At 41.5% G+C, this 115,343-nt stretch carries 89 protein-coding genes, 3 pseudogenes and 1 riboswitch (1 of these 93 only partly in view); of the genes and pseudogenes, 55 read left to right on the forward strand and 37 right to left on the reverse strand.

The window, feature by feature from the left end:
* The 3 genes from N6H18_RS08560 to N6H18_RS08570 form a co-directional block, all read left to right on the forward strand.
* Positions 1 to 7,728: the 3' portion of a choice-of-anchor L domain-containing protein gene (locus N6H18_RS08560; RefSeq protein ID WP_262311422.1), read on the forward strand. The gene continues 195 nt to the left of window position 1, outside the view; 7,728 of the gene's 7,923 nt are visible here — the last part of the coding sequence; its start codon lies off the left edge, out of view; its stop codon occupies positions 7,726 to 7,728.
* 220 nt (positions 7,729 to 7,948) lie between these two features.
* A complete protein-coding gene (locus tag N6H18_RS08565) occupies positions 7,949 to 8,875 on the forward strand; it encodes a PorP/SprF family type IX secretion system membrane protein (protein WP_262311423.1) in 927 nt (308 codons plus the stop codon).
* Between the two features lie 10 nt (positions 8,876 to 8,885).
* A complete protein-coding gene (locus N6H18_RS08570) occupies positions 8,886 to 11,279 on the forward strand; it encodes an OmpA family protein (protein ID WP_262311424.1) in 2,394 nt (797 codons plus the stop codon).
* A 145-nt stretch (positions 11,280 to 11,424) separates the two neighbouring features.
* Here N6H18_RS08570 and N6H18_RS08575 read toward each other — a convergent pair whose 3' ends face one another.
* Complete coding sequence (locus tag N6H18_RS08575) at positions 11,425 to 16,539, reverse strand: T9SS type A sorting domain-containing protein (RefSeq protein ID WP_262311425.1); 5,115 nt, start codon at positions 16,537 to 16,539, stop codon at positions 11,425 to 11,427.
* Positions 16,540 to 16,835: 296 nt separating this feature from the next.
* On the opposite strand from N6H18_RS08575, the gene N6H18_RS08580 reads away from it, so the two are divergent.
* Positions 16,836 to 17,717, forward strand: coding sequence for a DUF808 domain-containing protein (locus N6H18_RS08580; RefSeq protein ID WP_262311426.1), 882 nt, complete (start codon positions 16,836 to 16,838; stop codon positions 17,715 to 17,717).
* Between the two features lie 39 nt (positions 17,718 to 17,756).
* Here the strand turns inward: N6H18_RS08580 and xerD are convergent.
* Positions 17,757 to 18,657, reverse strand: a pseudogene (gene xerD / locus N6H18_RS08585) (site-specific tyrosine recombinase XerD).
* Between the two features lie 171 nt (positions 18,658 to 18,828).
* Between xerD and aroQ the strand changes: the two are divergent.
* The 4 genes from aroQ to N6H18_RS08605 all read left to right on the forward strand — a co-directional run bounded on the left by aroQ (position 18,829) and on the right by N6H18_RS08605 (position 21,133).
* Positions 18,829 to 19,248, forward strand: coding sequence for a type II 3-dehydroquinate dehydratase (aroQ, locus tag N6H18_RS08590; protein ID WP_262311427.1), 420 nt, complete (start codon positions 18,829 to 18,831; stop codon positions 19,246 to 19,248).
* Between the two features lie 29 nt (positions 19,249 to 19,277).
* Positions 19,278 to 19,850: a MarC family protein gene (locus tag N6H18_RS08595; RefSeq protein WP_262311428.1), complete on the forward strand. Its 573-nt coding sequence runs from the start codon at positions 19,278 to 19,280 to the stop codon at positions 19,848 to 19,850.
* 97 nt (positions 19,851 to 19,947) lie between these two features.
* On the forward strand, positions 19,948 to 20,409 hold the full coding sequence (gene rnhA / locus N6H18_RS08600; protein ID WP_262311429.1) for a ribonuclease HI: 462 nt from the start codon (positions 19,948 to 19,950) through the stop codon (positions 20,407 to 20,409).
* 16 nt (positions 20,410 to 20,425) lie between these two features.
* Entirely contained in the window at positions 20,426 to 21,133 is a 708-nt protein-coding gene (locus N6H18_RS08605; protein WP_262311430.1) for a tRNA1(Val) (adenine(37)-N6)-methyltransferase, read from the forward strand.
* An 82-nt stretch (positions 21,134 to 21,215) separates the two neighbouring features.
* Here the strand turns inward: N6H18_RS08605 and N6H18_RS08610 are convergent, their stop codons facing one another.
* On the reverse strand, positions 21,216 to 23,690 hold the full coding sequence (locus N6H18_RS08610) for a sodium-translocating pyrophosphatase (protein WP_262311431.1): 2,475 nt from the start codon (positions 23,688 to 23,690) through the stop codon (positions 21,216 to 21,218).
* Between the two features lie 272 nt (positions 23,691 to 23,962).
* Here N6H18_RS08610 and N6H18_RS08615 point away from each other — a divergent pair, with 272 nt between their 5' ends.
* The 3 genes from N6H18_RS08615 (at position 23,963) to N6H18_RS08625 (ending at position 26,759) form a co-directional block, all read left to right on the forward strand.
* Entirely contained in the window at positions 23,963 to 24,583 is a 621-nt protein-coding gene (locus tag N6H18_RS08615) for a hypothetical protein (RefSeq protein ID WP_262311432.1), read from the forward strand.
* A 52-nt stretch (positions 24,584 to 24,635) separates the two neighbouring features.
* Positions 24,636 to 25,403 (forward strand): class I SAM-dependent methyltransferase, encoded by a 768-nt coding sequence (locus N6H18_RS08620; RefSeq protein WP_262311433.1) that lies wholly within the window; start codon positions 24,636 to 24,638, stop codon positions 25,401 to 25,403.
* Positions 25,404 to 25,673: 270 nt separating this feature from the next.
* Positions 25,674 to 26,759, forward strand: coding sequence for a glycosyl hydrolase 53 family protein (locus tag N6H18_RS08625; RefSeq protein WP_262311434.1), 1,086 nt, complete (start codon positions 25,674 to 25,676; stop codon positions 26,757 to 26,759).
* A gap of 390 nt (positions 26,760 to 27,149) precedes the next feature.
* Here N6H18_RS08625 and N6H18_RS08630 read toward each other — a convergent pair whose 3' ends face one another.
* Genes N6H18_RS08630 through N6H18_RS08650 form a run of 5 tightly spaced genes read right to left on the reverse strand, consistent with a single transcriptional unit; the run spans position 27,150 to position 32,461 of the window.
* Positions 27,150 to 28,118: a glycosyltransferase family 2 protein gene (locus tag N6H18_RS08630; protein ID WP_262311435.1), complete on the reverse strand. Its 969-nt coding sequence runs from the start codon at positions 28,116 to 28,118 to the stop codon at positions 27,150 to 27,152.
* A complete protein-coding gene (locus tag N6H18_RS08635; protein WP_262311436.1) occupies positions 28,118 to 28,660 on the reverse strand; it encodes a DUF4199 domain-containing protein in 543 nt (180 codons plus the stop codon). Before N6H18_RS08635 ends, N6H18_RS08630 begins: the two co-directional genes overlap by 1 nt.
* Before the next feature lie 19 nt (positions 28,661 to 28,679).
* Complete coding sequence (locus tag N6H18_RS08640) at positions 28,680 to 29,201, reverse strand: DUF4199 domain-containing protein (protein WP_262311437.1); 522 nt, start codon at positions 29,199 to 29,201, stop codon at positions 28,680 to 28,682.
* Positions 29,198 to 30,457: a dihydroorotase gene (locus N6H18_RS08645; protein WP_262311438.1), complete on the reverse strand. Its 1,260-nt coding sequence runs from the start codon at positions 30,455 to 30,457 to the stop codon at positions 29,198 to 29,200. Before N6H18_RS08645 ends, N6H18_RS08640 begins: the two co-directional genes overlap by 4 nt.
* Positions 30,458 to 32,461, reverse strand: a complete 2,004-nt coding sequence (locus N6H18_RS08650; protein WP_262311439.1) for a BatA domain-containing protein — start codon at positions 32,459 to 32,461, stop codon at positions 30,458 to 30,460. It lies immediately after the preceding gene.
* A gap of 424 nt (positions 32,462 to 32,885) precedes the next feature.
* Here N6H18_RS08650 and N6H18_RS08655 point away from each other — a divergent pair, with 424 nt between their 5' ends.
* From N6H18_RS08655 to N6H18_RS08665, 3 genes are all read left to right on the forward strand, one after another.
* Positions 32,886 to 34,136, forward strand: coding sequence for an efflux RND transporter periplasmic adaptor subunit (locus N6H18_RS08655; protein ID WP_262311440.1), 1,251 nt, complete (start codon positions 32,886 to 32,888; stop codon positions 34,134 to 34,136).
* A 27-nt stretch (positions 34,137 to 34,163) separates the two neighbouring features.
* Complete coding sequence (locus N6H18_RS08660; RefSeq protein ID WP_262311441.1) at positions 34,164 to 34,877, forward strand: ABC transporter ATP-binding protein; 714 nt, start codon at positions 34,164 to 34,166, stop codon at positions 34,875 to 34,877.
* A 106-nt stretch (positions 34,878 to 34,983) separates the two neighbouring features.
* Positions 34,984 to 36,342: a TolC family protein gene (locus N6H18_RS08665; RefSeq protein ID WP_262311442.1), complete on the forward strand. Its 1,359-nt coding sequence runs from the start codon at positions 34,984 to 34,986 to the stop codon at positions 36,340 to 36,342.
* A gap of 52 nt (positions 36,343 to 36,394) precedes the next feature.
* Here the strand turns inward: N6H18_RS08665 and N6H18_RS08670 are convergent.
* Positions 36,395 to 37,561 (reverse strand): annotated as a pseudogene (locus N6H18_RS08670) (homoserine dehydrogenase).
* Positions 37,562 to 37,711: 150 nt separating this feature from the next.
* Positions 37,712 to 37,816: riboswitch (SAM riboswitch) on the reverse strand.
* Between the two features lie 137 nt (positions 37,817 to 37,953).
* On the reverse strand, positions 37,954 to 38,769 hold the full coding sequence (locus N6H18_RS08675) for a VOC family protein (protein ID WP_262311443.1): 816 nt from the start codon (positions 38,767 to 38,769) through the stop codon (positions 37,954 to 37,956).
* Between the two features lie 159 nt (positions 38,770 to 38,928).
* Between N6H18_RS08675 and sufB the strand changes: the two genes are divergently transcribed.
* The 10 genes and pseudogenes from sufB to panB all read left to right on the forward strand — a co-directional run bounded on the left by sufB (position 38,929) and on the right by panB (position 46,949).
* The gene (gene sufB, locus N6H18_RS08680) at positions 38,929 to 40,374 is read left to right on the forward strand and encodes a Fe-S cluster assembly protein SufB (protein WP_262311444.1); all 1,446 of its coding nucleotides are present in this window, start codon (positions 38,929 to 38,931) and stop codon (positions 40,372 to 40,374) included.
* Between the two features lie 54 nt (positions 40,375 to 40,428).
* Positions 40,429 to 40,793 (forward strand): annotated as a pseudogene (locus tag N6H18_RS18750) (four helix bundle protein).
* A gap of 33 nt (positions 40,794 to 40,826) precedes the next feature.
* Positions 40,827 to 41,588, forward strand: coding sequence for a Fe-S cluster assembly ATPase SufC (gene sufC / locus N6H18_RS08690; protein WP_262311445.1), 762 nt, complete (start codon positions 40,827 to 40,829; stop codon positions 41,586 to 41,588).
* A 6-nt stretch (positions 41,589 to 41,594) separates the two neighbouring features.
* Positions 41,595 to 42,890 (forward strand): Fe-S cluster assembly protein SufD, encoded by a 1,296-nt coding sequence (gene sufD, locus N6H18_RS08695; RefSeq protein ID WP_262311446.1) that lies wholly within the window; start codon positions 41,595 to 41,597, stop codon positions 42,888 to 42,890.
* Positions 42,891 to 42,898: 8 nt separating this feature from the next.
* Positions 42,899 to 44,128 carry a cysteine desulfurase gene (locus N6H18_RS08700; RefSeq protein WP_316044843.1) on the forward strand — a complete coding sequence of 410 codons (1,230 nt, stop codon included), beginning with the start codon at positions 42,899 to 42,901 and terminating at the stop codon, positions 44,126 to 44,128.
* A gap of 1 nt (position 44,129) precedes the next feature.
* Complete coding sequence (locus N6H18_RS08705; protein WP_262311447.1) at positions 44,130 to 44,561, forward strand: SufE family protein; 432 nt, start codon at positions 44,130 to 44,132, stop codon at positions 44,559 to 44,561.
* Position 44,562: 1 nt separating this feature from the next.
* Positions 44,563 to 44,874, forward strand: a complete 312-nt coding sequence (locus N6H18_RS08710; protein WP_262311448.1) for an iron-sulfur cluster assembly protein — start codon at positions 44,563 to 44,565, stop codon at positions 44,872 to 44,874.
* 110 nt (positions 44,875 to 44,984) lie between these two features.
* The gene (locus N6H18_RS08715) at positions 44,985 to 45,401 is read left to right on the forward strand and encodes a BrxA/BrxB family bacilliredoxin (protein ID WP_262311449.1); all 417 of its coding nucleotides are present in this window, start codon (positions 44,985 to 44,987) and stop codon (positions 45,399 to 45,401) included.
* A gap of 77 nt (positions 45,402 to 45,478) precedes the next feature.
* Positions 45,479 to 46,033, forward strand: a complete 555-nt coding sequence (locus tag N6H18_RS08720) for a thioredoxin family protein (protein ID WP_262311450.1) — start codon at positions 45,479 to 45,481, stop codon at positions 46,031 to 46,033.
* 97 nt (positions 46,034 to 46,130) lie between these two features.
* Positions 46,131 to 46,949 carry a 3-methyl-2-oxobutanoate hydroxymethyltransferase gene (panB, locus tag N6H18_RS08725; RefSeq protein ID WP_262311451.1) on the forward strand — a complete coding sequence of 273 codons (819 nt, stop codon included), beginning with the start codon at positions 46,131 to 46,133 and terminating at the stop codon, positions 46,947 to 46,949.
* A 404-nt stretch (positions 46,950 to 47,353) separates the two neighbouring features.
* On the opposite strand, the gene N6H18_RS08730 is transcribed toward panB, so the two are convergent.
* Positions 47,354 to 48,547, reverse strand: coding sequence for a DUF4105 domain-containing protein (locus N6H18_RS08730; protein WP_262311452.1), 1,194 nt, complete (start codon positions 48,545 to 48,547; stop codon positions 47,354 to 47,356).
* 70 nt (positions 48,548 to 48,617) lie between these two features.
* Between N6H18_RS08730 and N6H18_RS08735 the strand changes: the two genes are divergently transcribed.
* Together N6H18_RS08735 and N6H18_RS08740 are read left to right on the forward strand one after the other, a co-directional pair.
* Positions 48,618 to 49,667 carry a radical SAM/SPASM domain-containing protein gene (locus N6H18_RS08735; RefSeq protein ID WP_262311453.1) on the forward strand — a complete coding sequence of 350 codons (1,050 nt, stop codon included), beginning with the start codon at positions 48,618 to 48,620 and terminating at the stop codon, positions 49,665 to 49,667.
* Positions 49,660 to 50,199: a 2'-5' RNA ligase family protein gene (locus N6H18_RS08740; protein WP_262311454.1), complete on the forward strand. Its 540-nt coding sequence runs from the start codon at positions 49,660 to 49,662 to the stop codon at positions 50,197 to 50,199. Before N6H18_RS08735 ends, N6H18_RS08740 begins: the two co-directional genes overlap by 8 nt.
* Here the strand turns inward: N6H18_RS08740 and N6H18_RS08745 are convergent.
* Positions 50,196 to 50,693: a DUF6702 family protein gene (locus N6H18_RS08745; RefSeq protein WP_262311455.1), complete on the reverse strand. Its 498-nt coding sequence runs from the start codon at positions 50,691 to 50,693 to the stop codon at positions 50,196 to 50,198. The genes N6H18_RS08740 and N6H18_RS08745 overlap by 4 nt on opposite strands.
* A 104-nt stretch (positions 50,694 to 50,797) precedes the next feature.
* Between N6H18_RS08745 and N6H18_RS08750 the strand changes: the two genes are divergently transcribed.
* The 3 genes from N6H18_RS08750 to N6H18_RS08760 all read left to right on the forward strand — a co-directional run bounded on the left by N6H18_RS08750 (position 50,798) and on the right by N6H18_RS08760 (position 54,317).
* Positions 50,798 to 51,382 carry a HupE/UreJ family protein gene (locus N6H18_RS08750; protein ID WP_262311456.1) on the forward strand — a complete coding sequence of 195 codons (585 nt, stop codon included), beginning with the start codon at positions 50,798 to 50,800 and terminating at the stop codon, positions 51,380 to 51,382.
* A gap of 62 nt (positions 51,383 to 51,444) precedes the next feature.
* Positions 51,445 to 53,673: a M1 family metallopeptidase gene (locus tag N6H18_RS08755; RefSeq protein WP_262311457.1), complete on the forward strand. Its 2,229-nt coding sequence runs from the start codon at positions 51,445 to 51,447 to the stop codon at positions 53,671 to 53,673.
* 80 nt (positions 53,674 to 53,753) lie between these two features.
* A complete protein-coding gene (locus N6H18_RS08760; RefSeq protein ID WP_262311458.1) occupies positions 53,754 to 54,317 on the forward strand; it encodes a hypothetical protein in 564 nt (187 codons plus the stop codon).
* A 64-nt stretch (positions 54,318 to 54,381) separates the two neighbouring features.
* Here N6H18_RS08760 and N6H18_RS08765 read toward each other — a convergent pair whose 3' ends face one another.
* The 3 genes from N6H18_RS08765 to N6H18_RS08775 all read right to left on the reverse strand — a co-directional run bounded on the left by N6H18_RS08765 (position 54,382) and on the right by N6H18_RS08775 (position 56,589).
* A complete protein-coding gene (locus N6H18_RS08765; RefSeq protein ID WP_262311459.1) occupies positions 54,382 to 55,296 on the reverse strand; it encodes a 1-aminocyclopropane-1-carboxylate deaminase/D-cysteine desulfhydrase in 915 nt (304 codons plus the stop codon).
* Between the two features lie 61 nt (positions 55,297 to 55,357).
* Positions 55,358 to 55,972 carry a response regulator gene (locus N6H18_RS08770; RefSeq protein WP_262311460.1) on the reverse strand — a complete coding sequence of 205 codons (615 nt, stop codon included), beginning with the start codon at positions 55,970 to 55,972 and terminating at the stop codon, positions 55,358 to 55,360.
* An 83-nt stretch (positions 55,973 to 56,055) separates the two neighbouring features.
* Positions 56,056 to 56,589: a tellurite resistance TerB family protein gene (locus tag N6H18_RS08775; protein WP_262311461.1), complete on the reverse strand. Its 534-nt coding sequence runs from the start codon at positions 56,587 to 56,589 to the stop codon at positions 56,056 to 56,058.
* A 169-nt stretch (positions 56,590 to 56,758) separates the two neighbouring features.
* Here N6H18_RS08775 and N6H18_RS08780 point away from each other — a divergent pair, with 169 nt between their 5' ends.
* Positions 56,759 to 57,640 carry a DMT family transporter gene (locus N6H18_RS08780; RefSeq protein WP_262311462.1) on the forward strand — a complete coding sequence of 294 codons (882 nt, stop codon included), beginning with the start codon at positions 56,759 to 56,761 and terminating at the stop codon, positions 57,638 to 57,640.
* 38 nt (positions 57,641 to 57,678) lie between these two features.
* On the opposite strand, the gene N6H18_RS08785 is transcribed toward N6H18_RS08780, so the two are convergent.
* From N6H18_RS08785 to N6H18_RS08795, 3 genes are read right to left on the reverse strand one after another with little or no spacing between them, the layout of a single operon-like run.
* On the reverse strand, positions 57,679 to 60,114 hold the full coding sequence (locus N6H18_RS08785) for a TonB-dependent receptor domain-containing protein (RefSeq protein WP_262311463.1): 2,436 nt from the start codon (positions 60,112 to 60,114) through the stop codon (positions 57,679 to 57,681).
* A gap of 41 nt (positions 60,115 to 60,155) precedes the next feature.
* On the reverse strand, positions 60,156 to 61,442 hold the full coding sequence (locus N6H18_RS08790) for a sensor histidine kinase (protein ID WP_262311464.1): 1,287 nt from the start codon (positions 61,440 to 61,442) through the stop codon (positions 60,156 to 60,158).
* The gene (locus tag N6H18_RS08795) at positions 61,439 to 62,119 is read right to left on the reverse strand and encodes a response regulator transcription factor (protein ID WP_262311465.1); all 681 of its coding nucleotides are present in this window, start codon (positions 62,117 to 62,119) and stop codon (positions 61,439 to 61,441) included. The genes N6H18_RS08790 and N6H18_RS08795 overlap by 4 nt, the downstream gene beginning before the upstream one ends.
* A gap of 339 nt (positions 62,120 to 62,458) precedes the next feature.
* Between N6H18_RS08795 and N6H18_RS08800 the strand changes: the two genes are divergently transcribed.
* The 3 genes from N6H18_RS08800 (at position 62,459) to N6H18_RS08810 (ending at position 64,920) form a co-directional block, all read left to right on the forward strand.
* Positions 62,459 to 62,800: a helix-turn-helix domain-containing protein gene (locus tag N6H18_RS08800; RefSeq protein ID WP_262311466.1), complete on the forward strand. Its 342-nt coding sequence runs from the start codon at positions 62,459 to 62,461 to the stop codon at positions 62,798 to 62,800.
* 66 nt (positions 62,801 to 62,866) lie between these two features.
* Complete coding sequence (locus N6H18_RS08805; protein ID WP_262311467.1) at positions 62,867 to 63,649, forward strand: ABC transporter substrate-binding protein; 783 nt, start codon at positions 62,867 to 62,869, stop codon at positions 63,647 to 63,649.
* Between the two features lie 80 nt (positions 63,650 to 63,729).
* Positions 63,730 to 64,920 (forward strand): BamA/TamA family outer membrane protein, encoded by a 1,191-nt coding sequence (locus N6H18_RS08810; RefSeq protein ID WP_262311468.1) that lies wholly within the window; start codon positions 63,730 to 63,732, stop codon positions 64,918 to 64,920.
* A gap of 81 nt (positions 64,921 to 65,001) precedes the next feature.
* Here N6H18_RS08810 and N6H18_RS08815 read toward each other — a convergent pair whose 3' ends face one another.
* Entirely contained in the window at positions 65,002 to 66,045 is a 1,044-nt protein-coding gene (locus N6H18_RS08815; RefSeq protein ID WP_262311469.1) for a WG repeat-containing protein, read from the reverse strand.
* Between the two features lie 250 nt (positions 66,046 to 66,295).
* Between N6H18_RS08815 and N6H18_RS08820 the strand changes: the two genes are divergently transcribed.
* On the forward strand, positions 66,296 to 68,245 hold the full coding sequence (locus N6H18_RS08820; RefSeq protein ID WP_262311470.1) for a tetratricopeptide repeat-containing sensor histidine kinase: 1,950 nt from the start codon (positions 66,296 to 66,298) through the stop codon (positions 68,243 to 68,245).
* Here the strand turns inward: N6H18_RS08820 and N6H18_RS08825 are convergent.
* The 5 genes from N6H18_RS08825 to N6H18_RS08845 form a co-directional block, all read right to left on the reverse strand.
* Positions 68,239 to 69,048 carry an NIPSNAP family protein gene (locus N6H18_RS08825; RefSeq protein ID WP_262311471.1) on the reverse strand — a complete coding sequence of 270 codons (810 nt, stop codon included), beginning with the start codon at positions 69,046 to 69,048 and terminating at the stop codon, positions 68,239 to 68,241. The two genes, N6H18_RS08820 and N6H18_RS08825, sit on opposite strands and share 7 nt — an antisense overlap.
* Before the next feature lie 92 nt (positions 69,049 to 69,140).
* A complete protein-coding gene (locus N6H18_RS08830) occupies positions 69,141 to 70,214 on the reverse strand; it encodes a fatty acid desaturase family protein (protein WP_262311472.1) in 1,074 nt (357 codons plus the stop codon).
* A gap of 208 nt (positions 70,215 to 70,422) precedes the next feature.
* Positions 70,423 to 71,175 carry a sulfite exporter TauE/SafE family protein gene (locus tag N6H18_RS08835; protein WP_262311473.1) on the reverse strand — a complete coding sequence of 251 codons (753 nt, stop codon included), beginning with the start codon at positions 71,173 to 71,175 and terminating at the stop codon, positions 70,423 to 70,425.
* Between the two features lie 85 nt (positions 71,176 to 71,260).
* Positions 71,261 to 72,892 carry an L-glutamate gamma-semialdehyde dehydrogenase gene (gene pruA / locus N6H18_RS08840; protein ID WP_262311474.1) on the reverse strand — a complete coding sequence of 544 codons (1,632 nt, stop codon included), beginning with the start codon at positions 72,890 to 72,892 and terminating at the stop codon, positions 71,261 to 71,263.
* A gap of 235 nt (positions 72,893 to 73,127) precedes the next feature.
* A complete protein-coding gene (locus N6H18_RS08845; RefSeq protein ID WP_262311475.1) occupies positions 73,128 to 73,889 on the reverse strand; it encodes an SDR family NAD(P)-dependent oxidoreductase in 762 nt (253 codons plus the stop codon).
* Positions 73,890 to 74,329: 440 nt separating this feature from the next.
* Between N6H18_RS08845 and N6H18_RS08850 the strand changes: the two genes are divergently transcribed.
* Positions 74,330 to 74,764, forward strand: a complete 435-nt coding sequence (locus N6H18_RS08850) for a thioredoxin family protein (RefSeq protein ID WP_262311476.1) — start codon at positions 74,330 to 74,332, stop codon at positions 74,762 to 74,764.
* 4 nt (positions 74,765 to 74,768) lie between these two features.
* Here the strand turns inward: N6H18_RS08850 and N6H18_RS08855 are convergent, their stop codons facing one another.
* Together N6H18_RS08855 and N6H18_RS08860 are read right to left on the reverse strand one after the other, a co-directional pair.
* Positions 74,769 to 75,098, reverse strand: coding sequence for a hypothetical protein (locus N6H18_RS08855; RefSeq protein WP_262311477.1), 330 nt, complete (start codon positions 75,096 to 75,098; stop codon positions 74,769 to 74,771).
* Between the two features lie 139 nt (positions 75,099 to 75,237).
* Positions 75,238 to 75,936, reverse strand: a complete 699-nt coding sequence (locus tag N6H18_RS08860) for a Lipl32 family lipoprotein (protein ID WP_262311478.1) — start codon at positions 75,934 to 75,936, stop codon at positions 75,238 to 75,240.
* Positions 75,937 to 76,225: 289 nt separating this feature from the next.
* Here N6H18_RS08860 and N6H18_RS08865 point away from each other — a divergent pair, with 289 nt between their 5' ends.
* Together N6H18_RS08865 and N6H18_RS08870 are read left to right on the forward strand one after the other, a co-directional pair.
* Complete coding sequence (locus tag N6H18_RS08865; RefSeq protein WP_262311479.1) at positions 76,226 to 78,082, forward strand: ATP-binding protein; 1,857 nt, start codon at positions 76,226 to 76,228, stop codon at positions 78,080 to 78,082.
* Positions 78,083 to 78,084: 2 nt separating this feature from the next.
* The gene (locus N6H18_RS08870) at positions 78,085 to 78,729 is read left to right on the forward strand and encodes a response regulator (protein WP_262311480.1); all 645 of its coding nucleotides are present in this window, start codon (positions 78,085 to 78,087) and stop codon (positions 78,727 to 78,729) included.
* A gap of 46 nt (positions 78,730 to 78,775) precedes the next feature.
* Here N6H18_RS08870 and N6H18_RS08875 read toward each other — a convergent pair whose 3' ends face one another.
* The 3 genes from N6H18_RS08875 to N6H18_RS08885 all read right to left on the reverse strand — a co-directional run bounded on the left by N6H18_RS08875 (position 78,776) and on the right by N6H18_RS08885 (position 81,517).
* Complete coding sequence (locus N6H18_RS08875) at positions 78,776 to 79,219, reverse strand: Dps family protein (protein WP_262311481.1); 444 nt, start codon at positions 79,217 to 79,219, stop codon at positions 78,776 to 78,778.
* A gap of 100 nt (positions 79,220 to 79,319) precedes the next feature.
* On the reverse strand, positions 79,320 to 80,048 hold the full coding sequence (locus N6H18_RS08880) for a polyprenol monophosphomannose synthase (RefSeq protein ID WP_262311482.1): 729 nt from the start codon (positions 80,046 to 80,048) through the stop codon (positions 79,320 to 79,322).
* 80 nt (positions 80,049 to 80,128) lie between these two features.
* Entirely contained in the window at positions 80,129 to 81,517 is a 1,389-nt protein-coding gene (locus N6H18_RS08885) for a type III PLP-dependent enzyme domain-containing protein (protein WP_262311483.1), read from the reverse strand.
* 142 nt (positions 81,518 to 81,659) lie between these two features.
* Between N6H18_RS08885 and N6H18_RS08890 the strand changes: the two genes are divergently transcribed.
* From N6H18_RS08890 to ftsY, 11 genes are all read left to right on the forward strand, one after another.
* Positions 81,660 to 82,577 (forward strand): dimethylarginine dimethylaminohydrolase family protein, encoded by a 918-nt coding sequence (locus N6H18_RS08890; protein WP_262311484.1) that lies wholly within the window; start codon positions 81,660 to 81,662, stop codon positions 82,575 to 82,577.
* A gap of 1 nt (position 82,578) precedes the next feature.
* Entirely contained in the window at positions 82,579 to 83,529 is a 951-nt protein-coding gene (gene ctlX, locus N6H18_RS08895) for a citrulline utilization hydrolase CtlX (protein ID WP_262311485.1), read from the forward strand.
* Positions 83,526 to 85,313: an arginine--tRNA ligase gene (gene argS / locus N6H18_RS08900; protein ID WP_262311486.1), complete on the forward strand. Its 1,788-nt coding sequence runs from the start codon at positions 83,526 to 83,528 to the stop codon at positions 85,311 to 85,313. The genes ctlX and argS overlap by 4 nt, the downstream gene beginning before the upstream one ends.
* Positions 85,314 to 85,317: 4 nt before the next feature.
* Positions 85,318 to 86,211, forward strand: coding sequence for a 1,4-dihydroxy-2-naphthoate polyprenyltransferase (locus tag N6H18_RS08905; RefSeq protein WP_262311487.1), 894 nt, complete (start codon positions 85,318 to 85,320; stop codon positions 86,209 to 86,211).
* Between the two features lie 199 nt (positions 86,212 to 86,410).
* Entirely contained in the window at positions 86,411 to 86,809 is a 399-nt protein-coding gene (locus tag N6H18_RS08910; RefSeq protein WP_262311488.1) for a hypothetical protein, read from the forward strand.
* 109 nt (positions 86,810 to 86,918) lie between these two features.
* Complete coding sequence (locus tag N6H18_RS08915) at positions 86,919 to 87,791, forward strand: universal stress protein (RefSeq protein WP_262311489.1); 873 nt, start codon at positions 86,919 to 86,921, stop codon at positions 87,789 to 87,791.
* Positions 87,775 to 88,119: a translation initiation factor gene (locus N6H18_RS08920; protein ID WP_262311490.1), complete on the forward strand. Its 345-nt coding sequence runs from the start codon at positions 87,775 to 87,777 to the stop codon at positions 88,117 to 88,119. Before N6H18_RS08915 ends, N6H18_RS08920 begins: the two co-directional genes overlap by 17 nt.
* Positions 88,120 to 88,233: 114 nt before the next feature.
* Positions 88,234 to 88,473, forward strand: a complete 240-nt coding sequence (gene rpmB, locus N6H18_RS08925) for a 50S ribosomal protein L28 (RefSeq protein ID WP_262311491.1) — start codon at positions 88,234 to 88,236, stop codon at positions 88,471 to 88,473.
* 12 nt (positions 88,474 to 88,485) lie between these two features.
* A complete protein-coding gene (rpmG, locus tag N6H18_RS08930; protein ID WP_262311492.1) occupies positions 88,486 to 88,668 on the forward strand; it encodes a 50S ribosomal protein L33 in 183 nt (60 codons plus the stop codon).
* A gap of 2 nt (positions 88,669 to 88,670) precedes the next feature.
* Complete coding sequence (locus N6H18_RS08935; RefSeq protein WP_262311493.1) at positions 88,671 to 88,823, forward strand: DUF4295 domain-containing protein; 153 nt, start codon at positions 88,671 to 88,673, stop codon at positions 88,821 to 88,823.
* Between the two features lie 181 nt (positions 88,824 to 89,004).
* Complete coding sequence (ftsY, locus tag N6H18_RS08940) at positions 89,005 to 89,961, forward strand: signal recognition particle-docking protein FtsY (RefSeq protein ID WP_262311494.1); 957 nt, start codon at positions 89,005 to 89,007, stop codon at positions 89,959 to 89,961.
* A 212-nt stretch (positions 89,962 to 90,173) separates the two neighbouring features.
* On the opposite strand, the gene N6H18_RS08945 is transcribed toward ftsY, so the two are convergent.
* The 5 genes from N6H18_RS08945 to N6H18_RS08965 are packed head-to-tail and all read right to left on the reverse strand — an operon-like array spanning position 90,174 to position 97,710.
* Positions 90,174 to 91,325, reverse strand: a complete 1,152-nt coding sequence (locus N6H18_RS08945) for a Wadjet anti-phage system protein JetD domain-containing protein (RefSeq protein WP_262311495.1) — start codon at positions 91,323 to 91,325, stop codon at positions 90,174 to 90,176.
* A complete protein-coding gene (locus N6H18_RS08950) occupies positions 91,322 to 94,672 on the reverse strand; it encodes an ATP-binding protein (RefSeq protein ID WP_262311496.1) in 3,351 nt (1,116 codons plus the stop codon). The genes N6H18_RS08945 and N6H18_RS08950 overlap by 4 nt, the downstream gene beginning before the upstream one ends.
* A 37-nt stretch (positions 94,673 to 94,709) precedes the next feature.
* Complete coding sequence (locus N6H18_RS08955) at positions 94,710 to 95,294, reverse strand: DUF4194 domain-containing protein (protein WP_262311497.1); 585 nt, start codon at positions 95,292 to 95,294, stop codon at positions 94,710 to 94,712.
* Positions 95,291 to 96,751, reverse strand: a complete 1,461-nt coding sequence (locus tag N6H18_RS08960; protein WP_262311498.1) for a DUF3375 domain-containing protein — start codon at positions 96,749 to 96,751, stop codon at positions 95,291 to 95,293. The genes N6H18_RS08955 and N6H18_RS08960 overlap by 4 nt, the downstream gene beginning before the upstream one ends.
* Positions 96,748 to 97,710 (reverse strand): HNH endonuclease, encoded by a 963-nt coding sequence (locus N6H18_RS08965; protein ID WP_262311499.1) that lies wholly within the window; start codon positions 97,708 to 97,710, stop codon positions 96,748 to 96,750. The genes N6H18_RS08960 and N6H18_RS08965 overlap by 4 nt, the downstream gene beginning before the upstream one ends.
* Positions 97,711 to 98,055: 345 nt before the next feature.
* Between N6H18_RS08965 and N6H18_RS08970 the strand changes: the two genes are divergently transcribed.
* Both N6H18_RS08970 and N6H18_RS08975 read left to right on the forward strand, forming a co-directional pair.
* Positions 98,056 to 100,080, forward strand: a complete 2,025-nt coding sequence (locus N6H18_RS08970) for an alpha-amylase family glycosyl hydrolase (protein WP_262311500.1) — start codon at positions 98,056 to 98,058, stop codon at positions 100,078 to 100,080.
* Positions 100,081 to 100,599: 519 nt separating this feature from the next.
* Positions 100,600 to 100,728, forward strand: a complete 129-nt coding sequence (locus N6H18_RS08975; RefSeq protein WP_262311501.1) for a hypothetical protein — start codon at positions 100,600 to 100,602, stop codon at positions 100,726 to 100,728.
* A 275-nt stretch (positions 100,729 to 101,003) separates the two neighbouring features.
* Here the strand turns inward: N6H18_RS08975 and N6H18_RS08980 are convergent, their stop codons facing one another.
* Entirely contained in the window at positions 101,004 to 101,645 is a 642-nt protein-coding gene (locus N6H18_RS08980; RefSeq protein ID WP_262311502.1) for a uridine kinase family protein, read from the reverse strand.
* A 123-nt stretch (positions 101,646 to 101,768) separates the two neighbouring features.
* On the opposite strand from N6H18_RS08980, the gene N6H18_RS08985 reads away from it, so the two are divergent.
* From N6H18_RS08985 to N6H18_RS09000, 4 genes are all read left to right on the forward strand, one after another.
* Positions 101,769 to 102,050 carry a sll1863 family stress response protein gene (locus N6H18_RS08985; RefSeq protein WP_262311503.1) on the forward strand — a complete coding sequence of 94 codons (282 nt, stop codon included), beginning with the start codon at positions 101,769 to 101,771 and terminating at the stop codon, positions 102,048 to 102,050.
* A 143-nt stretch (positions 102,051 to 102,193) separates the two neighbouring features.
* On the forward strand, positions 102,194 to 104,071 hold the full coding sequence (locus N6H18_RS08990) for an ABC-F family ATP-binding cassette domain-containing protein (RefSeq protein ID WP_262311504.1): 1,878 nt from the start codon (positions 102,194 to 102,196) through the stop codon (positions 104,069 to 104,071).
* A gap of 166 nt (positions 104,072 to 104,237) precedes the next feature.
* Complete coding sequence (locus tag N6H18_RS08995) at positions 104,238 to 104,450, forward strand: hypothetical protein (protein ID WP_262311505.1); 213 nt, start codon at positions 104,238 to 104,240, stop codon at positions 104,448 to 104,450.
* Between the two features lie 10 nt (positions 104,451 to 104,460).
* Entirely contained in the window at positions 104,461 to 104,643 is a 183-nt protein-coding gene (locus N6H18_RS09000) for a PspC domain-containing protein (protein WP_262311506.1), read from the forward strand.
* Here the strand turns inward: N6H18_RS09000 and N6H18_RS09005 are convergent.
* Both N6H18_RS09005 and N6H18_RS09010 read right to left on the reverse strand, forming a co-directional pair.
* Entirely contained in the window at positions 104,630 to 105,301 is a 672-nt protein-coding gene (locus N6H18_RS09005) for a 4'-phosphopantetheinyl transferase family protein (RefSeq protein WP_262311507.1), read from the reverse strand. The genes N6H18_RS09000 and N6H18_RS09005 overlap by 14 nt on opposite strands.
* Positions 105,302 to 105,362: 61 nt before the next feature.
* The gene (locus N6H18_RS09010; protein WP_262311508.1) at positions 105,363 to 112,517 is read right to left on the reverse strand and encodes a type I polyketide synthase; all 7,155 of its coding nucleotides are present in this window, start codon (positions 112,515 to 112,517) and stop codon (positions 105,363 to 105,365) included.
* 1,115 nt (positions 112,518 to 113,632) lie between these two features.
* On the opposite strand from N6H18_RS09010, the gene N6H18_RS09015 reads away from it, so the two are divergent.
* Positions 113,633 to 114,934 carry a methyl-accepting chemotaxis protein gene (locus N6H18_RS09015; RefSeq protein WP_262311509.1) on the forward strand — a complete coding sequence of 434 codons (1,302 nt, stop codon included), beginning with the start codon at positions 113,633 to 113,635 and terminating at the stop codon, positions 114,932 to 114,934.
* The last annotated feature ends 409 nt before the right edge of the window (positions 114,935 to 115,343 follow it).

Here is a 115,343-nt window from a genome sequence, read left to right on the forward strand (position 1 = left end):
TCTAATGGGGTTTTTCCCAACCCTGGTGATGCGGGTGCTCAGTATGGTACTTTTTCCAATGGCATAAATGGGGCTGGACTCAGTGTAGACTCGGGGATTATCTTGTCTACAGGTAGTGTCGCCACGGCACTCTCTTCAAACGATGCGGCTGGTTCGACAGAAAATACTGGCAATACATATAGTGATCCTGATTTGGTAGCAATCAATTCTACTGGAATTTATGATGCAGCTATTTTTCAATTTGATATTACTACTGGAGCGGATGTTGATGCTATTATCATTTCTTATCAATTTGGATCAGAAGAATACCCAGACTATGTGTGTTCTAGATACAATGATGCTTTTGGATTTTTCGTTTCAGGCCCAGGGATAAGTGGTACACAAAACATTGCACTCGTCCCAGAGTCGGGCAATGTTGTGGCTGTCAATTCTGTGAATGGAGGATCATGCGGCAGTGCTCAAGATGGTACTGCCACTGATTTGACAAAATCCAATTATTTCATAGACAATAATGAAGGAATACCGGGACCATTGTATGTAGAGTTCAACGGGATGACTACCCTTCTCAATGGGCGTATAGAAAATTTGACGCCTAATACGACTTATACTTTCAAAATAGCTCTGGCCGATGTTGGTGATGGTTCTTATGATTCAGGGATTATTATCAATCAAGTCGTCGGTTACAAAACCAATTCAGACAATGATGGACTTGATGATATTGCTGATTTGGATGATGACAATGACGGAATAGATGATATTATAGAAGCAGGGGGCAATGAGCCCAATGGGGATGAAGATGGAGACGGTCTTGAAAATTGGAGAGATGTTTTGGACAACAACGGTGTGAGCGATGGGTCTGCTACAGTCTATACTGATAGTGATAATAATGGATATCCAGATGTGTATGATACGGACGGTGATGGCATACCTAATCACCTCGATTTGGACAGTGACAATGATGGATGTGATGATGTGGTAGAGGCAGGTTTTGAAGACCCAGACAACGATGGCTTGTTGGGAACCTCGCCTGTGACATCTGATGCTCAAGGTAGAGTAGATGGGCAAGGCGGGTACACTGGTACCAACAGTTACGTGACTACTGTGGGCATAGCAGGAAATATCACTACACAACCTGTAGCGGCGAGCGTCATGAGAGAAGAAGATGCATCATTTTCAGTCTCAGCTACTGGTGATGAACTGGTCTATCAATGGGAAGAATACAATGGTACGGCATGGAGTACCATAACCAATGGAGGCTCTGCTCCGGGATATACAGGTGCTAATAGTAATAGTTTGTCTATTACAGATTTACCACTCGGACACAATGGGTACGAATACCGTGTCGTTATCACAAGCACCTCATATGCATGTACAAACCTCACATCCAATGAAGTGAATTTAGAGGTGTTGGCACCTCCATCTGATACGCCAGTGATTACTGATGATTTTTGTGTAGAAACAGCAGGTACGGTGTCAGAAGTCAATGGGTCTACCACTGAGAATACAACCAATCTTATCATAAGAATCTATGTTGCGAATACTGAAACAGGTGTTAAAAATGAAGTAATACCTAGCCAAGTTGTATTTTCTCCTGGATCGTGGACTGCCGAAGGGCTTTCTATCAATGCTAATCAGTGGGTATTTGCAACAGCAGAAAATGTGAATTTGAGTGAGCCAGAGGGAAGTTTCTCCCCTGGTGTACAAGTACGTACCAAGACACCAGACCCGACCAATTCATTGAAAATCACTTCTAGCCCAGTAGCTGGAGATGCTACATTGGAAGGAGAGGTGTTGATATCAACGACATCAGCCTATGTGATTCAACTGTATATCGATGGGGTGAAAATCCCTGGAGCTGTAGCGTCTGTTCCTCAAGGGGCATTGGCTGCTATTGGCAATTGGGTTATTGAGGATTTAGATCTGCCATCACCTGTGCTATATGCCAATGGTGTAGCGACTGTTACAATGGATAATCCTGATATTGCGTTTTGTGAAAGCAATCCATCGGCAGGAGTACTCATTGCTTGCAATCCTACCAATACTATTGCTTTGATTTCTTCCCAAGATCCAAGTGGATGTGATTTGACAGACGGTTCTATCCTGATAAATGGTTTAGATGTCAGCCAGCCATATACCATCAGATACAAAAAGGACAATGTGGATGTTTCGACCAATGTAACTTCGAATACAAGCGGCGAAGTAACTATTTCAGGACTCAACGATGGTTCATACACGGATATTTATGCTGATTTATCTTCTTGTCCGTCTAATATTCTTGCAGGACCAGTGGTGTTGAGCGAGCCAACATCGGCAACCATAGCTCATCAACTTTCATTTAATCCCACCACATGTGGGGGAACCGAAGGATATATCCAACTGAGCGGGTTATCTGGCAATACTTCGTATACAGTAAACTATAAAAAGGACGAAGCGCCTGTGAGTCGCACTATTGCTGCTTCTGGCGGAATATTGACTATCAATAGCCTATCTGCAGGTAGCTACTCGGACATTTCTGTCACTTCATCTAGCTGTACATCTAATATACTCGTAGGCCCCTATAGTTTGAGTGATCCTCTGGCACCTACGATTATTTATGATACAGAGCAAGCACCAGCCTCGTGCTCTTCGATGGATGGATATATCCGTCTGAGTGGTTTAGTTCCATCTAATAGTTATGATTATCAATATACCAAAGACGGTTCGTTGGTCAACTCTGCATCTCCATTGATCGCAGATGTAACTGGAGCTGTTCAAATAGACAACCTAGGCGCAGGCACTTATACCAATACAAGTGTTTCCCAAACAAGTAATGGCTGTCAGTCCAATACGATACCTAGTATCGTATTGAATCCACCTGATATTGAATTGGGTATGATTATAGATCCAACTACATGTGGTGGTATGGATGGTTCTATCGAAATCATCAATTTAGCTGAAAACACTACGTATGATCTGGATTATCAAAAAGATGGTTCACCTGTTTCTACTTCGACTTTTACTGCAAGTAGCTTAGGAGATCATGTTATTTCTGGGTTGAGCCAAGGGATTTATACAGATATTACTGTTACAAATAGTGGTTGTGTTTCTAATACTCTGTCTATTACCTTGTCAGAACCAGCTAACCCTGTAATCACACAAGGTGCTTTGGTAAACCCTAGTACGTGTGGAGGGACAAACGGCAGCATTGAATTGACTGGTCTAGAGATATCAACGAGCTATACAGTAGAATATACCATGGGGAGCTTGGTGTCTCAACCCTTGACGTCTGATGGAAGTGGTAATCTGACCATTTTAAGCCTTTCAGCAGGTGAATATACTAATATCAGTGTTACGCTTAAAAATTGTACATCCAATCAGTTGGCTTCAATTGTATTAAGCGACCCAGCCACCCCAACAATTACCTTGGGACAAAACCCAGTAGTTTGCGTAGGAACTACATCGGGAGACTTGGACTTCAGTGCAACTACCAACTCCCCTGATACTTATAGCATTGATTTTGACGGTGCTGCCGAAGCTTTTGGTTTTGTAGATGTGGTAGGTGCAACACTTTCTAGTAGTCCTATCGTTATTGATATCCCAGCTGGAGCTGATCCTGATACTTATCAAGCTACCATTACGGTAGAGAATGCTTCCACAGCTTGTGCAAGCTCCATGGTGGATTTTACTGTTTCCGTGATAGGGTTTCCATCTGTGCCTACTGTTCAGCAACTAGTGACCAATGATGAAACTCCTGTCATTTCAGGAAGTGCAGATGCTGGGGTAGCATTGGTAGTCGAAGTGGCAAGTGCCATTTACAACTTGTCTGCCGATGGAAGTGGCAATTGGAGTATCGATACTGAGGTATTAACTCCTGATAATGGAGTTTTTACTCCCAATACAAATGGTGCAAACGAAGTTTTGGTCACAGCTGGTGTGTCAGGGTGTGAAGTTTCAGACATGACGGCAGATGAACTCAATATTGATACGACACCACCGACTGTAGATATTCAAGACGAACCTACGGTTATTGTGAGTGCTTCAGCTTTTACAGTAACACTTAGTTTTAGTGAGGATGTGTCCAATTTTGTGCTTTCAGATATTATTGTAGGAAATGGATTTGCATCTAATTTCAAAGTAATTGATGGAAGTACTTATACGGTAGACATTACACCAGACATGTCTGACGATGTAACCATCGATGTACCTGCTATAGTAGCGAATGATGTGGCAAACAATGACAATACAGCAGCTACACAAGCAGTAGTCCCGTTGAATCCAACGGCTCCAACAGTGCTGAGTCAATTCACGAACAATCTAAAACCAATAATCTCTGGTACTACAGGTACAGGTACTGCATTAGATACAGATGAAACCATGACAGTGACGGTCAATGGTGCGACATACAATGTAGTTCCAAACGCAAATGGAAAATGGAGTGTCGATACAGATAGAGACAGCCCTGCAAGTGGGTCTCTAGGAATCTTTTCGAATGGCAACAGTTACGAAGTTGTAGCTATTGTAGAAGATGCGGCAGGCAACGAAGGCGTAGATGTGAGCTCCAATGAGATAATCATAGATACAGTAAGCCCAACAGTACCTACTGTAGTGAGTCAAACGACGAATGTCGTTAATCCAGTGATTACAGGAACGACAGGGACAGGTTCAGCCTTACCTGGCGATGAAACCATGACGGTGACGGTCAATGGTGCGACCTACAATGTAGTTCCAGATGCTTCAGGCAACTGGAGTGTAGATACCTCGACAGATTCACCATCGAGTGGGACATTGGGTACTTTTGATGATGGCAGTACTTACCAAGTGGTCGCTACTGTGACTGATGCAGCAGGCAATGAAGCTTCAGATACTACAACGGATGAGATTGTCATCGACAGAACTGATCCGACCGCTCCGACCGTAGCTGCCTTGACTTCCAATGCTACCAATCCAGTGATTACAGGAACGACAGGGACAGGTTCAGCCTTACCTGGCGATGAAACGATGACGGTGACGGTCAATGGTGCGACCTACAATGTAGTTCCAGATGCTTCAGGCAACTGGAGTGTAGATACCTCGACAGATTCACCATCGAGTGGGACATTGGGTACTTTTGATGATGGCAGTACTTACCAAGTGGTCGCTACTGTGACTGATGCAGCAGGCAATGAAGCTTCAGATACTACAACGGATGAGATTGTCATCGACAGAACTGATCCGACCGCTCCGACCGTAGCTGCCTTGACTTCCAATGCTACCAATCCAGCGATTACAGGAACGACAGGGACAGGTTCAGCCTTACCTGGCGATGAAACGATGACGGTGACGGTCAATGGTGCGACCTACAATGTAGTTCCAGATGCTTCAGGCAACTGGAGTGTAGATACCTCGACAGATTCACCATCGAGTGGGACATTGGGTACTTTTGATGATGGCAGTACTTACCAAGTGGTCGCTACTGTGACTGATGCAGCAGGCAATGAAGCTTCAGATACTACAACGGATGAGATTGTCATCGACAGAACTGATCCGACCGCTCCGACCGTAGCTGCCTTGACTTCCAATGCTACCAATCCAGCGATTACAGGAACGACAGGGACAGGTTCAGCCTTACCTGGCGATGAAACGATGACGGTGACGGTCAATGGTGCGACCTACAATGTAGTTCCAGATGCTTCAGGCAACTGGAGTGTAGATACCTCGACAGATTCACCATCGAGTGGGACATTGGGTACTTTTGATGATGGTAGTACTTACCAAGTGGTCGCTACTGTGACTGATGCAGCAGGCAATGAAGCTTCAGATACTACAACGGATGAGATTGTCATCGACAGAACTGATCCGACCGTTCCGACCGTAGCTGCCTTGACTTCCAATGCTACCAATCCAGTGATTACAGGAACGACAGGGACAGGTTCAGCCTTACCTGGCGATGAAACGATGACGGTGACGGTCAATGGTGCGACCTACAATGTAGTTCCAGATGCTTCAGGCAACTGGAGTGTAGATACCTCGACAGATTCACCATCGAGTGGGACATTGGGTACTTTTGATGATGGCAGTACTTACCAAGTGGTCGCTATTGTGACTGATGCAGCAGGCAATGAAGCTTCAGATACTACAACGGATGAGATTGTCATCGACAGAACTGATCCGACCGCTCCGACCGTAGCTGCCTTGACTTCCAATGCTACCAATCCAGTGATTACAGGAACGACAGGGACAGGTTCAGCCTTACCTGGCGATGAAACGATGACGGTGACGGTCAATGGTGCGACCTACAATGTAGTTCCAGATGCTTCAGGCAACTGGAGTGTAGATACCTCGACAGATTCACCATCGAGTGGGACATTGGGTACTTTTGATGATGGCAGTACTTACCAAGTGGTCGCTACTGTGACTGATGCAGCAGGCAATGAAGCTTCAGATACTACAACGGATGAGATTGTCATCGATACTAATAATAATCCAATTGCAGTTGAGGACGTGGTTTCTACTTTTGAAGATCAGCCTGTCACTATTGATATATTAGACAATGACTCTGATGTTGATACAGATCCTCTCACAGTTTCGAATGCTATTTCAGACATAGGTACTGTAGTTATCAATACAGATGGAACTATTACAGTGACACCTCCTACTGATTATATTGGGGAAATTGTAGTTACCTATGAAATATCTGATGGAAGAGGGGGGGCTGCTGTAGGTTCTGCGAAAATTACAGTGTTAGAAAACAGATCGCTAGATATTACAATGGAAGAGCAATGTATCAAGGATGTACCATATGTTGACTATGATGTCGCTGCACTTGGTTTTGACCCAGAAGGTTTGATGGCTATGGTAGAATGGGTGAATGCAAGTGGTAATGTTGTACAAACATTGAGTAACCAACCTTTGTCTGGTAGGCTATTATGGCCAGGTGCTGAGGTAGATTCTAATGGGAATGGGATTAACTGGCCAGGTTGGGATTTTAACGATGGTGCCTGGATAGAGGTAGAAGATGGACTTAGAAATGGCATGAGTGTTCGTATTTCAGTGAATCCTCAAAACACACTAAGCGTAAGTTACCCTCCTGCCACTCCTGCTTGTGCGGCCCAACCTATCAATCCATTTGATACCATGGACACAGATGGAGACGGTATTGTAGATAGAGATGAAGATACAAATGGCGATGGAAATCCAGACAATGACGATACAGATGGAGATGGTATTCCAGATTATTTGGATCAAGATGATGATGGAGATGGAATATTGTCCATAAATGAAGACCTAGATATGGATGGTGATCCAATGAATGATGATACAGATGGTGATGGTATTCCTAATTTCATGGATAGTGATGATGACGGGGATGGCCTGCTATCAGTTGCAGAAGATGCTGATGAAAATGGTGATTTGACCAATGATGATTGTGATCAAGATGGTATTCCTAATTACTTGGACATGGATCTATGTGAGTTGTCAACCAAGGTGCTCAACAACGTTATTTCTTCATCAAGTCCAGCACCTTATGACAGACTTCAAATTGACCATATAGAAGATTTTCCGAACAATTCGGTACAAATATTCAATCGCTGGGGAAACAAAGTATGGGAGACCAAGGGCTATAACAACACAGACAATGCGTTCTTCGGTTCAGCTGATGGTTCAGGTATCCTAGGTTCCAATGGCAACTTACCTGTAGGTACATATTTCTATGTCGTAGATCTAGGGGGTAATGAAAACCCGCTCAAAGGATTTGTAAGGGTGCAATAGATCTTCTAATAGTTGATCAATACCTGCTACATCGATCACAAATTTGTGATCGATGTAGCAGGTATTTTTATGTTCGATCCTAAGTATAAAATGGGGGCAGTTCACCGAGAAAAAATTATGCTTCAACGAGTTCATCCATATGAGAAAACTAGATAGGCTAAAATTGAACATTGAAAAAATCTAGTAGGATTTTAAAGATTCGAACAAAAACGACCTGAAGATGAAAAGTATAAAAATCATACCAATTGTTCTGGGAATCCTGTTGATGGCTCAGGGACTGAGCGCTCAGCAGCAGGTTATGTATACCCAATACATGTTTAACCAACTGGCTATCAATCCTGCGTATGCGGGAATTCATGATGGGATCAGTACTAGTTTTTTGGCACGTCACCAGTGGGTAGGGTTTGATGGAGCGCCCAAGACTCAGACCTTTTCGATTCATAGTCCTATTAAATATCGTTCAGTAGGTTTGGGAGCAGTTTTGATTCGCGACGAAATAGGTTTGACAGATCAGTTAGGTGCTTACTTTAGTTCCTCTTACTGGATCAATTTTGCCAACAATACCAAACTGTCTTTTGGTATTCAAGCGAGCTTCAATCAATACAAAGTGGATTACTCCGAAAATCCTAACAATGATCCAAACCTTGCGAGTCAGAATATCAATGACATTGCGCCTAATGCAGGTGTGGGTATGATGTGGCATTCGGAGCAGTTTTACCTTGGATTTTCGATACCTCAACTGGTAAATTATTCTTTGGATCCTGTTGGAAAAAGTAGCCAGGATCCAGATGCAAAACTCATTAGACACTACTTTGTGAGTGCAGGGTATGTGTTTGAACTTAACCGCAATTTGAAATTGAAACCTAATTTATTATTCAAATGGGTAAAAGGGGCTCCTTTTGAAATTGATATCAATGCCAATTTTCTTATCAAAGAATTGATATGGCTAGGTATTTCATATCGCTCACTAGACAGTTTCGACGCTTTGTTTCAAATACAAGTGACCCCACAGTTTCAATTGGGCTACTCTTATGATTTCTTGACGACCTCCGAATTGAGTAGAGTCAATAGCGGTTCGCACGAAATCATGATCAATTATGTGTTCAAGAGGAAAGGTGACAAGATTGTAACACCAAGATATTTTTAAACCAATAACTATGCACAACATCAAAAAAAACATCGCCATATTGATATTTCTCTGTCTTTCTTTTTTGTTGTTTGAAAGCATCGCAATGCCTTTGGCTAGTTTGCAAAAGGAGAGCATGGGAGTTTTGAAACAAAGAGCATATCAACGTACCAAACTACGTGCTGCGTCTTATTACAATGATTTTGCCTATGCCAAAGGGATAGAAATGTATAAAAAGGCATTGACTCATAATCATACGGATGACACTTTGAAAATTGCCATTGCAGACGGTTTTTTTCAGATCCATGAACTTGACAGTTCCGTGTATTGGTACCGTGATGTGATTGATCAAGTAGGATTGGTGTCAGAGGATAGGCATTATATCCAATATGCTGAGGGATTAATCTATCAAGGCGAATATGAAGAAGCTAAGATATGGCTGGACAAATTTGCAGTAGCTAACCCATTGGATAGCAGGGTCAAAGCGAGATTGGATGGGCTCAATCATCAAATGAGCTTCTATAAGGATTCAGCTCTGTACGAAGTGTGGAATGCACCCTTCAATTCGACAGGGTATGATTTTAGTCCTACATTTTATCAAGATGGATTGATGATCGTATCGTCAAGAGAAATAGACCCCGTCACACAGTTTCTAAAACCTAAATACAAATGGGATCAATCTTATTTTCTAAACCTCTTCGAGGTGAGTGCCAATCGTGAGGTCAAAGTTTTTGATAGGAGATTGAAGACAAGCTATCATGAGGGACCTGTGGCATTTTATGATCAGGGAACAAAAGTCATTTTTACCAGAAATAGTTACGAGAAAGGTGAGCTGCGTGTGAATGATAGCAAAGTGCATATACAAAGTGCTAAAATATCAGAAAGTGAGAACGGAGAATTAAAGCTCAAGTTGTTTTACTCAGAACTAATGGACAATGGAAAATGGACGACACCTGTACCTCTCTCAATCAATGATGTCAATGTGTCCTCTGGTCATCCTGCAGTGAGTCCTGATGGACAAAAACTCTATTTTGCTTCAGATCGAGCAGGTAGTTTGGGAGGTACAGATTTGTATGTCTCTACTCAGGTGAATGGTGAATGGGGCCTCCCGGTCAATTTGGGTAAATCTATCAATACCGAAGGCAATGAAATGTTTCCATATATTGATGAAGAGGGAATACTTTATTTTGCATCCAATGGACACATGGGCTTGGGAGGATTGGACATCTTTCAGATCGATATGAGTAAAGATCACGCGAAACCTAAAAATATGGGCTACCCTATGAATACAGTAAGTGATGATTTTGGATTGGCTATACGCTATGATGGTACAGATCAGGTTGGATACTTTTCTTCCAATCGTCCTGGAGGAAAAGGTTTGGATGATATATATGCTTTCTACTACTCCAGAAGTAGTACCAAGGGAGGGAAAGTGGTGGATCTTGTTACAGGTTTGCCACTTGAAGGTGCCGAGGTTACAGTTCTCACAGATGTAGGTGATACATTGGCTGTATTAGCCACAGGGACAGACGGAATTTTTAGTTTCCCATATGACTGGAACGGTTCATACAGAGTAATGGCTGCCAAACCAGACTACTCAAAAGACCTCTTGGAGTTTATACCTTCGGAATTGACCGCAGACAATTTTTTAGAGTTGAGGATTACCAAAGAGTTGTTAGTAGTCAAGGGGGTGGCATATAGAGAACAAAATGGACTCGAACTAGAATCCGTCAGAGTCATTGTTAAAAATGAAAGAACGGGTACAACCTTTGGTATGGTGACGGATACAGATGGTGCTTATTCCTTTTTGGCAGAGCCTAACACTACCTATTCTTTGCTGATGAAAAAGTACCGTTATCTCTCATTCGCGAATTCAGTGACGACAGGACCCGAGCGATCTGGAGAGATTATCAATGATGGTTCATTGACTGAAATAGTGATAGGGAAACCAATCGAATTGAACGAAATACATTTCGATGTAGCAAAATGGGATATTCGTGAAGATGCTGCCAAAGAGTTAGACAAGTTTACCCAAAAGTTGAAGGATAACCCATCTATCATCGTGGAGCTTAGTACACACACTGATAGCCGTGGAGGTGAAAGGTATAACCTGGACTTGTCTGACAAGAGAGCCAAATCATCGGCGGATTATGTTATTCATCATGGCATTTCTGTAGAAAGATTGGTGGGTAGAGGATATGGGGAGTCTAGATTGCTCAATGAATGCAGTGATGGAGTAAGATGTACCGAAGCACAACATCAGAAAAATAGACGAGCAGAATTTAAGGTCACCGGCTTCTTGCCAGAGAAAATGAACGGAGAGGAAATGTCCATCCTATGGATCTTGCCAGATTATGAAGCTGCGAGATTATCTATCGACGAAAGAGAAAACTTGGCTCAAGATCAAATGCAGAGTGCATTGTAAGCAAGCGATTAAGAATATAATAAAATAAAAATCCGACTGGATTATATACAATATTTCAGTTGATTTATAAGAATTAGGGTTAGATAGTTGAAGACCAGAGTTATGAAAACAAAGACGTTGATTTCATGACTCTGGCTTCATTTTTTTAATTTCTTATTACTTTGACAGTAGTTTGTTGATACTCCGTATGCACTGTAATGAGGTATAGTCCTTTGTCCAATGCTTGAAGGTTTATCTGGTTTTGACTCATAACTTCCATTTGTTTTTGACCAGAAATTGAAAACACTTCCAGTTTTTTAATTTCATACTGAGACATGACGCTGATATAGTCATTTGTTGGGTTCGGACTTACTATTATCTGCTGGGGCAAGTTTGTACTGACAGATACGATTTTGGAGTATTCATAGCTACCATCATAATCTACGATTTTTAGTCTGTAATAAACTTCAGTAGGGTTAATTGCATAGTCAGGCCATTCATAGTTTTGAATGCTGTTCGAGTTGTGATGAGAAGTAATCTGACTCAAGCCCTCAAATTTGGTACCGTCGTAGCTTCTTTCGATTTCGAAATAATCTGAATTAACCTCAGAAGAGGTACTCCAACTCAAGTATATGTGGTCACTTTTTCTTATAGCGGTAAAGTCAAGCAATACTACAGGCAAGGGTTCGTCTTCTTGGGCTAAAGTCCACATTGAGAATGTAGTGACATTTGTATTGACACTTCTAGGATCATTTCCAGTTACATCCATTGGGCCAGATTCTTGTGCCCATCCGGTTCCTTCATTTTTGAACAGGCTGATTTGCGTCATGTCTTTGCTGTTGTCAAAATCTGAATGCCAGCAGAAAGTCACAGTTCTACCTGATACAGGTTGATTATCCGCAGTGATATTCCAAAGACTTGCAATAGACGTGTTTCCCATACTACTTACGATTCCATCAGAACCAGTTGTACGAGACATTACTACGTTGCCTAGGTCATCTGTACCTGCATCAATAGTCGTGCAGAATAAGCTGAGGGTACCTGTTCCTACTGCTCTGGGTTGCATTGTGACATGTCCTATGATGTGACTTGTGACACCCTCACTGATGCTAGTTGTAGCACTATTGCTCAAAATCATAGAGCCTGTTTGGATATTAATGTCACCATTGGTCATAGTAACAGTGCCAGTGATCATTAAATCTCCAGAGACATTGAGGGTTTTACTCGTTCCGTTGAGGTGTATATCTTCAAAACTTGGAGTATCTGAAAGAATTACATTTAGATCCTTATTTATGAGGAAACTACCAGTATATGTGCCCCCTTGTACTCTGATAGTTCCGCCTTCTACAACCGTATTGTGACCTTCTTGTTTTCTTGATGTTGAACCAGTCTGTGCGCCAAGGGTACTGAGATAATAATCGTCAGTTGCAGGTTGAAATCCTTTGGTTATCAAATCTGTATCTGTCCCATTCGATAGGTATGGAGTGAAATCATTACCATTGACCCAGGTGTTGATGTCTGTTTCATCTAGGGAATTAAAATAATTCCCTGATAGATTCATGTTGGACCCTGTAGCTATGTTTCCAAATCCGTTTTGGTCGAAGTTGGATTCTGTGATGGTCAGTGAACAATTGATATCTAAGATATTGACTCCTGCAAAACCACTACCTCCAGCCTGTGAACTAGGGTTGGTGAAGAAACAATTAGAAGCAGTGCATGAAGCATAGTTTCTTACGATAATGTTATAACCAGATCCATTGGAGTCATATCCGTTATTTTCGAAGGTACATTGATTGATGTCCAAGTGAGCATTGTTGCCTCTGACAAAGACTGCACGATTTTCATTTTCGTGCAAGTAGCTGTTGCTTAATGTAGCAGTGATCCCTATACCATCATCGTCCGACCCATTATAGGGTCCAGATGATTGAAAATCAGCTATATATATAGCCGAGTAATCAGTGCCAGCATGTTGGGTATCGGCTATATCCAGATTGTCCATTGTGATGATCAAATCATCATTGATCCCTGCGAGACCTGTCACGAAGGCATAAATTCCTGCTTGAGTATCGGGTTGAACCAAATCTGGATCAGGGCCATCGAATGAGTTGATATTTATATTTTGTATAGTGACTTCACTAGGCCCATAGGCACCTCCCTCAGGATCAGCATTGGTGATTTCTATTCCCTTGGTACAGTTTGTAATGTTTCCACCGTCGATTGTGAGAGGATTGGATGGATTATTAGCATTGAATATCAACATACCATAGGAAGCACCACTGATGTCATTGTTGGTCGTGGTAGCAATGGCAGTCCCTGTGATAGGACCAAGACCAATGCCAATTGTTGCGTTGTTGGGACTAAGACCATCACCGGCAGCATCCTCCAAATCGTTGAGCGTGATTTGATTATCTCTGATGACAATACTACCAGTATTTGCTTCTTGAACAATGATGCCAGCAGTCGAAGCATAAATAATATTGTTTTGAAAGTTTAGATTAGTATTACCATAACTGTAAATAGGAGATCTTGTTTCGTTAGTAGGGCTGTTTTCTCCAATTTGGAGTCCGTCTATGGTTACATTACTACTGGTGATATCAATTCCTTGTGGTGTGGGTGTGCTGGTTGGAGCCAAAAGGATAGTTTCTGCTTCTCTTGTTGCAGTTGCAGCTATACCTCGATTGGCACCATTGACTGTGACTGGGTTTGAGATACTTAGATGTTCGACAAAGGTGCCGCTTGATACATTGACAGATCCACCAGAAGACGCCATGTCAATTCCATCCTGAATACTACCTCCTGACGCTACGTTGACCTCATTGGCAGTGACGCCAGAAGTGCTTATATCGGCAGTTAAGGTCACTGAGGTGACGATAGGGTTGTCAGTACCTGTGATAGTCACCTCTTTGCTAATTTCTACTGATTCATCATAAATACCCGCACCTAGATGAATAGTTGACCCTGTCAGTTGGGCTAATGCTAGTCCTGAGGTTAGGGTCTTCTTGGGACTAATTATTGAACCCGAATTACTATCATCTCCAGTACTAGCATTCACATAGACATCCAGCAAGGTCGTGAAATTTGTGCCACCGTCATTGCCAAGTGTGAATAGACCTAAACTAGGATCAATAGGGTTGGGCGAGCCATTTCCAGATACACCAGCGCTACCTCCTACGTTGACCCAAGTTGCCACAGTTTGTAGTTGGACAACCTTTAGTGCGCTTAGATCAGAAATTTGATCTTGATTGCCATAGCTCAGTATCACCTTGTCAACAGCTGTGGTATTAAGTAGGACTAAAGGTGTGGTCAACCAGTAGTTTGTTGGGATTAATTTGTCTACACCATTTAGAAGTATACTTTCAACAAGTGGAGAATCTTCAAAAAAGGTGGCAGTATAGGAGTTTGTAGCATTTTGATCCAATCCTTCAAACACAATCGGACGATAATTATTCAAACCAATAGGAAAGTACAGTTTATTGCCAACTGTAGCACCAGCAACCTCATGTACGAATGTGCCCTGTACAAAAGAGTTGCTATTACCTGGTAATGCAGTGAGACCAGTAAAAATAAGATTGGCTGTTGCATTGATAATTCCGTTTTCGAGAGATAGCCATTCTGTTTCAATAGGAGTCGTAAGGGGGATTGAACCCGCACGGTTGACATATATGCGTTCAAAGGCTCCAGTGGTAAGGAGTCCTGTGAGTGTGCCACTCCCTCCAAGGTATAAACCACCAGTCGTACTACCCGTAATAGATCCGATACCAGTCACATTGCCTTCAATCATCAGATTGTAATCATTTATCAAAATGTTATGAGTGAGATTCAATGCTCCTAATACTGCCATGTCGCTGCCTAAGGTTAAATTTCCACCGTTGATAGTCAGATTTTCGAAAGCTATTCTAGAATCTGAATCCAAAAGACCAGCTCCGGGAGCGACAAAAGTAAGTGCCTTATTAACAGTAGTTGTTCCTGAGATAGTGCCCGTGGGTAAGTTTTGAATTGTGGATGAAGATGCAGCACCTGCGATCGCATCTGCAATTGTTGCATAGCTGTTGTTTAGATTATCAACTATTTCATTAGCTAGTTCATTGGATTGATTGGTTATCGCAGAATTGTAATTTTCTATGTTAGGATCTTCTCCTCCCCAGTAGTTGTTGTCCAGACTCAGTGTGCCAGCCTGCTCGTTGACGAAGCAGTACAATCCGTCATTGGCAAATGAACAGCGATCTATAAATACATTACTCATAGTAATACCAGTATTGTTTTGACCCATTTCTCCCAAACGCAGATCACCAACTAGTCCATCAATCACCACTCCGTCCAATGTCAGGTTGGTCAAGGAGGCAGCTGGGCTGGCATAAGATCCGTCTGTTCGAGCTTTGATGGCGACAGCTGTGCTTCTTCGATTATCCGGTGCTATACCAATGTCATTCGGGCCGATTGCACCACAATCTATGATTTTTGAATTTCGAATTACCAAATTGCTATATGCCTGCCATTTCAAATTAATATCTATACCATTGTTGTATCCATTAGAGACAGATGTACCACTATTGTTTACAGATATATTTTCAAAAGTCGCATTGTTAAGATTTTCAACATAAATTCCTTTGTCGGTATTGTTGTTGAAACTACAATTTCTGAATAGTACGTTAGTCAGATAATTTCCTGCATTGATGGCTGTTGACATTTGAGAATAAAACCCAAACCTTGAATTGTTCATGGAGGTGTTGAGCACCGTAAGATCGCTCACTGATGATCCATTGCTGCTCATATTGACTAGCAAGCCAGTACCAGTAGCTCCGTCAAGATGGCAATTACTTATGAGGATGTTGTTGACGGCAAAAGCATTGCTAATTTCAAGATTGGTTGCATAACCCGAGCTCGATACATTTTTGATTGTCACATACGATGTTTGGATATCAATACCAGGTGATGCCCCTCCTGTTACATTTAGATTTTCAAGAACAATTGCATCGGTTCCACTGATAGCAGCACTTAAATCCAAAGATTGAATAATAGTACCGCTACCCATGCCACTGATGACAACACGTTGACTGATATTGGCTGTCCCGAAAGTACCTTCTGCTAGATTGAGGATGTCGTTGGTGCTAGATTGACTGATGGCATAGTTGATACTTGCACAAGGAGCATGTGGGTCTTCACAGTTGCCACTGTCAGCACCGGCAGGATCTACATATCTGTTGATCTGAGCAAAAGATAGGAAGTTTAATAAGGTCAATATCAGTACGCTTGACCAGAATTTAGTAATGGTAGGTTTCATAAAGGTTGATTATGGTTGTAACATTTTGAAACTATAAGTTACAAAAGGTTAGTGTATTCTCATAGTGTTATTACTTATAACTATATGTGTTTTAACTTATTGCATGTTGAGATAACCATGTATTGGATTGCTGGATACATAAAGAAGTTAGAGGTTTAGGGTAGTACAAAGTGCAATGGGAGGCTCAATTTTTTGAATAGTTTTCTTTATTGAAGAAACTATCATGTTAACTTCATCCATAGATTGGATTTGAAAATTTGTATTCAAATCCTTGCTTACAATTTGAACAATAGAAAATGGCATCAGGTTTTTTTGCATTACTAGACGATATAGCGACACTCATGGATGATATGGCAGTCATGAGCAAAGTGGCTGCCAAGAAGACAGCGGGTATATTGGGAGATGACTTGGCAGTAAATGCCGAAAAGGCTTCTGGGTTTGTTTCTGATCGAGAAATCCCCGTGCTGTGGGCGATCACGAAGGGTTCTTTGTTGAACAAGGTAATTATACTTCCTTTTGCTTTTTTGTTGAGTGCGTTTGTACCCGTTAGCATCACGGTGATTCTGACCCTTGGCGGCATGTACTTGGCCTATGAGGCAGCAGAGAAAATATATGAATACTTTGTGCCACATACCCATACTGTGACGAGGGGGGCGGCTACTCGGCTGACAGAAGCACAAATCCTTGCACTGGAAAAGGGTAAAGTGAAATCCGCGATTGTGACAGATTTCATCTTGTCGGTAGAGATAATCATCATTGCGCTGGGTACAGTGGTGGGCGAGCCGATTGTTAATCAAATCTTGGTGGTGTCTCTCATTGCACTCCTTGCTACAGTGGGGGTTTATGGCATAGTTGCCTTGATCGTTCGGATGGATGAGTTTGGTTATAAGTTGATCGCACTCAATGATCGAGACAACAGCATGTCTGATCGAATTGGTCGCTTGCTTGTGAAGGCTCTGCCTGTAGTGATCAAGAGTCTAGGGTTGATTGGCACCATAGCTTTGATCACCGTATCTGGAGGTATTTTTGTTCACAACATCGATTTCATCCATCATTTGTTCCCAGCATGGCCTTCTCTACTCAAAGAAGTTTTGGCTGGCTTGGTGATAGGGTTGTTGGTTTTTGTGATTGTGTCCTTGGCGAAGAAAGTATTAAAATCAATGAAGATTAAGCCCTAAATAGAGGGGGACATTTGTTGATGTATCAATACAAATAGACTAACTCCGCGGATGAAAATCCTGAATCACTTGTTTCAAGTAATCGCGATCGAGATGAGTATAAATCTCCGTGGTAGTAATGGACTCGTGCCCGAGCATTTCTTGGACTGCACGTAGGTCTGCACCTCCTTCTATCAGGTGGGTAGCAAAAGAGTGACGAAAAGTATGAGGACTAATGTTTTTCGTCATCCCGATGGAGGTAGCGAGATTCTTGATGATGGTGAAAATCATCACACGAGTGAGTTGTGCTCCATGGCGATTGAGAAATACAAAACCCTCATGGCCAGGTTTGATCTTCTAGGTGACATCTCGAATGATCCAGATACAGTTGAATGTGTTTTCGCGCTTCGCGACCAATAGGAACCAATCGCTCTTTGTTGCCTTTTCCCACGACCTTGAGAAATCCAATATCGTCCAAGATGGAATTGAGCTTGAGGTTGATCAACTCTGATACCCTCAGACCAGAGCTGTACAGTGTCTCCAACATGGCACGATTCCTTTGACCTTCGGGTTTGGAATGATCAATAGCCGCCAACAACGCCTCGATTTCCACAAAGCTTAGTGTGTCGGGCAATTTTCTCCCTAGCTTGGGTGCTTCGATTTGTTCGGAAGGGTCTTTTTTTAAGTCGCCTTCGTAAATCAGGTATTTGAAAAAGGCCTTGATGCCAGACACAATTCTGGCTTGTGAAAAGGCCGACATTTCCAGCTCCATGATGTATTCTAGCAGGTCACGGATATCACTATCCTCTACTTCTAGGGGACTTTTTTCGCTCTTTTTCATCTCTAGAAACTGTGCCAGCTTGGTCACATCTTGCACATAGGCCTCTACGGAGTTGGGAGAGAGAGATCGCTCCAGTTGTAGATAAGATTTGAATTGTTGGATGTAGCTATGCCAAGACATGTATTATGATCATTGAAAGCCTACTCAGGGCAGGAAAAGTCAGTTGTCTAAAATCTAGTATCTAACAATCTAGAATCTAGATTGAGTAAATCTCCACAAATTAATACCGATTATACTATTCAGTAAAGTAATTTTGACCGAGATATAAGCTGAATCTTAAATGATATCCCAATGAAGATACTTATTATGAATGGCCCCAATTTGAATTTGCTGGGCAAGCGAGAACCTGAGATCTATGGTAGCCAGACCTTTGAAGAATACTTCGAGGAACTGAAAGGGGCATTCCCTGCTGTGGATTTGGAGTATTTTCAGAGCAACCATGAGGGTTATATGATAGACAAAATTCACGAAGTGGGCTTTGCCTATGATGGGATCATTCTCAATGCGGGTGGTTATACGCATACCTCCGTGGCACTAGCCGATGCGGTCAAAGGAGTAACGACACCTGTGATCGAGGTGCACATCTCCAACATCATGGAGCGCGAGGTGTTTAGACACCATAGTTATTTGACCCCAGTGTGTACGGCACACTTTATCGGTCTAGGACTCAAAGGTTACCAGATGGCTATTGAGCACCTGATTCAGCACTAATCACAACAACACAACAACCCCAAAATGCCATGTTGAATTTCAAAGAAATTTTATCCGTTTCACTTATTCTATTTTCCATCATCGATATCTTGGGGAGTGTCCCTGTGGTATTGGATTTGAGGAAAAAATCAGGTCACATACAGAGTGCCAAAGCGACGATTGTAGCTGGGTTGATTATGGTTTTGTTCTTGTTTCTAGGAGACAAAATTCTTGGACTTTTCGGAATTGATGTAGGCTCATTTGCGATCACTGGAGCCTTGATTATGTTTTTTATTGGGATGGAAATGACGCTTGGGATTCAGCTTTTCAAGCCCGACCCAGACGAAACCAAGAGTAGTTCGATCGTGCCACTGGCTTTTCCTTTGATAGCTGGGCCAGGTACGATGACAGCTTTGATATCTTTGCGTGCGGAGTTTGAGTTGTGGAACATACTGATTGGAATTGTACTCAATCTGATTTTCGTGTACATCGTATTGCAATCTTGTCCTTGGTTGGAGCGGAAAATTGGAAAGGCAGGGTTTAACATCTTGAGAAAAGTTTTCGGGATTATCTTGTTGACCATCGCCATCAAGCTCTTCAAAAATGCCTTGGCAATTTGGTAAATGAATAGAAAGTTGAAATTAAAAAGTTGTCAAGAGAGTCTCTCACTTTTTAATTTTCAAATCTTTCACTTTGTAACTATCAACTTTGAATTGAACTATGATCATTATTTATACAGACGGAGCATCACGAGGCAATCCTGGACCAGGAGGTTTTGGGACAGTGCTACTGGCGCAAGGCCATAGAAAGGAAATCTCTGCGGGTTTTCGCAAAACAACCAACAACCGAATGGAGCTGTTGGCAGTGATTGCTGGGCTTGAAGCACTCAAGGTCGTCAATGCCGAGGTATTGATCTATTCTGATTCCAAGTATGTCGTAGATGCGGTCGAGAAAGGATGGCTCTGGGGCTGGGTCAAAAAGAATTTTAAGGACAAGAAAAACAGAGATCTCTGGGAGCGTTTTATTCCCGTCTACAAGCGCAACAAAGTGAAATTCAAATGGGTCAAGGGTCATGCAGGCAATGTAGAAAATGAGCGCTGTGATGTGCTGGCAGTAGAGGCTGCCTTGGCTCCCAATCTACCAGCAGATGTGGCGTTTGAGGCTGGGATCAATGATTTTTAATTTGAGGTAATCTGCTGTGGCCAATTCCTATTTTCATTTCAAGCAATTTACCGTCTATCAAGAGCGCTGTGCGATGAAAGTAAGTACAGAAGCTTGTGTACTTGGAGCTTGGATTCCGAAGAGTACAGCCAAGCGTATCTTGGATATTGGTGCAGGTACAGGGCTCATTTCGCTCATGCTCGCTCAAAGAACAGATGCACAGATCGATGCAGTAGAGATTGATCCTGATGCAGCAACTCAAGCCACCGACAATTTTGCCAATTCACCTTGGAGGGATAGACTACACCTCATTCCAATCAATATTTTTGAATGGGATACCAAAGCACGTTATGATCTGATTGTCTCCAATCCTCCTTTTTTTACTTCTAGTCTCAAGTCCCCAGAGGCGAAACACAACCTAGCCAAACATGATACAGGTTCTTTTAGCAAGCAGCGTTTTGCGCAATGTCTGAGTCGATTGCTTGCAGACGGAGGAGTGGCATATGTGCTGTATCCAGAGACGGAGGCGGAGGAGTTTTCCAATAGTTGTCAGCAAATTGGGCTCCATACTGCTGAGAGCCTAATCGTCAAAAACCAAGCGAACAAACAGGCAGTATTCAGAGTTATATTGAAAATAGCTCACCAGCCTATCCTAAAGGAATCTCAAACATTGAACATCAGAGATGGCGAAGCATACACCCCCGAGTTCATGGAGTTGTTGAAGAATTATTACCTAAAATTATGACTATACCAAGTGCCTGATAAGACAAACCCCACCCAAATATCAACCTGGATGGGGTTTCGTTTTTCCCGAATGGTTGAAAAGGTTATTTGTTTATCGCATTGATTTGTGCTTCTACTTCGGCTTTTGTCCCTGACACTGTATCAATTTCAACAGTTTTCTGGCCATCGATCATGGATGTTTTTTCTACGATAGCAGTTGTCTGCTCTCCTTCTGTACTCATCATGATTTTAATCTGCTGAGAGCTCTCTTTTTTGCAACATGCTTTTGTACAGCCAGGTTTGCAAGTTTTTTTGGTAGCATCATCATGAGTCATCTCAGCATGGCAACTAGCAGTGCATGGCCCGCTGTGGGTACACATCATCATGCCCGAGGTGTTCATGTCGCCATGTCCTTGGGTGTTTGTCCCGAAGGTCTCTCCCAATATCGGTGCGATTACCAAACCAATCAAACAAGTCAGTTTGATCAGGATGTTCATCGATGGGCCAGAGGTGTCTTTGAATGGATCACCTACTGTGTCGCCAGTGACAGCAGCTTTGTGTGCTTCTGAGCCTTTGTAGGTCATCTCTCCATTGATCATGACACCTGCCTCAAATGATTTTTTGGCATTGTCCCATGCTCCACCTGCATTGTTTTGGAAGATTGCCCATAGTACACCTGACACGCATACGCCCGCCATGTAGGCACCAAGAGCCTCAGGCCCCATGACAAAGCCAACCAAGATCGGGGTGATGATTGTCAATGCACCTGGGAGCATCATTTCTTTCAAGGCTGCTTTGGTAGAGATATCGACACATTTGGCAAACTCAGGTTTGCCTGTGCCTTCCATGATGCCCGGGATCTCTCTGAACTGGCGTCTTACTTCCATCACCATTTCCATGGCGGCTTTTCCTACAGATTTCATCGCTAGGGCTGAGAACACTACAGGAATCATGCCTCCGATAAATAGTGCCGCCAATACATTGGCTTTGAAAATATTGATACCGTCGATACCTGTGAAGGTCACATACGCTGCAAACAAGGCCAAGGCAGTCAACGCCGCAGAAGCAATCGCAAATCCCTTTCCTGTTGCTGCGGTGGTGTTGCCGACTGTGTCGAGGATGTCAGTTCTTTCTCTCACTTCCTTTGGGCATTCGCTCATTTCGGCGATCCCGCCAGCATTGTCTGAGATCGGGCCAAATGCATCGATTGCCAACTGCATCGCAGTGGTAGCCATCATCGCAGAGGCAGCTATTGCCACGCCGTAGAATCCTGCCAACTCATACGAAGACCAAATCGCTACCGCAAATAAAATCACGGATGAGAAAGTGGAAATCATACCTGTAGCCAACCCCGCGATGATGTTGGTTCCAGCACCTGTTGCAGAGCTCTCGACGATACTCAATACCGGTTTCTTGCCTAGGGCAGTATAATATTCCGTGAATGCTGAGATCAAATAACCCACAGTGAGTCCGACCAAAGTAGCATAGAATACGTGTCTGCTCGGAATGTCTCGGACTCCCTCACCAAAAAATGCCATACCTGTGATGGTCTCTGGCAACATCCAATCGATCAAGAACCAACCAGCAGCGGCCGTCAAGAGTATAGAAGTTAAGTTGCCTAGATTGAAGGACTTCTGAACATCCGCTTCTTTGGCATGGTTGTCTTTTACACCGATGAGGAAGGTGCCCAAGATGGATGCGATGATTCCTACTCCTGCAATCATGACTGGCAGCAGGATCGGCCCCATGCCACCAAAGGCATCCAGCACGATACCCGCATCGGCCATATCCTTGATGATGTAGTTGCCTAGCACCATGGATGCCAAAACGGTAGCCACATAGGATCCAAATAGATCGGCTCCCATACCAGCCACGTCACCCACATTGTCTCCGACGTTGTCCGCGATAGTGGCAGGGTTGCGGGGGTCATCTTCTGGGATGCCTGCTTCGACTTTGCCTACTAAATCGGCACCTACGTCAGCTGCCTTGGTGTAGATTCCACCACCTACTCTGGCGAACAAGGCAATGGACTCTGCACCCAACGAAAATCCTGCGAGTGCTTCCAAGACAACCGTCATTTCTGCATAGAATGATGCCTGCCCTGTGATGAATATTTTGATGAAAACAAGGAAAAATAAGGAAAGACCCAAAACGGCTAGACCCGCTACACCGAGTCCCATGACAGTTCCACCACCGAAGGCAACTTTTAGCGCTTTGGGAAGGCTGGTTTTGGCAGCTTCGGTAGTTCTGGCGTTGGCCTCAGTAGCGATACGCATCCCGATGTTGCCCGCTACTGCGGAAAAAACAGCACCTACTACAAAGGCAGGTACGATCATCCAACTGGTGGTCTCTACGACCATGGATATCCCAAATAAAGCAATGGAAGCAATAACTACAAATACAGCCAAGAGCCAGTATTCTGCGGCTAAAAAGGCGAGGGCGCCTTCTTTGATGTTGTTTGAAATTTCTTTCATTTTGGCATCTCCGGCACTTTGTTTTTTGACCCAAGACATCTTGATCATCATGAATACAAGTCCGACAATAGCCAGTGCTATCGGCACATAAATCAAATCACTCATTTGTTCTCCTAGAATAGTGTGTTAAAATTGATTGAATATTGAATAAGGTAAAAAGGGGATTGCGGCCCATTTTTAAGGGTAACAAATATATAAGATCAGACCACAAATAAAAACAAACTACCTGTGAGCCATAGTTTTAGCTCTACATGACATATGTTGTGCTAGAAGGGCCTGCGTTGAAATAAATCGCAATGCACAGCAAACTCTGATTTTTTATGTACTTTAGGAGGAAAATCAAGATCTATCGATTTATACCTTAGTAACATCAAATCATGCGTACATATTCATTCTTTCCTGCGGTAATAGTTATAGGCTTGTCTTTCCTTGCCCTTTTTTTGTACGATTTGAATCACCATTCTGATTTGACTATTGAGAGAGCTACTTCTCCTATTCAGCATTTGGCGAATGCCAGACAGGCGATTTTGGATCGCAAATTCAATACAAGCATACGTGAGATGGATGCTGCCATTATGGATATGAAAATCATTGAATTAAGCGCAGATAGTACTGCCACCAAATTCATCGAAAGGGCTATTCAGGATTTAAAGTTTGTGGAAACCGAAATTCAAAATGACTCTATCAGTCTTCAAGATTTGAATCATGCATATTTCAATGCACTCAACTCTATAGCTTACGCCAATCTGATTATTTCTGAAAAGAATCTGGATAAAGGGGAAAGATATGAGGCGATGAGGTTTATGAATGCGACCATTAAGGAAATGGTGAGTTCGCTCAACTTTGCTGCCAATGAGAGAGACAAGGAAAGAGAAAAAGTAGTAATCGATGACATCAAAGATATCCTGAGTAAAATGAAGGATTCAGAATATGAGTACCGTTTCAATTACGACAGCATCAATAAGGAGGTGCAGGAAATGATAGAAATCTCGAACTAAGCTTTCTCGCTAAAGGGCTATTCCTATATTTGCAGCCTAAATTAGGTAATCAGTGAAGCAGCTCATCAGTTTTGTACTCAAAAAAGTACCACGAAAGTATCTCCAACTTTTCAGCCATTTTGCCCTCAAGATCGTGGCGTTTTTTTATCGTGGCAATCAAGTGGAGTGTCCGGTGTGTGAAGCTACTTTTTCCAAATTCGTGCCCTATGGCAGGGTAGCCAGAGCCAATGCACTGTGTCCAAATTGCCTAGCATTGGAGAGACACCGCCTGATGTGGCTTTACCTCAAAAATCAAACAGACTTCTTTGGCTCACAAAAGGAAATTCTACACATCGCACCCGAGATTTGCTTTATCAAACGTTTTGAAGCCATACATGGTGACCGCTACATCACGGCGGATATCGAGTCGCCGTTGGCCAAGGTCAAGATGGATATTCATCAGATGCCTTTTGAGGACAACCGCTTTGATGTAGCGTTTTGCAACCACGTGATGGAGCATGTCGCTGACGACATCCAGTCGATGAAGGAAATTTTCAGAGTATTGAAGCCAGGAGGCTGGGCCATCATTCAGATTCCTTACTTTGAGCCTATTCCAGACGTAACTTTCGAAGACAACAGCATCACCGATCCGCAGGAGCGTGAAAGGATATTTGGTCAGGATGATCATGTCCGCTTGTATGGCAAGGACTACCCAGCTCGTCTGCGCTCGGCAGGATTCGAAGTGATAGAAGATGATTATGTCAACTCACTGAGTGAAATAGATCAGACGCGGTATGCCTTGCCCAAGGACGAAATCATCTATCTGTGTAAGAAGGGCTAACAGTTGTTTTTCGACAGTGTTGATACATAGCTTTCAGGACAAGAATATATACGGAGCAACAGAGTAGGGCTACTGCGTTGAGTTTTTGAACCAGTAGTACATTTCTGAATCTGGAGATCAACGCACATCAATCCAGACACTGCCTAGAAAAATATTAGCACCCTCAATTAGTGGGTTAGATTCTAAAATCAAGCATTTTTAGATTGAGAAAAGTGCAGAGTGTACTATATTCGGTTAGAAACAGGGGGGGGATTCAAAAACTAAGAAAAGATGAGAGATAAAACTATTTTTATTCTACTGACACTGTTTTTGTTTAATTGTTCTAACAATGAACCAGAACCATCTCTTGACATGGACGAAGGTCGAAAGTTTAAGATGGGATTCAGTACTTGGGTCTTTGGACCAACTGAACAAGACAGAAATGAAACCTATTCGTTTATACAGTCAAATGGGGATATATATTCTGAACAAGTAGACGATAGAATACCGTGGAATTCTTGGATCAATGATCTGGAATTACCAATTGATTTTGTTCAGAGTATCGATGACCGTGTAAACATGATAGATAAAAACCTTTCGCTTGTTTTATCTATAAGCCCACTAAATACTAGCAGAAACGACTTAAAAGAGGATTGGGATGGTTTGCCAATTGAGTACAACTCCATTAACGAACTGAAAATTGAAGATGCATATTTTAAGCATGTTGAATATCTTGTTGGACGTTTTAATCCTAAATATCTGGTCTCAGCAATGGAACCTAATGATTTATTAATAAATTCAACTGCTAAATGGGCTGATTTTAAATTGCTAGCAAGCAATGTACGATCTCGTCTTAAAACGAGGTTTCCATCGCTCCTAATTTCCGAATCTATCACACTACACAATTACTTTCAACCACAAGTGGATAATCCATCGGACTATATACAAGAAGTATCAGATTATTCGGAAGAGTTTGATTTTATCGCTATCAGCTTCTATCCCTTTTTCAAGAATCTTCAAACAATAGAAGAATATCAGGAGGCTTTCGATTTTCTGCACAATCAATTTAATAAGCCTATAGCTTTTGTTGAAACCAGCCACTTATCAGGTGACCTAGTAATTCCCAATCTCAACACCAACATAACTGGATCTCTTACTAGACAAAAGGAATATCTGGAAACGCTTGTGTCAAATGCTCACACGAATAATTATGAATTTATAATATGGTGGGCTCATAGGGACTATGATGCATTGTGGGAAACCTTTCCAGATGAAGTTAAGGATATTGGACAAGTCTGGAGAGATACAGGACTATTGGATGAGGATGGAGTGGAACGACCAGCCTTTTCAGTTTGGACAAACGAATTTCAAAACTAAAGTAGCCAACAAACATTAAAATGAGTATGCGAGCTGAGCTATTTGTAAAGGTTAGTTTGATGAGATATTTAGTACATATTTGAAAAGTCCAGCTTACGAATGATAGTTGGGCGTTAGGCCTATTTTAGGACGACCGAACTTACAAACACAGGCTGTCCCAAAAGAAATGTGACTTTTGAAAGATGAAAGATGTTTTTCCGTTTTACACCATTGGACATTTTATTAATCAGCCGACAAACTCGACTGAATTTGAAATATTGCGGTTTGACGAAATGGAAGAACCCAATGTCGACGACTTTCACAAACACAGATTTTACGAAATCCTTTGGACTGAAAAAGGCAAAAGTCGACTAGGCGTTCATTTGTCTAGTTTTATAACCAACCATTTCCTCAATCAATCCCCAAAGTATCCTTGATCAGGTAATCGTCTTTGCGAGGGGAAACTTGAATCATCATTTCTCCGACAAAACCTGTGAGGAACAATTGTACGCCGATGACGATCGCCACGAGCGCCAAGAAAAACAAAGGCTGTGCGACGATGTCTCTGGCAGGCAACTGGTAATGGATTTCGTAGAGTTTGCGCGCGATCACCCAGATCGTGATGATTGTTCCAAATAAGAAGGACAAAGTCCCGAGTGTACCAAAGAAGTGCATGGGGCGCTTCCTGAATTTGGACACGAATGAGATGGACAACAGATCCAAGAATCCAAATATGAAACGCTCCAGTCCGAATTTGGTTGTGCCGTATTTTCGGGCTTGGTGCTGGACGACTCTCTCGCTGATTTTGCTAAAGCCTTGTCCCTTGGCAATGAAAGGAATGTAGCGGTGCATCTCTCCATAGACCTCTACGGATTTGATGACCTCTTTTTTGTAGGCTTTGAGTCCACAGTTGAAGTCATGGAGTTTGATACCTGAAAAGATACTGGCAACCTTGTTGAATAACTTGGACGGGATGGTCTTCATGATCGGATCGTAGCGCTTTTTCTTCCAGCCAGATACGAGATCATAGTTTTCCTTTTGCACCATCTGGTACAATCCTGGGATTTCGTCAGGGCTGTCCTGTAGGTCCGCATCCATGGTGATCACGACTTCACCTATCGCTTGTTTAAAACCTATATTTAGAGCTGCGGACTTGCCATAGTTGCGGTTAAACCGTATCCCTTTGATTTTGTTGTTTTGATTTTTTAGTTCCTGAATTACCTCCCAAGACCTGTCTGTACTGCCATCATCGATGAGCAACACTTCGTAGCTGAAGCTGTTGGTATCCATGACTTTTGCGATCCATGAGAGTAGCTCCGGGAGTGATTCTTCTTCGTTGAGAAGAGGGATAATGACAGATATTTGGGTGATTTGAGACATTAATCTTCTTCGAACAAAGGTTTTGACTTCTTGATAAACAATGCTCCGATCAATCCGACGATCATGGCTTGTGTCAATATTTGCCAGCTATTGGCGATGAGCGAAAAGGGTTTGAAGCTATTTCTGACCTGTCTTTCGATCTCGCTGATGCTCTCATCTATTTTGCTCATGTCTTTCTCAAAGATCATGAGCATTTGCTCTGTAGATTCGATGCTTTGCGCAATGAATACGTCTTGCAGTGCTGGATTCAATACATTGAATACGAAAATATAAAAAATCTCATTGCAGTAGATGGTGATAAACATGGTGATTGAGCAGTACCAAAATGCCTCTGCAAAGCTAAGAAAACCTTCGTGGTTTGTTTTTCGCTCTTTGCGACCTAGATGGATCAATAGAGAAAACGACACGATCATCAGCGTGATACTGCGCCACGAAAAATAGGCATCATCACTGATGAGGTAGGCGATTATGGAAATGGCTATTCCTACCGATCCAATGATTGCTCCGTGGAGGAGTGCTTTTTTGTTGAGTTCACTGTTCACTTTGTATGCTTTTGTTGATTCAGCTCTTAGGCGCTTTTCTTTTCAATACTACAGCCACTACAGTTGTTATCAAAAATCCAATGATGATTTTTTTGAGAAAACTATCGAGTATGATGTCAGATTGGGTAGTGTTTCTGACTTTTTCGTAGGATTCGATGTAGGACTCAGCGCCCATTTGTTCTACGATTTTGGTTCGGGTTTCTTCCAGTATTTCTACTCTGCTCGTGACATAGTCACTGACCATGGCAGGTTCTATCCATTGTGTAAAGATGTAAATGAATGCGGAAGTGACTAACCCCAAGACTAAGAAAATGATAAAGCCACCGCTCATGCCTTGCCAGTATTCGAGGAGCTTGCCGTTGAATCGGTCTCTGAATTCTTTGATCCCAAAAAACACAAAAATAGGTATGATGAAAAGGTCAAACATCTGCAGTTCCTGCAAGGGGTTCTCTCCTGAGAAGTAAAACACCAGAAACATGATCACGATCATCGCTGATCCGATCAATCCATATCTGAGGGATGTCCTAAATAAATCTCTCATGCGAGGTATTGTTTAGTGCCGTTGATTGTCGCGCTGACCTGACCTATTAATTCCTTGCCGTAGTAGGGGCTGTTGACTGACTTGGAGCGGTTGCTGCTGCTGTCGTATTTCCACTTTTTCTTAGGATTGATCAGTGTGAGGTTGGCTTTTTGTTTTTCATTGATGCTGGCCGTTTCTATTTTTAGAATCGCACGGGGATTGACGGTCACTTTGTCGATCCATTCATTGTATTCCAATTCTTCTTTGAGCGAAAGGAGAGAAGGAATCATAGTTTGTAGCGAAAGAATACCGTTTTCTGCTCTGTCAAATTCTAGTTTTTTGCTTTCCTCATCCTGTGGAGTATGTGCACTGACAATCACATCGATGATACCTTCTTTGAGACCTTTGATCAGTGCCTTTCTGTCTTTTTCTTCTCTGAGTGGAGGATTGATTTTGAAATTGGAATCATATCCTATGACTGATTCATCTGTGTGCATGAGGTGATGGATGCTAACGTCGCAAGTGATATTCAATCCTTTCTTCTTTCCCTTTTTGATCAATTTGACACTTTCGGCAGAGGAAATATTGGAGAAGTGCAAGCGTCCACCGCTGTATTCCAAGATGTCAAGGTCTCTTTTGATCATCAGGTGTTCTGCCAGCGCTGGCATGCCTTTCAGTCCCAACCCTGTGCTGACGATCCCTTCATTCATGGTGCCAAAACGAGTGAGTAGTTTATCTTCGGGCAGATTGATGATCAATCCGTCGATCTTCTGCACATAAATCAGAGACTTGAGCAAAATATCCGTGTGCCATAGTGGCTCATTCCCATCTGTAAATGCCACCGCTCCAGCCTCGTGCAAATCGAGCATTTCTGTGAGATCTTCACCTTTGGTATCTATGGTGACGGCTGCCATGGGGTACAAATCCGTCAGGCAATCTCTGCTCTTGGATTTGATGTACTCAATGTGACTCTTGGCTTGTACGACTGGCGCGGTATTGGGTAGTGTAGCGATGCCTGTAAAGCCCGATTCTGTGGCCAGTTGACACCCGCTGCGGATGTCTTCTTTGTGCTCGTTGCCCGGATCATTGAAATTGGCTTTCATATCAAACAGACCGGGGAGCAACAGCTGACCTTTGGCTTCTATGACGGTGTCTGCCGAATGTTCTTGTTTGTCAATAGAGACAATGACTCCATCTTGGATCAATACATTGACTATCTTGTTGTGGTGCGGTGATTGCGGGTCGAGGATTTTAGCTTCCCTTATAAATAGACTCATTTACAAAAATCTTAGTAGCAAAGATTCGGCTATTAGAAATGCCAAGGACAAAAGTAAAGCATATTTCCATAACTCCATGCTGTGGTATTTTTCTTTCAAGATTTTAGTGAAATTCTTGCTGTCTACATGGTCAAAGGTTTCTAAGGATTGGATGCCAGAAAGCAATTGTGAGAGCTCATCGTGTTTGATTATGGTCAGGTCGGATTCTGCTTTGGAGTGGTTGAATCCGATGTAGTCCAAGTCTTCTTGATCAGAATACAACTGGTAATTGCCCGGTGTGAGTAGGTATTTTGGAAAGTCCATGACCAATTGGTTTTGCATCATGCGCTGGGAGGGAATGAGTTCTTCTCCCAATACGGTGTGCTTGATTTTGTAGAGGGTGTTGTTATGGATCGAGTCTAGTGAGACGACCATGTTGTCATTGTCTGCAGTATAGTAGAGTCGGTTGCTGCTGCTGGCGCTGAGTTCTCCGATCCGTTGCATGACAGGGACGAAGAAGGCGTGCCTCTGAAAATCGGTCAGTTCGTCCGTCAAAGCAGTGCCATAGATGTACAAATTACCTTGTTGTGAAACTTTGGACAGAAAGGAGTTACCAGTTTTTGTCTTGAGTAAGGTTTGGTGAAAGCTCTTGAGTTGGAACAAAGGTGAAGCTGAAGGGAGTTTTGTTTTGTTGTCAATGGACTCAAACATACCTTCAAAGAAAGGGTTGTTCAGCTCTGGCTTTTCCATTTCGATTTTCTCAACATATGGAATCATATCATAGCGCAGGTTGAGACTGCTTTGTAGATCAGCCAGTGCATTTTCTGCATGAGGGAATAGCACTACTGTTTTCCCTGCTTCTAGTAAAGTCTTGATTTGCGCCTGAAGACTGGAGTTAATTTCCTTGACACTGTAGAGGACAAGTACATCCGAGTTCTCTAGTTTTTGATACGAGACATCCCCAGTATGGAAGGTGTTGAACTCAAATAGATCATTGTCTTCAAATACCTTTTCTATGTAAGTGCTGGCGACTTGATCTTTGATTTCTATGACTTGAATCTTGGGCGCCAGATTAAAAGCCAGGTAGAATTCATTGTCAAAAGTGACCGGAAAGTCTTGAAATTCGATACGAGCTTGATTGTACTTGTTGAGGTTCTTGCCCAGCTCGAAACTGATTGTTTTGGAAGATCTGGAATCAATGGAGACAGCCATACTAGCCGATTGTTGGTTGTTGACATGGAGTTTGACGATGAGGTCTTCGATGGCCTTGTCTCCATTGTTTTTGATTTTGGTGCTAAGTATGTTTTGCTTGTGAGCCAAAATGAAGGGTTGGTTGATGTAGGCAGTGTCTACATAGATGTTGTTTTCTTGGGCTACAGTCAGGGGTATGAGATAGTATTGGTTCAGTGTGTCGGTCACCTGATCTATCTGGCCAAATGTGGATCGTTGCATGTCGCTCAATACAAATATCTCACTGTGATCATTGGGATCGCTGAGTGTTTTGATTTTGTTGAAGATCTCTGTGCCAGATCGACTGACACTAGATGGTTTCATTTCGGACAGCAAGTCTCGTGTTTGTTCTGCGCTTTTGAAATGGTTGGCGCTGGGAGAAAAATTGTTGTCTAGAATCTTGAAACTGGTGGAACTTGGATAGAGGTCTATTACTTGTTGCGCGATAGACTGTGCTACGGTCAGCGCAGATGTGTTTTCGTCGGTGAGATTACCCATGCTCCCAGAGTTGTCTAGGTAGAGAATAACAGAGTTTTCATTGAGCCCCTCTTCTTGTCCAGGGATAAATGGTTGGGCAAATGCCAGTACCAAAAAGAAAATGAATGCCAGTCGACAAAGTAGAATCAGAAGATGCTTGAGCTGGAGTTTGGAGGACGACTTCTTTTTGACGGTGTTTAGGAACCTTACATTCGAAAACTTCACCAGTTTCGCTTTGCGAAAATTGAAAAGATGAACAATGATAGGGATACTTAGGGCAAGTAGTCCCCAGAGAAATGTAGCGTTAGCAAAGTTCATTGAAGCAAATCTAAACGAAAATCAAAGCTGGCAAAGTTTACAGGAACTAATAATTTTAAAGAGACCTTTGAACGGACAAGTTAATGATTTGATAACTTCTCTTGTAGAGTATTTTTATTTGGGTTCTAAAATCCGTATATTCGAACTGTTGTTGTGGATTAAGATTTGATTAGTCCTTTTTATTTTGAGTTTTTGACCTTGGGGTTCAAGTTAAGTCTTGGACCCTTTTTTTGTGACTGATGATATTTCTCGATTTTTGATCCTGTCTCTGGAATTGACCGATATCGAACACAGGTGTCTCATACCTGAACAATTTTCCTTTCTTTTTATAATTTATGTAATTTGTAATTGACAGTATTTCAGTTAGTTACGTGAATGGCACTTTTCTTGGCATAGGGTCAGTGAATATGTAATTTTTTACCGAATGGATCGAGTAATACAAAAGAAGAAGTGGACAGTAAAAAGGGTAGCAGCAATCTCCGCTGCTGTCCTAATCGCAAGTTTCATCTTATACAATTTCGTCTTTGCGGATCAAGGGGTGAAATTGAAAGTGAATGAAGATAAGATCAAAATAGCCCAAGTCGTCAACGGACAATTCCGTGAATTTATTCCTGTGGATGGCAATGTATTACCGATCAAAACGATCCGTTTGGATGCTATCGAGGGAGGTACAGTAGAGAAGAAATATCTGGATGGTGGGATATTGGTCACCGAAGGCGATACCATATTGAAATTGTCCAACAACAATCTCGTCCAAAATTTCATCCGAGAGGAAACACAAGCTTTCATTTTGGTCAATAATCTGGAAAACACAAAGCTGGATTTGCAAAGGACGCAGTTCGAGCTAAAGAAAAAGCTCATTGATTTGGACTATGACATAGCAGATGCGAAAGATAACTATGAGAGAGGAGTGAAACTCAGAGAAGAGAACGTGATCTCAGAGCAGGAATTTCTAAAACTCAAGAGAGATTACAATAGACTAGTTGATTCACGCAAAATTGAGATTCAGTCTCAGGACTTTGATACCAAAAATGCCAAAATTCAAATTCGCCAGACCGAACAGACCCTGTCAAGAACTAGAAACAACTTGAAAATGATCAAAGGTAATCTGGAAAACCTGTATATCAAGGCACCGATATCTGGTCGGTTGTCATCCATCAATGCAGAGGTAGGTGAATCTATCCAGATGGGTCAAAACATAGGCCAGATCGATGATATGAACGGATTCAAGGTTCGCGCTACCATAGATGAACACTACATCGCCAGAATATATGAAGGTTTAGTGGGTTCATTTGATTTTGATGGAGCGAATCATGACCTACAGATAGCTAAGATTTATCCAGAGGTAAACAATGGTCTGTTTTCAGTGGATTTGAGTTTTACCGCAGAGTTGCCCAAAGGCATTCGCAGAGGACAAACACTTCAAATCAAATTGCAACTCAGTGAAAACATCGAAGCACTACAAATCCCACGCGGCAGTTTCTATCAAACCACCGGAGGCAACTGGGTTTTTGTCGTGACAGAGGACGGAGGAGAGGCCGTAAGGCGAAAAATAAAATTGGGTAGGCAAAACCCACGATTCTACGAAGTATTGGAGGGCTTAGAAGCAGGTGATCAGGTCGTAGTATCATCATACGAAGGCTATGAAGACAAAGACCGCTTAGTATTTAAATAAGATATAATGCAATCAAATCATAAAACAATGGAAAATACAGGGACACTTATCCAAACCAATGATCTAAAGAAAATCTATTACACAGATGAAATCGAAACGACTGCTTTGGCAGGGGTGAATTTGGAGGTAAAGAACGGAGAGTTTGTAGCAATCATGGGACCATCAGGCTGCGGCAAGTCTACTTTGCTCAACATCTTGGGCTTGTTGGACAATCCATCACATGGGGAGTTTTACTTTTCAGATCAAGAGATTTCACAATTCAGTGAAAGAAAAAGAGCGGATTTGAGAAAGGAGAATATTGGTTTTGTATTCCAGAGCTTTAACCTAATCGATGAGTTGACTGTGTTTGAAAACATAGAATTGCCCTTGATTTACTTGAAGTATTCAGCATCAGAACGAAAGAAAAGAGTAGAAGAAGTCATGGAGCAGATGAAAATCATGCATAGAAGGAATCACTTCCCTCAGCAGCTCTCTGGTGGACAGCAGCAGAGAGTGGCGATATCCAGAGCTGTGGTAGCCAAGCCTAACATGATCCTTGCCGATGAGCCTACAGGTAACCTAGACTCAGCCAATGGACAGGAAGTCATGTCTCTGTTAAGTGAGTTGAATGCAAAAGGCACAACGGTGATCATGGTGACTCACTCGCCTGTTGATGCAGAATATGCACATCGAGTCATTCACCTATTCGATGGGCAGATCGTCTCCGAAAACATCAATACCAGAGACAGTACTCTCGTCTAGCGGAGCTCCGAAAAATACGAATTAGTAAATAGTTGTAAATAAGTAGAATCCTCATGGTGCTCATGTCAGGTGAGCACCCTCTGTGCCTTTCGATAAATAACCGAAGATGAAAAGTGTACTGGTAATAATAATGGTTTTGATGGGGTATTGGTTGTGTGCACAGGACGTAGACACGACTCCCAGCAAGCAGGTTTTGACGCTGGATCAGTGTATGAAGATCGCTATGCAAAACAACATAGAGCTGAAACGTGTCAAAAACAATGCACTCATTGCTAACGCAAATTATTTTCAACGCATGATGGAGTTCCTGCCATCTATTGATTTGTACGCCAATTACGATCTCTATAACGGCACCTTTTTTGACAACACAGCTGCGCGTCAGGTGACTTCTGTAACCAATTCCTCCAATCCAAGCATTCGTGCCAATTGGACGGTTTTCAACGGTTTTAGCAATCACTATCAGCTAAAAGCCGCCAACAACAACAAGGAAGCGACTTCTTTTGCCATAGAAGAACAAGTGCAAACAGTAGAATCCAATGTACTAGCTGCCTACCTCAGTGTGGTACTAGACAAGGAAAACATCAAAATATCAGAGGATAAAATCAATTTGCTCCAATCTCAACTCGAAAGAGAGAAAAAAAGGAATGAAATCGGAGTAGGAAATTTGGAACAAGTTTATAATTTTCAATCCCAACTAGCCAATGAAAATCTCACATTGGTCAACCGTAAAAACTTATTATTGACAGACATGCTACGTTTGTTGCAAACCTTGCAACTGGAGGTGTCAGACAATTATGACGTTGCTCCTTACGAATTCGGAGACGATTTGGCTTTGATGGAAAAAGAGAAGTTCGCAGAAGTTTTAGAAAGTTCTTTGTCTTATTCGCCAGGGATCAAAAGAGCCACGCATTCTGCCGAATCTGCCAGTATGCTGTTTAAAAGTTCCAGAGCACAATATCTACCCACAGTGGCTTTGTCAGGTCAGGTAGGATCGTCTTACTCATCCAATGGCGCACGAAATCCTGAAAATGGTATGGTAGATTCTCATGCGAGTTTTTCTGATCAGATGAATTGGAATAGGTATGATTATTTGAATCTTTCGGTCACTGTCCCAGTTTTTTATCGAGGCAGACTAAGGAACGATACACAAGTAGCTAAGTTGAATTTAGAAAATGCCAACCTAGATCTTCAGCAAACGGAGCTTGATGTGACCAATACGATTCAGCAAGTTTATGTCAATTTGACCTCTGCTCAGGCAACTTACAAGGCAGCAGAAGACAACCTAGTCGCACTCAACCAGTCATTTGAATATGTAGAGACCAGGTATGAACATGGCAATACTGATTTCTATACTTACCTAGAAAGTCTCAACAATAAAAATCGCGCAGAGATCGAATTGGTCAATGCCAAGTACATGATCGTTTTCCGTCAAAAAATCCTAGACGTTTATAGAGGACAGTTATAAGACTACTAACAAGTTCTATTTTAAAACTTTCAACTTTCAACTTTCAACTTTTTCACCCAATAGCAATCACATTGATCTCAGGGATTTCCAGCCATTCGGCAGCTTTCATTTTTTGTCTTGAAATATAACCAATCCAATAGTTGCCATTTCTGCCAGCGTACTTTTCTACCACTTCATCAAAATCCGCTTCTTTGGGTTGTTGATCCGCAAACCTGACATAGATTTTCATCTGAAAATCCTCATGTAGCTGGAGCTGTTCCTTGGTTTTTCTTGATTTCTTGAATTCATAGCGGTAGCCATATCCCAGTGCAGAAATGTCAGATAGTACTGCCGATCCAGTGGGTTTGTCTCCAGCACCCTTTCCGTACAAGAATTGACTTTCTGAGAAGGCACTTTCCAAAATCACCGCATTGTATTCGTTTTTGGTCTGAGCGAGTATCGTTGACTTGTCAACAAATGTCGGCAAAACAGTCGCATCGATGTACTGTCCTACTTTTTTACCTTTGGCGATGAGTTTGATTTCATAATTATGCTTTTGTGCAAAATCAATATCAAAGGAGTTGATTTTGGTGATCCCAAGGGTGAAAAGCTCCGCAGGATTGGTAATCAATCCAAAAGCGTGATATAGCAATATGCAAAGCTTATATCGTGCATCGATTCCCTCCACATCCAGTGTAGGATCAGACTCCGCAAATCCCAAGTCCTAAGCTTCTTTCAATACCTGATCATAGGGAGCGCTCTCATTGATCATTTTGGTGAGAATGAAATTGGTCGATCCATTAAAAATCCCTTCAATAGAAGTCAACAAGTCATTGTCATAGTACTCTTCCAAGTTGCGAATGATCGGAATACTCGCGCAACAGGATCCTTCATACAAGAAAGAGACCCCCTTCTTTTTTTGCAAATCCAAAAGGAATTCTAGGTTCTCAGCGATCATCTTTTTGTTGGCGGACACGACGTGTTTGCCACGATTCATGGCTTCTGTGACGATTTCCAGTGCTGCGGCTGCATCATCGATAAGCTCGACAATCACATCAATCTCTTCGTTGTGGAGGAGCTCGTTTTTCTGATTGGTAAACAGACTTTTGTCCAAGCTTCTGGGTTTGGAGATGTCCTTGATACAAAATTTTACTATTTCTGCCTCGATAGAGTTGGATTGTTGCAATACGTGATACAAACCCTGTCCTACCACGCCAAATCCGAATATTCCTAATTTCATGTTATTTTACTTAAAAGCCTTTTATGATCACAAAATACTATTTGCTGAAGACCATCAAGATTGGGGTCGCGTCTGAAAAGGGTATAAAAAAATCCCTCCCAGACAAGCTAGAAGGGATGATGTATCTTTAGATCGAAGTGTCATTCCTCTTGCTTATCTCTTCCGATTGCTCGAAATTGGAATTAGCACCTTTCCGTCGAGCGGGGGTTGCTAAGGTTTCGCAGGGCCAAATCCCTCCACCTTTCTTGATAAGTCATCCATTAAAAATAGAACTGTCGCAAAGGTACAGCAGAGATTTTGTAGGAAGCAAGTTTTTGAAATAGTTTTCTAGTTTTCTGATTTGCAGGTTTTACTCATTTATTAATTTTTTTGTAAAATTTCAATACTCAATACTATTTCATAAACACAACCTTATTCCCATTGTTATCAAGTTCGAAGGCCTTGGTTTTGGCGAGTCCGATTTTGAATGAGAGTTCCTCGATTTGTGCCAGATCGCGATTCAGTGGCATGAATTCGGTGGTTTCGACAGATTGATGAGGCAGGTGAACCAGCTCTAGGATGATGCCGTCTTTTCGGAGCAGGTTTTGGAAGTGAATGTTGCTGTCATCTACAATCTCGATCTCTTCAAAACCCATGTGTGTGGTGTACCACTTCAGAGTATTGATATAATCCGAAGATTGAATGGTAAAGTACATCGGGTCTACCTGATACAGCCTGGATTGATTGGGTATATCAAAAAACTGTAGGAGGTTGCCATCAGGGTCTAAGGTGACATAGGACTTTAATCCCAAATTAATATCATCATGAATATCCTTGACGATGATTTGTTCATACTTCTGCAGATACATGTATAGGCTGTCAAACTGATTCGTCGCAAATCCCAGTTTGGTGATGCCATTGATGTATTTTTTTCCTTCCTTGAAATTGATCTGAGATTTTAGCAAGGTGCTGTTTCCTTGCTTGAGGATGAGTCGAAAATCGTCATTTTTCATTTTGACATATTTGTCAGGACGGTACTCTTCCACACTGAATTGGAGGAATTTTCTATACCAACTTGCTGAGGTTTTGAGATCTTTGACGATGATCGTAGCAGAACTAAACCGCAGTTCGTTGATGTTTTTTTGAGAAAAGACTGCCTCGGAGTGAAACATCATGGACAGACACACGATTAACAAAAGTAGGGTGCGGAGTTGCTGAGTTTGAGTCATTTTTATCGATGAGCTTTGAGTATCAAATGTAGCGATTATTGACGTTTATCGATTCGGTTTATGGCTGAGTAGAAAAAAATTATAGCTTAGAACCAACATCCTGTTAGAAACGTAGTAATTTTGCACTTATTTAAAGTGAGTCTAAATAATTCTTAGCGAATGAGCAACGACGATCAAATACTAGAGGAGTTCACCTCAAAAGAATACGAACATGGATGGTCTGTGGATCTGGAAGCCGATGAAGCACCAGCAGGATTGAGTGAAGACATTGTTCGTTTCATTTCGGCAAAAAAGAACGAACCAGAGTGGATGCTAGAGTGGCGTTTGAGTGCGTATGAGCGATGGACAAAGATGGAAGAACCAGATTGGTCTAATGTGAAGTACCCAAAAATCGACTACCAAGCCATCAAATATTACTCTGCGCCAAAACAGAAAAAGACAGTTGATAGTCTGGATGAGATAGATCCTGAGTTGATCGCAACTTTTGAGAAATTGGGGATTTCCCTCAACGAACAAAAGCGATTGACAGGTGTGGCGGTAGATGCTGTCATCGATTCTGTATCGGTAGCGACTACTTTCAAGGAAACATTGGGAGAGCGTGGGATTATTTTCTGTTCGTTTAGCGAGGCAGTAAGAAACCATCCTGAGTTGGTCAAGAAGCATCTAGGCTCGGTAGTACCTGTCTCTGATAACTACTTCTCAGCGTTGAACTCTGCCGTTTTTTCTGATGGGTCATTCTGTTACATTCCTAAAGGCGTGAGATGTCCTATGGAGTTGTCAACCTATTTCCGAATCAATGCAGCCAATACTGGACAGTTTGAAAGAACCTTGATCGTCGCAGACGAAGGGTCCTATGTGAGTTACCTAGAGGGATGTACTGCGCCACAGCGTGATGAGAATCAGTTGCATGCTGCCGTGGTAGAAATTATCGCTCAGAAGGACGCTGAGGTGAAATATTCAACCGTACAGAATTGGTATCCAGGTGATAAAAATGGAAAAGGCGGTATTTACAATTTCGTAACCAAGCGTGGGATTTGTGCGGGCGACCGTTCTAAGATTTCTTGGACTCAGGTAGAAACAGGTTCGGCTGTGACATGGAAGTACCCATCTTGTATCTTGAAAGGAGATTATTCTGTAGGAGAGTTTTACTCAGTGGCAGTGACCAACAATCATCAGCAAGCAGATACTGGCACCAAAATGATTCATATTGGCAAGCACACCAAGTCTAGAATCGTGTCCAAAGGTATCTCAGCGGGACATTCTCAAAATTCATACAGAGGACAAGTTCAGGTGATGAAGCGCGCAGAGAAGGCAAGAAACTTCTCTCAGTGTGACTCACTGTTGATTGGGAATCAGTGCGGAGCGCACACTTTTCCATACATAGATATCGAAAATTCAACAGCACAGGTCGAGCACGAAGCGACAACTTCTAAGATCGGTGAAGACCAGATATTCTACTGTACCCAGCGAGGAATCGATGAGGAAAATGCAGTGGCATTGATTGTCAACGGATATGCCAAAGAAGTACTCAACAAGCTGCCGATGGAATTTGCCGTGGAGGCACAAAAACTGTTGGCATTGACGCTTGAGGGATCTGTGGGATAAAATTGATTGGAAATTTGAGATTAGAAATTGGCTACTTTTTCAAAATTTGAAGATTTGGAAGTATGGCAAAAGGCTAGGAAGTTTAATCAAGACCTTGCTGTAGTAATTTCAGACATTCAATTAAATAAGGATTTCAGTCTTTCTGATCAGATCAATCGTTCAGCAGGTTCTTGTATGGACAACATTGCTGAGGGTTTTGAACGAGAAGGAAATAGAGAATTTTCTCAGATGCTATCCATAGCAAAGCTTCTATAGGAGAGACAAGATCTCAATTGTACAGAGCTTTTGATCGAAAATATATTACCGAAGAAGTTTTTGAGAAACTGAAATCGGATTGTGAAGAGTTGAGTAAAAATATATCTGGGTTTATGAAATATCTCAGAAATTCAGAATTTAAAGGGAACAAGTTTAAATACTAATCTCAATTTCGAATTTAAAATATCAAATATCGAATGTTAAGCATAAAGAATTTACAAGCTAGAGTAGAGGAGAAGGAAATCCTAAAGGGGATCAACTTAGAAGTGAAGCCAGGTGAGGTACACGCCATCATGGGACCCAATGGTTCTGGCAAGAGTACTTTGGCCAATGTTTTGGCAGGTAGAGAAGATTACGAAGTGACTGGTGGATCGGTAGAGTACATGGGACAAGACCTTTTGGAACTTGCTACAGAAGAAAGAGCGAGAGAAGGCATCTTCTTGGCGTTTCAGTATCCTGTAGAAATCCCTGGCGTGACGACTACCAACTTCATGAAGACTGCATTGAATCAAATCAGAGAACACAAAGGATTAGAGCCTTTGGATGCAGTGGCGTTCTTGAAGAGAATGAAGGAGAAAATGAAGCTAGTAGAAATCGATCAGTCTCTATTGAGTAGATCGCTCAACGAAGGTTTCTCTGGTGGAGAGAAGAAAAGAAACGAAATCTTCCAAATGGCGATGTTGGAGCCTAAGTTGGCGCTCTTGGATGAGACCGATTCAGGGTTGGATATCGACGCGTTGAGAATAGTTGCCAATGGTGTCAATGCCCTCAAAACAAAGGACAATGCCACCATCGTCGTGACTCACTACCAGAGATTGTTGGATTACATCGTGCCTGATTTTGTACATGTATTGTACAAAGGACGTATCGTAAAGTCTGGCACCAAAGAATTGGCGATGGAGCTGGAAGAAAGAGGTTACGATTGGATAATCAAAGATTTAGAAGAAGCAGAAGCATAAAATCAGATGAGTACAGAAAAAATATTTGGTCAGGAACTAGTTGATCAGGCAGAGCAGTACCTATCTAATTTGAATGGAAATGCGATTGCTCATTTGAAAGACAATAGAACCAAAGGATTGGCCTATTTGAAATCAAATGGATTCCCAGGCCCAAAGGCCGAAGAATACAAATTCACGAGACTGACAAAGGCTATTTCGGGCAAGTTTGATTTTGCATCCGTGACCAAAAACACCAAATTGCCTCTTGACAAAATGGAAGACATCAAGAAAAAGCACGCAGGTGCTAACATCTTGTTTTTCATCAATGGTGTTTACAATCAGGAGCATTCTGAGATCGTATCCAAAGCAGAAGAATTGAGAATCGACTCTCTAGCTGATAGAGCAGATGCTCACGAATTGATAGCTGAGAATGAAGACGCATTTCAAGCACAAAACAACGTCTATGTCAACAGCGGTGTAGTTGTGGAGGTGCCAGAAAACAAGAAGATTGCTCAGCCTGTCATGTGCTACTATATATCAGTAGACAATGGCGGAAATTTCGGCTTTGTCAAGAATATTTATTTGGCCAATGAAGGCAGTCAAGCTGATTTCGTTCATTTCCATCTATCTGATGGTTCTGTGACTTCATTTATCAACGAGACCAAGAATTATTTGATTAAGGCCAATGCCCATATCAAAGTTTATAAAATACAAGAAGAATCGAACCAATCAGTGTACGTAGGCAATACACACGTCTATCAGGAGAGATATAGTGTGTTTTCTTCTTTCGTATTCACTTTTGATGGAGAAATGGTGAGAAACAACCTCACGATCAAAGTGGACGGAGAGGGTTGCGAGAGCAATATGTATGGTTTGTACCTCGCGAAGGGCAAGACACACATCGACAACCATACGACTGTAGATCATATCCAGCCCAACTGCAACAGCAATGAACTGTACAAAGGCATCATTGACGATCAGGCAAGAGGTGTGTTCAACGGAAAGATTTATGTGCGACAAGCAGCACAAAAAACGAATGCTTTTCAGTCAAATGGTAACATTTTGTTGTCCGATACTGCAACTATTAATACCAAACCTCAGTTGGAAATCTGGGCAGACGATGTGAAATGTTCACACGGATGTACCACTGGACAGCTGGATGAAGAGGCAATCTTCTACCTCAGAGCAAGAGGAATCGACAAGGCCAAAGCCAAGTCAATGATACTCTTGGCAAATGCCGCAGAAGTAATTGAGCATATCAACCTGGGATGGTTGAAAATGGAAATTACAGACAAAGTAATGGATAGGTTGCACGTAGATTAAATTGAGTTATGGTCGAGACAGCATTGAATATTGAAGAAATAAGAAAGGAATTTCCCATTCTGCATCAGCAGGTCAATGGAAAACCATTGGTGTATTTTGACAATGCGGCTACTTCTCAGAAGCCTCAATCTGTGATCGATGCCTTGACTCATTACTACAATACAGACAATGCCAACATCCACAGAGGGATTCATACTCTAGCAGAAAGATCTACCACAGCATTTGAAAATACACGCAAGGCAGTAGCCAAATTCTTGAATAGCAGAGAGGTAGAAGAAATAATTTTTACCAAAGGTACGACCGAAGGTATCAATTTGGTAGCGGCAACTTTTGGACGGAAGTTCATCAAAGATGGGGATGAAATCATCATTTCAGCTCTCGAACATCACTCCAATATCGTGCCGTGGCAGATCTTGTGTGAGGAAAATGGCTGCACGCTCAAAGTCATTCCAGTCAATGACAAAGGGGAGCTTTTGATGGATGAGTATGACAAGTTATTGTCCGACAAGACCAAATTGGTGTCTGTCAACTACATCTCCAATGCACTAGGTACCATCAATCCAGTCAAAGAAATCATTGACAAAGCACACAAAGTAGGGGCGAAAGTGTTGATAGATGCGGCGCAAGCTGCACCGCATGCGACGCTCGATGTGCAAGCCTTGGATTGTGATTTCCTCGCATTCTCCGCGCACAAAGTGTACGGACCCACGGGGGTCGGAGCTTTGTATGGCAAGAGAGACTTGTTGGAGGCTATGCCTCCCTACCAAGGAGGAGGAGAGATGATCAAAGACGTGAGCTTTTCAGGCACGACTTACAATGATATCCCTTACAAATTCGAAGCAGGGACTCCCAATATTGGTGAAGTGATCGCGCTAAAGGCAGCATTGGATTTTGTCAACGAATTGGGATTGGAAAATATTGCAGCGTACGAACACGAGTTGCTGGAGTATGCCAATGAATTGTTAGCAGATGTTGATGGATTTATTCCTGTTGGTACAGCTGACAACAAGGCTAGTGTGATCTCATTCTTGATTGAAGGCGTTCATCCTTTTGATTTGGGTCAGATTCTGGATGCGAAAGGCATTGCTGTGAGAACGGGACATCATTGCGCACAGCCTTTGATGGAAAGATTTCAGATCGAGGGAACTGTAAGGGCGTCTTTTTCTGTTTACAATACCAAAGAAGAAATAAAGTATTTTGTGGAGGCGCTCAAAGCGGCCATTAAAATGTTTAAATAATATGGCAACTATCAACGCGATACAAGAATCAATCATAGAGGATTTTGGGATGCTGGATGGGGATATGGAAATGACCATTGGTTATATCATGGAGCTGGGAGCCAAGCTACCAGACTTCCCCGAAGAGTATCGCAATGATGACAATATCGTGAAAGGTTGTCAATCCAAGGTTTGGCTTTTTGCCAAGCTAGAGGATGGCAAAGTCGAGTACGTGGCTGATAGCAATACTGCCATTACCAAGGGCTTGGTGAGCTTGTTGACTACCATATTATCTGGACAGACACCAGATGATATTTTGAATGCTGATCTGTTTTTCAAAGAGAGAATTGGCATGAACAGATTCATAGGGACACAAAGATCCAATGGTTTTGGCGCCATGATAAAGCAGATGCAGCTATATGCATTGGCATTAAAATCCAAAATAGAGGCTTGACATGGAACAAAGAGATATAAAAGAAGAAGTAGTTGCGGCGATCAAACAAGTGTATGATCCCGAAATCCCTGTTGATGTGTACGAGTTGGGGTTGATTTATGAAGTCAGCATCCATCCAGTCAATAGCGTGTATGTACTGATGACCTTGACTTCTCCAGCATGTCCATCTGCTGAGGCGATTCCTGATGAAATCAAGCAGAAAATTCAAGAAATTGAAGGGATTGGAGAAGTAAATGTGGAAGTGACATTTGACCCACCTTATGAGACAGATATGATGTCTGAGGCCGCCAAGTTGGAACTCGGATTTATGTAAAAAATATAGTTTACTAGTTACCTAGTTTACATGTTTTCTGGTTGATTACCTATTGAGCAGTAACCAGATCACGAGCTAACTAGTAAACAAGAAAACAAAATAATTAAAATATGTACCCAGAAGAACTAGTAGCCCCCATGAGAGCTGATTTGTCCTCAGCAGGCTTTGAAGAATTAAAAACAGCTGAAGCTGTGACCAAACATTTGACCGATCACGAAGGAACTACGCTTTTGGTAGTGAACTCGGTATGTGGATGTGCGGCAGGAGCAGCCAGACCAGGTGTGAAAATGGCCGTGGCTAAAGGTGCCAAAAAACCCGATCACTTGACTACAGTATTTGCAGGTGTTGATGCCGAGGCAGTACAAAAAGCAAGAGAGTTTACTTTGCCATATCCTCCATCTTCACCTTCTATTGCCCTGTTCAAAGACGGTGAGTTGGTTCACTTTGTAGAAAGACACCATATCGAAGGACGAAGCGCAGAGATGATTGCTGACCACTTGGTAAGTGTGTTTGACGAGTATTGTTAATAGAGATATTTAGAATCTAGAAAATAGACATTAGAGAAGTTTAGTATCTAATGTCTATTTTTATTTAACTTGAAAAGATGGCAAGAACTGAATCCAATATGATGCCGCTCGGCACTGTCGCTCCAAAGTTCAATCTACCCGATACTGTTTCAGGAAAGAATATTACACTGGAAGACCTCAAATCAGAAAAGGGAACACTGGTGATGTTTATTTGTAACCATTGCCCTTATGTGATTCATGTACAGGAGGAACTGGTGAAGATAGCCAAGGAGTACCATGAAAAGGGTGTTGCATTTGTTGCCATTAGTTCCAACGATGTGAACAACTATCCAGAGGATGCTCCAGAATTGATGACTGAGCATGCTCAAAAGTATGATTTTGATTTCCCTTACCTATACGACGAATCACAAGCAGTAGCCAAAGCCTATCAAGCTGCTTGTACGCCTGATTTTTACCTTTTCAATAGTCAAGACAAATGTGTCTATCGCGGCAGGATGGATTCTTCTACACCTGGCAATGGACAAGTAGTAACAGGTGAAGATTTAAGGTCAGCACTCAATAGCCTCATTGCTGGCTTGCCTATCGATAGAGAGCAGCATCCAAGCATGGGATGCAACATCAAGTGGAAGTGATCACCAAATGAAAGTCTAAAGTTGGGTTTTTTGCTTTTACTTGTTCGGTATCAAATAAACTTTCAACTTTACACTTTCGTAACTTTGAACAAACGCAATGTCTGTACACAAATCTGATATCAAGCGCGTCACTACGCACCAACTGCAGGAAATGAAAAATCGTGGGGAAAAAATCTCCATGTTGACTGCCTATGATTACTCGATGGCACGCATACTGGATCAGGCAGGGATTGATGTGTTGTTGGTAGGGGACTCTGCATCCAATGTCATGGCTGGCAATGAAACAACCCTGCCGATTACTTTGGATCAGATGATCTATCATGCCCAAGGTGTGGTCAGAGCGATTAGTAGATCGTTTGTGGTGGTGGATTTGCCATTTGGTAGCTATCAGGGCAACTCTCGTTTGGCTTTGGAGTCTGCAATCAGAATCATGAAAGAATCTGGTGCACACAGTGTCAAGCTCGAAGGAGGCGCAGAAATCAAAGAAAGTGTACTGCGAGTATTGAGCGCAGGAGTGCCTGTCATGGGGCATTTGGGACTGACACCTCAGTCAATTTATAAATTTGGGACTTATACGGTCAGAGCCAAAGAAGAAGAAGAAGCCAATAAGCTGATAGAGGATGCCAAGATTCTTGAAGAATGCGGTTGTTTTGCAATAGTAGTAGAAAAAATACCTAGTGCCTTGGCCAAACGAGTGGCAGAAAGTGTGTCAATTCCTATCATCGGGATCGGGGCAGGTTCAGATGTAGATGGTCAGGTACTTGTGGTTCACGACATGTTGGGAATTACTCAGGAATTTCAACCAAGATTCCTCAGGCAATATGCCAACCTTAGCAAGATCATGCTCGAAGCTACAGAAAACTACATCAGAGATGTAAAGGCCCAGGATTTCCCAAATAAGAAGGAGAGTTATTGAGTTTATTATGATTAAGAAATTTCATCCTATGCCCTGAACACACTTAGAGGCCTGAGTTTGATTCTTAAAGAAGGCTCTTAGACTAAAATAGAGCAAAATGAAAAGGCATTTGATGAAAGGAGCAGAAAACCCTTCAAGGGTTCTCTTTCCAGATCATAGAGAAAACGAATTATATGCCAAAACTCTTCAAATAAACCCTTGAAGGGATACTCAAAATCGAACTCAGGTTAGATGTGTTTTGAGAGAGACCAAGAAAAAAATAGCAGTCATGTCGATTTCAAGTATCCTGATTGCTTTAGAGTAGTTGCATTGAGAACTAAGTTTTCATACCTGATAGTCAAACCCACCCAAAGACATTAAGATAGGTCTAGTTTAGAATTTGAAGAATGACTAAAGAGTAGTTCCTAATAAACTACCCCCCTTTTCAACCAATACCCCAAGTAAAAGCTTCTTACAATCAGTGCTAATACCAAGGGAATGAATGCTTCATTCAATTGCTGAGGCAAAGCTCCGTCGGTGATGATCAATAGGATCAATACGATTCCATATGCATTGAAGTAGTATCTCAACCAGGCAGGTCTTTCCTTCTTGAAAAGCAAAGCCAAAGCGATGAGGTTGAGTGGTGTGGACCAGATCAGGTTCAAATTGTTTTGTGACAGATGGTCTGTCCCAAACCAGAGAAACAATAATGAAAAACCGAGCAGACCTGTTGTACCATACAAAATCACATCAATGAACCGGAAATTTAGGCTGTATTTCAGTCCTCGATGGGTGAAAATGCCTACTACAAAGAAAAGTACCACGAACACATGAAAAGGAGTGATGGGACTTGCTGCACTGGGTTTGTCTGCAGCGATGTTGAGCGTTCTCTTTTGTTTGACCAATGGTTTTATGGTAGAGTCATTTGTTATATGGGCACCGTCCAGGGCTATTTTGAGGTATTCTGGCATGTACATGTAGGCAGGGCCATCTGCCAATCGGTCAATTTCTGATCCCAAACAGTAGTCAATACCAACATCTCCCCATGGTTGTTGACCCAGATATTTGTCCATCAGGTCTCTGTAGCTCATGGAGTCACTGGCATAGTGGTAATTGTACTGCACTTTGCCGGCTAGTACTGTATTGATCACATCACGGATTTTTGTAGCACAATTGTCATAGCAGTAGTTGTAATAGTACTCGGCATTTTCTGGTTTGGCATTTTCCATCAGGACATCGAAAACTTCCTGTTTTTCGGATTGAGTGAGGTCAAGAGTCTGCTCGACAATTGTACGGTTGATCCGCATGTAGTACTTGATTTGACGTGAATAGTTGTTGAGCCCTAGTTTGTAGAGGAGTTTTCCTTTGGCAAAATTGAGGTAGAAGTTGGGCTGATCGAAATCAAATACGCCATAGTTGTAGAAAATATCTATGCTGTTTTGGTCGTCATGAATCCGCAAAGCACTATGTCCAAACGCTGAATACAACTGCTCTTGTCCAGGCCCCATCGTGAGCACACTGACCTCAGCTTCTTCTGAGAGCATGATGCCTTGAGCCCTGACAGATTCAAATGCAAAACAAAGGACAACGAATACCCAAGCGATTTTAACAAGTCTCATATTTTTGGGGAGAATTTTGAGGGTAAATTAACCTGATGCTTTTTTTGAATCAAATTTTAGATGGACTAAAATGCAGGCATTCTTCAAAACTGTGAGACAACTTCAAGATCATATCAATTTACTCTCCAAGCTGGATGCTAAAAAGCTACGAAATGCCTATCAAGTTTGGAAGAGTTATCGCCAGAGTCGTAAGACTGGTGTGCTGGTTCAGCCTGGGTTGCCTTTGAGTGTTGCATTCGAGCCTACCACTTCATGCAACCTGAGGTGTCCCGAATGCCCGAGTGGCTTGAGGTCATTTACCCGACCTACAGGGATGTTGGATCAGCGCTTGTTTGAGGAGTCTATTGATCAGATGAAGTCGCATTTGATTTATCTCACTTTTTATTTTCAGGGAGAGCCATACCTCCATACTAGATTCTTGGATATGGTGCGCTATGCCAGCGATAGGAAAATCTACACTGCGACCAGTACCAATGCTCACTACCTAGATGACAAGAAGGCCGAAGCGACTGTGCGCGCTGGTCTGGATAGATTGGTGATCTCGATAGATGGCACGACTCAGGAGAGTTATGAGAATTATCGTGTAGGAGGTACGTTGACCAAGGTATTAGAAGGTACTCGAAACATGGTCAAATGGAAGAGAGAGCTGAAAAGCAAGACGCCACATTTGATCTTTCAGTTCCTCGTCGTGAAACCCAACGAACATCAGATTGACGATGCAAAAAGGCTCGCCAAAGAAATAGGAGTCAATGAGATCCAGTTCAAAACCGCCCAAATTTACGACTATGAAAACGGTTCGGATCTTATTCCTGAGAATTCTAAATATGCTCGGTATCGCAAAAACTTGCTAGGAAAGTTTGAACTAAAAAACCCTCTCCACAACGAATGCTGGAAGATGTGGCAGGGATGTGTTGTGACTTGGGATGGCAGAGTGGTGCCCTGTTGTTTTGACAAAGATGCCAAGCATCAATTGGGAGATTTGACACAGGACAGCATGAAAAAAATATGGACGGGACATAAATATGTGAATTTTAGAAAAAGCATTTTGCAGTCTCGATCTAATATTGATATTTGTCAAAACTGTAGTGAGGGATTAAAAATTTCGTTAACGGATGGCTAAAAAGAACCTGTATTTTCTGGCGATTGTCCCAGACCAGCCACTGAAAGACCAAGTGCATGAGCTCAAGCTGGAGACTGCACAGCGCTATGGTTCAAAGGCCGCCTTGAAGTCTCCTCCACACATTACCTTGCACATGCCTTTTCAGTGGAGAGATGACAGAGAGGAACAACTCATCGAGGTTTTACAATCTTTTCGTTTCGATAATTACCCGATTGATATCCGGTTGAAAGGTTTTGGATTTTTTCCGCCTAGGGTAATATTCATCTCTGTGGAGGAAAATGAAGCATTGAAGGAGTTGCAAAAACACCTCTGCGACCATATCCGTCGAGAACTCAATGTTTTCAACGCAACCTACAAAGACATGGGTTTTCATCCTCACATGACGATTGCTTTTAGGGATTTGAAAAAGTCCGTTTTCCCTGAGGCGCAGCGGGATTTTGCTCAGCGAGAATTTGCAGACACGATGAAAATTGATGGTTTCACGTTGCTAAAAAACACGGAGAAGCATTGGGAAGAGTGGATGAAATTTTAGTCGTAGTTGAGTTGTTGTTTGACTTGCTTAGCACTTAGTTTTAGACTTTTGTTTCCTTCGTCGGTTTTGACATGTACCAAGTTGACTTGGTCAGGAAATAGGTCAAAGAGAACCGTGTTTTCTACTGTGATAGATTTAAGTTTTTTGATTTTTGGAACTTCGATGAAACAAATGAGTACGTCACCATCCACTTTGGAACCGAGGTAGTTGAGTGACATGGCTTTGTCATTGACTGTGATTTTGAATCGCTTCATTACATAGCTTTGGATCAAAGGATTCAATTCCGTAAAATCTTTGGTGGTCATGATGTTGTAAGACTTGCTCTCATCTTGCTGCATGAGTGCTTGCTCCAAGTCATCGATGAAGATGCGCTGGCTGATTTCTATCGATTGAGATTGGCTGTCATGCTCCAAATTGATCACCGAGACATGAAAATCATGGAGCATGATACCGCTCATATAATTTATTAGCAACACAAATGAATAGATAGTCATGGATATAAATTTTAAAATTATGTTTACAACATACGATCAGGCAAATGTAAATAAAGTTCAGAAAGGCGTCTGGCAATTTATACAAACGGTGAAAGCATAGTAGGATGACGGATTTTGAATTGTATTTTGGGTTGGGTAGAGAACACATCATGGATGTGACTGCCTATGATCATATCTTGTTTGTGATAGCGCTGTGTACGATCTACCAACTATCCGAGTGGAAAAAAGTACTCATATTGGTGACTGCCTTTACCATTGGTCATTCTTTGACTCTGGCTTTGGTGATATTGGATTGGATCAGTGTGGATTCTTCTCTTGTAGAATTCTTGATTCCCGTGACGATACTAGTTACAGCTTTGGGCAACATGATCAAAAGAAACAAGGATTTTAGGAATACGAGCTCGCGAACCAATTACTTCTTTGCGCTGTTTTTTGGCTTAATTCATGGTTTAGGATTTTCGAATTACCTCAAAGCACTGCTGGGACGAGATACAGACATCATCGGTCAGCTGTTTGCATTCAATGTAGGCTTAGAAGTAGGTCAGATTTTGATCGTGCTAGTATTTCTAGGGATTGCATGGTTGCTGACGATGATTTTAAATGTGACACGAAAAGATTGGATATTGGCGATTTCATCAGCGGTAGCTGGGATCGCCATTACTTTGATGATAGAAACTAAATTTTGGTAATATTAAACAACAATGCTAGGGTGTGAGGACACCATGGATTCTACTTAAATAAATTATACACTATGAAGAGGATTGTACTTTTTATCCTTGCTCTGTTGCCTCTTGTCAGTCAGGCTCAGGGTGTATGGGAACAAAAATTTGAACAATTGGGTACTACATTGCCCACACCAAACCAATACCGCACCGCATCTGGAGCACCAGGGGTAGACTATTGGCAGCAGAAGGTTGACTATGTCATCGACGTAGAATTGACAGATGCCAATCATGAAATCAACGGTAGTGAGGTTATCACCTATACCAACAATTCACCAGATCAGTTGGCTTACCTATGGGTACAATTGGATCAAAACATGAGAGCGAAGGACTCTGATACTCCATTGACCGAAGGCACAGCCATGAAATCCGAGATGAATGGAAAGTCACTACAGAGTTTGACCAATGATTTCGGTTATGATGGGGGATTCAAAATCAAGTACGTGAAGGATGCACAAGATGCGGGTCTGAAGTACACCATCAACAAGACGATGATGCGAGTGGATTTACCAAAACCTTTGAAAACGGGTGAAAGCGTGACGTTCAAAATTGCTTGGTCTTACATCGTACAGGACCGACTCAACATGGGAGGAAGGTCAGGGTACGAGTATTTTCCTAAGGACGACAATTACCTATACACCATTGCTCAGTGGTTTCCAAGATTGGCAGTGTATGATGATGTCGAAGGCTGGCAAAACAAGCAGTTCCTGGGACAAGGAGAGTTTGCGTTGGAATTTGGTGATTACCAAGTCAACCTGACGGTACCATCTGACTTTATGGTAGCAGCGACAGGTACACTTCAGAATCCAAAGGAAGCTTTGACTCCAACTCAATTGAAGAGATTTGAAAAAGCAAAGAAGACTTTTGATGCACCAGTCGTGATCGTGACTCAGGAAGAGGCAACAGAAAACGAAAAATCTAGAGCAACTAGTAAGAAAACCTGGAGCTACAAAGCGGACAATGTAAGAGATTTTGCTTTTGCTACATCTAGAAAATTCATCTGGGATGCACAAGCTGTCAAATTGGGAGATAAAACTCCACTTGCGATGTCTTACTATCCAAAAGAAGGCAATCCACTTTGGGGAGATGAATCTACCAAAGCCGTGGTGAACACTTTGATCACCTATTCTAAACATACCGTAGAGTACCCATATCCAGTAGCTATTTCTGTTCATACAGCAGCAATCGGAATGGAATACCCAATGATCTGTTTCAACTACGGACGTCCTGACGAGAATGGTGAGTTTTCTGATCGATTGAAGTGGGGAATGATCGGTGTAATCATCCACGAGGTAGGACACAACTTCTTCCCTATGATCATCAACTCTGACGAGAGACAGTGGACTTGGATGGACGAAGGCTTGAACACTTTCGTACAGTCATTGACCGAAAAGGCATTTTATCCTGAGAAGCCTTTGCGAAGAGGTGAGGCGAAATTGATCGTGGATTACATGAAAGGTGACAAGATGTTCATCAGACCAATCATGACCAACTCAGAACAAATCATTCAGTTTGGCAACAATGCCTACGGGAAGCCTGCAGCGGCACTTAGTGTGCTGAGAGAAACCATCATGGGGCCAGAGTTGTTTGATTATGCATTCAAGACATACTCCGAAAGGTGGGCATTCAAGCATCCAAGTCCTGCAGATTTCTTCCGTACGATGGAGGATGCATCAGCAGTAGATTTGGATTGGTTCTGGAAAGGTTGGTTCTATAGTACAGATCACGTAGATGTGTCGTTGGACAAAGTGACATGGTACAAAATGGGCGTACCAGAAGAAGAGACTGTAGAAGACAAGCCTAAAAAGGGCAAGAAGGATAAAAAAGTATCAGAAGGAACAGCTACAGACGGCAAAGTATTGGACTTTGCCGAAGAAGCAGAAGTGTTTGAATTCAAAAATACTGAGGACAAAAACTACTTCGAGTTTATGAACAGGGTAGATGATGCTGCTGTCAAATTGGCCAATGAGAACAAAAATTTCTATGAGTTGACCTTCTCCAACAAGGGCGGATTAGTGACGCCACTGATCGTAGAGTGGACATATGAGGACGGTAGCAGCGAGACTGAGTACATCCCCGCAGAAATCTGGAGAATGAACGAAAACGAAGTGAAGAAGGTATTCGTCAAGGACAAAAAGGTAGTCAACATAGTAATTGACCCCAATGAAGAAACGGCCGATACCAACACAGAGGACAATGTCTTTCCTAGGGTAGAAAAACCATCTGATTTTGATGAGTTCAAGTCGGGCTCTAACTAATTAAGCGAAAAATAGAATGGAAAGCTCTGGGAATTATCTCAGAGCTTTCTTTGTTTACAGACCAGACTAAACGATAATCTATGGAACCTTTCGAATATGTAGTCATCATGACCTCATTGATTTTGGGATTGGCAATGGCTCAAATCCTCAATGGTGTAGCTGATATGGTAGCACATTACAGCAAGACCAAGTTTAGCTTTGCACACACGATCTTGATTGTGATCATATTTTTTGTAGCCATTCAGGACTGGTGGTACAGCTATCAATATTCAAAACAGATTGAGGTATGGACGATTCCTATTGTTTTGGCTATTCTCAGTTTTCCGATTTTATTATTTATAGAGGCTAGAATTTTATTCCCCACAGGATCTAGGAGTCAAGAAACAGATATGGACAGGTATTTTTATGAAAACTGGAAATGGATCTATTCGCTGTTTGCCATGACCATAGGGATTAGCATACTGCAAAATGTTTTCTTTTCAGGCTTTACACTGTTGGATCAGGTACCATTGATGATTTATGCTGGTGTTTATCTCTTGTTTATTTTCGGGGATTTCAAAAACAAGCTCTTCCATGACGTGTTTATGGTGGCCCAGTTATTTGTGTGGTTGAGTTTTTTCTTGTTGGACAAGACCACGCTTTAAGTAGCGCTAAACGCTCTTCGCAGAACGTTTGAAAAGTTATAATCGGTAGGTGGGCTTTGTGTTTTTATGAGCCTACCAGATTCAGTCCAAAAGTCTCGTTGAATCCTGCAATGCCTTGCAATCCTCCTGTATGAAGAGCGATCACGGTTTTGCCTTCCTCGATCTTTCCTTTCTTGATCATGTCATACAGACCAAATACCATTTTGCCAGTATAGATAGGGTCGAGAGGAATGCCGTGTTGGTCATAAAACCCTTGGATGAAACTGATCAACTCTGGGTTATGCTTTGCATAGCCTCCAAATTGGTAGTCATGAATGATTTCTTGTCTCGACTGGAACTCTGGTGCGAGTAGTTGTGCCACTTCCTTCTCCAAATAGTCTTCACCCATCAATGCTGCAAACCCTAGTGCCTTTTGGTGGGGATGGAGGCCAGACGCCAACCCAGCGAGAGTACCTCCTGTACCTACAGGACAAGTGATGTAGTCAAATTCAAGGTCAATTTCATGTAGAATCTCACGGACTCCTTGTGTTGCCAGATGGTTGCTGCCCCCCTCTGGAATGATGTAGGCAGCATATTCCTGCCTGTGCATGTTGAGCCAGTGAGGGCTCGTCCTGAATAGATAATCTGCTCTGCTGACGAATAGCAATTGCATGCCATCTGCATGGGCTTTTTGCAGGGTTGGGTTTGAGTTTTCATTGAGTTCTTCCCCACGGATCACTCCTATGGATTGAAACCCAAAGCGTTTGGCCGCTGCTGCAGTAGCAGCTATGTGGTTGGAATAGGCACCGCCAAAGGTCAGTATGATTTCAGTACCTTGCTCTCTGGCTTTGATTAGGTTGTATTTGAGTTTTCTCCATTTGTTGCCAGTGATCTCAGTATCTATCAAGTCGTCTCTTTTGATATGTAAAGAAATACCTTTACTACTGAGCAATGGGTCTGAGATGGCTACAAGTGGTGTGGGATTGGAATTTTCAAACATACCCAAATCTATGAACTACGAGGCAAATTAACCAGTCATTGACTGGCATAAAACGACATTGTTAGATCAATTTATTGGCATAGGCAAATTTGATCAATCCTACGAGTGAGTTGGTTTTTGTTTTGCGGAAGATGTTTTTTCGGTGGGTTTCAACTGTACGTTCGCTAATAAAGAGCTCATCGGCGATTTTTTTGTTGCTGTACTCTTTGGCGATCAGTTCGAGGATTTCTCTTTCTCTCGTCGAGAGGAGTTTTGGAGAGTTGTTACTCAGTTCATTGACCAAGATGGTATTGATGTCTCTGCTCAGATATAACTTCCCTGCCAAGGTGCTTTTGATCCCAGCGATTAATTCACTCTGAGAGTCTTTTTTGAGAATGTATCCATTGACACCTGATTTGAGAATTTCTTTGACCAGGTGACCTTCATCATGCATGCTCAGCATCAAAACTTTGGCTGATGATTGACTGGTTTTGATTGATTGGATCAATTGTAGTCCATCTCCATCGGGGAGATTGTAGTCAGTGATGACAATCTGATACTCTTTTCGTGCCAGATGTATTTTGGCGGACTCAATGGTAGTGGCTTGATCGATATGAATATCCATAAATTCTCGCTGGAGCAGTTGCTGTATGCCATCGAGCATCATCTGGTGATCGTCTACTAGTAAGGTATTCAAAATAGGTATTGGTTAGATCGGTACAATTCGTTTTCATGGTTGGTGAAAAATATAATTGGGAGTGGCTGTTTTGATCAGGAGAGTTATTTGAGTTCGCGGAGTACATCAGCTGTGATATCAATGACATCCGAAACATCAAAAAGGGGCATTTGCTTATCTTTGAAATAGTTGCTGTGCAATTTTTTAACGTATTCATCAGTAAACTCATCGTCCCACATGAAATCTTTGGCCAATTGGGGGAATCTGGTCAAAATCACTGAGTCAGAGATGTCTAGCATCGTCCTAAGTACCCTCAAAAATTTAATTTCATCTTCACGAACTTCCATGTCAGAATAGATGACATCCACAGCTATCTTGATGATTTCCAATTGTTCTTCATCACTTAGATTCGCTTTTTCTACTTTTCTGAAATAATCCTTGAGATACTCGGTACCTCTCAGGTTGATTTTCTTGAGCATGATTTCCAATTCCTCATCTACTGCGACCTCTCCAAACAGATTGTTTTGCTGTCCCATTTTTATGATGGAGACAATTTCTTTCTTGTCGATGTGACCATCACAAGTCATGAACGAAAAGGCAGTACGGAGGAGGAGGGATGAAAATGATGATTGTGACATGTGATAGTGTACTTGATTGTGAGGATAAATCTAAATCTTTTTCATTGAATTGATGCGTATTTCTGTTGGGAAGGGATACTTTTTGATGGGTGAGTCAAAAGAGACTGAATCAAAGCAGTGTTTATCTATGGATATTTTCTAATATTGATTTTCAAAATACAATTAGGGTTTGGACAAGCGGATATTTCAATTTTTACAACTCGGGATGGCCATTTTGGTCATGAGTTCTTCGGGTACTTTGGCGCGGTATATTCATCTCTCTCCAGAGGTCATCATCTGGGCGAGGTGCGCTGTGGGTGCTGTGGCTTTATTCATATTTCTCAAATTGGCTGGTATGCCAACATATATAGGCTGGGGCAAGAGTTTTAGAATGATAGTAATCAGTACAGTACTGATGGCGGGACACTGGATAGCGTATTTTTATGGGCTCAAATTTACCTCCGTGGCGATTGGTATGCTGTCGTTGCATACATATCCCGTGATTACAGCGCTGCTGGAACCAGTGATGATGGGGCACAAGCATAAGATGACAGATATTTTGATAGCTGTTTTGGCGTTTTCTGGAGTATTCTTTCTAGTGCCTGAGTTTGATTTGAACAATGATATCACGCTAGGTATTGTGTGTGGAGTCGTGTCGGCTGTTTTTTATTCGGTGAGAAACATCATGCTCAAACAAAATATCACCGAGCATTCTGGTATCACACTCATGTACTATCAATTGTTGATTATTGCCTTATTTATGTGGCCTGTGTTGTACATAGGTGATTTTGGAGCAAATATCACGGGTCTGACAGTTCAATGGCAGCCTTTGTTGGTTTTGGGGTTAGCTACGACTGCATTGGGACACACGCTTTTCGTGATGAGTTTCAGGTATTTTTCCATCACAGCTATTAGCATCATGAGCAGTATGACGCCTCTTTGTGGGATTATTATTGGTTACTTGGTGTTGGTCGAGGTGCCCGAAGGCAAAGTCTTGCTAGGCGGGGCGATAATATTGGCTTCTGTGGTGATAGAGAGCATCAGAGCTTCTAGGATAGAAGTTAGACGTTAGATATTAGACTTTTGTCTAGTATCTAACGTCTAGATCCTTTAATTCAAATCCCCATCCGTATTGTTTCCTTGTGTGGGGCCTTTGTTGCCTTTGTCTCTTGGTTCACGCTCCTTTTTTTGATTGAGTCGGTAGACGAAACTCAGGGTGAATTGTCTCGATCTTCTTTGAAACTCTGAGATGGATTTAAAGCCATCATCATATTGTTCCGACCTGTATTTACGCGTGTTGAATAGGTCTTGCACACTGGCGGTGAGCGTACCATTGTTGTTCAAAATATCTCTGGTGAATCCTAAATCGACGGTGTAGAAGGCAAGACGCTTGCCTTGGGTGTTGTTTTGCGGACCTCTGTAATTGAGGTTTGCCTGAAAATCAATGTCTCCAGGGAGGTTAAATTTTGAATTGACCCGAGCGCTATATGAGCGGGCGTCTGCATCAAATGTCTGCCCTTCTGCTTCGCCAGATGTAATCCTACGGTAGAAATTGAAACTACCATTCATACTCATCCAATCCGTGAAATCCTTGGAAACGTTGAATTCCAGTCCGTATGCATCCTCTGTTGCCAAATTGTATAGTTTGGAATAGATAACTCCTTCTTCATCAGGTTCAGTACTGGTAAAACTTAAACGCTCAATCTCGTCATTGGTGTGATTGTAATATACTCCTCCATAGAATGATGATTTTTCCCAGTTTTGTAAGAATCCTATTTCGTAAGAGTCTGTCAATTCAGGATCTAGGTCAGGGTTGCCTATTCGGAAATTTCGGTTGTCACTATAGCTTGAGATCGGATTGAGGTCTCTGAATCCCGGCCTGCGCAATCTACGAGAGTAACTTAACTGAATGTTTTGCTCGGGACTAAATTCATAAGTAAAGTGTGCCGATGGGAAGAAATTGGTGTAATTTTTATCACTGGTGTCATCGAGGTTTTCTGATGTCAGTACAGTTTGAATATCGGTTGTTTCTACTCTGGCACCTAGTTGAAAGGATACCTGACCGATTTTGTTGCCATAGATGGCATAGCCAGCATAGATGTTTTCATGGTACGAAAAATCATTGGAAAACCGAGGAAGGGTAGTCCATACGGCACCATCTTGTTGTTCGATTAGATAGTTGTTTTTGGTTTTTCGGATTGTAGTTCTCAATCCTACCTCAAACTTGCTCTGCTCATTGATCGGATGAATATAGTCTGTCTGCAACAAGATGTTGTTTTCTCCTTCGTCGTTTCTTACTCGTTGGTACAAGTCTGCGTCGTTGAGTGATACTTGCTGGATATCGGATTTTTCCAGTTCATTGTTGTCCCTGTATTGACCGTAGAAGGTTAGTACCCTATCCTCTTGGGCAAATTTCTTTTCATAGTTCAATGATATTTCGGTCAGGTTGTCGTCTTCTCCCTCTTTATCGAGCCTATTGCTGGTATTGATCATGACATCCTGGGCTATATCTTGATAGATGAGGCGAGTTTCGTTTTCTTCATCAGAAGTATTGAATATACCTGTCAAGGTTAGTTTGTTGTAATCATTGATGAAAAAATCTGTGCCTAATCGGTAGTTTTGGGACATGCTACTACCGCCATGTTTGCGATCAGAGTCTGTAGAAAATGTCGAGTCTGGTTCGAAATAGGTTGAATACGACTTGCCATAGCCAGTGTATTCACTGTAGCGCAACCCTGCGCTAGCAAAGAAGTTGAATTTACCAGAGCGGTAGTTGATGCTGGCATTGGGACTGGCGAGCGCGGGATAGCCCACGTCTATCCCAAAGCTTCCGTTGAATCCTTTTTCAGCATCTTCTTTGAGGATGATGTTGATGATGCCGCCAGTTCCAGCTGCGTCGTAGCGGGCAGATGGGTTGGTGATCACTTCGATGCGTTCGATCATGCTGCCTTGCAGTTGCTTCAGTGCTGCTTGACTACTGATTCCTACCATACCAGATGGTTTGCCATTGATGAGGATGGTGACATTGTCATTGCCTCTGAGGCTGACGTTGCCTTCGATATCTACTTGTACAGAGGGGATGTTGTCCAAGATGTCGGAGGCATTTTTTCCTATGTTGCTGATGTTTTCAGATACGTTGAAGGTTTTTTTGTCGAGCGAAAACTCGAATTGATCTTTTTGTCCTTTGATCACGACTTCTTCGAGTTGTTTGCTGTCCGATGACAATGCGATCGATTTGAGATCTACATTGGCGTTGGTGACTTGTACGTCGATGGTTTGGCTGATGTACGATATAAACTTGACCTCAATGAAATAACTCCCTGGTTGAACATTGAATTCAAAGGTGCCTTGGTCTTGTGTGATGGTACCAGTGATCAGTGTACCGGTGTTTTTGTCGTGGATGGAGACTGTGGCAAATGCCAAGGGTTCTCCGCTGGATTGGTCAAGGATTCGCCCACTGACTTTGTATTCTTGAGCAGACGTTGACGCGTGAGACAGGGATGTATGCAGGATGATGGATAGGAATAGAATGAAATATATCCTCATTGTTTTTTTTGCTTGATTTTTATGAATAGCAAAGGTTGGGTTTAATTTTGAGCAAAATTTGAAGTTGGGAACAGAATTGAAACTTCATGTGTTTTATTGTCTGTTTGGTACATATACGACAATTCGTAGTGAGACAATTCGCATATTTTATTAACGATAGACAATCCCAATCCAATCGAATCGCTATTTGAACTGGATTTTTTGAAACGTCCCAACAGGGTCTCTGTGGACGAACTTGGTTCGTCTCCTGAGTTCGATATTTTGAAACCTTCTTGGGTCAGTTTGATATGGATAAAACCATTCTCCACATTGTGCTTGATCGCATTTTGCAGCAGATTGCTGAGTAGGATTTCCAGTAGGATGGGATCATTTTGGATGCTGACATTTTCTGCAATGCTTGTGCTGACTTCTAGGTTTTTGAGTTCAAAAATGTCTTCTTTTTCTGTTTTGAGCAGATTGATCATTTCGCTCAGGTTGATGGTTTTGTCACGTTTGAATTCCTCGTTCTCTATTTTGCTGAGTGTGATCAAGGACTGCTGTATCCTAGAGACTTTGTTGAGTGCGCCTTGCGCATTGGAGATAATTTCGACCTGTTTTTCATTCAAGTCTTTGTCTTGAAACAACAAATCCAGATTGCCAGAGGCAATTGCCAGCGGTGTACGTATCTCGTGTGCGATGTTTTCTGAAAATTCCTTGAGATTGATGTAGTCTCTTACCGCTCTGTGGGTCATGTTTTCGATGAAGTCATTTAGTTTTCTGAACTCATAGGTGTGGGTGACATTGGTGACTATCGGGACTGCATTCTGAACATTGAAATCCTTGATTTTGTTTAGCGATTCATGAAAGGGACGCAGGAGCCACTTGGAGATAAATAAACTGTACAATACCGACAAGATGGTCAACAGTAAGAAGACTGCTGCAGTAGCTTTGAACGTCCCGTAGAAAGTATCTAGTGGCTCGACGACAGATTCAAATATCTTGAAACGATACCAGACACCATCGATTTTGAGTGTTTTATTGATTTTGCGGTGATGAATCACTGCTTTGGACGGATGGTGATAAGCCATCGTATCTGCAAACGAGCGACTTTCTTTGATCCCTACTGTGTCACGGAGCTGTTTGATGTCTATGCGGTAGTCCGTCAATGAGTCGTAGGGCAAGTCTTTTTTAATCAATCCTGCCAACTGATTGACTTGACCGTTGAGCTCATAGTCTGTTTCCTTGTCAATCAACTGTGTGAAGGTCACGTAGTAGTACACGCCCCCTAGTGACATCACGATGAGACTCAGGAGTAAATAAAAAAGGACGAATTTTTGAACTAGTTTCATTCGGAGAGTGCGTATTTGTATCCTGATCCGTAGACAGTCTGGATAAAGTCATTGCCACCTGCAGAGATAATCTTTTTTCTCAGGTTTTTGATATGTTGATAGACAAAATCCAGTGATCCCAGACTGTCTGCATAGTCACCCCAGAGATGCTCAGCGATGGCTGGTCTGGTGATGATGCGGTTTTTGTTGGCATAGATATAGACGAGCAGATCATATTCTTTCTTGGTGAGGTTGAGGATTTGATTATGGACACTTACTTCTTGCTTGTCTGTATCGATGGTGATATTGCCCAGTACCAGATTTTGATTGCCATCCAGTTTGTTGCGACGGTAGAGTGCCTTGAGTCTGGCGATGAGCTCCGTCATGAAGTAGGGCTTGGTGATGTAATCATCCGCACCTAGATTGAGACCATCTACTTTGTCATTGATTTGGTCTTTGGCAGAGGCAATGAGGATACTGACACTCAGGTTGCGAGATTTGATGAAGGGGATGATGTCTATCCCGTCACCATCAGGGAGCATTCTGTCGAGGATGATGATGTCGTATTGAAAGGCCACCAATTTGTCCTGACACTCTTGGATGCTGTTGGCACATTCACATATGATGCCTTCATTTTGAAGGTAGGTGACGATGTTGGTTTGTAAGGCTTTGTTGTCTTCAGTCAGTAATACTTTCATGTCTTTTAATAATCCTGATTACAAAGTAAGCAGGAGATTCTGTATTTTCTTTGAAGCTCAAGCAATTAGGGTAAAAGTCAATATAAATAGGTAAAATGAGAATTCAACTCGGATAAAAAATAACTTATCTAGGATAAAAGATAAAATAGATAGGTTAAAACATAGATCATATAGGTTAAAAGTTAAAATTAATTAGTGAAAACATAATTTTCATAGGTTAAACAGTAAGATAGTTATGGTAAAAGATAACCTAGTTAGACTAAAGACTAAGTGATATAAGGAAAATTTGATTATGGATGTGTAAAAGACTATATTGATATAGAAATCCAAACTACCACTATGCTAAAACTTAACCTTGAGTACATCTTTAGAATTCGGGCGATCAAAAACCCATATGGATTTATTAAAAAACTTGGCTTCAGTCATGATGTGTGTCATCGTCTAGCACATGGACAGACATTGGGCGTGAAAATGAATCAGCTAGAGGCGCTTTGTCTTGCGCTACACTGCACACCAAATGATCTCATGGAGTTCAAAGACCTAGACAACAAGGTCAGCTCCGATCATCCTATGAACGCCCTCATTCGTGACAGTGCTACACTCGATAGCATGGACAAGTTGAGAAAGCTACCACTGGACAAAATCGAACTACTGCAAAAAATGATGGAGAATCTGGAGTAGTTTAGAGGCAGAACTTGTAGGATCATGGCTTTTGATTCTATACAATTGACCAAGATGACAACACAGATGAAAACCACCACAGACCAGTTGAAGAGAACGGTTTCTGTTCCAGATTTTCCACAAAGGATCATCAGTTTGGTCCCTTCGATCACAGAGCTGTTGTTTGATCTTGGATTGGGAGATAGGGTCGTTGGGATTACCAAGTTTTGTGTACATCCAGCGCGCGGACTGCAAGAAAAGACCAAGATAGGAGGAACCAAAAATATCAAGACAGAGCGCATTGCCAGTTTGAATCCTGACCTGATCTTGGCCAACAAAGAAGAAAATACGAAAAGCGATATCGAAGGGATTTGGGATCAATATCCCGTGTGGGTCTCGGATGTCAATGGCTTGTCGGATGCGTTGGATATGATTGAATCCGTGGGTTGGATGACCCAAACCGAGACGCTGGCTGGCAAATGGATATCTGACATAGAGGCGTCATTTGCGCAGCTGACAAAACGGACTCACGTACGAACATTGTATATGATCTGGCAGTCACCTTGGATGTCTGTGGGGACTGATACTTTTGTTTACGACATGCTGTCTCGCTGTGGATTTGATTCGGTGATTCGAGAGACACGCTATCCGCAGTTGACTGATGAAGAAATCATCGGATTGAACCCTGAGGTCGTGTTGCTTTCTTCTGAACCCTTTCCTTTCAAGGAAACGCACGTCCAACGAATGCAGGAGATACTGCCAGAGGCCAAAGTCATCTTGGTAGATGGAGAGATGTTCAGCTGGTATGGCAGTCGTCTAGGCTTGAGTGCGGCCTATTTTCAATCTATCATGAGGGAGATTTTGTGGTGAAGTGGCTCGTCAGGTTTTGTTTCCTGACGAAGAAATCCTAAGTTGTACCATAAACCATCCTACATCCATAGTCCCTTGAAATGAGAATCGGTATCTGTTGTTTCTTTCTGCTGCTCATCTCTCAACCTATCCTGGCTCAAGTAGATGAGCCTCTAGTCAATGACAGTCTCCTGGCTGAGAAGGATATACTGGACGTAATATTCAAGAAACGCCGAGACAGTACCGAGCAAGTCAAACTAGAAGAAGAGAAGAAGGTGTACTTTTCGCTTATGCCCTTGTCCTCTGGGTCAGGTGGTCCTAACATTGCCATATCTGTGGTCAATGCGTCCTTTCGGATGGGCGACAAGGAGACTACCAAGTTTTCCAACGTCACACTCTATCCATCGACCAATCTGAGTACTTACTTTCACCTCAAGGTAATACCCAATCTCTGGCTGGCAGACAACAACTGGAATATTCCGGGCAAGTTGGAGATCGCGCAGGAAGCACAGGACAACTTTGGATTGGGAGGGGATACCTCCGAAGACAGTTTGTTCGTGATTCATTACTCCGTGAGCAAGGCCATTGTCTCATTCAACAAGCGACTAGTCAATCATGTGTATTTGGGTGCAGGTTATGCATTGGACTACTACTATCATCTCAGGGAAGTATCCGACGAATGGCGTCAGACAGACTTTGATCGACATGGGTATGGAACTGATGCAACGAGTGTTTCCTCTGGGTTGTCGATTAACATGCTGATAGATAGTCGTGTCAATCCTATCAATCCTCTCGAAGGGTTCTTTACCAATCTGATCTTGAGAGTCAACCCGATCTGGATGGGCAGTGACGAGCTATGGTATGCACTGTATTTGGATACACGCAAGTACATCAATCTGAGCAAAGAAAAACACCGAGTATTGGCATTTTGGGGACTGTATTGGGCGACTTGGGGAGATGTGCCTTATCTAAATTTGCCTGCGAGTGGCTTGGATTTTTTGGGATCATCAGGGCGAGGATATAGTCGGGCGAGATACAGAGGACAGCAAATGCTGTACACAGAGGTTGAGTTTCGATTTGATCTCACCCAAAATGGTCTTTTGGGTGGCGTGGTGTTTACCAATTGTCAAAGTATCATGGAAGAGGACAGTCGAGAATTTAAATACCTCAATCCTGCTATTGGCACGGGTCTACGGTTGAAATTCAATAAATTTTCTGATTCCAACCTTACGTTCGATATAGGCTATGGAGATGGTTTCAACTGGTACCTTGGTCTCAATGAGTACTTCTAGGGTGATTGTTTCTGTTGATCACAAAAAAATCCTACATGCAAGCAGGGCATGTAGGATTTTGAAAAAGCTGTAGAGGCTGGGTTATTTGACTTTTTCCATATCCTTCACAGCGATGAAGGTAGGTTGTACAGTCCACTCTCCCTTGGTATTGATGAAGCCCCAGAGGTCATTTTTTTTGGCAGCAGCCAAACCTTTGTGAAAATCTCTCGCTCCTTCAAATTGTGGTTCGATGACCCATTTGCCTGTCGCATCGAAGAAACCAAGCATGTCACCTTTTCTGCCTATCGCCAGACCATCATGAAAGTCTTCCCATTTGTCAGAATCTGTCATTTGCATCACGTCTCCTGATTTGTTGGTATATGCCCATCCGTCGTTTATTTTGACTCTTGCCATGCCGCTGGTGGGATCAAAATCCTTGGTAGTTTGGAATTTGGGATTGATCGCCCATTCTCCAGATGGGTTGATGTAGCCTATCATGTCACCTTCGGTTCTTGCCCAAGCGAGTCCTCCGGAGAAATAACCAACACCATCAAATTTGGCTTGGATAATTACTTTGCCTGTCTTGTCAATGAAGCCCATTTTCTTGTCAGTGGTCTGAAACGGTGCTAGGCCTTCTGAAAATGGTTTTACGTTTGCTAAATTTTCTATGTTGATTGGGGTCTCTTTGCCAGTTTTGTCGAGCAAGTAAAATGAGCCTGCCAGCTCTGCGATGGCTTTGTCTTCAGAGAATTCAGTGACCTTTTCATATTTGGTAGGGATGACGAGCTTGCCTTGGGTATCAAGAAACCCCCATTTGCCATCTTTTACAATCGCCAACATGCCATTGCAGTATCCTTTGGTACCAAAACCGAAAATTTCCATCAATTTGAAACCATCGACTTCCGTAGGAATGATTTCTCCTTTTAGATTCATGACTTTAAAATTGGGTCTGATGTAGTACACAGACAAACCTTCTTCAGAGAAATCTGTCGCTTTGCTGTACGTAGGAGTGAGGATTATTTTTCCAGTCTGATCTGCAAAGCCCCAGGTTTTGGAACCCTGAGGTTTGACCAGTGCCACATATTGTTGTGCAAATGTTTGCGTAGACAGTAGAATGATAGCCAGGAGTATGAGTTGTTTTTTCATGGTAGATTGTTGATAATGTTTTTGTTATAAAATACGTGTCTTTCTAATTTCTGATAAATCTAACAAGGATGAAAATAAAAGTGAATCAGTCTTGGTGTTTTATACAAGAAAAATGAATTTGCCTGAAAGGCGAGTTTTGTATCTATGGTAGTATAATGTTTATATTACCACAAAAAACCAGCTTAATCTCATCCAATTGAGGTATGCTGTACTCCCTTGTATAGACTATGACCCCTATTGTGGCGATACTATGATTGTATTGATTAGATACTTTATCTTATTTGCTTTTTTCTTAACAGCGAGTACGGCTTGGGGTAGCAAGGGTGTCTCTGAGACTCAGGGAGACTCATGTGTTTCTGCCCTGAATTATGACTGTGCTGTGCTCCATTACAAGCGTGCATTGCAGTTTCATGAATCGGACAGTACAATTTCTTCTTTTGTTCGGATTCAAAACAAGGTAGCAGACTTGTATTATCAGCAGGGCAAGTTTCAGCAGGCATACGAACTGTATAGTTTGGTGTTGCGCTATGCTGGTCAGAAGGGGTTAAGTTATGACAAGGCCGTTGCCTTGGAGGGGATGTCTCACATTTTGTGGCGCTATGGTGACAATGTCAAGTCCATCACATCTATTCTAGAAAGTATTGAACTTTTCAAAGCGCTTTCTGACACGGTATCGGTCATCAGTGCATCCAACATTCTGGCAGGAGTATATACGAGTACTGGAGAGCTAGATCAGGCTGAGAAAATCTACGATGAGACTTTGAGTCTGGCTGTAGCCAGTCATGATTCCATTGGAATGGCAAGTTCGTATGAGTACAAAGGTGTGGTTAGGTTTTTTAGAGGGGAATATCCGGAAGCAATCGAGTTTTATGAAAAGTCGCTGACGATCAATGTCCTGATTGGAAATGAACTGGATGCTGGCATTACACAAGGCAACATTGGTGAGGCGTATCACCAGATGGGTAATTATGTGACGGCATTGGCGCATTATCAAAAAGCTGAGAAAGCACTCAGTCAATTTCAGTTTAACTCAGGGCTGATTTTCATCAATTACAGTATTGGAAATAGCTATTTGAGTCTTGGGCAGTTTGACAAGGCATTGTACAGGTATCAAAAGAGTCTTGAGTTGATCCGGTTGACTGGAGAGGTCAGAGAAAGACCGTTGGTGTTGAAGCTGATTGCAGAATGCTATGCCAAGCAACAGGATTTCAAGAAGGCTTATTTTTATCATGAGGCATTTACACAAGCCCAGGATTCTTTGTTGCAGGTCAATAGGAATTTGGAGTTGTTGGACATCATGGGAAAGTATGAATTAGGGAAAAAGGAACAGGAAAATTATTTATTGGCAAAGGAGAATGAAATTAAACTCAAAGAACTCAGGACACAAGAAGTCATTATTAAGCAACAATATGCATTTGGGGCGGGACTAATGCTCTTGCTTATGATTGCGTTTTATTTAGCAATTAGACTTTACAATAATCGAATCCTATTGATCAAATCCAACAAGACCAAGAACAAACTTTTTGGATTCGTAGCACATGATCTGAAGGCTCCAGTTGCTAATATTCAGATGTTGATTGATTTGCTCAAAACCGAGATCGAGACAGAAAATGAGGAGGCCAAGGATTTGGTCGTAGAGCTCAACAACGCTACCCATGCAGTCAGTTTGCTTCTCAATGATCTTCTTTCTTGGTCCATAGCCCAACAGGAGGGCTTTTCTTTTCTTCCCAAGTCAGTAGAAATATATGAAGCCACTCGCACATGCATCGAGTTGTTCGAAGATCAACTGGAGTATAAGGAACTCCAAGTCGATAATAGAGTAGGGACCGATCATGTAGCATGGATAGACAACAAGGCATTGTTGGCAGTCATCCGAAATTTATTGTCCAATGCAATCAAGTTTTCCAAGGTAGGTGGTGAGATCAGGATATATTCACATGTCAAAAATGGTTTTGTAGAACTGACTATTGCCGACCAAGGAGTAGGGATGAAACCTGAGCAAATTCATCAACTGCTGCATTCAAAAAAATTTGTAACGCACCGAGGTACTTCCAACGAGAAGGGCAGTGGCATGGGGATCAATTTGGTCAAAGAGTTTGTTCACAAGTCCAAAGGAGAACTACGCATAGAGAGTAAAATGGGAGAAGGAACCGAGGTTATTATTGTACTCCCCACCACTGCCAAACACACCCGTCAATAGTCTGAATAATCTGTCGGATACAAGAGCGTCAATTCCATGTGAGAGACATTGTTTTGGTATTGAGGCAGAGAGGACATTTCCTTCCAGGCCGGCGCATCGGTAAATGTCTTCCAATGGGCATCACGCGCATCCATATTGGCAAAGGTTGTCATGTACATCATGTTGGGCATACGCGGCCCAGAAATCACCTCTCCGTAAAAAACCGCATTGAATCCCAACTCCTCGAATAGCTTGATTTCGCCACCAGCATTGAACATCTCCATCTTGTTTTCAAAGTAGGCTTCAGTGGGAGACTCGTAGCTTCTGAGTTCGTACACGCGGTTTGACCTGGGGTTGTCAAATCCAGGGGCGCTCATCACAGGCATATCTTCAAAAGCTTGAAGTAGGATGGATTCTATTCGTTGGTAGGGTGCTTGGTCATAGGTTGCCCTGAGGTAGTTTTCTCCATCGTTGTGATAGCTTTCTATTTTGTTCAATTCCACATTCAGGTTTGCATATTGATCCAGAGTCTCAAAGGGGATCAATACGAATACTTGGAGCATAGAGTCCTCCTTGATTTCATAAGGTTTGAATACACCTACATTAGAAATACCAAAGGATTTAAGGCTAGGAAGGAAGGCTTCTTTGAGGTAGTTTTCGGTGGTTTGCAACTGCTCTTCAGATTCCAGAATATAGGTTTTGAGCTGATAATATTCTCTGTCAAACGAAGCAGAATTTTGCTCTATGTTGTGTGTGCTGAGTGATGAACAACTGCCCATCACAAAGTAAATAGTACAAAGTAATAGAGAGAAGAAAGATTTCATATAGGCTTTTGATCACAAGCTATATCAAATCATGAAGAACAAAAATCAACGCGAACAAACACATATTATCACCTAGCAATTGGCATGATGATTTACCTTCCCAGGTCTCTGAGCATACCAAAATGACCCGCTACAGCAGAGCGGAAACTTGGGAAACTATAGTATGGTAAATTGAATTCTGCCGTGGTGTCTTGTACGATTTTGGCAATATTCGGATAGTGTACATGACAGACATCAGGAAAGAGGTGATGCTCTATTTGAAAATTAAGTCCACCTACAAACCACGTAAGGATTTTGTTTTTCATTCCATAATTGGAAGTCGTAAACAACTGATGAGAAGCCCAGCAGGTCTCTATGCTATCGCCTTCTGCTTTGATAAAGTTAGCGTTTGGCACTACGTGTGCTGTTTGGAAGATCAATGCCAACATGATACCTGTGACTGCATGAGACACGATGATCATCACTACGGTAGACCATGCAGGTATATCAATCAGGTAAATAGGCAGAGCTAAGAAAATGACATAGTACATCACCTTTCTCGCTACAATTCCCATAAATTCTTTGCGAAACTCTACCCCAGGTTGGATGATTCCCATTTTTCGGTATTCAAATGCCTTGACAAAATCTTTGGTTGTAATCCATTCTAGTAAAGGGACACAGTAAAAGATAGGTGCATAGAGATGTTGGAATCTATGGAACCATTTTTTTGGTTGGTGTTCAGAAAATCTAAAAAAGTATCTCGGTAGGATGTCTTCATCTGTGTCTTCGATGTTGGTATAGGTATGATGGATCACGTTGTGTTGGATCTTCCAGATCAATTTGTCCACACCTACCAAAGCAGCAGAAAAAGTCATGATCGAATTGTAAACTTTGCTTTTGGAATAGGCACCATGAATAGAATCATGCATGACTGCCGTCCCGATAAAGGCCTTGCCCAATCCCATGACAACCCACAGAGACATCAATATCGTGGTGTTGGTAATTCCTCCAAAGATCAAAACGAAAAATGGAGATAGATACAGTGCAAACAGTGCAATGGTCTTAACGATCATTTTTCTATTGGCATCTTTTTCTATCTGGTTGTCTTTGAAATAGGCATTTACCCTTGTACGAAGGGTACTCCAAAAATCATCCTGTTCTTTGCTCTTGAATTTATACTTGATCATAATATTATATATAGCGAAAGACATCTATCCATCAGCTAGTTATTTGAAACACAATGGGGTTGAGGAAGTTTGTAAAGGCAGACTTTCCGTAAGACTGGTCTTGCAAGATATGGAAATATTATGAAGCTATCAAAAATAGATGATAAGATGAAAACTGTATAATGGACTGACACATAGTGTTTAATGAAATTCAATCCATTTGTTTATGTTAAAAAATCATAAACAAAGCTGCAGCACAGGTCATCAAGATAATGAACCAGCGAAAATATTGGTCAGATATTTTTTTGATGATTTTGATTCCTAAGACGGCACCTATCCCAATGAAGGGTAATAAAATGAGGTCTAGTAAAAAGGAGTCAAAGGTCACAGTCTCCCATACCCAAATATGAAAAGGTACTTTGAAGATATTGACACAGATGAAAAACCAGGCAGCCGTACCGATGAATTGATTCTTGGGCAAGCGCATGGATAGTAGATAAAGAGCCATGGCACTACCAGCTAGATTGCCAACCATGGTAGTGAATCCTGCGGTGATCCCCATGATTGCTGCAAACCAAGTATAGTCTGGAATTTGGTCTTTGTTGGCTCGTTCCATCCATATCATCACGCCCAAACTGAGAAAAATGATTACTCCCATGATGGTGCGGAACTGCTGGTCATCTATCTTTTGACCAAAGTAAGTGCCAATGAGTACACCGATAACAGTCCAAGGGAGCAGTTTCCACAGATATTTGGATTCCGCATGCTTGTGGTAGTAGATCACACCGACCACATCTGCCATGATCAGTGCAGGTAGCATGATGCCACTGGAGCTTTTGCCTCCAAATACGACTGCCAGTAGAGGGACTGCTAGCATGCTAGTGCCGTGGACTCCAGTTTTGGACATACCCACCAATACTCCAACTATGCAAAAGGAAGCGAATGCTTCGTATGTGAGCGAATACCCAAAGAGTTCTACCATGCCACAAATCTCTACATTCTGATCAGATATGCTAGGTAAGGAGATAAAAAAAGCTGTTTCGGGTAGAAACAGCTTTTGATTGAAATTATTTTTCTTCCATGAACGGATAGCGATAATCTTTGGGAGAATCAAAAGTCTCCTTGATGGTCCGTGGTGAGACCCATCTGAGGAGGTTCAATACAGAACCTGCTTTGTCATTGGTGCCTGATCCTCTTGCTCCACCAAATGGTTGCTGACCTACGACTGCACCTGTTGGTTTGTCGTTGATGTAGAAGTTACCAGCGGCGTTGACTAGTTTTTTGGTTGCGAGATCGATGGCATACCTATCATCAGAGAAGACAGCACCAGTCAAGGCATAATTCGACGTTTTGTCCACTAACTCAAGCGCTTCCTCGAAATGCTCTGGATGATAAACATAAATCGTGATGACAGGTCCAAATATTTCTTCACACATGGTAACAAACATTGGGTCTTTGGTCACGATTACCGTTGGTTCTATGAAATAACCCTTTGATTTGTCATATCCTCCTCCAGCAATGATTTCTGCAAGGTCATTGTTTTTGGCGATATCAATGTAGCTGGCAATTTTGTCAAACGATCGCTCATCGATCACCGCATTGACAAAATTGGTAAAGTCCTCTGGTGATCCTACCTTGATGGATTTGAGATCTGATATGATATGGTGTTTGACTTCTTCCCATATGTTTTGAGGAATATAGGCCCTCGATGCGGCACTGCATTTTTGTCCCTGAAACTCAAATGCTCCACGAATAATCCCAGTAGCCACAGCTAGAGCATTGGCTGATTTATGAGCGATGATAAAATCCTTGCCTCCAGTTTCACCTACGACCCTGGGGTAAGTATTGTACTTAGAAATATTCTCTCCAATGGTTTTCCATAACTGTTGGAAGACAGATGTGCTGCCTGTGAAATGCAAGCCTGCAAATTCAGGATGCTTGAATACCACTTCACCCGCTTCTGGACCATCTGTATAGATTAGATTGATCACACCATCAGGCAACCCAGCTTCTCTGAATACCTCCATAATCACTTGAGCGGAATATACTTGTGTATCTGCAGGTTTCCAGACTACCGTATTGCCCATCATGGCAGGAGCTGCACAAAGGTTGCCAGCGATCGCAGTGAAGTTGAACGGAGTGATTGCAAATACGAACCCTTCTAGTGGGCGGTATTCCAATCTGTTCCACATGCCTGCGCTAGATTCTGGCTGTATGCCATAAATCTGCGTCATAAAATGCACATTGAATCTCAAAAAATCGATCAATTCACAAGCTGCGTCGATTTCTGCCTGAAAAGCATTTTTGGACTGGCCGAGCATGGTGGCAGCATTGATTTTGGCTCTGTAGGGACCAGCTATTAGGTCAGCTGCTTTGAGGAAAATACTGGCGCGCTGTTCCCATGCCAATTCTTGCCAAGCCGTTTTTGCGCCCAATGCTGCATTGATAGCTTGCTCCACGTGACCTGCATCTCCTCTGTTGAAGTATCCAAGTGTGTGTTGATGATCGTAGGGAGGCGCGATACGTACTTTGTCCTCCGTGGTGATTTTGTCAGCACCTATGTACATAGGGATATCCAATTGCTGACCTCTCAATTGTGCGACGGCTTCTTTCAGCGCGATTTTTTCAGCGCTCCCTGCTCTATACGCTTTGATGGGTTCGTTGGTAGGGGTGGGTACAGGGTATGTTCCTTTGGGCATATCTGTTGTTATTTAATGTTTCAATTTTTGGATTACAAACTTAACAAAGATATGGCTACTACAATTTTCTAGGAATGTATAATTTTAGCATTCTAACAGGAGGAACAAAATGAAGCCGAAGGAATTTTACGAGAAGTACAAGAGATATTTTAGAACAGACTTATTCTTTTATCTGTTCATGTTGTTCTTTTTGCTGTTTCTGTTTTTGGTCATTGGTGTAGATTGATCTGCTGCATCAGTGTGTGTAGCTACCAGCATTGATGTCGATGGTACTGCCTGTGGCGTGATCAGCCATGCCACTGGCTAGGAAAGTCACCATAGGCGCTAGGTCTTTCGGTTCGGTCAATCTTTCGAGTGCAATGTCGCCAGTGGCGTGTTCTGTACCATATTTTTCCATGATCCCCTTGGCCATGTCGGTACGCACAAAGCCAGGCGCAATGCTGAATGCTTTGATACCCTGCTTGCCATAAGCTCTCGCGATGGTTTTGGTCAAGGCAGACAAACCTGCTTTGGAGGCAGCATAAGCCATGTATTCTGCGGTGTCTCCACGGTGAGCAGCTCTGGAGGTGATGTTGATGATTCGACCTGCGGCGTTTCGTTTGAGGAAGTGTTCGACAGCTTTCTTACACAAGACGCCCGCTGAGGTCAAGTTGACTTGTAGGGTCGTATTCCATATATTCATCCAATCAGACTCTTTGGCATTGATATCCGAAGGCATAGCTACGCCTGCATTGTTGATGAGAATCTCTATGCTACCCATTTCTAGGATCACGCGATCAAAAAGGTTGGCGGCTTCATCTGGCAGAGAAAGATCAGCTTGGAAAGCTCTGGATTCGTTTCCCAGTACCTGAGCTAGGTTTTCAGCCTCACGCATGTTTTTGTTGTAATGCACGGCAATGGTAGCACCCGCCTCGGCCAGTTTGGAGGCAATGGCTTTACCTATTCCTTTGCTGGCACCCGTGACGAGTATGTTGAGTCCTGAGAGATTGATATACATGTGACTTGATAATTTTCTTGAACTTGGATAAAGTTATTGAGAAGTTAAAAGTAAAAGATAACAATCAAAAGGTCGATAAATGGACGTTTAATAACTTTTGATGATGCCAGCATCTTGCCTTTTCTTTAGGTTAATCATATAGGTTTTAGGGTCGAACTGATAAGGAATTGCCAGGTTATTTGGTAGTAATAAGCATAAGTCTATAAAATGACACCTATCTATCTATAAAATTATAACTAAAACTTATTAAAAAGATACGTATCTAAATTATATAAAATAGTTACAGCTCGATTTTGTAGTAGGCACAAGTAGGAGGGAAGATGCTGTGAAGAGAAGATTGGGTTAATTATGCCAAAGTGAGGAAAGGATTTTAATCATCCAGTACAATCGTTTTGCTCTTTGATTCGTTTACTTTAGACTTATCATCTAAAAATGTATTTATGAAATCCTTTTTGATCATTTTTTCAATCGCAATCAGTCTTAATCAAATGGTTTTCGCTCAAGGCGAAAAGTCTATCAAATGGCTAGGGATAGAAGAAGCACAAACATTGGCTAAAGAAAATGCCAAACCCATATTTGTAGATTTTACAGCAGAATGGTGTGGCTGGTGCAAAAAGATGGATCAAACGACCTTCTCTGATGTCAAAGTTGCCAAGGTGATGAATGAGGGATACTATGCTGTCAAGCTGGATTTTGAGAGCAAGGACAAGTTTGAATTTAAGGGCAAAAAGATAACTGCCAAAGAGCTAGCACAAAGGATGGAAATCTCCGGTTTGCCCACGATGATTGTGCTCAGTTCGGATCTTAGTTCACATCAAAAAATCGTAGGGTATAAAAAAAGCGATGATTTTCTAGAGACATTGAGTAAGCTGTGAATTATCAAAATCTAAGCACAGTGAACAGGCCTAGAACGATACAAGCAAAGCTAAGAATGGTTCGACTCAATTTGGGTTTTTGGGCAGTTTGATCGGGCTGATCATAGAGACTTTGTGCGCTGTTTAAAGTAGAAATGGCGTCATATAGAACCATCATTCCAAGTATGACGACCAATAAATAGTCGAGTATTCCGATGATGTTGGATAATGCAAAAACCTTGGTTGTTTCTGTGTTGTCATCCATCAAAATCCATAGCAGGTGAAACAAACCAAAACCACAAAATCCTAAGCTAATAGTAGCCTGTACGATTGCTAGCGTTGATTTTTCATTCAATTTCAACTGGTATTTGAAGATCGAGAATGTCAGGGTTATAACTCCCAGACTTAGAGGTAATAAACTTTGAAGCATAGTCAATTTGAAGTGAAAAAGAGCCTGACCATTAGATCAGACCCTTAGCTTATTTGAACCGAAATTATTTTAATTGATTGTTGAGCTCTTCCAATGTTTTTGCAACAGCCACACCTGGCAATTTGATAGGAGCAGCTACTTCAGCCAAGAAAGTACCATTGACTTCTCCGGTTTTGTATGTGGTGAAGCCTACTCTATAAAGTCCAACAGTCAATGCCTTAGTTGGGTTGCCTACTTCACTCTTGTATCTCAATAGAGAGTTGTAGTTGCTACCACTAGGTTGACTTGGCATCTCGCTGCTGTCATCATTTCTTTCTAAGATGACCCACTTTGCTTTGCTTACAGCTGCTTCGTTGAGATTTTCTTTAGATACAATGTCTGATCTCTCTAGTGTGATGTAGGTATCAAAGTAGTCTTCGCTACCAGCATTGGCGTCAAAATCTGCTGCTTTGATTGCGCCTTTGATTTTTTTAGTGTCACCTGCTGGAGACATCATTCTCAGACCCAATTCTGGTGCTACAGCTGGAACCCAGATATAGAAGTAGTAGAATTTTTTACCGTCTACCGTTGCATCTTCGTTACCAGGAGCAGCATAGCCTAAGTAAGTAATTACATCTGTATATGGAACTTTTACGGTTTTTGGACCTACAGTTTTTTCTGTTAAGCTACCGAAGCTTCCCAGTTTTTGTGCGGACATTTCTGTTGCCAATGCAATACAAAGTGTAAGGGCAATTAAGCTGATTTTTGATCGTGTGTTTTTCATTTGTTTATTGATAATTGAATAATACACTGCAATATTAGAGTCTATATTTCGCCCATACATCGCTATAAAAAGGTAAAAAAAAGAATCACTATTTTTGGTGAGTGTAGGCCAATAGCGCCTCATAATGTTATCTTTGAGGACTCCCTAGTATCTGGTTTTGGGGTGTGTTTATCCAGTTATGAGTAGATTGTTTTTTGGAATTTTATTATTCATCTTAGTACACCTAAGCTGGAGTGCCTTTTGTAATAATCAGGCAGACACTTTGAATGATCACTCCAAAATTGATTCATTGATAGCATCTGCAGCCCAAATGAATCACGATCCTGATAGTATGATTTCGTTGCTCCAACATTGCATCCAACTCAGTGCAAAAAATCAATACATATCGGGTTTAGCCAACAGTCATTTTCATCTGGGGGAACTATATTATAATGTGTCAGATAGAATCAATTCAATGAAACATTTGCAAGAAGCGCAAGTGTTTTTTGAGGATTTGGATGATCAAAGTCATCTGATGCTGCTACACAAGATGAAAGGCAATATTTATGGCGCTATGATCGATCCTACTACTGCCATGGAAGAGTATAAAATCGCACTTGCCATTGCCGAAAAGCTGTCGTCTAATGATCAAGCCCTAAAAATAAAGAATAATATAGGGATCATCTATCAAGAACAAGGTCACTATCAAGAAGCTGAAAGGTATTTTCGAGAGAGTCTGTCCATGGAGCCATCCCTAAGTACTCAAATTGCTGTATTGGGCAATATTGGCTTGACCAAGCAAAAGCAAAACAACTTTGATAGTGCATTGTACTATTACGAAGAAGCTTTGCTGCTTGCCCAGCAATCTCAGGACTCTGTGAGCATGTATGCAATTGTAGATTATTTAACCTCATTATATTGGAAAGAAAGTATGCCCGAAAAGGCTTTGATTTATTGTCTGGATTTAGTGGATTATCATAGGAATACTCAAAATGAGTGGGCACTCATTCATGCCTATAATATGCTCGGGCTGATTTATCATGAACTCCGAGACTACCAGAGATCGGAAAGCTACTACGAAATGAGTTTGGTTTTGGCTCACAAGTATCAATCAAAGAATGAAGCCTTTATTTTAGCGAACATGGCTTTTAATGAAGCGGCAGCTGGCAAATATGAGGAAGCATACAATCACTTGTTTACTCATCTGAGTGTGAAGGATACTTTGTTTTCTTTGGAGAAAAGCAGACAATTAGAAGAGGCCCTCGCACAATATGAGTCAGAAAAGAAGGAAAAGGAAATAGCAGTATTACAAGCAGAGCAGAAGTTGCATGAAGCCAATCTGGAGAAACAACAATTGATCAGAAATACCGCTTTAGGGGGTAGTGTATTGTTGTTGATTTCATCGGTGTTGCTGATTTCTATTTACGCCCAAAAGCTAAAGACAAATAAGATATTGGCAGAGAAAAATGAAGAAATCAACCAGAGAAACATTAAAACACTGTTGAAAGAAAACGAAATAGCCAATATCAAAGCGAGTCTGGAAGGTCAAGAGAAAGAAAGGATGAGAATCGCCCGCGAACTTCATGACGGTGTTGCAGGCTCGCTAGCTGCTGTCAAGTTGAACCTAGAGTCGATGTTAGACTCCAATTCAAGCCCTGCTTTACTCAAAAAAGCGATTTCAGACGTGAATTTTACTTACCAAGAGGTAAGAACACTATCGCACAACCTGTCTCCCTACAAAGTATTGAAGGCGCCATTTGTACAGCTAGTCCGTGACTATGTGCATGAAATGGCAGAGTCCTCGGGTATAGATATTCGATTTGTGGCGTCTGGCAACCTATCGTTTCATGAACTTTCGGATCCACTGAAAATTGAGATTTACAGGATTCTCCAAGAGCTTGTGATCAATTTGATCAAACATTCCCAAGCCCAATATGCTGAGGTGGTTTTGACGAAAAATGACCTGGATATCAATTTGATTGTCGAAGATGAAGGGATTGGTTTTGATCCCAAAAGGAAACACAAGGGAATAGGTTATGACAATATCTACCATAGAGTAGAGATTCTGAAAGGAAAGATTCAAATAGATTCTGTAAAAGGAAGAGGAACCATTGTGAATATTGACCTTCCACTTCCTATTCAGAATGAAGAAACATTAAGCAGTTAGAAATGGAAGAAAAAATACAAGTACTAATTGTAGATGATCACCACATGTTTTTGGATGGGCTGTCTTCCATTCTGGCAGGGGATGATCAGATAGATGTAGCTGGTGTGCTCACCGATGCTCGTGAAGTAATGGGATTTCTCGATACACGCAGGGTAGATGTAGTGGTGACGGACGTGAGTATGCCCCATATGGATGGTATTCAACTCAACAGCGAACTCAAGAAAAATCATAGCAAATTGAAAACTTTGGTGTTGACTACTCATAGCGATCCGTCCATTATTCAAAAACTGATCAAAGGTCATGTGGATGGATACCTACTCAAGAATGCCGAAAAATTGGAGCTACTTACGGCTATTAAATGTATTGCAGGAGGAGGGAAGTACTTCTCTGACGAAGTGCAAAAAAAGTATACGGAAAGCTTGTTTTCCAATACAGTAAATAGTCCGATTCATACAGATTTGAGCAAAAGAGAAGTGGAAATATTGAAACTTATTATCGAAGAATTCACCGCTCAAGAGATCGCAGAAAAGCTTTTTATCAGTCAGCATACGGTCAATACTCACCGAAAGAACCTGTTGTCTAAACTGGGGGTAAAAAATACAGCGGGCTTGGTCAAGCACGCATTACAAAATGGATTGATCCAATAAAAACAAAGGCTGCCTATTGGTGGCAGCCTCGATGCTAGTGTAGGTGTTATTTCAACCATGCTTTGTACATCCAAAGCGTTTTTTCTTGTTCTTCGACAAAGGCAGACATCAAATCCTCCGTACCACTGTCGTCGAGTGATCCTGCCAAGTCCTTGATAGCTCTTTCTTTGACGATGATCTTTTCGAGATTGGAGACGATGGTTTTGACTGCTACTTCTCCATCATGTACATTTTTGACTGGCTCTAGTTCCGTGGTGTTGAGATAGTCTTGGAATCCATGGATTGGTGTGCCTGATACCGTGAGTACTCTCTCTGCTATCATGTCGATTTTGATTGCAGCGTCTGTATATAACTCTTCAAATTTGACATGGAGTTCGAAGAAGTTTCTTCCTTGGATGTTCCAATGAAAGCCTCTCAGGTTTTGATAAAAGATTTGAAAATCCGAAAGTAATCCGTTCAACTTGTCAATAATTTCTTGATTCTTATTCATGATATTAAGGTTTAATACTTACTGCAAGTATACGTGAGTCAATCACTTTTGGACACCTAATAGGAATCAAATATGGCAATGGATGGATAGGGTGAGCCTATCAGCGGATGTATTTTTTGAAGAGGCTCTTGATTTTCATTTGTACCACACCGATGACGGCTTCTTTGAAGATCCCTCGGCTCATTTTGGATTGTCCCAAGGTCCTGTCTGTAAAAATAATAGGCACCTCGGTGATTTTAAAATTGTATTTCCAGGCTTGAAATTTCATTTCGATCTGAAATGCATATCCTACGAAATGTATGTTTTTGAGACCTATCGTTTCCAGAACGTTTCGTCTGTAGCATTTGAAGCCAGCAGTGGTATCTTTGATGGGAATCCCCGTGATGAACTGGACATATTTGCTGGCGCAGTAGGACATCAATACGCGATCCATCGGCCAGTTGACCACATTGACTCCAGAAATATATCGTGATCCCACGGCCATGTCGTATCCGTCCACCTTGCAGGCCTTTTTTAGCGCAAGCAAGTCTGTCGGGTTGTGAGAGAAATCCGCATCCATCTCAAAGATGAAGTCATAGCCGTGATCTATCGCAAACTGAAAACCTGTGATGTATGCCGTGCCTAGTCCCAACTTACCCTTTCTTTGGATCAAGTGTATGTTGGTGTGTTTGGCTTGTTGAGCTTTGACCAGATCTGCCGTGCCGTCGGGTGATCCATCGTCCACGATGAGGATGTCAAAGCCATGACCTAAGTCTATCACAGCATTGATGATGGCTTCTATGTTTTCCTTCTCGTTGAAGGTAGGAATGATGACTAGACTATCGTTCAAGACGGATCAGGGATATAATGTTAGAATTAGCAATTCAGTTAAGACGCTAAAATATAGAAAGCGGTTGGATTTATATCAGCTTAGTATCCCAGTATCTTCAACATTTGTTCACTGTTTTGCTCTGGAGCAAAAACTCTAGAAATCATCTTGCCGTCATCATCTTTTTCTATAATGATGTGTTTTGGAGCAGGGATCAAGCAGTGTTGGATCCCTCCATATCCTCCCAAAGCCTCTTGATAGGCTCCCGTATTGAAGAATCCAAAGTAGAGCGGTTCATCTCGTTTTACCTTAGGCAAGAATACCTCGGCTATATGTGCCTCTGAGTCATAGTAGTCCATGCTGTCACAGGTCAGCCCACCAATGTTGACACGGTGGTAGTCGTTTTTCCAAGCATTGACTGGCAGCATGATGAATTTTTGGTTGAGACCCCAGACGTCAGGCATGTGAGTGATGAATGATCCGTCCATCATGTACCATAGCTCCTTGTCGTTTTGTAGTTTTTGATCCAAAACTGAATACAATGCTGCGCCACTTTCACCTACCGTAAAACTCCCAAACTCTGTGAAGATGTTAGGGACTGGTACATCGTGTTCTTTGCAGATAGATTGGATTTGCTCTACGATCTGGTCTACCATGTAGGCAAAGTCATACTCAAAGTGTAAGGAGTTTTTGATTGGAAATCCACCGCCGATATCGATAGAGTCGATTTCAGGGCAAACCTTTTTTAGTTCGCAGTATTTGTTGACAAAGCGGCTCAACTCATTCCAGTAGTACGAAGTGTCTTTGATCCCTGTATTGATGAAGTAGTGGAGCATTTTGAGCTTGCCTTTCGACTTGCCTTTGATTTTATCCAGATAGAAGTCAACGATTTTGTTGTATCTGATACCTAGCCTAGAGGTATAAAAACTAAAGTTAGGCTCTTCGTCAGAGGCAACTCTTAGTCCCAATTGGAACTCTTGATCTACATGTTGTTCGTAATATTCCAACTCACGCATGTTGTCCAAGACAGGGATGCAATTTTTGAATCCTGCGTTGAGTAGCGAGCTGATTTCTTCCACATACAAAGGTCTTTTGAAACCATTGCATACGACATAAGTGTCTTTGGATATTAATTTTTTGGCATAGAGACTTTTGATAATAGCAATATCATAGGCAGATGATGTCTCGATATGGATGTCATTTTTCAGTGCTTCTTCTAGTACAAACTGAAAGTGAGAGGACTTGGTGCAGTAGCAGTAGGTATAGGTACCCTCGTAGTTTTTTTCCTTGATCGCATCATTAAACAATTTCTTGGCAAGCTGTATTTTTTCTGAGATCTTGGGTAAGTAGGTCAGTTTGAGCGGGGTGCCATACTGCTGAATGATGGCATTAAGATCTACGCCGTGAAAATGTAATGTGTCATCCTTTACTTCGAAATCTTCTGTCGGGAAGTAGAAGGTCTGCTCTATCAGGTCAATGTATTTGTTCATTATAGTCCGCTCAATTTTTTAGTTTCAAACCGCACAAATATCATAAAATTTAAATTCTAATGGGGATTTATTTATGTTTTCACACTTTCAAATGTTTTGGACAAATTACCATTAAATTTGCAGACCCAAAAAATGAGAAGAAATGATAGAGTTGATGATCAAGGATGAAACGGCACCACTGCGTACAGTGGTTCTCGGGACTGCTAAAAGCCTGGGAGGAACGCCTGACCTTGCGCATGTGTACGATCCTAAATCACGGGAACACATCATAGATGGCACTTTTCCTGTCGAGGAGGATCTTATTCGAGAGAATGAGGCTTTCAAAGCGGCTCTAGAAAAGTACCATGTGACCGTTTATCGACCTGATGTCTTGGAAAATACCAATCAAGTATATGCCAGAGATATTGGTTTTGTGATAGAAGATAAGTTCATTTTGCCCAACATTATTACTGATCGGGAACATGAAAAATCAGGAATTGCATATTTGGTTGAGCAATTCAATCAAGAAAATGTGTTTCTTATGCCAGAAGATGCCTATGCCGAAGGAGGGGATGTGATGCCTTGGAAGGATAGGATTTTCGTGGGGTATTCTAAGGACAAGGATTTTAATAAATACAAGGTGAGCCGAACCAACCAAAAAGGCTTAGATTTTATAGAGCAAAATTTCCCGAATTATGAGGTGATAGGTTTTGAACTGAAAAAATCCGATACCGATGCAAGAGCCAATGCGCTGCATTTGGATTGTTGTTTTCAACCGATCGGTCACAATCAGTGTATTATTTACAAAGGAGGATTCAAAAACGTCACAGATTATGAGTGGCTAGTCAAAGAATTTGGCAAAGAAAATTGCATTGAGATTACCAAAGAGGAGATGTATCATATGAATTCCAATGTGTTTTCGATTTCACCAGAGGTGATCGTGAGTGAAGCGAGGTTTGATCGTCTCAATGCCGAACTCGAAGCACGTGGCTTCACGGTAGAGCGGATTCCTTATGCCGAAATTTCCAAAATGGAGGGTTTATTTCGTTGTTCTACCTTACCTCTACAAAGGAGCTATTGATATGGGCATAAATACAACTTCGACATTGCTGATGATCCGGCCGATCAATTTCAGATACAACGAACAAACAGCCGTCAACAATTACTATCAGAATAAACCAACAGACGAAGGTGAAGTAGATTTTCAGACCAAAGCATTAGCTGAATTTGATGACTTTGTCGAAAAACTGGAAGCCAAAGGAATAGAAGTGGTTGTCGTCAATGACACCTTGAAACCAGAAACACCAGACTCTATTTTTCCCAACAATTGGGTTTCATTTCACCACGATGGTACAGTAGGTTTGTACCCCATGTATGCCGAAAACCGCAGGCTAGAGCGCAGAGAGGATATTTTTGACCTCCTAGAAGACAAAGGCTTTGAGATCACCCAAGAGATACACTTGACTGAGTTTGAGGAGGTAGGTAAGTTTCTGGAAGGGACAGGTAGTTTGATATTGGATCGTGAAAACAAGATTGCCTATGCCGCTTTGTCCCAACGGACAGACCCTGATGTCTTGGATACCTTCAACGAGCAGTTCGGTTTCAGAATCGTTGAGTTTGTAGCCAACCAGACGCACAATGGACAAAGACTCCCTATCTATCACACCAATGTGATGATGTGTCTGGGTGATGAGTTTGCGGTGATCTGTCTGGATGCGATTGATGACATGGACGATAGAGACAGAGTCATTGAGAGTTTAGAGGATTCAGATAAGGAAATCATTGAAATCACGGAGGAACAAAAGGAATGTTTTGCAGGGAACATGCTCCAAGTAGAAAATAAAGAAGGAGAGAAGTTTATTGTGATGTCTGATACAGCCTACAACTCGCTGGATCAAGACCAAATCGATAGGCTACTGACTTACAACAAAGAAATAATACATAGTTCACTACATACGATAGAAACATTAGGAGGAGGTAGTGCCAGGTGCATGATGGCTGAGGTTTTCCTTCCCAAAAGTACAGATACATGAATATAGCAGCAGATATACAGATCGGCATACAGTCGGCACTCAAAGAATTGTACAATCATGACGCAGCGCTGTCCGAGTTGGGACTACAACCTACTAGGAAGGAGTTTGGCGGCAGTTATACTTTTGTGACCTTCCCATACGGTCGTATTTCTAAGAAAAGCCCAGAGGTAACAGCTACAGAGATGGGTGAGTATCTTCAGACGCATCTTGATGCTGTGAGTGGGTTCAATGTTGTGAAAGGCTTTCTGAATATAGAAATTGCAGAACAGACTTGGGTGACATATCTCAATGAATTGTTGCAGAATCCTGATTTTGGTCTGGGAACCAAAAAGAACGAATCTGTGATGGTGGAGTACTCATCGCCCAACACCAACAAACCGCTCCATTTAGGACATCTCCGAAACAACTTTTTGGGTTATTCGGTAGCCAAAATCTATGAAGCGCTGGGTTATGATGTGATCAAAGTGCAGATCATCAATGACCGAGGCATTCACATCTGCAAGTCCATGGTAGCTTGGCAGAAATTTGGTCATGGTGAGACCCCAGAAACATCAGGATTGAAGGGGGACAAACTTGTGGGCAAATATTATGTAGAGTTTGATAAGGCCTACAAAGCAGAAATGGTGACCCTCATGGAAGAGGGAAAAACCAAAGAAGAAGCAGAAAAGCAAGCTCCGATCATGCTCCAAGCGCAAAATATGCTGCGTCAGTGGGAAGCCAAAGATCCAGAAGTCTATGCTCTATGGCAAACCATGAACGGCTGGGTGTACGATGGTTTTGAGAAGACTTACCAACAAATGGGAGTGGAGTTTGACAAGCTGTACTACGAGTCAGATACCTACCTGTTGGGCAAGGATGAAGTAGAGTTGGGATTGAAAAACGGTCACTTCTTCGAAAAGGAGGATAGTTCGGTTTGGATAGACCTGACTGAGGAAGGTCTGGATCAAAAAATCGTGCGACGCAGTGATGGTACTGCGGTCTACATGACACAGGACATCGGTACTGCCATCCAAAGATTCAAAGAGTTTCCTTCTCTCCAAAAATTGATTTACACAGTCGGTAATGAACAAGATTACCATTTCAAGGTCTTGTTTTTGATCCTAAAAAAATTGGGATACGAGTGGGCGGACGGATGTTTCCATTTGTCATACGGGATGGTGGATTTGCCATCTGGCAAAATGAAGTCTCGCGAAGGGACGGTAGTGGATGCAGATGACTTGATGGATGAGATGATACAGACTGCCGAGGATCACACCAGAGAACTAGGCAAGATCGATGGATTCACCGCTGAGGAAGCCCAAGCATTGTATCACACCTTAGGCATGGGTGCTTTGAAGTATTTTCTGCTCAAAGTGGATCCAAAGAAACGTATGCTTTTCGATCCCAAAGAATCCATCGAGTTTCAAGGCAATACTGGGCCATTCGTCCAATACACTCATGCGAGGATTTCGGCGATCCTACGCAGAGCTGAGGAATTGAAAATCCTAATGGGACAGGTCACTACAGGTGTCACTTTGACCTCCAATGAGACAGAATTGATTTATCTGCTGTCTGAGTATCAAGCCAAACTCCAACTAGCAGCTGAAGAATACAGTCCTGCTGTGGTCGCTCAGTATGTCTATGATCTAGCCAAGGAATACAACAAGTTCTATGCAGACCAACCGATCTTCACGGAGGAAAGTGAAGCGTTGGTCGTGTTGCGTGTCAATCTCTCTAAGCAAGTCGCTCAGACAATCAAACTAGGAATGTCTCTACTAGGGATAGATGTTCCAGAGAGGATGTAAGGTTATGATAAAGGATTGGTTGGCAGCATTTAGGTTGAGGACTTTGCCTTTGGCACTGTCTAGCATCATTATGGGAGGATTTTTGGCCTATTGGCAACAGCACTTCTCATGGGGTATTTTTGGACTTTCAGTGCTGACGACAATCTTTCTGCAGGTACTATCCAATCTGGCCAATGACTATGGAGACTCTGTACATGGAGCAGACAGTGCAGAGCGTGAAGGCCCTCAGCGAGCCGTACAATCTGGAGCTATCTCAGCCGCTGCGATGAAAAAAGCAATGGTATTGTTTGCTGCGCTTTCTTTGTTGTCTGGATTGACCTTACTTTATGTGGCATTTCCAGATCATCTGCTGTATGTGTTGGTTTTTCTAGGGATCGGGCTCTTGTCTATCTATGCTGCGATCACCTATACATCAGGGAACAATCCATATGGTTACTTGGGATTAGGTGACATATCAGTGTTTTTATTCTTTGGGTTGGTTGGTGTGTTGGGATCTTATTTTCTACATACACGGACTTTTGATTGGATCAATGTATTACCAGCCGCTGCCTGTGGCCTTTTAGCCACAGGAGTACTCAATGTCAACAACATTCGTGATATAGAGTCCGATAAGAAAGCAGGTAAAAAATCTATTCCAGTCAGAATCGGTCGTGTCATGGCCGTGAAGTATCATTTGTCTTTATTGATGGTGGCTGTATTATTGTCTTTGATTTTCGTGTTCCTGACCTACCAATCACCCAGTCAGTTCCTTTGGCTGCTGATGCTACCTTTGTTGGTAATCAATGTCAAAGCGGTATCTCAAAAAAAGGAGTCAGCCCAACTCGACCCCTATCTGAAACAACTGGCAATGAGTACTTTGCTATATGTAGTTTTGTTTGGAGTAGGCCTGCTTTTCTGAAAAAAGTATCTCCTTACGAAAAACCAATTTAAAAGGTTTGCTGTTCGCTAACGTTCATTTTGGGACAGTTTTCTGTTCGGTTTTGATTGAAGTTTGTTTTTGTTTGTTTTGTAACTGATTGATTTTCATATGGTTGATATTTTGGCACAGCTTTAGCCTACCTATTGGTCAGATGTCAAAAACATAAATACACAAAATCATGAAAAATCTAATCAAGTCAACTACCCTAGTATTAGCCGCTGTTCTAATGATCAGTACTAGCATTTTTGCCAATGGAGCCAAAGAAAAAGCTGTAGAAAAAGCAACCGAAACAGTGCAAAGCGCTGCACCAGATGATTGGAAGACGTTGGCCGTCCAAGCTGATTATTTGATCAGAAAAAATGCTGGCCTTTCATCCGCCAAACAATGGTTAGACAAATCATTGAACATCAAAGAAGATAGCTACAATCTAGAAATCATGGGGGACTACTACGTGAAATGCAATTTGCCAAAGGAGGCAGTTGTTTATTACATCAAGAGCATGGAAGCCTTAAAAGCCAATGATGCCAGCGTAGACACATCTCATATTCAAGATAAAATTGTCTTGGCAATGAATTGATAAAGAAAAGTAGAATCCTCATAGAGGAATAGAAGGGGCGACTTAGGTTGCCCTTTTTTTTTGTGCAATTGTTGCGTACTTTTATCCCATATCATCAATCAAACAAGAAATGAAAACCATATTAGTCCCTATTGATTTTTCTAAAGTATCGGAATACGCATTTGACTTGGCACTGCAAATGTCAAAAAAGGCGCAAAGTGAAATTATTTTGCTTCACATCGTAGACCATCCATCCAGTACCACTATGAATACCATGGGTATCGTGGACTTAGATTTGGATCCGATGGAATCAATCTTTATGAAAAAGATGATCGAATTGGCAGAGGGAAAAATGGCAGCTAAAGTAAGCGAAGCAGAAAGTGCTGGCGCCAATGTAAAGTCAAAAATCAGGATTGGAAATCCATTCTTAGAAATCACACAGCAAATCACAGATACAAAATGTGATATACTCGTGATGGGCACTGAGGGTACCGAAGGAATCGGTGAAGAACTCATTGGTTCTAATGCTGAGAGAGTGATCAGAAAAAGCAAAGTGCCAGTCATCACCCTCAAGGAAAAGTGTGATTTGGGACAACTCAATAAAATTGCAGTAGCTTCTACCTTCGAAGATGTTTCTGGTGAATTCATTAGACACCTGATGGCTCTTCAGGAATTCTTGGGTGCTCATTTGTCTTTTGTTAAGGTCAATACACCAAGTGCTTTCCAAACAACAAAATCGTTGAAGAAGCAAATGGAGCAGTTTGTCAAGGACTACGGATTCAAAAATTGCAGTACAGAAATCTACAATGATACTTCAGAAGAAGATGGAATTGTTTCCTTTGCAGAAGACAATCAAGTAGACATGATCGCTATGGAGACTCATGGCAGAACGGGTATCATGCACTTGATTTTAGGATCTATTGCGGAAGATGTGGCCAACCACGCCAAAAGACCCGTATGGACCTTGAATGTAAGAAAAGAAAAAGGTGTCAAAGAAAGCTAATTTTAAGAATAGAATAGGAGTCGTCTACTCGACAGACGACTCCTTTGATTACTCAGAAGAAGGGACTCAAGAGGAAGAAACCTTGTTGCCAAACGAGCAAAACCTCAGAGTCAGTTTGGATAAAAAAAACCGTGGTGGCAAGCAAGTAACACTCGTTACGCAGTTTGTAGGTACCCACGATGATCTCAAGGAACTCGCCAAAATGCTCAAGACCAAATGTGGAGTAGGAGGCAATGCCAAGGATGGAGAAATCCTCATTCAGGGAGACTTTAGAGACAAGGTTTTGCAGGTGCTTTTGAATGAGGGCTACCGTGCAAAGAAGATGTAGAGAATATTAGTGTGATTAAATCTAGAGATTTTGTGGTAAGGCTATGTTTTTTCTAAAAAAGAATCTATATTTGCACTCCGATTTTTTTCTAGGATCGATTAAAGACGAGAAATAATGTCAAGAGTTTGTCAAATAACAGGTAAGAGGCCAAGAGTAGGGAACAACGTATCCCACGCCAACAATAAAACGAAGAGAAAGTTCCTTCCAAATCTTTTCACTAAGAGATTTTATCTTCCAGAAGAAGATAAGTGGATCACTTTGAAGGTATCTTCTACTGCATTGAAAACCATCAACAAGCATGGTCTAGCTGCAGTGTTGAAAAAGGCCAAAGCCAAAGGAAACACGGTACTATAATATTAGAATAAGATGGCTAAGAAAGGTAATAGAGTACAAGTAATACTAGAGTGTACTGAGCACAAGGCCACAGGTCAGCCAGGTACATCTAGATACATCTCTACAAAAAACAGGAAGAATACTCCTGATAGATTGGAATTGAAAAAATTCAACCCAATCCTGAAGAAATATACTGTTCACAAAGAAATTAAATAACCATGGCTAAGAAGGTAGTTGCAACCCTAAAGAAAAAGGATGGTGTAAAATACGCCAAAGTGATTAGAGCGGTGAAGACTAAGACTGGTGCTTATTCTTTTCGTGAAGAGATCGTTACTGAGGACAGAGTGAGCGAAGTACTCTCTGCGAAGTAATTCGATTGAAAGATTTTGTGTAGGAGTCTTCTGTTTGTTCAGAAGACTTTTTTTATTTTAGGTCTCCTCTCATGGACTTGATCATGGGTAGTACATAGAAAAGAAAACTAACTCTCTGGAGAATTGATCTTTATCTAGAACTTTCCGTTTACATTTGACCACACCTGTATTTTAATCTGTTATGAGTTTATTCAATATATTTTCTAAGGAAAAGAAAGAAGGCCTAGACAAGGGCTTGGAAAAATCTAAAGAGAGCTTTTTTCATAAACTCGGGAAGGTAGTAGTAGGTAAATCCACTGTCGATGCAGATGTGCTCGACGAACTAGAAGAAGTGCTCATCACTTCGGATGTGGGTGTAGACACTACCGTCAAAATCATTGATAGAATCGAGGCTAGAGTTGCCAAAGACAAGTACCTCAACACAGATCAACTGAATGTGATCCTAAGAGAAGAAATCGCGGCACTTTTGTCAGAAAACAACACAGAAGACGGGACGGGTTTCACGCTCCCTACAGATAAAAAGCCTTATGTCATGCTAGTCGTGGGCGTCAATGGTGTAGGGAAGACTACTACCATCGGCAAGCTGTCTGCACAGTTCAAGAAGGCTGGAAAGTCTGTAATATTGGGTGCAGCGGATACATTCCGTGCTGCGGCTGTAGAGCAACTCATACTTTGGGGAGATCGTGTAGGGGTGCCAGTCGTGTCTCATGGCATGAATACTGATCCTTCTGCCGTAGCATTCGATGCGGTAAAAAAGGCTGTGGAGGAGCAAGCAGACATCGTGATCATCGATACAGCAGGTAGATTGCATACCAAGGTCAACCTGATGAACGAGCTGACCAAGATCAAGAAAGTCATCCAAAAATTTATACCCGATGCACCCCACGAGATCATGCTCGTGCTAGATGGTAGCACAGGTCAAAATGCCTTCATCCAAGCGCAGGAGTTCACCAAAGCCACTGACGTCAGTGCATTGGCGATCACCAAACTCGATGGCACAGCCAAAGGTGGAGTAGTCATCGGTATCTCAGATCAATTCAAAATCCCCGTCAAATACATCGGTGTAGGCGAAGGCATAGACGACCTCCAGCTTTTCAACAAAGTGGAGTTTGTAGATTCGTTTTTTAAGCGGGTTTGATAAGATTGTTAGCACTTTTCTCCTAAGTTTTCTTGGTTTTATTTAAGACCATTATGGATAGTTTTATAGTAATTACTATTGATTGTCTGTTTCTTTGTGTTAGGAATATTGCCTTGAATAATGGAAATCATCTATCACTACCCACTACCATGGGAGGCCATAAATAATCAATCCTTTAGATTACCATGTTCAGGAGCAAGTTCAAACAGCCTTCACTCAAGCTTATCAAAAAAGCTTCGAACATATTCCAAAGGGATTTTTTCCTGCTCCAATCGCCAATTGTTTGTTTTTAACAAGTCATAGAGTTCTCTTTCTTGTTCGTTTAGAAAACTATCAGCTGTTACATATGAAACAGTCCCGGCATCATATTCAAAGAATTTGTCAAATGTTTCTCTATCCATCAAAATGCTTCGAGTTTGATTAAAATAACTTCTGAACTGAGAAAGAATTTCAAATCCCTGTGCGTCTATATCACCCCAATAGAGTAGTTCTATATCTGAGAGCCACTTCGCATTTTTAAGATTATTGATACTATATCCACTTCCAAAAATTGCGATGGTCTTTGTCATTTTTGGAAGAGTCAGGGTTGTGTAGAGCGTCGTTTTATTTTCAACAACCAGAACGCGCTTTATAGGTAAGTTTAGTGATTCGAACTGACCAACAGGAATCGCAATATCATTGAGTCCCTGAAAGTAACTCTTGCTTATTTCCTGATCAAGAATTTTGAACCTTACTTGAGGTTCACTGTACTTTAAATTGAACCTCTTTTCAAATTGCTTTTCTTCTTTGTTGACATTATCCGAGATGATTAGATCGAGGAGTTCTTTTAATATTCCTTGATTCTGCTCTATGAACTTGGTGTGGACTTTAATTGGTAATTCTCTCAGATAAAGTCTTGGGATCGGGTTCTTTAGGAAGTATTGGCAGACTTTTATCAAATCTTCCCACTTATCTTCATTAGCTATAATTTTTGAAGGATATTGTATAATCCATTCTTTTAACTCAGGAAGTTCATCGATTATTTTTCGAATGTTCTGTTCAAAAACTTTCACTTCCTTTTCCTTGTTTAAGTATTTCAAAAAGTCTATTTCAGTATCGAAATAAATGGCGGTTGGTAGGTCTTGGGTGCCTAAGTACTTTGTCTTTACCTTCTGAAAATCTAAGGAGTAACCATACCCGTTCTTATCCTTAGATTGACTTAAAATTGATCGAATTTCTCTTTCAAATTCTTGTAATGAAGATTTGGTGTAGCTTTTATCTCCAGTTATTACGATCCTGTCAAAAGTTTCATTTCTAACCAATGTCTGTAAAAAGGAAGTATACTTTCTCAGAGATTTGGCCCTAATCTGCTCGGGGGTAATCATTGTAAAATAAATTTGGCTTTCTCTTCTTGGAATTGCTCTATTGGCATGTCATAGAGCCATGAATATTTCTCTTCCTTTCTTTCAACAAAGTGAACAAACGAAATGTCATTTTCTACGATGTGGATATTGTCACTTGGGGTCACTACCAATAATTGAAGGTGAAGTTGCTTACAGAGTGTGATCAGATATCTAGCCTTATCTTCATCTTGAGCTTTGAAAGCTTCATCAATGGCTATAAATCGGAAAGAGTTGCTTTGAAGACCTTCTTTAGTTAGGCCGAATTGATAAGCTATTGCAGAGCCTAAAATCGTATAAGTGAGCTGTGCTTTTTCACCTCCTGATAATTGCCCCATGTTTTCATATGTCTTAAACTTTTGATCTGTTTCTTTATAGAATTCTTCAGCTTTATAGCTAAACCAGGATCGAACTTCCATTACTTTGGAACGCCATTCGGTATTGTCCAATTTCTTAATTAAAGGTTCGATGTTTTTATAAAAGTGGTTTTTACGACCATCAATTGATGCATTAACCTCTCTTATGTTAGGTATTGCAGCGTTGAGTAAATCCCTGAATTCCTTTACCTCATCGTTGATCTTATTGGGAGCAACAATTTGAATGTAGGTTTTGAAATCTCTGTCCCTGAAATCAATCTCATGAAGAGATTCATTTAACAAACGAATGTTATCTTTTATGGAGTCTGACCAATTTTCGAAAAACATCCTAAAATCACCCACTTTATTGGTTATCGTTTCCTGTAAATATTCATTGAATTTCTTTTCAAACTTCGGGAGATTGTCCTCTGTCAACCTTTTTAAGAAATCTTGATATTCACTTATCAATTCCAGATGCATGGATTCTGGAAGACGGCTAACATCTGAGCGCCAGTCTTTAAACTTATTTGTTATTTCTTCATTAGGTTGCTTAAATGCATTGATTTTAAGTTTTACTTCATCTTCATTTTTTCTTCTGTCTGTCTCAAGGGTTGATACTTCCCTTGATATTTCCTGTTGGAAATTGCTCTCTGTCCTTTTGATACCTTGAAAATCTACCTCAGATAAATTGGGATATTTCAGTTCAAATGATTTAGTATCACGTTCTCCCAAAGGATCAATGAGAAAGCGACTTTTTTCAAGACCTTCTCTAATCAGCTTTATATTGGCTTCCTGATTGTATATTTCTCTATTCTTGCTGTCAATTTCAACGTTGGTCAGATTCGTCAATCGATCCTGCACTTCCGTCAATTGCTTCTGAAGCTCTTTTACTCTATTATTCGTCTTCTCCAAAGTGCTTTTTTGACTTTCCTTATCCTGAATTTCTAGAGCAAAGTTTTCCCAGTCAATGTCGTCATACTTCGTGTATACCTTAAAGAGTTCTGAAAATGCTTCTCTCTTGCTGTCTATATCCTTTATGTTTTGCTCAATCGAACGGACTTTCTTTGTGGCAGACTGTTCATCCTCTTGTAATTTTCGAGCCTCGTTTTTCAGTAAACTTATTTTCTCTTTATTGTCCCACCCTAACACATAGTTTTCTTTTCTGGTGACATGAGGACGATCGTCTTTCTCATGTTTTCCTTTGCCAAACTTTATCAATCCCTCCTTTGTGATTGCTTTCTCATTATAGAGCACAAAGTCCTTCAAATCCTTCACACATGAGTAGTTATAGTTTTTGGTTAATACATCTTCTAACCACTCACTGTATATGTTCTTTGGTTTAAATTCAACCTTATTTAGTAGCGAGTTTTGAGGTGGAAGTTCACTTCTCATGCTTGCCAAAGAGGTGTATTTCTGATATCTCTGATAAATTATCCTACCTCGAAGGTTGGTCTGGTTCACGTACTCGTTCACCTTGGCATAATACCTTTCGGGAACAATTAAGCGCAAGGCGAAATTGTGAAGGATTTTCTCAATTGAGGATTCCCATGAGGTTTCTTCATCTTTGACCTTGATCAATTCTCCGATAAAGGGAATCTCTTCTTTAGTTGCACCTACATGTTCTAAAATATCATCTCTGATTTCAGAAACCCTCGTTGGTATGTTATTCTTGTTTTTCTGAAGAGATTTAATTGTTTCAACCCTATTCTCTATTTCACTTTTAATACGATCAAGCTCGTTTTTTGTGAGTCGAAGGGCTTCATCCTTGTCCGATCTTGCTACTTCAAGATCAGCTCTCTTTTGTTTTGAGTACTCTCGATTGGTTTGAAAGGTTTCTTCTCCTGGGTTTATGCTCAACTCAAGGCTTTGAGCAAGTTTGTTATAATCATTAAGCTTCGATTTTCTTAAATCACGACTCTTTTCGAGTTGCTTAATTTCCTTTTCTAATTCCTTAATTTTTCCTCCAACTTCATCTCTTTCAATAGAAAGAGATATAGACCTCTCTTCTTGTTTAAGAGAGTCTTCTTTGAATTTTAGCTCTTTGAGCTCTTCATTCAGCTCGGAGAGTTTTTCTTCACAAGTCTGTAATTCTTTTTCTGACAGTTCAATATTCTTCTTGGCAAACCAATAGACAGCAACTTCTTTGTCAAGGTTTAATCTTGTTAATTCAACTTGTATACGTTCCAATTCAATAGTGATCTGATTAATTGGGGTTAGTTGAGAAATTTGTTCTTTGGCCTTTTCAATGTTTGTTTTAGCATCCATCAAAGTCAGGAAGCTCTCTTTGAGTTGAATGAATTCTGTTTCTGGATCTAGCTTTTCTAGCATGTTTGTCCTGATAAACTCATCCAAGTCCTCTAAAACTTTCACTCCAACAATATGATTGAAGAGACTCAACGCATTGACTGATCGCATCCCAAACAGATTCCAGATTCTTTCAGCATATGATGTTGGTCCATCTAAGAATTCAACTTTGCGTTTGCTGCTATTTGAATTGTAAGTTTTATCGAGTCGCTTTTTCCATACCCCTTTTGAATCGAACTGGTTAAAGTCGTTTTCAATTTCTAGTGCAATATGAGCGATTCCAAAATTTCTTTTTAGCTCTCCATTGGAAAACCACCTAACCTGAAATAAGGTGATTTTCTTTTGATCTGTGTTTGAAAAACTTGCTAAAATGACCGAATAAGTGCCTTTGTCTCTTAAAGATTGTGTGGATGTTGAATATTCGCCTTCTCTTTGGATGCTACCATAGTTTCCTAGCACATAGGTTTCTTCAGTTCTGTCACCTTTTTTCTCAACTCCTGAAGACTGATTATAAAACCTGTCCTTTTTGGTAGGAACCATCAAGGTGAGAAGCGCATCTATAAAGGTGCTTTTTCCTGAGGCATTTGCACCTGTGAGCAGCGAATTATTTCCTTGGGGTTGGATTCTAAAAACACGATCATTGTAAAATGTTCCCCAGTTAAAAACCTCCATGTATTGAAGTCTATAACCAGCTTTGTCCGAACTGGTGCTAAACAGACTCCACATAATCTTGTAATTTATTTTTGAAATCCTGAAGGATATCCAGTGTTACTTTCTCTTTGATTATTCGATGTATTTGATATCTAGTTTCATTTTCCTTTTTGCTCACTTCTTTCAGGTATCCGAGTTCAACAATTCTTTTAATATAGCCGTCTAACTCTTTGATGAACTTGACTCGATTAAAGGTTTCAGGCAAGAACATTTCAATTTCATCTTTAATCTCAGAATCAGCAATGAATTTTTCACCACCCTGAAATTGTGCTGGGTTGCTGTCAAATTCTTCCAAACTCTGTCTTAGGACAATTAAAACTAATGAGGTCTCAAAGCCTATCTGTCGTCTTACTATTAATCCCAAAGTATTGCCATCTTCATCCTCCAGTTGTCTGACAAACGCAAACCCCTCGTCCTTTTTCACGATTAGTTCCAAACCTATTTGAGCGAGGTAATCTTGAATTTCTTCTTGATAATTATTGGCGATGTTTTCCCATTCTGGTGAGTTTCTTTCTACTATGCCTTTAAGCAACTTTACTATTGCCTTGGAATACGGTTTTGTTTGTTGTTCTAGTGTCCTCATTTGGTAATAATGATTTCAGGTATTTGGATCGATTTTTTGAGTTCACTATTAAAGTTTATGCTCTGTACTCGATTTGAATTGATAGTGTACTTGAATTCTTTTGCAATACTGATGTATCCAAAAAGTTCGGGAAGCCCTTTTTCTATTCCTCCGGAATGATCTATCACTTCCTGAATTGTTGTTTGATTTTTAACTTTCAGTATTTCAAGTACTCGCTTCCGAAGTAACTCCTTGTCAATTGAGGATTGTAAAAAGAGTTTATTTAAATAACTGGATTGAGTTATGTCCTCAGACGCCAAGGTTGGCCTGCCATTATACACTTGTTCCTCCGTTTGCTCCAAGGTGATTTTTCTCTCGAAAGGGATATTGATGTCAAAATCAGTCTCAAGTTCAAATGAAATGTCAGGACGTTGTTTTGTTTTACTTATTTCAATTAAGGATTTCTTTATTTCGAGAATTGTGTTCTTTGTAGCTTCTGATTTTGAAGCTTCACTTTCCCTTATTATTCTGCTTAGTTTTTCAGCCATTTTATCATTGGCTTTATAAACTTTTTGCCCCGAATTATGGAGATGCCTTTTCATTCCCTTCAGAAAAAGATCGTTGGTTTCAATTCCTTTTTCTTCTAATGTTACGAACAACTCTTTTGTTAGGATTTCCCATTGGTGCTGTAAATCAGGATTTAATAGGAAAGACCAGAAGGCATAAAAACTTTTTCCCTGTTGACTTTCTTTAAGCTCATCAAGTGCTTCGAAGGTAAATTCAAGAATATCACTCTTAGTAAGGCTTCCATCTGTGTGTTTTTGATAGATAACTTTGGTAATCTCTTTGAAATTATCTTCAACTTCCTTGAAGTCAGAAAGCAATTCCTTGGCAGATTGATTGAGTTGATTGAAGCGAGGCACGATTTCGAATTCCTCAAACACTTTGACATCATCTCCAATTTTGATTCTCTGAATTTGTTGCTCTATTTCTAGCTTTTTGTCTTCTAATAATTGAATTCGTTTTTCAGCATCATCACTAGAAAATTCTACAAGTTCTTGAAGCTGACTAAAGATATTTTTGAATTTAGATTCTGTTCCAACATATTCTTCCTTCTTTAGGCTGGTGAGCCAGTCAATGGTTTTACTGGAATGTGAAGAAAGTTCATAAAAGATATCTCCTCTTTCATCTTGATAATTTGTAAGAAACCCCTTGTTTGTCCAATGCTGTATAAACTTCTTTGCTTTAATTTCATAGGTATCAATAACCTCTACTTCATTTTCTTCATCGTTTTCAATTAGCCTGAATTCTAGGTAATCAGCGAGTTGAGCATGAATTACTTCAGAGGATATTGTGGTTTTCTGGTTTGAGAAGGTGTTAATCAAAAAAATAATAATCGCATCTCTATTTCGAAGCTTGAGAAGTTCAACACTCGGGGAGTTGTTTAATATGTCTGATATTTTGGAACTGTCAATCATTGTTTAAAAACATTTACTCCATGCCACTCCAAATTCTCCCTGCTCGGCCAGTAACTGGCTTGATTGGGTAATACAATCTTATGTCCACTGTACTGTCGGATGGAATATGAATCTTCCTCTATAAAACCATCAGATACACAAACTACATAATCAGGATTGATGGAAATTAATCCCTTATCAAAAGCCCGGTGAAGGTTCGGACAAAGAGCAATGCCATTGGATACTGTATCGTCATAGCTTTCGCTGAAAGGGACGATATGGCAGGCATCAATCATGGAAATATTGTAAGCAGTATCGATCTTCATTCCTGAAATCCAGCACCGGTTCCCGTATATTCGGGGGATTTCGCGTTTGAACAAACTGCCGCGTAGAAAAATCTCTTCGTCCGCTTTTTGATCAATCAGTCGTCTAGTTGCCGTGCGATACTCACCAGGAGGCTCATTGACGATATTGTCCTTCGCATCTGTTAGCAGTTGATCTGCACCTGAAGTTCCTCCCGAAATTTTTCCTTTTGTGTCTGGAAAATACTCATCCAACAAAAAATGCAAGAGAATCTGGCTCGACTGATGATCTATGAGCAGGGCATAAAGATCTGGTTCAATCTCGGCATATTCCACCGCTGAATTGAGAGAGGAAAAGCTCTTTACCAACGAGCCCATTTTTTTCAGATCACTAAACCCCGATCTGGGCACAAGCCTCCAAAACCCCTCACTTTTCATGTAGAAAAACGGATAAGACATGCGACAATCATGGTTGGTGATGACGAGTTCGCTCCAATTGGATTTGAAAAGAGCGACAAGTTCAGGTGTGATATAAATACGGTTATCGGTGATCTGGCCCCCTTGATATGACTGAATGATCGAAATCAGTAGGATGGGCTTGTGCGGAGCAATTCCATGAGAGCGGTCTACTCGAAGTTTTTTGAATTTTATAAGATACTTTGATAAAACCTCATCCATTGAAGTGAATCTCGTTATATGAGCTTTAGTGTCATTATGAAAACCTCCCATTCTCTTTATTTTTGGAAGGTCAGTAATATTTATTAATTCTCAATAAAGCTGCTTCTCTAAGATATATAATAAGCATTTAAAGAGGGAAACTTTGAATCCTTATTTAAGTAAGTTTAAATGGAGCTTAATTATTAGATGTTTGTTTATCGTGATTGATGACTTCTGATCAAAAGAAGAAAAGATAATTCCTAAGAAACTTCAAATCAAGCTTGTCAAATCATATCTTGTATAGGCAAAGACCAAAGGCATTTCTTTTGGTCTGAATGAAGAAATTAACAGGAAGATCTACCTCTCATGAACAAGAAAATTGGATTAGTCGCAGACGATGGATGGTTGGAGCCATATGAGTCGGATATACTACAGCGGTACAACTATTTTCAGGATCGACTTCAAGCTATTGTGGATCAGTATGGTTCATTGCGAGATTTTGCTTCGGGCGATTTGTATTTTGGATTGAACTATGACAAAAAACAAAAGGGGTGGTGGTATAGAGAGTGGGCGCCTGCTGCGGATGGACTTTCGCTGGTTGGAGATTTCAACCATTGGGATCCTTTGCATCATCCTTTGACCCAAGATGAAACAGGTATTTGGGGTATTTTCATCCCAGACAAATCTGAGTTCCCTCTACATCATGGTGAGCTCCTCAAAGTGAAGGTTCAGAATGCATTCAATGAGCGCGACAGAATTCCCGCTTATATCAAAAGAGCCGTCCAAGATACGGAAACCTATGATTTCAAAGGGCAAATCTGGAACCCGAAAAAGGTTTTCAAATGGACGGACAAGAATTTCGATCCTGTTACGATTACAGACCCTCTCATCTATGAATGTCATGTCGGAATGGCGCAGGAGAAGGAAGGAGTAGGAACGTACGTCGAATTTGCAGACGAAGTGTTACCGCGGATTGCTGCCTTGGGATATAACTGCCTGCAAATGATGGCAGTGCAAGAGCATCCTTACTATGGATCGTTTGGCTACCATGTATCCAATTTCTTTGCGCCGACCTCTCGTTTTGGGACTCCCGAAGATTTAAAATATCTGATAGACAAGGCACATGGCATGGGTATAGCTGTGATCATGGATGCGGTGTACTCTCATGCGGTGAAAAATATCGCCGAAGGTCTCAATGATTTTGATGGATCCGAAAATCAGTATTTTCACAAAGGAGGTCGTGGCTATCATACAGGTTGGGATTCCAAGTTGTTTGACTACAATCGTACCGAAGTACTACAGTTTTTGCTGTCCAATGTTCGCTATTGGATGGAGGAGTTTCACTTTGATGGATTCCGTTTCGATGGGGTGACGTCCATGCTTTACCATCATCACGGTGAGGGTGTGGCATTTGATCACTATGACAAGTACTTTAAGGACATGGTGGATTGGGATGCGATTTGCTTCCTGCAATTGGCCAATACCTTGATTCATGAGATCAAACCAGGAGCGATTTCGATCGCTGAAGACATGAGTGGCATGCCTGGCATGTGCCGAAAAGTAGAAGAGGGAGGGATCGGTTTTGATTACCGATTGGGAATGGGCATTCCTGACTATTGGATCAAAACGCTGAAACACAAAGCGGACGAGGAATGGGACATCCATGAAATGTGGAATGTATTGATTAATCGTCGTTACAAAGAAAAAACCATCGCCTATGCTGAGTCGCATGACCAAGCCTTGGTGGGAGACAAGACCTTGGCCTTTTGGTTGATGGACAAGGAGATGTACTGGCACATGTCCAAGGATGACACCAATCCGATTATAGATCGGGGAATGGCACTGCACAAAATGTTGCGTTTGTTTACGGCAGCTCTGGGAGGTGAAGGTTATTTGACCTTCATCGGCAATGAATTTGGTCATCCCGAGTGGATTGACTTTCCTCGTGAGGGCAATGGGTGGAGTTATCAGTATGCCAGACGCCAGTGGTCGCTGGTGGACAATCCGGACCTGAAATACAAGGCCTTGAATGATTTTGACTCTGCGATGATACACTTGCTCAAGGAGTATCAGTTGCTCTCCTCACTGCCCGCACAGCAGCTCAACATGGATGCGGCCAATCGAATCATCATCTTCGAACGAAACAACCTAATATTTGTATTCAATTTTAGTACGGATCAGTCTATTGCGGATTACAAGTTTTTTGCACACCGAGAGGGTAGCTTTGAGCTAGTGTTGGACAGTGATGCGGAGCAGTTTGGGGGGCATGGACGCTGTGATGCAGAGGTGATTCATCACACGCTAGAGGTAGAGGATAGGCCACAGCTCAGTATCTATACACCATGCCGCACGGTACAGGTGTTGTCATGGATACCTGCGAAACGGGTGTAGCTGTGTGCAGTATGCAAAGATGAAAAGTATGGTCTTCGACTTTTTTGTCTTGTGACTAATGACCTGAGGTTAAATAAATGGATTCGAATAGATTCAAAGGAGGTGGTTTTTGAAAAGGGAATGGAAGTTTTGATTCTAGAAAGTCAGCTATCTGACTGAAACGACAGCCGAAACACATGAAAAGACCCTGAATACACGATTTTGTGGCTTTTTTATGAAGCATAGATGTTTCGACCCTTCCGACACGCCAGAAACACTGAAACATGGATGTTTTGACCCTTCCGACCTTCTGGAAATGCTGAATCACGCATGTTTCGACCTTTTCGACCTTCTGGAAACGCTGAAACACGCATGTTTCGATGTTTCCCACTACCGGGAAAGGCTGAAACATGGATGTTTGGGGCTTGGGTTGGATTGGGGGCATTGTAAACGAACGCGAGTGGGCAATTTCTGTAAATCCGCATTTGCGCCATAGCTATCCCTTAGGGACAAAATGCTACTTTCTACATTTAGGTGTAGTTGCAAACTACACCTAGTGGGGGGATCAAAGTGGCACTGCGTCCCGAAGGTCTAAAAATCCTGCACACCAAAGATAGTAGAAAGCACTGCTACTTCTCAGCGGCAGATATCACAGTCGAGTTTCACTGAAACCAGCCAGAACCCACGTTGACATATGCCCGATCAGCGTCTATTATATGCCTTTATTCGCTGAAGAACATTTTCCTGAAACCCAACAACTTTTCAGCCTTTATGACGATTCCGAGGTTGTTTGGCACTAAAGTTTCTACAAAAGTTCTCTGAGTTTGTGGGATTTCAACAACCTTAATTTTTCCGTTGGCTTGATGTTTGAACCCTGCATAAAGAATACCTACCAGATATATATAGTTGTCTAAAGTTGGCAGGTGATGGTTTGACGGACGAAATTATACTTCATCTTTCAATCGGCTATCCAGATATGACTGAATGACTTTTAGTGCATTTTCGAATGTTGAGCCATTGTTGGGAACGACGATGTCTGCGCTGTACTTGTAGGGGGAGATGTACTGGTGGTAGGCTGGCATCACGTGGTATTCAAATCGATACATGACGTCTTCCATGTCGTAGTTGCGCTCGATGGCATCTCTGATGATACGTCGCTTCATCATCAGGTGATCGTGCGTATCTACAAATATTTTTAGATCTATTTGCTGGCTGATTTCCTTTTCGCTGAACACAAAAATCCCCTCTACTACTATGATAGGAGCTGGCTTGGTGACTATTATCTTGGGTGTGATATTCGGATTGTTGAAGGTATATTCTTCCCTTGAGATGGTTTCACCTTGCTTGAGCTTTATCACATCTTTGGCGAATGCCAACAGATCAATCGATCCCGGTATGTCAAAATTCACCACTCCATTTTCGTCGATGAACTGTTCCTCATAGGGTCGATAGTAGTTGTCAAGCAGCAGGACACTGATTTGCTCTGAGGAGAACAAAGCTTGTAGATCGGTTAGGAGTTTGGTCTTGCCCGAACCACTGCCGCCACATATACCGATTATGTAGGGATTGTAATTTGAATTTTTCAATTTGGGACTCATTTAATGTGTTAAGCCTGCAAAAGTAGTATTCTAAGACAAGAATACTGAATCATCGTTGTATTAACTGTGCGTTACTTTCTATCTTTAGTCAAACTATAAACATTTACATGTATGAGTGTTGAACATCAAGGTCAAGTTGAAAAAATCCTGAAAGAACTGGGAAAGAAAATAGACGAGCTAATCAAAGAGGCCAAAGGTGCCAAAGATGAAATTCGTGATGAAGTAGAAGCCAAGATTAAGGTTTTGAAAAAGAAGCGAGACAACCTGGAAGAGGAGTATGCTGATTTTAAGGTGAAGAATGAAAGCAAATGGGTGGAAATCAAGAATCACCTGTCATCTGCAGCTGAGGAGATCAAATTGGCTGCCGAGGCTGCTTTCAAAAAGAAAGAGTAATCTACGCCATGGCTGCTTCTGACTGAAACTATTCAAGTTTAATTCAGAGCTATAGCTGATGCTGATCATAACTTGCCATAGATTTGCCATTGAATTCTTGTCACCATCGGGATGATGAGAATCGTATGATAAAATAGAAATTTATGCCTCCAATAGCAGTATCAGTAGAAAAATTATCCAAAAGTTACAACGACAAAGAGCTTTTTGAAAAGGTCACATTTGGGATCGACCAAGGTCAAAAAGTAGCGCTTGTCGGTGTGAATGGCTGTGGCAAATCCACTTTGCTCAACATCATCTCTGGCAAAGACAAGCAAGATGAAGGGTTGGTTTCTTTTCAAAAAGGTCTGAAAGTATCTTACTTGGCTCAATCACCTGATTTGGATGCTTTTGATACCGTCTTGGATTCTATTTTTGATCCCAATCACCCTGAGTCTAAACTGCTGGGAGAGTATTGGGAGTTGGTCGAAAAGGAAGAACCTACCATGGCTGATCAGTCACGAGTTGAGTACCTGATCTCTGAAATCGATGGTAGAAATGCCTGGGATTACGAATACAAACTCAAAGAAATTTTGGACAAACTGGGCATCACGGATCTGAATCAGAAGATCAGTAGCATGTCAGGAGGGCAGAAGAAGCGTATAGCGCTTGCCAAAGCGCTTTTGGATGATCCAGAATTTTTGATCCTCGATGAACCCACCAACCACCTGGATCTCAATATCATCGAGTGGTTGGAGGATTACTTGAGTTCGCAGAATTTGTCGATTCTGATGGTAACTCACGATAGGTATTTTCTCGACAAGGTGTGTAACGAGATCATTGAGATTGACCGTGGACAAATCTTCAAATACAAAGGCAATTATTCTTATTATTTAGAGAAGAAGGCCGAACAGGAAAGTATCAATTTGGCAGAAAAGGACAAAGCCAAAAACTTGCTTTCCAAGGAATTGGACTGGATGAGGCGCCAGCCTAAAGCACGAGGGACTAAGTCCAAATCAAGGATAGAGGCTTTTTACGAGACAGAGAAGAAGGCCAATGTGGACTTGAGCAGACAGAATATGGAGATCAAGCTGTCAGGAAGACGACAGGGGAAGAAGATTCTGGAGCTTAAAAAAATATCCAAAGCATGGGGAGACAAATCTGTTTTCAAGAATTTTTCCCACGTTTTTGCCAGAGGAGAGAAGATAGGCGTAGTGGGGCAAAACGGGACAGGAAAATCTACCTTCCTCAACGTCCTCACGGGAGAGATCAAACCTGATGAGGGAACGATCGAGCAGGGATTGAATACTGTTTTCGGGTACTATCATCAGCATACAATCGAGGAAGATCCAGGAAAGAAAGTGATAGATGTCATCTCAGAGATTGCGGATTCTATCGAGCTAGAGGATGGCAATGCCATCACAGCTTCTCAGCTATTGAATCAATTTTTGTTCCCGCCCAAAACGCAGTATTCGCATGTGTCTAAATTGAGTGGAGGAGAAAAGAGGAGGTTGCAACTGCTCAAGGTATTGATCACCAATCCTAACTTTTTGATTCTCGATGAGCCAACCAACGACTTGGATATTGTGACGCTCAATGTATTGGAGGATTATTTGGACAACTTCCCAGGTTGTCTGTTGGTTGTGTCGCATGATCGTTATTTCATGGATCGATTGGTGGATCATTTGTTTGTTTTAGATGAGACTGATGAGATTCAGGACTTTCCTGGCAATTACACCGACTTTAGATTCCAACTAGAGGAAAAGAAGAAGGAGAAGGTTGACGAAAAATCAGATCGGGGTGTTGAAAAGGTAAAATCAGAAGAAAAACGCAAATTGAGTTATGCGGAAAAGCTGGAGTTCGAAACCTTGGAATCAGATATTGAAAAATTGAATAAGAGGAAGGCAGAGTTTGAAGAAAAGATGAATTCTGGAGAAACCGATCATGCAGTATTGACGGAGTGGTCCAACGAATTGTTGGTGATCAATGATGAGATTGATTCCAAGGAGTTGAGATGGCTAGAACTGTCCGAAATCTCACAGTAGAAAAGCGGACACATACAGGTTGCTGGGTGTCCGATATCGTAACAGGTTGTTTTTTAGTATTTTGAATACTTTATATAAGTATTTGATAAATAGTTGTTTATGTTTTTTGGCACAGGCTTTGACGAATGAGAGTAGGTCATAACTCAAAATAAATAAACCTGATCCCATGAAACGATGGAAGTTATCTGACAAGCGCGTGTTGTTGATTCTCTTAGGAGTATTGACAGCCGTTATCATTGGTTTTGACTCCAATGTCAGTGATATGAAAATCGAAATGTTGACAGTACAAGAAAATACTGTCAATGTCCGATTGACTCGTCCGATTGCCAACATCTCGTTAAAATATGGGACGCTTAAACAATTTTTTTTAAATTACTAAAGTAGAAATCATGACAAGAATATTGAAAAAATCAAGTGACAGAGTATTAGGAGGAGTATTAGGAGGGATAGCTGATTACTTTGGGTGGGATTACACCTTGGTGAGATTGGCCTATGTGATTCTCAGCTTCATGTCTATTGGATTCCCAGGCATTATCGTTTACCTCGTGCTTTGGTTCATCATGCCTGATTGATTTCAGGCCGATGACCTTCATGCTCGATCATCGAGTAACAAATGACTTCATTTTTCCAGCGCTGGAAATCCATTTTATAGTGAGAACCATTGCTCATTGTTTTGGGCATTTGAATCAAAGGTTTGATGTAATACTCGTTTCCTGATAAGATGACTTCACAATCATGAAAATCTATAAATGACTTGGTGAGTTGGTATTGCATTTTGTAGAATGTCTCTTTCATAGAAAAAAACAAAGTGCTGAGAAACTCGCTTTCAGCATTATTGGCCGATGAGAGTAGTTTGATTTCATCGGAGGTAAAAAACAAATCCCATAGATCGGGTTGTACTCTACCGATGGTTTCGATATCAAGACCTATGGTTTGGTATATTTGGTGTGAAGCAAGTATTGCTCCAGCCAAGTGCTGCGAATGGCTGATGGATCCTGTCATCCCGATGGGCCATTTGGGCGCACCAGAAGTTTCTTTCAATATAGGAGAGGTCATCCCAACCTGTTTTAAGCATTGATGTGCACAGTATCTGCCTCGACAAAAGTCTAATAATCTTTTTGATTCATAGTGAATAGCTACCTTTTGTTCTTCAGTGTGTAGAATTTCTGTACCTACATCTTCATTGGTAAAAAATGAAATGACATGGTGAGAAGCTGGTATCTCAATCATAAAAGGGGTAATGAAAAAACTCCCTTCAATAGAGCATGCTCTACCGAAGGGAGAATGTTTATTAATTTTCGACAAGTACCAATTTTAGATCAGCACTGATCCTTTGGCGTATGAAGTCCTTGTTCCTACTCACAAACCAGTGATCACCGTGCACCAACTCCTGCTTAAATTCTGCAGTCGTATGTTCTTGCCATGGAGTCATTTCTTCTGGCAAAGTAACCTCATCCTCAATCGCTGAGAATACGGTGATAGGGCAATTGAACTTGTCTGCCTCGACAAAGTCATAGTTGATCAAAAGAGCCATGTCTAATCTCATGATAGGGAGGATTTTTTTGACATACTCTATGTCATCTATGTAGGTCATCAAGCCCAGAAGCTTCTGCTCAGAATTGGAAGAGATGGTAGTTTGTGCCATTACATCCAGATTCTTCCAAGTATGAGTCATCTGTGGAGCCATCGTTGCAGAACTAAAGAAGCGTATGGGCTCCTTGCCATGCTTTGCACGTAAAATTCGGGTGAGTTCGAAGGCGACTATGCCACCAAAACTATGACCAAAAAAGGCAAATGGACCATCCAGAAGTGGTAGAATGGATTGTTCTAAATCCTCTAGGAGGTCTTCTATATGAGAGAAGAACCCTTCTTTTTTCCTGTTTTCTCTACCAGGCATCTGTACTGCATATACATCAGTTCCTAACGGCGCATCGTACATAAAGTCATTGAACATAGAAGCTCCTGCTCCCATCGAGTGAAACATGAATAGTTTTATGTTATTACTTGGATAACCCTCTTCATTTTTCTTATGTACAAACCACTTGTTGATTACTTCTATATCTTCTTCTGTAGAGATACCCGATTCATCGTTGGCGACACCTGTCTCTGTACCCGTGCTGCGTAGGCTGTCGATGATGTGATTGGACATTTCGACGATACTAGGTCCTTTGGATATTTTCATCAGTGGGTAATTGAATTCCAATTTTTGGAGCATCCAATTTCTCAATTGATTCATCATCAGGGAATCAAGACCAATGGCTGAAATAGATTTGTTTTCATCCAGTTTGTCAGGAACAGTACCTAAAATTCTGGCTAATGCTTCTTTCAAATTGATTGTCAATATACCGAGAGCTTCACCATTGGAAGTAATGATTTGATCTCTCAAACTATCACTACTACTTTTTGCTGAGCTGACCTTTAGGTTTTCATCAGAAAGCAGATGGTTGAGCTTAGCATCGTTTTTGAGATGATAGAAGAATTCTCTGAATTTCAGCCAGTCAATATTGGCGGTCATTCTGACTGCTGCTCCTTCGAGTAGCATGGTTTCTACTTTGCTCGTCACCTGATGCAGGGTCAGAGGATTCCAACCTTGGTTTTCGAGTACATTTAGTAGGTTGCCTGCATCTTTTGACATACCCGCAAAATTCCCTAGTACACCTAGATTTACGCTTTGTGCATTCAAACCTTTTGACCTCCTATAGATGGCTAGCTTGTCCAAAAAGTTGTTGGCAGAGGAATAATTTGACTGACCTGGGAATCCAACTACTGCAGAAATGGACGATAGTGTCAGGAAAAAATCTAGATCAAGTGATTCGGTCGCTAGGTGTAGATTCCAAGCACCAATGGCTTTGGGAATAAACACTTTCTTGAACAAATCTTTGTCCATTCCTTGTATGGTAGAATCGTCTATGATTCCAGCACTATGAACCAGTCCACCGATTGGCAAAGTGCTATTTACACGGCTGATCATTTCTTGTACTTGATCACGGTGTGATAGGTCAAGCTTTTCGATTGAGATATTCACACCCTCCTCTTGTAGCTTGCTAATCCAGTTTTTGTCATAATCAGTTTTTGCACCACTACGGCTCACCATGACGAGATTTTTTGCACCTCGATTGGCTAGGAATTTGGCCATTTCAAGTCCAAATCCACTTGCTCCTCCAGTGACCACATAGGAGAGATCAGGAGACAGCGAGAGTCTTGTCATGGGCAACGCATGCACAGTCGTATCCTCCATTGACAATACCACTTTGCCCACATGAGTACTTTCAGTTTTTAGTTCGATGGCTTCTTTGATTTTACCGATCTTAAAGGTCTGAAATGAACCGACAGACAAAGACTGGATAGCAAATAGCTGTGTGACTTTCTGAAACAATCGTGCAGCCTTTTGAGGCTTTTGTTTCATTAGCTTTTCGATATTGATAGTGGTATAGCTCAGGTTTTTGCCAGATCTTTTGATGCTTAGACTGGTTTCATCAGAGACATCCGTACTGCCGATATCGATAAAGCGACCAAAATCTCGAAGACATTTGATACTCTGTACGATAGATTTGCCATTCAGCGAGTTCAGAACCAAATCGACCCCCCCTCCGTCGGAATCTTGCATGACCGTATCATAAAAGGAAGTTGACAGGCTGTCATATACGTTTTTAACACCCATTGTTTGTAACGTAGCCCTCTTTTGGTCTGAATCAGCAGTTGTATAAATTTCTAGTCCTTTCATTTGAGCCAGTGCAATAGCTGCCAAGCCTACGTCATCAGTAGCTGAATGAATGAGGACTCGTTCGCCTGCTTCGAGTTGACCTATGGTAAACATACTGTAGTATGCAGTTAGATAATCATAGGAAATGCAAGAGGCTTCTTCAAAGGACAAGTGATCAGGCTTGTGAGTTACACAGTGTTGCGGAGCAGTTGCTTTCCCTGCAAATGCCTGGGAAGTAAAACAAATCACTGCGTCACCTACTGAGAATTTGGTGACATTGTGACCCACACGGGTGATGACTCCACTACATTCGGAACCTAATTGATTTTCTATAGATTCTTGGTCTTGCATGCCTCCATTGATGAGGAAAATATCTCTTGAGTTGATACCCGCTGCCTTTACATCAATTTCAATCTCTTCTTCTCCCAGTTGTGAAGGTCCTGTTTTTATGAATTTTATAGAATCCAAAACACCTTTTTCCTGAAGAATGGTATGGTAATATGAGCCAGAAGCAGCGATGCTTTCTGAAGCAGATTCTTGCGCTTTTTCTTTTTCGACTGAAAGCAAACGTTTGACAAATATCTTTTCACCACGAAATGCAAAATCAGTTTCTTCACCACCATTGGAAGTGGAAGAGATGAACTTCGCTAGATTTGATGCCTCTTTCTCATTGTTGAGATCAGCTAGGTCAGCAATTTTGATGGTAGCTAAAGGGTATTCGTTGAACATCACTCTACCTAATCCGAATGAGACAGATTGGAGGATATTGATGCTTTGATCCGAATCCACTACCCTATCAGCTTGCTCGTTGATCAACCAAACGGACAGTTGCATTTCTTCTTCTATAATGGCATTGAATATATTGAGGACTTTCCAGCTGAGGTCTACCGCTGTGATTTCTATTTCCTGCCGTTTTTCAGAAACTGGTAGGGTGATCACGATTCGGTTGAGAGTAGGGTGGTTGTTTTTAATCTCCACGATGGCCTCCCGAACCGTATCCCTGTCAGAAAAATCATTGATAGAAGGACGTATGATGGTAGTTCCATTTTCTACTAGTTCCTTCTCTAGTTTTTCTGCTGAGAAATCGTTTTCTGCAATCATTAACACCTTGTTTTTTGCTGGCTTGAAAGCAAAATCAGGTGCATCTATCCAGTTGTATTCGTAGCAGCCGCTGTACGCCACATCTTGACTTTGTGTCCTAGACCCTTCGATGTACTTGCAATGTAGCCCTTGGATTTCGGCAATCAATGTTCCGTCTTCGTCTAGAATACAAAAATCACCTTTTAAATACTGCGCACTAGCTTCGGATACCATGACGTAGCTGTACACATCAGACGATTTGGGTTTCGTATGAAATTTGTAGCGGTCTATATGAGTAGGTAGATAGATGCCTCGCTCTTCTACATCACTATCTAAATTGGCAGCAAAGATCGTGTGTAGACATGCATCCAAAATACAAGGGTGTAAGTTGTAATCCTCAATGCCATACTCTAAAGATTCGTGTAGATTCACTTTGGAGAGAATTTCATTGTCAACAACCCAGAGATTCTTGATCGCTTTGAAAGTAGCACCGTAGTACAGCCCACTTTTTTTCAGTTCAAGATACATGGGTTGAACAGGCAATCTATCATATATTCTTTCCTTGAGTTGTTCAAGATCAACGGTAGTAGAATTGAATTTGTCACCAAGGGTGTTCATCTTTCCGTTGGAATGCTTGACCCATTTGGCATTGGGCGTGTTTTTATCTCTACTCAGAACCCAATATTTCTTTTCCTCAGAATAGACTTCAATTTTCACTTCTGAGAATTCACCTTCCTCTGGCAAGAAAAGAGCACTTTCAAAATTTATATCTTCTAAGAATCCAAAGTCTTCTCCAAATGCCTGTTGAGCTGCCGCAATAGCCATTTCCAAATGACCAGTAGCAGGGAAGATGATCACATCATCGACTTTGTGATCGTCTATATATGGATCTATATGTCTATCCAACAGGAAGTTGAATGTGTAGCCATCTTCATTGGTTCCAGAACTGCTGTAATCCTTTACCAAAGGATGTATTCTTTTGGAAGTTCTTTGAGATTGGTGTTTAGAACTTTCATACCAGAATGATTTTAGATCCCATTTGTATTTGGGAAGGTCTAAAACATTATTCGCATGAGGGTAAATACTATCCCAATCCAAGTTGATGCCTTTGGTGTACAAAGAACCTAAAGTCTGCAAAAATCGAATTTTCTCATTTTCCATTCTTTTGATGGATGGAAAGATGGAAGCATTGGAATCTTTGTTTGAAAAAACCTCTTCGGCACCTGGCGATAGGGCAGGGTGTGGTCCTATTTCTATGAAAATGTCATAGCCGTCGTTGACCATTTCGCTTAGAGCATTTGAGAAATAGACAGGTTCACGTACATTGTCGTACCAATACTCACTCACCAAATGTAGTCCATTTTCCATTTTTCCAGTGACCGTCGAATAGAGGTCAATTTTGGCTTTGCTGGGCTGGAGTTGGGACAGCGAACTTATCAATTCATCCTTCAGTGGCTCCATGTGATGAGAATGGAATGGTACTGTCACTCTCAAGAACTTATTGAAGATGTCCTTTTTCTCCAACTGTTCTGCTATTTCGATGAGCGGTTCTTCGTCACCAGATAGCACAGCCATTTTTGGGCCATTGAGTGCCCCGATGGAGACTCTGTCGGTGACATCTTTGATTAATTCTTCTGCTTCTATTTGAGACAGGCTGACTGCCAACATCTTTCCTTTGCCGGTAGCAGCATGCTGTCCGCGACTTCTATGAAAAATCACTTGTACTGCCTGTTCCAAGGTTAAGGCACCAGAGGTATATGCAGCGGCTACTTCGCCGATAGAATGACCCACAACACCTTGAGGAGTCACGCCATGCTTTTTCCATAGCTCTACAAGGGCAATTTGTATGGACATGATGGCAGGCTGTGCGATTCTGGTATCGTTTACTCTTGAGTTTTCTTCATCCTTGTTCATTTCTTCCAACAACGACCAACCTGCTATCTCTTTGAAATAGCCTTCTATTTTTTGGATGGTAGATTTGAAAAGGGGCTCGCTCGCTATCAATTCCTGTCCCATAGCAAACCACTGCGGGCCTTGTCCTGTAAATACAAACCCGACTTTTTTTGCAGGAGTATCCACTTCGTTGATCACGACTCCAGATAGGATGTTGCCTTCTAAATAGGCTTCAATTTTGGTAACGATGTCTTGGGCATCAATACCAGCTATGGCAATGCGATGTCTCAGATCTGATCTGTGTTTTCCAATGTTATAGCATATGTCTTTCAGCGAATGTGCTGAGGACAGTAGGTAAGCAGCGTACTCTCTTAATAGGTTTTGGAGAGAGGATATTGTCTCTGCACTGGTGTGAAAGAGGTACATATTTTGATCATCAATGTCAACTTTCTTAGCTTGTGTGGGCATGATGTATTCTTGTACCACGACATGAGCGTTTGTTCCGCCGGCACCAAAGGAATTGACACCCCCTATTCTTGGACTGCCGTCTTTTTGTGCTGGCCAATCTGTGTTTTCACTGACAACTTTTAATTTCCAATTCTCCAGATCAATTTTTGGATTGATTTTGTTGAAATGAAGATTGCCTGGGATTTTCTTGTTTTTGATAGACAAGACCAATTTGATAAGTCCAGCTACACCTGCAGTCCCTTCCAAGTGCCCAATGTTTGATTTGACTGAGCCAATCATCAAAGGAGTGTCGGCACTTCTTTGACCAAATACGTTTGCAAATGACTTGGTCTCGATGGGATCGCCCACAGCGGTTCCAGTGCCATGAGCCTCTATGTATTGCAGTTTGTCTACATCAATGTTTGCTAAGGCATAGGCAGTTTTCAGCATTTTGGTTTGTGCAGACTCGCTAGGTACTGTAAATCCGTCACTGGTATAGCCGTCAGAGTTGCATGAGGTGGCTTTGATGATACCATAGATTTTGTTGTTGTCCCTTTCAGCATCCTTCAATTTTTTGAGATAAACAACACCCACACCTTCACTTCGTACATAGCCATTGGCTTTTTCATCAAAGGACTTGCAGTAGCCATCAGGACTCAGGAAGTTGCCTTTGGACAGCATGAGGGTTGATTCAGGGTTGATGATAATATTGACACCTCCAGCTACGGCAGAATCAGCGGTTTGATCCCAGATGCTCTGACAAGCAAGGTGCACAGACACTAGAGAGCCAGAGCAAGCAGTGTCTATCGATATACTTGGTCCTTTGAGATTGAAAAAGTAAGAGATTCGATTGGCAATGGCAGTCAATGCTGACCCCATGGTGACATGAGGTGAAATTTTGTATCTATTGTCTTGTTCGACTTGGTTGTCCCAATAGTCGTTGGTAAATAGACTCATAAAAACAGCAGTATTGGAGCCGTTGAACTTGTCAAGCTTTTCTCCAGCATCTTCAATGGCTTCAAATGTGGTTTGAAGAAGGAGTCTTTGTTGTGGATCGATTCGTTCTGCTTCTTTTGGAAATATTTTGAAAAACTCATTGTCAAAGAGATCTATTCCCTCAATGAAGCCTCCTTTGTTGGTTTTGATTTTGCCTGCTTTGTTTGGATCGGGATCATAATACTCTTTGTGATCCCATCTTTCTTTTGGTATCTCGGTAATACCGTTTACCCCCTTCATCAATTTTTCCCAGAATTGCTCTGGTCCATGAATCTGGCCTGGTGTATGACACCCAATACCAACTATGGCAATGTCTTCTTTTTGCATGATAATAATGTTTAAGATGTTAGAATTTGTATGAGCACAGCTTTGAGCAACTTCATAGTCGTTGTACATTATTGTATTAACAAAAGTGAATGTGTTTGAAATTTTCCTAGAGCATTTGTTTACTACCAGGAATTGTAATCTCCACATCAAGTAATTTGTTATCTAAGCAATACCGTATAACGGTTTAAATGTCAAAGCAGTGCTATATAGTATTAGGGGCTTTCGTAATCATGTCTTCGGTCGAGAAATGATTTTAATGGATCACATAGCTTAAAGTTTTTTAAATATTCAAATTGAGTTACTATTTATTGTGTTAATGGATCCAGTTCTTATTAGAGAAATGGAGTGCTCTTACAACATCAGGTTAATTTCATTGTATATAACGGTATTAAATATTAAAAAATCAAGTATTTGGGTATTTATTTTTTTGATAAAGATCGCTCAAATGATAGATGAATGTAATACCAAGATTTAGGTATATTTGAGGTGAATAGCTAAAAACTCCCATTCTTAGTAGCTATTTTCCATTTAAAAGCATCATTTTACATGTAGTGCTACTGTATCTAAGCCTGTATTAATTTGTGAGAAGTTTAGTTTTAATAGCAAACTAGATGCTCAAGTCTATCAAGAAGTATTTGGGTAGAAATAGTTTTTTATTATCAGAATATTTAATTCTATACGTGATTTAGTAAATTGTCGGAATCACTATATAGCTCCTAACGGTTAAACTTGTACGTATGCAATTTTTTCAATTTTACTCATAATAAATATGATGACTCAATTTTTATACTTCTGGTTAGCAATGACTCTTTTTGGTCTTCCACCAACGCTTTTTTTCAATTGGTTGATTTTCAAAAGGTCATTTGTGTTTCGTCCGTTGTGTTGGATATCGGTTTCTATGTACGTTTTAGTGTTGGTCGCCTACTATACAGGACTCTTTGGATTGATTTCATTGTGGTACACAATACCTATTGGTTTGATTTCTATACTATTCACTTTTATAAACCTGAAAAAGAGTATTCAGGAACCAATGCAAAGAATCAATACCACGTTTGATAAGTTGAGAGAAGGTCAGATTGGTCTGACCATTGATTCCAAAGATTTGAATAAAAAGGATGAATTGGGAGATTTTTTTCAATTCTCTTCATCTCTTTTTACAAAAGCTCAATGAATCTGCCCGATTTGCTTCTGCTATGGGGGATGGAGACTTGTCTAAGGAATATGTAGCACTAAGTGATAAAGATATTTTGGGTCAATCACTGCTGACACTTAGAAAGAAATTGAATGATTTTATAGGGGAGACCAATGAAGTCGTTGCAAAGGCGGGAGAGGAAGGTGATTTGATCGCTCGGATTAAAGAGGATGGCAAAAGCGGTGTGTGGAAACAAATGAGTTCATCGATCAATCATCTTTTGGATTCTGTTGTCACTCCCATTTTGGAAATAAACAAGATTGTTAATGCCATGGCAAATGGTAATCTCAATAATAGGTATTCATTGGAAGCAAAGGGACAAATAGCCGAATTGACTTTGGGATTAAATACGGCACTTGATAACATGAATGCACTTCTGTGGAAAATCAACCAGAGCGTTATGGCTATCAAAGACTCATCATCAGAGATGCTCAGCACGGGAGAGGAGATGAGTTCTAGTACCAATGAAATTGCAGGAGCGATTGGACAAATGAGCAATGGAGCACAAACACAGGTCTCTAGGGTTGACGCATCATCTACACTTGTAGAAGAAATGCTTAGAAAATTTAATGAGATGCGTTTCAAATCTGATTCGATTAATTCAGCAGCCAAAAAAGGTTTCGAAGATAGTGAACGGGGTTCAGCCATTGCCAAAGGTGTAGTACAGAATATAACTCAAATTGCTGATTTTTCTAAGAAGACCACAGAGTCAATGAGTGTGCTCACTGATCGATCCAATCAAATATCTAAAGTACTAGGAGTCATCACTGATATTGCTTCTCAAACTAACTTGCTGGCCCTGAATGCAGCTATTGAGGCTGCTCAAGCTGGTGAAGCAGGTAGAGGATTTGCAGTGGTAGCAGAAGAAATACGCAAGCTGGCAGAAGGGTCTCGTCAATCTGCAAGAGAAATTGAGCAACTTGTCAACGATGTGCAACATGATACTTTGGAGGCATCTAAAGTGATTGATACTATGAATAGCAGTGTCAAATTTAGCTTAGATGCTTCTATACAAGCCTCTGAAGTGTTTGACCAAATCGCAAATGCTTCTGCTGAGACTTTGCAGCTTTCTGAGCAGATATCTGAATCAACCAATGCCCAGTCAGAAAGCATCAACAAAGTTGTTTCCATTACAGAGGAGGTCGTAGTAATAGCAGAGGAGACGGCAGCCGGTACGGAGCAAATTTTCAAGCTCTGCTACGGAATTGTCATCTGGTATGAATAACTATATCCAGAAATCTATTTGGTTGAGCAATGTTTCAGGTGAATTGGAAAAGGATGTCGCAAAATTCGAGTTGTCAGATAGCTATAAAAGTATTGGAGATAGATCCAGTGTGGACCAGAAAAATATTGATTCAGGATTGGAAGATCAGTCTTGACCAAAATTGCACTAATCATTGATTGCGTAGATTACCTAATCAATCAACTACACAGAAGGGTTCATAACCAATGTGGCCTTCTGTGTGGTTTATTGCTATATTTTTATATTAAATAGGATATAAATAATGAGATGCTTTTGAAAACCCTATTTGTACCTTTCAATTGACGGGGCTGCAACAGAATTCTTTTGCTTATTATCTTTTTTCTTGTCTTCTACTCGCGCTGTATTCATACCCATTTCATCATCTTTCGTG

Origin of the sequence: Reichenbachiella agarivorans (genome assembly GCF_025502585.1) — a bacterium.
Taxonomy (GTDB): Bacteria; Bacteroidota; Bacteroidia; order Cytophagales; family Cyclobacteriaceae; genus Reichenbachiella; species Reichenbachiella agarivorans.

Excerpts from the sequence above, each read along its gene's own strand:
- N6H18_RS08565 (WP_262311423.1), top strand. The coding sequence starts at position 7,949 with ATGAAAAGTATAAAAATCATACCAATTGTTCTGGGAATCCTGTTGATG.
- N6H18_RS08570 (WP_262311424.1), top strand. The coding sequence starts at position 8,886 with ATGCACAACATCAAAAAAAACATCGCCATATTGATATTTCTCTGTCTT.
- N6H18_RS08575 (WP_262311425.1), bottom strand. The coding sequence starts at position 16,539 with ATGAAACCTACCATTACTAAATTCTGGTCAAGCGTACTGATATTGACC.
- N6H18_RS08580 (WP_262311426.1), top strand. The coding sequence starts at position 16,836 with ATGGCATCAGGTTTTTTTGCATTACTAGACGATATAGCGACACTCATG.
- aroQ (WP_262311427.1), top strand. The coding sequence starts at position 18,829 with ATGAAGATACTTATTATGAATGGCCCCAATTTGAATTTGCTGGGCAAG.
- N6H18_RS08595 (WP_262311428.1), top strand. The coding sequence starts at position 19,278 with ATGTTGAATTTCAAAGAAATTTTATCCGTTTCACTTATTCTATTTTCC.
- rnhA (WP_262311429.1), top strand. The coding sequence starts at position 19,948 with ATGATCATTATTTATACAGACGGAGCATCACGAGGCAATCCTGGACCA.
- N6H18_RS08610 (WP_262311431.1), bottom strand. The coding sequence starts at position 23,690 with ATGAGTGATTTGATTTATGTGCCGATAGCACTGGCTATTGTCGGACTT.
- N6H18_RS08615 (WP_262311432.1), top strand. The coding sequence starts at position 23,963 with ATGCGTACATATTCATTCTTTCCTGCGGTAATAGTTATAGGCTTGTCT.
- N6H18_RS08625 (WP_262311434.1), top strand. The coding sequence starts at position 25,674 with ATGAGAGATAAAACTATTTTTATTCTACTGACACTGTTTTTGTTTAAT.
- N6H18_RS08630 (WP_262311435.1), bottom strand. The coding sequence starts at position 28,118 with ATGTCTCAAATCACCCAAATATCTGTCATTATCCCTCTTCTCAACGAA.
- N6H18_RS08640 (WP_262311437.1), bottom strand. The coding sequence starts at position 29,201 with ATGAGAGATTTATTTAGGACATCCCTCAGATATGGATTGATCGGATCA.
- N6H18_RS08645 (WP_262311438.1), bottom strand. The coding sequence starts at position 30,457 with ATGAGTCTATTTATAAGGGAAGCTAAAATCCTCGACCCGCAATCACCG.
- N6H18_RS08650 (WP_262311439.1), bottom strand. The coding sequence starts at position 32,461 with ATGAACTTTGCTAACGCTACATTTCTCTGGGGACTACTTGCCCTAAGT.
- N6H18_RS08655 (WP_262311440.1), top strand. The coding sequence starts at position 32,886 with ATGGATCGAGTAATACAAAAGAAGAAGTGGACAGTAAAAAGGGTAGCA.
- N6H18_RS08660 (WP_262311441.1), top strand. The coding sequence starts at position 34,164 with ATGGAAAATACAGGGACACTTATCCAAACCAATGATCTAAAGAAAATC.
- N6H18_RS08665 (WP_262311442.1), top strand. The coding sequence starts at position 34,984 with ATGAAAAGTGTACTGGTAATAATAATGGTTTTGATGGGGTATTGGTTG.
- N6H18_RS08675 (WP_262311443.1), bottom strand. The coding sequence starts at position 38,769 with ATGACTCAAACTCAGCAACTCCGCACCCTACTTTTGTTAATCGTGTGT.
- sufB (WP_262311444.1), top strand. The coding sequence starts at position 38,929 with ATGAGCAACGACGATCAAATACTAGAGGAGTTCACCTCAAAAGAATAC.
- sufC (WP_262311445.1), top strand. The coding sequence starts at position 40,827 with ATGTTAAGCATAAAGAATTTACAAGCTAGAGTAGAGGAGAAGGAAATC.
- sufD (WP_262311446.1), top strand. The coding sequence starts at position 41,595 with ATGAGTACAGAAAAAATATTTGGTCAGGAACTAGTTGATCAGGCAGAG.
- N6H18_RS08700 (WP_316044843.1), top strand. The coding sequence starts at position 42,899 with ATGGTCGAGACAGCATTGAATATTGAAGAAATAAGAAAGGAATTTCCC.
- N6H18_RS08705 (WP_262311447.1), top strand. The coding sequence starts at position 44,130 with ATGGCAACTATCAACGCGATACAAGAATCAATCATAGAGGATTTTGGG.
- N6H18_RS08710 (WP_262311448.1), top strand. The coding sequence starts at position 44,563 with ATGGAACAAAGAGATATAAAAGAAGAAGTAGTTGCGGCGATCAAACAA.
- N6H18_RS08715 (WP_262311449.1), top strand. The coding sequence starts at position 44,985 with ATGTACCCAGAAGAACTAGTAGCCCCCATGAGAGCTGATTTGTCCTCA.
- N6H18_RS08720 (WP_262311450.1), top strand. The coding sequence starts at position 45,479 with ATGGCAAGAACTGAATCCAATATGATGCCGCTCGGCACTGTCGCTCCA.
- panB (WP_262311451.1), top strand. The coding sequence starts at position 46,131 with ATGTCTGTACACAAATCTGATATCAAGCGCGTCACTACGCACCAACTG.
- N6H18_RS08730 (WP_262311452.1), bottom strand. The coding sequence starts at position 48,547 with ATGAGACTTGTTAAAATCGCTTGGGTATTCGTTGTCCTTTGTTTTGCA.
- N6H18_RS08735 (WP_262311453.1), top strand. The coding sequence starts at position 48,618 with ATGCAGGCATTCTTCAAAACTGTGAGACAACTTCAAGATCATATCAAT.
- N6H18_RS08740 (WP_262311454.1), top strand. The coding sequence starts at position 49,660 with ATGGCTAAAAAGAACCTGTATTTTCTGGCGATTGTCCCAGACCAGCCA.
- N6H18_RS08745 (WP_262311455.1), bottom strand. The coding sequence starts at position 50,693 with ATGACTATCTATTCATTTGTGTTGCTAATAAATTATATGAGCGGTATC.
- N6H18_RS08750 (WP_262311456.1), top strand. The coding sequence starts at position 50,798 with ATGACGGATTTTGAATTGTATTTTGGGTTGGGTAGAGAACACATCATG.
- N6H18_RS08755 (WP_262311457.1), top strand. The coding sequence starts at position 51,445 with ATGAAGAGGATTGTACTTTTTATCCTTGCTCTGTTGCCTCTTGTCAGT.
- N6H18_RS08760 (WP_262311458.1), top strand. The coding sequence starts at position 53,754 with ATGGAACCTTTCGAATATGTAGTCATCATGACCTCATTGATTTTGGGA.
- N6H18_RS08765 (WP_262311459.1), bottom strand. The coding sequence starts at position 55,296 with ATGTTTGAAAATTCCAATCCCACACCACTTGTAGCCATCTCAGACCCA.
- N6H18_RS08775 (WP_262311461.1), bottom strand. The coding sequence starts at position 56,589 with ATGTCACAATCATCATTTTCATCCCTCCTCCTCCGTACTGCCTTTTCG.
- N6H18_RS08785 (WP_262311463.1), bottom strand. The coding sequence starts at position 60,114 with ATGAGGATATATTTCATTCTATTCCTATCCATCATCCTGCATACATCC.
- N6H18_RS08790 (WP_262311464.1), bottom strand. The coding sequence starts at position 61,442 with ATGAAACTAGTTCAAAAATTCGTCCTTTTTTATTTACTCCTGAGTCTC.
- N6H18_RS08795 (WP_262311465.1), bottom strand. The coding sequence starts at position 62,119 with ATGAAAGTATTACTGACTGAAGACAACAAAGCCTTACAAACCAACATC.
- N6H18_RS08800 (WP_262311466.1), top strand. The coding sequence starts at position 62,459 with ATGCTAAAACTTAACCTTGAGTACATCTTTAGAATTCGGGCGATCAAA.
- N6H18_RS08805 (WP_262311467.1), top strand. The coding sequence starts at position 62,867 with ATGAAAACCACCACAGACCAGTTGAAGAGAACGGTTTCTGTTCCAGAT.
- N6H18_RS08810 (WP_262311468.1), top strand. The coding sequence starts at position 63,730 with ATGAGAATCGGTATCTGTTGTTTCTTTCTGCTGCTCATCTCTCAACCT.
- N6H18_RS08815 (WP_262311469.1), bottom strand. The coding sequence starts at position 66,045 with ATGAAAAAACAACTCATACTCCTGGCTATCATTCTACTGTCTACGCAA.
- N6H18_RS08820 (WP_262311470.1), top strand. The coding sequence starts at position 66,296 with ATGATTGTATTGATTAGATACTTTATCTTATTTGCTTTTTTCTTAACA.
- N6H18_RS08825 (WP_262311471.1), bottom strand. The coding sequence starts at position 69,048 with ATGAAATCTTTCTTCTCTCTATTACTTTGTACTATTTACTTTGTGATG.
- N6H18_RS08830 (WP_262311472.1), bottom strand. The coding sequence starts at position 70,214 with ATGATCAAGTATAAATTCAAGAGCAAAGAACAGGATGATTTTTGGAGT.
- N6H18_RS08835 (WP_262311473.1), bottom strand. The coding sequence starts at position 71,175 with ATGGTAGAACTCTTTGGGTATTCGCTCACATACGAAGCATTCGCTTCC.
- pruA (WP_262311474.1), bottom strand. The coding sequence starts at position 72,892 with ATGCCCAAAGGAACATACCCTGTACCCACCCCTACCAACGAACCCATC.
- N6H18_RS08845 (WP_262311475.1), bottom strand. The coding sequence starts at position 73,889 with ATGTATATCAATCTCTCAGGACTCAACATACTCGTCACGGGTGCCAGC.
- N6H18_RS08850 (WP_262311476.1), top strand. The coding sequence starts at position 74,330 with ATGAAATCCTTTTTGATCATTTTTTCAATCGCAATCAGTCTTAATCAA.
- N6H18_RS08860 (WP_262311478.1), bottom strand. The coding sequence starts at position 75,936 with ATGAAAAACACACGATCAAAAATCAGCTTAATTGCCCTTACACTTTGT.
- N6H18_RS08870 (WP_262311480.1), top strand. The coding sequence starts at position 78,085 with ATGGAAGAAAAAATACAAGTACTAATTGTAGATGATCACCACATGTTT.
- N6H18_RS08875 (WP_262311481.1), bottom strand. The coding sequence starts at position 79,219 with ATGAATAAGAATCAAGAAATTATTGACAAGTTGAACGGATTACTTTCG.
- N6H18_RS08885 (WP_262311483.1), bottom strand. The coding sequence starts at position 81,517 with ATGAACAAATACATTGACCTGATAGAGCAGACCTTCTACTTCCCGACA.
- N6H18_RS08890 (WP_262311484.1), top strand. The coding sequence starts at position 81,660 with ATGATAGAGTTGATGATCAAGGATGAAACGGCACCACTGCGTACAGTG.
- ctlX (WP_262311485.1), top strand. The coding sequence starts at position 82,579 with ATGGGCATAAATACAACTTCGACATTGCTGATGATCCGGCCGATCAAT.
- argS (WP_262311486.1), top strand. The coding sequence starts at position 83,526 with ATGAATATAGCAGCAGATATACAGATCGGCATACAGTCGGCACTCAAA.
- N6H18_RS08905 (WP_262311487.1), top strand. The coding sequence starts at position 85,318 with ATGATAAAGGATTGGTTGGCAGCATTTAGGTTGAGGACTTTGCCTTTG.
- N6H18_RS08910 (WP_262311488.1), top strand. The coding sequence starts at position 86,411 with ATGAAAAATCTAATCAAGTCAACTACCCTAGTATTAGCCGCTGTTCTA.
- N6H18_RS08915 (WP_262311489.1), top strand. The coding sequence starts at position 86,919 with ATGAAAACCATATTAGTCCCTATTGATTTTTCTAAAGTATCGGAATAC.
- rpmB (WP_262311491.1), top strand. The coding sequence starts at position 88,234 with ATGTCAAGAGTTTGTCAAATAACAGGTAAGAGGCCAAGAGTAGGGAAC.
- rpmG (WP_262311492.1), top strand. The coding sequence starts at position 88,486 with ATGGCTAAGAAAGGTAATAGAGTACAAGTAATACTAGAGTGTACTGAG.
- N6H18_RS08935 (WP_262311493.1), top strand. The coding sequence starts at position 88,671 with ATGGCTAAGAAGGTAGTTGCAACCCTAAAGAAAAAGGATGGTGTAAAA.
- ftsY (WP_262311494.1), top strand. The coding sequence starts at position 89,005 with ATGAGTTTATTCAATATATTTTCTAAGGAAAAGAAAGAAGGCCTAGAC.
- N6H18_RS08945 (WP_262311495.1), bottom strand. The coding sequence starts at position 91,325 with ATGATTACCCCCGAGCAGATTAGGGCCAAATCTCTGAGAAAGTATACT.
- N6H18_RS08950 (WP_262311496.1), bottom strand. The coding sequence starts at position 94,672 with ATGGAGGTTTTTAACTGGGGAACATTTTACAATGATCGTGTTTTTAGA.
- N6H18_RS08955 (WP_262311497.1), bottom strand. The coding sequence starts at position 95,294 with ATGAGGACACTAGAACAACAAACAAAACCGTATTCCAAGGCAATAGTA.
- N6H18_RS08960 (WP_262311498.1), bottom strand. The coding sequence starts at position 96,751 with ATGATTGACAGTTCCAAAATATCAGACATATTAAACAACTCCCCGAGT.
- N6H18_RS08965 (WP_262311499.1), bottom strand. The coding sequence starts at position 97,710 with ATGGATGAGGTTTTATCAAAGTATCTTATAAAATTCAAAAAACTTCGA.
- N6H18_RS08970 (WP_262311500.1), top strand. The coding sequence starts at position 98,056 with ATGAACAAGAAAATTGGATTAGTCGCAGACGATGGATGGTTGGAGCCA.
- N6H18_RS08985 (WP_262311503.1), top strand. The coding sequence starts at position 101,769 with ATGAGTGTTGAACATCAAGGTCAAGTTGAAAAAATCCTGAAAGAACTG.
- N6H18_RS08990 (WP_262311504.1), top strand. The coding sequence starts at position 102,194 with ATGCCTCCAATAGCAGTATCAGTAGAAAAATTATCCAAAAGTTACAAC.
- N6H18_RS08995 (WP_262311505.1), top strand. The coding sequence starts at position 104,238 with ATGAAACGATGGAAGTTATCTGACAAGCGCGTGTTGTTGATTCTCTTA.
- N6H18_RS09000 (WP_262311506.1), top strand. The coding sequence starts at position 104,461 with ATGACAAGAATATTGAAAAAATCAAGTGACAGAGTATTAGGAGGAGTA.
- N6H18_RS09005 (WP_262311507.1), bottom strand. The coding sequence starts at position 105,301 with ATGATTGAGATACCAGCTTCTCACCATGTCATTTCATTTTTTACCAAT.
- N6H18_RS09010 (WP_262311508.1), bottom strand. The coding sequence starts at position 112,517 with ATGCAAAAAGAAGACATTGCCATAGTTGGTATTGGGTGTCATACACCA.
- N6H18_RS09015 (WP_262311509.1), top strand. The coding sequence starts at position 113,633 with ATGAATTGGGAGATTTTTTTCAATTCTCTTCATCTCTTTTTACAAAAG.